90 protein-coding genes, 1 tRNA gene, 1 pseudogene and 1 CRISPR repeat array (2 of these 93 cut by a window edge) are annotated in these 115,343 nt (G+C 60.5%); of the genes and pseudogenes, 33 read left to right on the top strand and 59 right to left on the bottom strand.

All coding sequences use genetic code 11. The features are described from left to right. Both trpS and ACTQX9_RS04095 read left to right on the top strand, forming a co-directional pair. Positions 1-918, top strand: partial view of a tryptophan--tRNA ligase gene (gene trpS / locus ACTQX9_RS04100; protein ID WP_427794591.1) — the 3' portion only. The gene continues 132 nt to the left of window position 1, outside the view; 918 of the gene's 1,050 nt are visible here — the last part of the coding sequence; its start codon lies off the left edge, out of view; the stop codon is at positions 916-918. A gap of 221 nt (positions 919-1,139) precedes the next feature. Beyond that, positions 1,140-1,433 (top strand): DUF6485 family protein, encoded by a 294-nt coding sequence (locus ACTQX9_RS04095; RefSeq protein ID WP_195838532.1) that lies wholly within the window; start codon positions 1,140-1,142, stop codon positions 1,431-1,433. A 421-nt stretch (positions 1,434-1,854) separates the two neighbouring features. Here the strand turns inward: ACTQX9_RS04095 and ACTQX9_RS04090 are convergent, their stop codons facing one another. From ACTQX9_RS04090 to ACTQX9_RS04065, 6 genes are all read right to left on the bottom strand, one after another. Next, positions 1,855-2,175 carry an MGMT family protein gene (locus ACTQX9_RS04090; protein WP_427747461.1) on the bottom strand — a complete coding sequence of 107 codons (321 nt, stop codon included), beginning with the start codon at positions 2,173-2,175 and terminating at the stop codon, positions 1,855-1,857. Between the two features lie 193 nt (positions 2,176-2,368). Then, on the bottom strand, positions 2,369-3,223 hold the full coding sequence (locus ACTQX9_RS04085; protein WP_441540566.1) for a DegV family protein: 855 nt from the start codon (positions 3,221-3,223) through the stop codon (positions 2,369-2,371). Positions 3,224-3,342: 119 nt separating this feature from the next. Then, positions 3,343-3,792, bottom strand: a complete 450-nt coding sequence (locus tag ACTQX9_RS04080; protein ID WP_154515655.1) for a MarR family winged helix-turn-helix transcriptional regulator — start codon at positions 3,790-3,792, stop codon at positions 3,343-3,345. 163 nt (positions 3,793-3,955) lie between these two features. Next, on the bottom strand, positions 3,956-4,675 hold the full coding sequence (locus ACTQX9_RS04075) for a B3/B4 domain-containing protein (RefSeq protein ID WP_441540565.1): 720 nt from the start codon (positions 4,673-4,675) through the stop codon (positions 3,956-3,958). A 226-nt stretch (positions 4,676-4,901) separates the two neighbouring features. Then, on the bottom strand, positions 4,902-6,572 hold the full coding sequence (gene pckA / locus ACTQX9_RS04070; RefSeq protein ID WP_441540564.1) for a phosphoenolpyruvate carboxykinase (ATP): 1,671 nt from the start codon (positions 6,570-6,572) through the stop codon (positions 4,902-4,904). Positions 6,573-6,834: 262 nt separating this feature from the next. Then, a complete protein-coding gene (locus tag ACTQX9_RS04065; protein ID WP_441540563.1) occupies positions 6,835-8,406 on the bottom strand; it encodes an L-lactate permease in 1,572 nt (523 codons plus the stop codon). Between the two features lie 177 nt (positions 8,407-8,583). Between ACTQX9_RS04065 and ACTQX9_RS04060 the strand changes: the two genes are divergently transcribed. Continuing rightward, positions 8,584-10,158 (top strand): lipopolysaccharide biosynthesis protein, encoded by a 1,575-nt coding sequence (locus ACTQX9_RS04060; RefSeq protein ID WP_441540562.1) that lies wholly within the window; start codon positions 8,584-8,586, stop codon positions 10,156-10,158. Positions 10,159-10,474: 316 nt separating this feature from the next. Here the strand turns inward: ACTQX9_RS04060 and ACTQX9_RS04055 are convergent, their stop codons facing one another. Beyond that, positions 10,475-11,314 carry a metallophosphoesterase gene (locus tag ACTQX9_RS04055; RefSeq protein ID WP_441540561.1) on the bottom strand — a complete coding sequence of 280 codons (840 nt, stop codon included), beginning with the start codon at positions 11,312-11,314 and terminating at the stop codon, positions 10,475-10,477. A gap of 262 nt (positions 11,315-11,576) precedes the next feature. Between ACTQX9_RS04055 and ACTQX9_RS04050 the strand changes: the two genes are divergently transcribed. Beyond that, positions 11,577-13,178, top strand: a complete 1,602-nt coding sequence (locus ACTQX9_RS04050) for a potassium/proton antiporter (protein WP_441540560.1) — start codon at positions 11,577-11,579, stop codon at positions 13,176-13,178. A 338-nt stretch (positions 13,179-13,516) separates the two neighbouring features. Here ACTQX9_RS04050 and ACTQX9_RS04045 read toward each other — a convergent pair whose 3' ends face one another. Then, complete coding sequence (locus ACTQX9_RS04045) at positions 13,517-13,708, bottom strand: hypothetical protein (protein WP_441068325.1); 192 nt, start codon at positions 13,706-13,708, stop codon at positions 13,517-13,519. Positions 13,709-13,823: 115 nt separating this feature from the next. On the opposite strand from ACTQX9_RS04045, the gene ACTQX9_RS04040 reads away from it, so the two are divergent. The 5 genes from ACTQX9_RS04040 to ACTQX9_RS04020 all read left to right on the top strand — a co-directional run bounded on the left by ACTQX9_RS04040 (position 13,824) and on the right by ACTQX9_RS04020 (position 18,772). After that, positions 13,824-14,180 (top strand): nucleotide pyrophosphohydrolase, encoded by a 357-nt coding sequence (locus tag ACTQX9_RS04040; RefSeq protein ID WP_441540559.1) that lies wholly within the window; start codon positions 13,824-13,826, stop codon positions 14,178-14,180. Next, positions 14,173-15,915 carry a DNA/RNA helicase domain-containing protein gene (locus ACTQX9_RS04035; RefSeq protein WP_441540558.1) on the top strand — a complete coding sequence of 581 codons (1,743 nt, stop codon included), beginning with the start codon at positions 14,173-14,175 and terminating at the stop codon, positions 15,913-15,915. Before ACTQX9_RS04040 ends, ACTQX9_RS04035 begins: the two co-directional genes overlap by 8 nt. A gap of 181 nt (positions 15,916-16,096) precedes the next feature. Then, positions 16,097-16,279: a hypothetical protein gene (locus ACTQX9_RS04030; protein WP_441540557.1), complete on the top strand. Its 183-nt coding sequence runs from the start codon at positions 16,097-16,099 to the stop codon at positions 16,277-16,279. A gap of 135 nt (positions 16,280-16,414) precedes the next feature. Continuing rightward, complete coding sequence (gene serC / locus ACTQX9_RS04025) at positions 16,415-17,539, top strand: 3-phosphoserine/phosphohydroxythreonine transaminase (protein ID WP_441540556.1); 1,125 nt, start codon at positions 16,415-16,417, stop codon at positions 17,537-17,539. Positions 17,540-17,608: 69 nt separating this feature from the next. Continuing rightward, complete coding sequence (locus tag ACTQX9_RS04020; RefSeq protein ID WP_195544739.1) at positions 17,609-18,772, top strand: phosphoglycerate dehydrogenase; 1,164 nt, start codon at positions 17,609-17,611, stop codon at positions 18,770-18,772. Between the two features lie 348 nt (positions 18,773-19,120). On the opposite strand, the gene ACTQX9_RS04015 is transcribed toward ACTQX9_RS04020, so the two are convergent. After that, positions 19,121-19,927 carry a hypothetical protein gene (locus tag ACTQX9_RS04015; protein WP_441540555.1) on the bottom strand — a complete coding sequence of 269 codons (807 nt, stop codon included), beginning with the start codon at positions 19,925-19,927 and terminating at the stop codon, positions 19,121-19,123. Positions 19,928-20,324: 397 nt separating this feature from the next. On the opposite strand from ACTQX9_RS04015, the gene ACTQX9_RS04010 reads away from it, so the two are divergent. Both ACTQX9_RS04010 and ACTQX9_RS04005 read left to right on the top strand, forming a co-directional pair. Next, on the top strand, positions 20,325-21,545 hold the full coding sequence (locus tag ACTQX9_RS04010) for a M20 family metallopeptidase (RefSeq protein ID WP_441540554.1): 1,221 nt from the start codon (positions 20,325-20,327) through the stop codon (positions 21,543-21,545). A gap of 39 nt (positions 21,546-21,584) precedes the next feature. Then, positions 21,585-22,274: a DUF1015 family protein gene (locus ACTQX9_RS04005; RefSeq protein WP_441540553.1), complete on the top strand. Its 690-nt coding sequence runs from the start codon at positions 21,585-21,587 to the stop codon at positions 22,272-22,274. A gap of 128 nt (positions 22,275-22,402) precedes the next feature. Here ACTQX9_RS04005 and ACTQX9_RS04000 read toward each other — a convergent pair whose 3' ends face one another. The 3 genes from ACTQX9_RS04000 to ACTQX9_RS03990 all read right to left on the bottom strand — a co-directional run bounded on the left by ACTQX9_RS04000 (position 22,403) and on the right by ACTQX9_RS03990 (position 24,350). Further along, positions 22,403-23,038 (bottom strand): histidine phosphatase family protein, encoded by a 636-nt coding sequence (locus tag ACTQX9_RS04000; protein WP_441540552.1) that lies wholly within the window; start codon positions 23,036-23,038, stop codon positions 22,403-22,405. Positions 23,039-23,055: 17 nt separating this feature from the next. Continuing rightward, positions 23,056-23,598 carry a histidine phosphatase family protein gene (locus tag ACTQX9_RS03995; RefSeq protein ID WP_427747436.1) on the bottom strand — a complete coding sequence of 181 codons (543 nt, stop codon included), beginning with the start codon at positions 23,596-23,598 and terminating at the stop codon, positions 23,056-23,058. Positions 23,599-23,678: 80 nt separating this feature from the next. After that, positions 23,679-24,350, bottom strand: coding sequence for a nitroreductase family protein (locus ACTQX9_RS03990; protein ID WP_441540551.1), 672 nt, complete (start codon positions 24,348-24,350; stop codon positions 23,679-23,681). A gap of 233 nt (positions 24,351-24,583) precedes the next feature. Between ACTQX9_RS03990 and ACTQX9_RS03985 the strand changes: the two genes are divergently transcribed. Next, positions 24,584-25,186 (top strand): HdeD family acid-resistance protein, encoded by a 603-nt coding sequence (locus ACTQX9_RS03985; RefSeq protein WP_118099399.1) that lies wholly within the window; start codon positions 24,584-24,586, stop codon positions 25,184-25,186. Next, positions 25,187-25,669, top strand: a complete 483-nt coding sequence (locus ACTQX9_RS03980) for a YaiI/YqxD family protein (protein ID WP_154515742.1) — start codon at positions 25,187-25,189, stop codon at positions 25,667-25,669. A 132-nt stretch (positions 25,670-25,801) separates the two neighbouring features. On the opposite strand, the gene ACTQX9_RS03975 is transcribed toward ACTQX9_RS03980, so the two are convergent. Beyond that, positions 25,802-26,884, bottom strand: coding sequence for a putative manganese transporter (locus ACTQX9_RS03975; protein WP_441540550.1), 1,083 nt, complete (start codon positions 26,882-26,884; stop codon positions 25,802-25,804). A gap of 171 nt (positions 26,885-27,055) precedes the next feature. Between ACTQX9_RS03975 and ACTQX9_RS03970 the strand changes: the two genes are divergently transcribed. The 5 genes from ACTQX9_RS03970 (at position 27,056) to ACTQX9_RS03950 (ending at position 32,767) form a co-directional block, all read left to right on the top strand. Beyond that, positions 27,056-28,024, top strand: a complete 969-nt coding sequence (locus ACTQX9_RS03970) for a 3'-5' exonuclease (protein ID WP_441054088.1) — start codon at positions 27,056-27,058, stop codon at positions 28,022-28,024. A 429-nt stretch (positions 28,025-28,453) separates the two neighbouring features. Then, positions 28,454-29,653 carry a hypothetical protein gene (locus tag ACTQX9_RS03965; protein WP_441540549.1) on the top strand — a complete coding sequence of 400 codons (1,200 nt, stop codon included), beginning with the start codon at positions 28,454-28,456 and terminating at the stop codon, positions 29,651-29,653. 411 nt (positions 29,654-30,064) lie between these two features. After that, positions 30,065-30,433, top strand: coding sequence for an ArsR/SmtB family transcription factor (locus ACTQX9_RS03960; RefSeq protein WP_117794534.1), 369 nt, complete (start codon positions 30,065-30,067; stop codon positions 30,431-30,433). Positions 30,434-30,496: 63 nt separating this feature from the next. Beyond that, positions 30,497-30,715, top strand: a complete 219-nt coding sequence (locus tag ACTQX9_RS03955) for a cation transporter (protein WP_117583778.1) — start codon at positions 30,497-30,499, stop codon at positions 30,713-30,715. A gap of 99 nt (positions 30,716-30,814) precedes the next feature. Continuing rightward, positions 30,815-32,767, top strand: coding sequence for a heavy metal translocating P-type ATPase (locus ACTQX9_RS03950; RefSeq protein ID WP_441540548.1), 1,953 nt, complete (start codon positions 30,815-30,817; stop codon positions 32,765-32,767). A gap of 98 nt (positions 32,768-32,865) precedes the next feature. Here the strand turns inward: ACTQX9_RS03950 and ACTQX9_RS03945 are convergent, their stop codons facing one another. From ACTQX9_RS03945 to ACTQX9_RS03910, 8 genes are all read right to left on the bottom strand, one after another. Beyond that, positions 32,866-33,636, bottom strand: coding sequence for a Cof-type HAD-IIB family hydrolase (locus ACTQX9_RS03945; protein WP_441540547.1), 771 nt, complete (start codon positions 33,634-33,636; stop codon positions 32,866-32,868). Between the two features lie 6 nt (positions 33,637-33,642). Next, on the bottom strand, positions 33,643-35,502 hold the full coding sequence (locus tag ACTQX9_RS03940) for an ABC-F family ATP-binding cassette domain-containing protein (RefSeq protein WP_441540546.1): 1,860 nt from the start codon (positions 35,500-35,502) through the stop codon (positions 33,643-33,645). 205 nt (positions 35,503-35,707) lie between these two features. Beyond that, positions 35,708-36,580, bottom strand: coding sequence for a phosphate ABC transporter ATP-binding protein PstB (gene pstB / locus ACTQX9_RS03935; protein WP_441540545.1), 873 nt, complete (start codon positions 36,578-36,580; stop codon positions 35,708-35,710). Next, a complete protein-coding gene (pstA, locus tag ACTQX9_RS03930) occupies positions 36,577-37,503 on the bottom strand; it encodes a phosphate ABC transporter permease PstA (RefSeq protein WP_441540544.1) in 927 nt (308 codons plus the stop codon). The genes pstB and pstA overlap by 4 nt, the downstream gene beginning before the upstream one ends. Continuing rightward, on the bottom strand, positions 37,496-38,404 hold the full coding sequence (pstC, locus tag ACTQX9_RS03925) for a phosphate ABC transporter permease subunit PstC (RefSeq protein ID WP_441540543.1): 909 nt from the start codon (positions 38,402-38,404) through the stop codon (positions 37,496-37,498). The genes pstA and pstC overlap by 8 nt, the downstream gene beginning before the upstream one ends. Before the next feature lie 24 nt (positions 38,405-38,428). Then, a complete protein-coding gene (locus ACTQX9_RS03920) occupies positions 38,429-39,364 on the bottom strand; it encodes a phosphate ABC transporter substrate-binding protein (RefSeq protein WP_154515770.1) in 936 nt (311 codons plus the stop codon). A gap of 293 nt (positions 39,365-39,657) precedes the next feature. Then, the gene (locus ACTQX9_RS03915) at positions 39,658-41,094 is read right to left on the bottom strand and encodes a M20 family metallopeptidase (RefSeq protein WP_441540542.1); all 1,437 of its coding nucleotides are present in this window, start codon (positions 41,092-41,094) and stop codon (positions 39,658-39,660) included. Positions 41,095-41,148: 54 nt separating this feature from the next. Continuing rightward, complete coding sequence (locus tag ACTQX9_RS03910; RefSeq protein WP_427719570.1) at positions 41,149-41,811, bottom strand: HAD hydrolase-like protein; 663 nt, start codon at positions 41,809-41,811, stop codon at positions 41,149-41,151. A gap of 156 nt (positions 41,812-41,967) precedes the next feature. On the opposite strand from ACTQX9_RS03910, the gene ACTQX9_RS03905 reads away from it, so the two are divergent. Next, positions 41,968-42,126: a DegV family protein gene (locus ACTQX9_RS03905; RefSeq protein WP_441540541.1), complete on the top strand. Its 159-nt coding sequence runs from the start codon at positions 41,968-41,970 to the stop codon at positions 42,124-42,126. Continuing rightward, positions 42,102-42,263, top strand: coding sequence for a hypothetical protein (locus ACTQX9_RS03900; RefSeq protein ID WP_441540540.1), 162 nt, complete (start codon positions 42,102-42,104; stop codon positions 42,261-42,263). The genes ACTQX9_RS03905 and ACTQX9_RS03900 overlap by 25 nt, the downstream gene beginning before the upstream one ends. A gap of 50 nt (positions 42,264-42,313) precedes the next feature. On the opposite strand, the gene ACTQX9_RS03895 is transcribed toward ACTQX9_RS03900, so the two are convergent. Both ACTQX9_RS03895 and tgt read right to left on the bottom strand, forming a co-directional pair. Beyond that, positions 42,314-43,072, bottom strand: coding sequence for a TIGR00730 family Rossman fold protein (locus ACTQX9_RS03895; protein WP_154515782.1), 759 nt, complete (start codon positions 43,070-43,072; stop codon positions 42,314-42,316). Positions 43,073-43,305: 233 nt separating this feature from the next. Beyond that, positions 43,306-44,445, bottom strand: coding sequence for a tRNA guanosine(34) transglycosylase Tgt (tgt, locus tag ACTQX9_RS03890; protein WP_441014862.1), 1,140 nt, complete (start codon positions 44,443-44,445; stop codon positions 43,306-43,308). 233 nt (positions 44,446-44,678) lie between these two features. On the opposite strand from tgt, the gene ACTQX9_RS03885 reads away from it, so the two are divergent. Further along, positions 44,679-46,451, top strand: coding sequence for a hypothetical protein (locus tag ACTQX9_RS03885; protein ID WP_441540539.1), 1,773 nt, complete (start codon positions 44,679-44,681; stop codon positions 46,449-46,451). A gap of 399 nt (positions 46,452-46,850) precedes the next feature. On the opposite strand, the gene queA is transcribed toward ACTQX9_RS03885, so the two are convergent. The 3 genes from queA to ACTQX9_RS03870 form a co-directional block, all read right to left on the bottom strand. Next, on the bottom strand, positions 46,851-48,062 hold the full coding sequence (gene queA / locus ACTQX9_RS03880) for a tRNA preQ1(34) S-adenosylmethionine ribosyltransferase-isomerase QueA (RefSeq protein ID WP_441540596.1): 1,212 nt from the start codon (positions 48,060-48,062) through the stop codon (positions 46,851-46,853). Positions 48,063-48,132: 70 nt separating this feature from the next. Next, positions 48,133-48,708: an epoxyqueuosine reductase QueH gene (locus ACTQX9_RS03875; RefSeq protein WP_441540538.1), complete on the bottom strand. Its 576-nt coding sequence runs from the start codon at positions 48,706-48,708 to the stop codon at positions 48,133-48,135. Positions 48,709-48,840: 132 nt separating this feature from the next. Continuing rightward, positions 48,841-49,410, bottom strand: a complete 570-nt coding sequence (locus tag ACTQX9_RS03870; protein WP_441540537.1) for a DUF3267 domain-containing protein — start codon at positions 49,408-49,410, stop codon at positions 48,841-48,843. A 132-nt stretch (positions 49,411-49,542) separates the two neighbouring features. Between ACTQX9_RS03870 and ACTQX9_RS03865 the strand changes: the two genes are divergently transcribed. Both ACTQX9_RS03865 and ACTQX9_RS03860 read left to right on the top strand, forming a co-directional pair. Then, positions 49,543-51,693, top strand: coding sequence for a methionine--tRNA ligase (locus tag ACTQX9_RS03865; protein WP_441540536.1), 2,151 nt, complete (start codon positions 49,543-49,545; stop codon positions 51,691-51,693). Positions 51,694-51,844: 151 nt separating this feature from the next. Continuing rightward, positions 51,845-52,948 carry an RsmB/NOP family class I SAM-dependent RNA methyltransferase gene (locus ACTQX9_RS03860; protein WP_441540535.1) on the top strand — a complete coding sequence of 368 codons (1,104 nt, stop codon included), beginning with the start codon at positions 51,845-51,847 and terminating at the stop codon, positions 52,946-52,948. Positions 52,949-52,969: 21 nt separating this feature from the next. On the opposite strand, the gene ACTQX9_RS03855 is transcribed toward ACTQX9_RS03860, so the two are convergent. Continuing rightward, a complete protein-coding gene (locus tag ACTQX9_RS03855) occupies positions 52,970-53,140 on the bottom strand; it encodes a hypothetical protein (RefSeq protein WP_441014875.1) in 171 nt (56 codons plus the stop codon). Positions 53,141-53,331: 191 nt separating this feature from the next. On the opposite strand from ACTQX9_RS03855, the gene ACTQX9_RS03850 reads away from it, so the two are divergent. Beyond that, a complete protein-coding gene (locus tag ACTQX9_RS03850) occupies positions 53,332-54,423 on the top strand; it encodes a hypothetical protein (protein ID WP_441063467.1) in 1,092 nt (363 codons plus the stop codon). Positions 54,424-54,529: 106 nt separating this feature from the next. On the opposite strand, the gene ACTQX9_RS03845 is transcribed toward ACTQX9_RS03850, so the two are convergent. Further along, positions 54,530-55,420, bottom strand: a complete 891-nt coding sequence (locus tag ACTQX9_RS03845) for a DegV family protein (protein WP_427728969.1) — start codon at positions 55,418-55,420, stop codon at positions 54,530-54,532. Between the two features lie 318 nt (positions 55,421-55,738). Here ACTQX9_RS03845 and ACTQX9_RS03840 point away from each other — a divergent pair, with 318 nt between their 5' ends. The 3 genes from ACTQX9_RS03840 to ACTQX9_RS03830 all read left to right on the top strand — a co-directional run bounded on the left by ACTQX9_RS03840 (position 55,739) and on the right by ACTQX9_RS03830 (position 58,757). Beyond that, positions 55,739-57,655, top strand: a complete 1,917-nt coding sequence (locus tag ACTQX9_RS03840; protein ID WP_441014877.1) for a fructose-1,6-bisphosphatase — start codon at positions 55,739-55,741, stop codon at positions 57,653-57,655. Positions 57,656-57,733: 78 nt separating this feature from the next. Beyond that, positions 57,734-58,129: a GtrA family protein gene (locus tag ACTQX9_RS03835; RefSeq protein WP_441540534.1), complete on the top strand. Its 396-nt coding sequence runs from the start codon at positions 57,734-57,736 to the stop codon at positions 58,127-58,129. Positions 58,130-58,349: 220 nt separating this feature from the next. Beyond that, on the top strand, positions 58,350-58,757 hold the full coding sequence (locus ACTQX9_RS03830) for a GtrA family protein (RefSeq protein WP_370450581.1): 408 nt from the start codon (positions 58,350-58,352) through the stop codon (positions 58,755-58,757). A 585-nt stretch (positions 58,758-59,342) separates the two neighbouring features. Here the strand turns inward: ACTQX9_RS03830 and ACTQX9_RS03825 are convergent. The 7 genes from ACTQX9_RS03825 to ACTQX9_RS03795 form a co-directional block, all read right to left on the bottom strand. Next, positions 59,343-60,233, bottom strand: coding sequence for a DUF4430 domain-containing protein (locus ACTQX9_RS03825; protein WP_441540533.1), 891 nt, complete (start codon positions 60,231-60,233; stop codon positions 59,343-59,345). A 9-nt stretch (positions 60,234-60,242) separates the two neighbouring features. After that, positions 60,243-67,076 (bottom strand): InlB B-repeat-containing protein, encoded by a 6,834-nt coding sequence (locus ACTQX9_RS03820; protein ID WP_441540532.1) that lies wholly within the window; start codon positions 67,074-67,076, stop codon positions 60,243-60,245. A 431-nt stretch (positions 67,077-67,507) separates the two neighbouring features. Beyond that, a complete protein-coding gene (locus ACTQX9_RS03815; protein ID WP_441540531.1) occupies positions 67,508-69,271 on the bottom strand; it encodes an ABC1 kinase family protein in 1,764 nt (587 codons plus the stop codon). A gap of 8 nt (positions 69,272-69,279) precedes the next feature. Then, entirely contained in the window at positions 69,280-69,690 is a 411-nt protein-coding gene (locus ACTQX9_RS03810; RefSeq protein WP_229770640.1) for a hypothetical protein, read from the bottom strand. 153 nt (positions 69,691-69,843) lie between these two features. Next, entirely contained in the window at positions 69,844-71,367 is a 1,524-nt protein-coding gene (locus ACTQX9_RS03805; RefSeq protein ID WP_441540530.1) for a C69 family dipeptidase, read from the bottom strand. A 99-nt stretch (positions 71,368-71,466) separates the two neighbouring features. After that, positions 71,467-72,321 (bottom strand): bifunctional 5,10-methylenetetrahydrofolate dehydrogenase/5,10-methenyltetrahydrofolate cyclohydrolase, encoded by an 855-nt coding sequence (locus ACTQX9_RS03800; protein WP_441540529.1) that lies wholly within the window; start codon positions 72,319-72,321, stop codon positions 71,467-71,469. A 2-nt stretch (positions 72,322-72,323) separates the two neighbouring features. Beyond that, complete coding sequence (locus ACTQX9_RS03795) at positions 72,324-72,956, bottom strand: cyclodeaminase/cyclohydrolase family protein (RefSeq protein ID WP_441540528.1); 633 nt, start codon at positions 72,954-72,956, stop codon at positions 72,324-72,326. A 448-nt stretch (positions 72,957-73,404) separates the two neighbouring features. Between ACTQX9_RS03795 and ACTQX9_RS03790 the strand changes: the two genes are divergently transcribed. From ACTQX9_RS03790 to ACTQX9_RS03770, 5 genes are all read left to right on the top strand, one after another. Beyond that, complete coding sequence (locus tag ACTQX9_RS03790; protein WP_441540527.1) at positions 73,405-74,934, top strand: InlB B-repeat-containing protein; 1,530 nt, start codon at positions 73,405-73,407, stop codon at positions 74,932-74,934. A gap of 356 nt (positions 74,935-75,290) precedes the next feature. Continuing rightward, a complete protein-coding gene (locus ACTQX9_RS03785; protein ID WP_441042047.1) occupies positions 75,291-75,884 on the top strand; it encodes a hypothetical protein in 594 nt (197 codons plus the stop codon). 397 nt (positions 75,885-76,281) lie between these two features. Then, positions 76,282-76,452 (top strand): type II toxin-antitoxin system HicA family toxin, encoded by a 171-nt coding sequence (locus tag ACTQX9_RS03780; protein ID WP_427795745.1) that lies wholly within the window; start codon positions 76,282-76,284, stop codon positions 76,450-76,452. Between the two features lie 45 nt (positions 76,453-76,497). Beyond that, positions 76,498-76,950 carry a helix-turn-helix domain-containing protein gene (locus ACTQX9_RS03775; RefSeq protein WP_441540526.1) on the top strand — a complete coding sequence of 151 codons (453 nt, stop codon included), beginning with the start codon at positions 76,498-76,500 and terminating at the stop codon, positions 76,948-76,950. A gap of 139 nt (positions 76,951-77,089) precedes the next feature. Beyond that, entirely contained in the window at positions 77,090-77,878 is a 789-nt protein-coding gene (locus tag ACTQX9_RS03770) for an ADP-ribosylglycohydrolase family protein (RefSeq protein ID WP_441540525.1), read from the top strand. Here ACTQX9_RS03770 and ACTQX9_RS03765 read toward each other — a convergent pair. From ACTQX9_RS03765 to ACTQX9_RS03705, 13 genes and pseudogenes are all read right to left on the bottom strand, one after another. Continuing rightward, positions 77,875-78,069, bottom strand: coding sequence for a hypothetical protein (locus tag ACTQX9_RS03765; protein ID WP_427795742.1), 195 nt, complete (start codon positions 78,067-78,069; stop codon positions 77,875-77,877). The genes ACTQX9_RS03770 and ACTQX9_RS03765 overlap by 4 nt on opposite strands. Positions 78,070-78,171: 102 nt before the next feature. Further along, a tRNA-Leu gene (locus ACTQX9_RS03760) sits at positions 78,172-78,256 on the bottom strand. Between the two features lie 71 nt (positions 78,257-78,327). Next, positions 78,328-78,927, bottom strand: a complete 600-nt coding sequence (locus ACTQX9_RS03755; protein WP_441540595.1) for a hypothetical protein — start codon at positions 78,925-78,927, stop codon at positions 78,328-78,330. After that, a pseudogene (locus tag ACTQX9_RS03750) lies at positions 78,907-79,050 on the bottom strand (VG15 protein); the annotation flags it as partial. The gene ACTQX9_RS03755 and the pseudogene ACTQX9_RS03750, both read right to left, overlap by 21 nt. Before the next feature lie 12 nt (positions 79,051-79,062). Continuing rightward, positions 79,063-82,264: direct repeats of the CRISPR family, unit length 29 nt; unit sequence GGGATCATCCCCGCGCGTGCGGGGAGCAG. Positions 82,265-82,290: 26 nt separating this feature from the next. Further along, positions 82,291-83,184: a type I-E CRISPR-associated endoribonuclease Cas2e gene (gene cas2e, locus ACTQX9_RS03745; protein WP_441540524.1), complete on the bottom strand. Its 894-nt coding sequence runs from the start codon at positions 83,182-83,184 to the stop codon at positions 82,291-82,293. A 3-nt stretch (positions 83,185-83,187) separates the two neighbouring features. Continuing rightward, the gene (cas1e, locus tag ACTQX9_RS03740; RefSeq protein ID WP_441540523.1) at positions 83,188-84,180 is read right to left on the bottom strand and encodes a type I-E CRISPR-associated endonuclease Cas1e; all 993 of its coding nucleotides are present in this window, start codon (positions 84,178-84,180) and stop codon (positions 83,188-83,190) included. A gap of 5 nt (positions 84,181-84,185) precedes the next feature. Next, on the bottom strand, positions 84,186-84,947 hold the full coding sequence (gene cas6e, locus ACTQX9_RS03735) for a type I-E CRISPR-associated protein Cas6/Cse3/CasE (protein WP_441032287.1): 762 nt from the start codon (positions 84,945-84,947) through the stop codon (positions 84,186-84,188). A gap of 3 nt (positions 84,948-84,950) precedes the next feature. Then, the gene (gene cas5e, locus ACTQX9_RS03730) at positions 84,951-85,706 is read right to left on the bottom strand and encodes a type I-E CRISPR-associated protein Cas5/CasD (RefSeq protein ID WP_441540522.1); all 756 of its coding nucleotides are present in this window, start codon (positions 85,704-85,706) and stop codon (positions 84,951-84,953) included. 2 nt (positions 85,707-85,708) lie between these two features. Further along, the gene (cas7e, locus tag ACTQX9_RS03725; protein ID WP_441540521.1) at positions 85,709-86,875 is read right to left on the bottom strand and encodes a type I-E CRISPR-associated protein Cas7/Cse4/CasC; all 1,167 of its coding nucleotides are present in this window, start codon (positions 86,873-86,875) and stop codon (positions 85,709-85,711) included. A 33-nt stretch (positions 86,876-86,908) separates the two neighbouring features. Further along, a complete protein-coding gene (gene casB / locus ACTQX9_RS03720; protein ID WP_427795735.1) occupies positions 86,909-87,553 on the bottom strand; it encodes a type I-E CRISPR-associated protein Cse2/CasB in 645 nt (214 codons plus the stop codon). 2 nt (positions 87,554-87,555) lie between these two features. Then, positions 87,556-89,214, bottom strand: coding sequence for a type I-E CRISPR-associated protein Cse1/CasA (casA, locus tag ACTQX9_RS03715; protein ID WP_441540520.1), 1,659 nt, complete (start codon positions 89,212-89,214; stop codon positions 87,556-87,558). Beyond that, positions 89,211-92,156: a CRISPR-associated helicase Cas3' gene (cas3, locus tag ACTQX9_RS03710; RefSeq protein WP_441540519.1), complete on the bottom strand. Its 2,946-nt coding sequence runs from the start codon at positions 92,154-92,156 to the stop codon at positions 89,211-89,213. Before cas3 ends, casA begins: the two co-directional genes overlap by 4 nt. Before the next feature lie 251 nt (positions 92,157-92,407). After that, on the bottom strand, positions 92,408-93,745 hold the full coding sequence (locus tag ACTQX9_RS03705) for a hypothetical protein (RefSeq protein WP_441540518.1): 1,338 nt from the start codon (positions 93,743-93,745) through the stop codon (positions 92,408-92,410). Positions 93,746-93,963: 218 nt separating this feature from the next. On the opposite strand from ACTQX9_RS03705, the gene ACTQX9_RS03700 reads away from it, so the two are divergent. Next, positions 93,964-95,145 carry a cation diffusion facilitator family transporter gene (locus ACTQX9_RS03700; protein ID WP_441540517.1) on the top strand — a complete coding sequence of 394 codons (1,182 nt, stop codon included), beginning with the start codon at positions 93,964-93,966 and terminating at the stop codon, positions 95,143-95,145. An 18-nt stretch (positions 95,146-95,163) separates the two neighbouring features. Here the strand turns inward: ACTQX9_RS03700 and ACTQX9_RS03695 are convergent, their stop codons facing one another. The 11 genes from ACTQX9_RS03695 to ACTQX9_RS03645 all read right to left on the bottom strand — a co-directional run. Further along, positions 95,164-96,120 carry a hypothetical protein gene (locus ACTQX9_RS03695; protein ID WP_441540516.1) on the bottom strand — a complete coding sequence of 319 codons (957 nt, stop codon included), beginning with the start codon at positions 96,118-96,120 and terminating at the stop codon, positions 95,164-95,166. Positions 96,121-96,299: 179 nt separating this feature from the next. Beyond that, positions 96,300-97,967, bottom strand: coding sequence for a formate--tetrahydrofolate ligase (locus ACTQX9_RS03690; RefSeq protein ID WP_441540515.1), 1,668 nt, complete (start codon positions 97,965-97,967; stop codon positions 96,300-96,302). A 144-nt stretch (positions 97,968-98,111) separates the two neighbouring features. Further along, positions 98,112-99,179: a Holliday junction branch migration DNA helicase RuvB gene (ruvB, locus tag ACTQX9_RS03685; RefSeq protein WP_441540514.1), complete on the bottom strand. Its 1,068-nt coding sequence runs from the start codon at positions 99,177-99,179 to the stop codon at positions 98,112-98,114. After that, on the bottom strand, positions 99,179-99,799 hold the full coding sequence (gene ruvA, locus ACTQX9_RS03680) for a Holliday junction branch migration protein RuvA (protein ID WP_441540513.1): 621 nt from the start codon (positions 99,797-99,799) through the stop codon (positions 99,179-99,181). The genes ruvB and ruvA overlap by 1 nt, the downstream gene beginning before the upstream one ends. Then, positions 99,799-100,320 carry a crossover junction endodeoxyribonuclease RuvC gene (gene ruvC, locus ACTQX9_RS03675; RefSeq protein ID WP_035137351.1) on the bottom strand — a complete coding sequence of 174 codons (522 nt, stop codon included), beginning with the start codon at positions 100,318-100,320 and terminating at the stop codon, positions 99,799-99,801. Before ruvC ends, ruvA begins: the two co-directional genes overlap by 1 nt. A 294-nt stretch (positions 100,321-100,614) precedes the next feature. Further along, entirely contained in the window at positions 100,615-102,600 is a 1,986-nt protein-coding gene (locus tag ACTQX9_RS03670) for a hypothetical protein (protein WP_441540512.1), read from the bottom strand. 117 nt (positions 102,601-102,717) lie between these two features. Next, entirely contained in the window at positions 102,718-103,080 is a 363-nt protein-coding gene (locus ACTQX9_RS03665) for a desulfoferrodoxin family protein (protein WP_154515902.1), read from the bottom strand. 165 nt (positions 103,081-103,245) lie between these two features. After that, positions 103,246-106,719, bottom strand: a complete 3,474-nt coding sequence (locus tag ACTQX9_RS03660) for a DEAD/DEAH box helicase (protein WP_441540511.1) — start codon at positions 106,717-106,719, stop codon at positions 103,246-103,248. A gap of 162 nt (positions 106,720-106,881) precedes the next feature. Continuing rightward, entirely contained in the window at positions 106,882-110,685 is a 3,804-nt protein-coding gene (gene dnaE, locus ACTQX9_RS03655; protein ID WP_427727452.1) for a DNA polymerase III subunit alpha, read from the bottom strand. Positions 110,686-110,947: 262 nt separating this feature from the next. Continuing rightward, a complete protein-coding gene (locus tag ACTQX9_RS03650) occupies positions 110,948-114,574 on the bottom strand; it encodes a UvrD-helicase domain-containing protein (protein ID WP_441540510.1) in 3,627 nt (1,208 codons plus the stop codon). A gap of 3 nt (positions 114,575-114,577) precedes the next feature. After that, on the bottom strand, positions 114,578-115,343 hold the final stretch of the coding sequence (locus ACTQX9_RS03645) for a PD-(D/E)XK nuclease family protein (RefSeq protein ID WP_441540509.1). Its footprint extends 2,333 nt past the window's final position; the window shows 766 of its 3,099 coding nt (coding positions 2,334-3,099); the start codon falls outside the window, past its right edge; its stop codon occupies positions 114,578-114,580.

The raw sequence follows: 115,343 nt of genomic DNA, 5'->3' as shown, positions 1-115,343 counted from the left end.
TACTTTGGCACCCTCAAGGGCCGCGTGGAGTTGCAGAATATGGGCGCCAAGACCAACGTGCTCATTGCCGACTACCAGGTCATCACCGACCGCGACACCACCGAGCACATCCAGGACAACGTGTATAACATGGTCATGGACTACCTTGCCTGCGGTATCGACCCCGACAAGACCATGATCTACACGCACTCCGCCGTGCCCGCCGCCAACCAGCTCATGCTGCCGTTCCTGTCGCTGGTCTCCGAGGCCGAGCTGGCGCGCAACCCCACCGTCAAGGCCGAGATGGAGGCCTCGGGCCACGAGCTCACCGGCCTTCTGCTCACCTATCCGGTACACCAGGCCTGCGACATCCTGTTCTGCAAGGGTAACGTTGTGCCCGTCGGTCGCGACCAGCTGCCGCACATCGAGCTCACCCGTACCATCGCCCGCCGCTTTAACAACCGCTACGGCAAGGTATTCCCCGAGGTCGACGCGCTGCTGTCCGAGACCCCGCTGCTGCCCGGCCTGGACGGCCGCAAGATGAGCAAGAGCTACGGCAACGCCATCAATATCTCGATGACCGCCGAGGAGACGGCCAAGCGCATCAAGAAGAGCCAGACCGACTCCGAGCGCATGATTACGTTTGATCCCGAGAACCGCCCCGGCGTGTCCGGCCTGCTTTCGACCGCCGCCATCTGCACTGGCCGTTCCGAAGTCGAGATTGCCGAGGAGATTGGCATGGGTGGCTCTGGCCAACTCAAGAAGTACGTGACCGAGGCCGTCAACGGGTACTTCGCACCGATCCGCGAGCGTCGCCAGCGCTACGAGAACGACCTGGACTATGTGAAGGACGTCCTGCACGAGGGCAACCGTCGCGCCAACGAGATTGCCGAGCAGACGCTGGCCGAGGTTCAGGACGCCATGGGCATGGTGTACTAGTCGAGAGCAATAAACAACACTCAAACTAAACCGCCGCGATTGGCACAATCCTCGTTGCGGCGGTTTTGTTTTCTTCAGAGGTCGGTCGCCGAGATATTCAGCCGCTTGGCAGAACCCCTAAGTCGCAAGCACCTTGAGGCTATATCCTGTTAAGCAATGACACCCTATTGTTTAACATGCGGCAGCTTTTACGGCAGACCCGACCGACCGGAAGGAGTCCCATGAGCTCAGTTGCGTTTTGTACCTGCAACGACCGGAAATGCCCATTTAACCCTGTCAACCACGAGAAGGGCTGCACACCGTGTATCGCTAAGAATCTGCACGAGCACGAGATTCCAACGTGCCTGTTCAACGCGATTTCTCCCGATCGGCTTGAGGCCGATAAAGACGAGTGGTCGTGGCAAGCGTTCGCGCGGCATGTAGAAGCATATCTGGGAAGCGACAGCCCAAGAATCCCCGCAGGCGAAGAAGCGCCGCAGGGATTTACCAAGATCGGTTGCTGTAAGCGGGACTAACAATCAAAGTTAGTGCCCCCCCTAAAACCAAACGTCAGTACCTCATTATGGGATAACAGACCTGATGGGTTTGCCCCATGCTTACAGGAAAGCGCCCGCCGACCATGGCAGCCGACGGGCGCTTTCCCGAAGTACACCGTTGAATCGCACAGAGGGGAGGAATGCGAATCAAACTCAACAGGGCAGGCTTTTTCATCGCCTACGGCCTGCTCCGTTGCTGCATACAATATAGTTCACCATTGTTTACTTTGCAGTATCAAACCGCGCCGCCACACCTTCTGCATAAGTTAACCCCTGTAAACCTGCCAATTAGGGACAGGTTTATTTTGGCAGGTTTTATCTGGGGAAACATCAATGGAGCCAGCGTTCCGCCACAAAGAGGACAGGCACCTTTGTGGTGGTTTTGGCCACGGCAGAGCCGCTAGAGCCCTGCTGGCCAACGACAGGCGGCCAAGTCGACGTGCATGGGGTCGACAAACGTCACGCCCTCCCCCAGCAGAAGTTCGCGCTGAGCATCGGGGCCGCCAAACGCAAAGCCCTCGCAAATGCTGCCATCGGCAAACACCACACGATGGCAGGGAATCTGACCAGGGCGCGGATTGCTATGCAGCGCATAGCCCACGTACCGCGCACTTCGTGGACGGCCGGCGAGCAGCGCCACCTGGCCGTACGTGGCAACCATCCCCTCAGGGATCTGCTCGACTACCTCGTACACCCGCTCAAAAAAGCCCTCAGACGCCATCGATGCTCCTTTCCGTCCACAACAGCATAAATCAAATGATCCCTCGGGGACGGCAGGGTTGCGGATCATTTGCGGCCTCCGTGCGGCCGATGGTCCGCAACCCCGTCATCGCCGAGGGATCACATGGCATGGCAGGTAGCGTTTGCCCAGATAAAACCTGCCAAAATAAACCTGTCCCTTTTTGGCAGGTCGGTTAGTTGGCAGGATGGAAGAAGGCTACGGCTACGGCACCGGGGCCTACATGGGTGCCGATGGTGGCGCCGATGGTGTGAACGGGCAGCTCGCCCTCGGTGTGGCCAGCCCACAGCGTCGCACTATCCTCGATATACTTCTTGAGCACCGCATCCGAAAGGCCCGTATAGCCGAGCGCCAGTGGCATGGAAAAGTCGACGCCGCCCGCCTTTTCGACCTTTTGGTTCAGCAGGTTGCGACCGTTCTTGGAACCGCGCGCCTTGCCCAGCTGCACGATCAGGCCGTCCTCGGCAGCCACCACGGGCTTTACGTTGAGCAGCGTGCCCACGGCGCCGGCCGCAGCAGACAGGCGACCGCCGCGCACCAGGTACTCCAGCGTCTCGAGCAGGCCGATAACCACCACGCGGTCGCGCACGGCCTCAACCGCCGCCGCGATCTGAGCCGCGCTACGGCCCTCGTCCACCAAGCGCAGGGCATACTCGACCAGCACGCGCTCGCCCAGGGTGACGTTGTTGCTGTCTACCACGAACACATCGCCGCCCGGGGCCTCGGCAAGTGCGGTACGGGCACTCTGATTGGTGCCGGAAAGCTTAGCGCCCACGGTAATAATCACGGCCTCATCGCCGGCTTCACGAACCTCGGCGATAGCCTGCGAAAACGCGTACGGGTTGACCTGACCGGTCTTGGGCAGCTCATCGCGCTCCACGAGCATCTCGTAAAAGCGCTGGTGATCGATGTCGACGCCATCCATGTACACATCGGTACCAAAGGTGACGGACAGTGGCAAAACAGCCAGTGCCGGGTGCTCCGCCGGCGACATATCGCTTGCGGAATCGGTAATAATGCGGACGGACATAGCGAATCCTTTCTTGCGCAGGTCCCGCGCAGGGAATTTTGACAGCAATGTCCCGGCACGGTATACGCGCTCAAACGGGACGATGCAGTTGTTAATGGGAAGCAAATGCCTAGGCTGCCCTACAGCTCGCGCAGGGTGTCGAGAATCGTACGCAGCGACGCGTACATCTGCTCGCGCTGCTCCACGCCCATGGCCTTGCCGGTGGCGTCGAGCACCTCGCGAATAATGCGATCGGCCTCATTCATGCTCTCGCCGCCCAACGTGGTCAGGCGAACCGGGGCGCGATACTTAACGGCGGCATCGCCCGAATCGTCGACCTCGACGTAGCCGCCCTCTTCCAGATGCGCCAGCGTGCGCGAGACGGCAGCGCGGGTCACGCCTGCCATGCGGGCGAGGTCGGCACCAGTCAGGCCGTCCTTGCTGCGCTCAAGATAGTACAGGCACATGATATCGGAACCCTTAAGGCCCAGCCTTGCGCCCTCAGATGCCTTAATGCGCTGGATCTCCTTGTAGAGCCCGCTAATCAGTCCGACAAAGTCCTCAAAACGTGTCTCGTCGTTCTGCTGCATGGGAGACGACCGCCTTTCGCTTGCATGATGCTAACGGGTAAACATCTTAGCCGCATGCCCGAACCCCCGTACCCAAATATCCCAATTGTTAACTCATCAACATAAAAACCACCACAAAGGGGATAGCACCTTTGTGGTGGTTTGTGTGGTGGTTTGGCCCGAGCTAGAGTTCCACGCGCGGGTTATCGCGGGTCACAAGCGTCTTGACGACAACCGTCGCTCCCAGATAGCGCTCAAGCAGCTCGGCTAAGCGATCGATCGCGGCCTGACAGTCCCCCATTCGCTCGGGCTCAACACACTCAATCGCCAGGAACGCATCGGCAGAATCGTCGGACAGAGCCGTTCGAACGCCGTCGCGCCAGTTCCAGCAGCGGCACACGGCACCCGCATCATCGATGTAGGCGAGCTCGCCGGGCAGCGTCGGATCATCTGCCTCCTCGCCAAGCGGCAAGAACGCATCGCCACCGTCGGTCACCTTCAAGCGAAGGTCTCCCTCAATCGCGTGCAAATCCTCGCCTCCCACGGGCAGCGCGTAGGTCAGCGACACCGTGTTGTAAATATCCACCGCCGGTGTGATATGACCGACCGGCTTGCCCTTGAGCACGCGTTTAAGCAGGTTCTCGATTGAGCAACGCGCGCCCTTTTTGGTCTTGAACAGACGATAGGCCTCGCGCCATGCCTTGACCGGTGTGTTCTCGCTGATAGTGTCGCTGGTTAGATGACGCTCCGCATCGATATTGGCGCGATCGAGCAGCGCCGCAATCGCGTCCACGTCCTCTTGAGGAATCTGAGCCGCGGGCTTCATGCCCTTTACGACCACGACGCCGACCGCCGCCTGTGGAAATAGCTCCCAAAATGAATCCTCGGCAACAAAGCTCTTCATACGCTCTCCCTTCATTGTTCGCGCCCGAGCGAGGGCACCTAAACAAAAAGCGCCCCCACAACGGCCACCTTCAAAGTCCTACGGTGCCGTCACAAGAGCGCTTACGCTGTCCCCATCCGGAGAAGGGGACGATATGTCAGGCGCATTGTAACCCGAGTCATCCACACGAGCAAAACCACCACAAAGGCGCCTGCCTCTTTGTGGTGGATATGGACTCGAGGCGACGCTAGTGGCGGAGTCCCAGTAGGCCGCGGCCGCGATGACGGGCCTCGGCGGACACCTGAGCGTGCGGGCCGGCGGCCTTGACGGACTCGGGCAGGTGCGAGTACTTCTTCTCGAAGTTCTCCTCGAACATCACCGCCAGGTTGTGCGCGGCCTCGTCGTAGCGCGCTGTGCTCTGCCAGTACTGGCGCGGCACCAGGATGCCGTCCGGCACACCGTGGCACGTGGTGGGAATGTCGACATTAAAGATATCGTCGTGCAAGAACTCGCTGTCCTCGATGGTACCGTCGAGGGCGCGTGCGACCAGGGCGCGCGTGTAGGCAAGCTCGATGCGATGGCCCACGCCATAACCGCCGCCAATCCAGCCGGTGTTGAGCAGATAGACGCGGGTGCGACCGTCGGCGATACGCTCGCCGAGCATCTTGGCATAGACCATGGGGTCGAGCGGCATAAACGGCTCTCCGAACAGCGAGGAGAACGTAGGCGTGGGCTCGGTGACGCCGACCTCGGTACCGGGAATCTTTGCGGTGAAGCCCGTCACAAAGTGATACATGGCGGCATCGGCCGTCAGGCGCGAGATAGGCGGCAGCACGCCAAAGGCATCGCAGGTCAAAAACAGCACGACGCTCGGGGTGGTGCCCATGCCCTTGGTCCACGCGTTGGGGATATGCTCGACGGGATAGGCAACGCGCGTGTTGTGCGTGATCGAGACGTCATCGTAGTTGGGCTTGCGGTTCTCGTCGAGCACCACGTTTTCGCAGATCGCGCCAAAGCGAACGGCATTGAAGATCTCGGGCTCGTGAAACTCGTCCAAGCCCTCGCACTTGGCGTAGCAGCCGCCCTCGATGTTGAAGATGCCCATGTCGGACCAACCGTGCTCGTCGTCGCCGATCAGCAGGCGCGTGGGATTGGCCGAAAGCGTGGTCTTGCCGGTGCCGGACAGGCCAAAGAACACCGCGGTCTCGTGCGTGACGGGATCCATGCTGGCCGAGCAATGCATGGGCAGCACATCGTCCTCGACGGGCAGCAGGTAATTCATGACGCTGAAGATGGACTTTTTAATCTCACCGGAGTAGCCGGTGCCGGCAACCAGAATCACGCGCTCCTGGAAGTTAATGACCACGGCGACGCTGGAGTTGAGGCCCTTGATGGCAGGGTCGCACTGGTACCCGGGTGCCGCGAGCACGCAAAAGTCCGGCTCGCCGGTGCGCGCAATTTCGCGAGCGAGCGGACGGGCGAGCATCTGCTTAATGAAGAGCGCCTGGCTCGCGCGCTCGCAGGCAACGAGCAGGCGACGCGTGTGGTTGCGGTCGGCACCCGCCATGCCGCGCGTGACGAACACGTCGCGCTCGTTGAGGTAGTCAACGATGCCGGCCTTGATGGCCTCGTAGCTCTCAATCGAAAGCGGGCGGTTGACGGCGCCCCAGGCGATCTTGTCGTGAACATCGGGGGTGTCAACGATAAAGCGGTCGTTGGGAGAACGGCCGGTGCGCTCCCCCGTCTCGATTACCAGCGCGCCGTTGGATGCCATGCGGCCCTCTTCACGGCGGATGGCGTGCTCGACGAGCTCCGCAGCAGGTAGATCGACCAGCAGACGCGGCTGATTCTCGGCGGGATCTTCGACCAGCGTAATACCAAAGTTGGACAGAACTTCTGCAGGGGTAACACCAGGCATGGGGCCTCCTTTAAAAGCGCGTCACGCGGGCGCGGCGCGCACTTTACTCACGTAAAGCCCGTTGTACCCGATATGCAAAAACGTTTTTGCGGCAAGGGCGGCAAGCCCGCCCAACGGTCAAAAATCCCAGGCAAGCGGCCTAGTCATTGGGTAGTCATTGGGGACGTTCTTAAACGACGAGTCGTTGGGGACACTCTTGAACAGGCAACATTCAAGGAGTGTCCCCGGATGCCGGCACAAAAGGAGCGTCCCTAAGTGCCAACTATAGCGGCAAGCCTTGGCCGAGCATGGCGATGGCGCTCATGAGGACCAGCATGCCGGCGGCGTAGGGCAGGACGGCGCCCAGGAGCTCGGCATCCTTGCCGCGCACGTGCACGGCGGCCAGGCCGATGGCAAGCGTCTGCGGCGAGATCATCTTGCCGGCAGCGACGCCAAGCGCGTTCAGCGCGACCATCCAGTAGTCGCTCACGCCCAGCGCGGTGGCAGCCTGGCTCTGGATGGGACCAAACAGCATGCCAGAAGACGTGCCCGAACCGGTCACGAATGCACCGACCGCGCCGATCCACGGAGCCAGAATCGGGTACAGGCCACCGGCGACCGCAATGCAAAACGCGCTGATCGAAGAGATCATGCCCGCATAGCCCATAACCTTGGCACAGCCCAGAACCGAAAGCATGGTAATGACCGTCGGCATCATCTGCTTGACGGTCGCGGCCAGCACCTTGCCCATCATGCGCGGCGAAGCACCCTGAATGGCGCCGCCGACAAACGCCGCCAGGAAAATCCAGACGCCCGGCGTGTTGATCCACGAAAACGTGAGCGTGCCGGGGTTCTCGCCGCAATACACCTGCACCTGGCTCGCAAACGGTGCGAGCGCAGCATGCACGGCAGGCACCAGGTTAGACGTTCCCAACAGCAGCACAAAGATCAGGATGAAGCACGACCAAGCCGAAAGCGCCGACTTAGCGGTGAGCTGCTCGCCGGCCTCGATATTCATGTGGAAGCGTGCGTCCAGATGCCCCGACTTCTCGGCACGTATGGCAAGCGCAGCTGTCAGCGCGAGCGAAACGATGGAACCGACGACGACGGCAAGCTCGGGACCCACAAACATAGCAACGACAAGAGCCGCACCGGCAAAGGACACGCCGGAGAGCACGGCGATGCCCGCCACGCCGTTCAGGCGCTCGGCAACGCCCGCAACATTACCCTGGTCATCGGCGACACGACCCGCAACCAGCACGATAAACAGAGGCATCATCGCAAAGAAAGGCGCCAACTGCACCATCTGAACGGTCGCCAAATGCAGCGGATCCAGGCCCACCAGACCGGCAACGGACACCGTGGGAATGCCAATGGAGCCGTAGGGCGTGGGCACGCCGTTGGCCAGCAGACAGATGAGCACGGCGGGCACGGCCTCAAAGCCCAGGCCCGCGAGCATGCCGGCGGGAATAGCGACAGCGGTGCCAAAACCGGCCATGCCCTCCATAAAGCCACCAAAGCACCAGGCCACAAGCAGCGCCAGAAGACGGCGATCGCTGCTGATGGAGGTGATCATGCTGCCGATCACGTCCATGGCGCCCGTGCGAACGCACAGGTTATACGTGAACACCGCGGCGATGATTACCAAAACGATGGGCCACAGGGCCATCAAAAAGCCTTCGAGCGAGGCGGTCGCGATCTGTGCTGCCGGCAGGTGCCACCATGCGAAGGCAAGCACGCACGAAAGGACAAACGATCCGATGGCGGCTTTCCAAGCTGGCCATTTAAAGCACAGCAGCATCACGACAAGCCAAATGATCGGCACAAGAGCCAGCAAGAATGCGGCGACGTCCATAGGTAGAAGCTCCTTGGTGCCGCGCGGGCGGCATCGTGGTATCACATAACTTCAACAGGATACCGCACGCTCACCGACAATTTACTGCCGCCCCCCGAAAATATTGAACGATCCGTTCAAAAACATGAGTGACACCGTCGCGTCTATACTAGAACGCAGCAATAGAAAGGACCCGCCTTGAGCATCTCGCCCCTCGATAGCATCCGCCGCGCCATCGCCCGCCGCAACGGCATCGCCAACCCCGCCGTATCGGGCGGGGCGCACGGACAGGGCGGACGCATCGAGAATGGCCTCTTCCCCGCCTCGCACACCGCCGAGGAGCTCGCGCGCATCCAAGAGCTGAGTCAGCGCAACGCCGGCGGGCCAAATAGCGGCCAAGCCACACGCCGTCGCCGCGAGCGCGATCGCCAGCCCGGCCCCATCCGCCGCATGGTCAATGCCTGGTGGAACCGCCTGCTCGGCGCCGTCTACGGCGGCGGCTTCTCCACGCAAGAAGCCGAATACGAGGAGCACGCCACCAGCCGCGACTACCTTTGGAATACCCTCGGCACCGCCGTGTGGGGCATGGCGTTTCCGCTGCTCACTATCGTGTCCACGCAACTCGTGGGCGCCGAAGAAGCCGGCAAGTTCTCCATCGCCTTTGTCACCGGCACGCTCATCATGATCGCGTGCAACTACGGCGTGCGCATTTTTCAGGTCTCGGACATCGACGAGAAGACGTCCTTTGCCTCCTACCAGCTCAACCGCTGGCTTTGCGGAGCGATCGCGCTGGCCTGCGGCCTTGCATACAGCAGCGCCCGCGGCTATGACGCGCAGATGGCGACGATCGGCCTGGGCGTCTACCTCTATAAGGTGATCGACGGCATCGCCGACGTGTACGAGGGCCGCCTGCAGCAGGCCGACAAGCTCTACCTAGCCGGCATGAGCCAAACGCTGCGCTCCGTCGGCGTCATCGCGGTCTTTAGCGTGGCGCTGTTCCTTACGCGCAGCATGCCCATCGCGGCCATGGCCATGGGTGTTACAGCGATCGCCTCGCTTGTGCTGGTCACCGCCCCGCTCGCCCTGCTCGAAACCGAAAAATCGCGTCGCGTGAGCATACGCGAAGTCGGCCGCCTTTTTGCGCAGTGTGCCCCGCTCTTTGGCGCGCTCTTTTTGTTCAACCTTATCGAGAGCATGCCCAAATTTGTGATGGAAGGCACGCTGGCCTACAAATATCAGCTGTACTTTAATGCCCTGTTCTTTCCAGCTCAGGCCATTTTGCTGAGCGTTGGTTTTATCTATAAACCGCAGCTCTTGCGTTTGTCGAGCATTTGGGCTAACCCGCGTCAGCGTCGCCGCTTTGACTTAATTATTGTCGCCGTCATGGCGCTGATCTTGGGTTTCACTGGCGCATGCGCCGCATTTATGGCAGGCCCCGGCATTCCCCTTATGAGCTTTATGTACGGCCTCAACTTTGAGCGCTACCGCACATTGGCGCTGCTGATGGTCGTCGCCGGCGGCATCACCGCAGCCATCGATTTTATCTACGCCATTATCACAGTGCTGCGCCACGCCGGCGATGTCACCAAGATCTACCTCATTTGCTTTGCCGTGAGCGTGGTGGTGCCGATGATCCTCATCAATCTACTGGGGCTGATGGGTGCCGTCGTGAGCTACCTGGCTATCATGGCCCTACTGCTGGTGCTGTTGATTGTCGAGTACGCCCACATTCGCAAGCGCATAGAACGAGCCCGCAACCCGTACGGTGTCTAATTAGCTGCCTCGGCCATCGGAATTTGCGATGGAATTACCCGGGCTGGGGTCTTGTTCGGACAATATGCATCACGCAAAACTAAGTGAGTAGACTTTTACCGAATCCCCGACCACACCGACAAAGCACAAGTCTGTGACCTGCGGTTTTATTGAGGCAAACATGTTGGGTGCTCGGCATTTCCAAAAATGTCTACTCACTTAGCCAGCGGGCAGCCAAATGATTATGTAATCCACGTCCCAGAAAAATCATTTGATGGGCAGAAGGGCAAAAGTAGTCAAAAAAGCCCCGTCCCAAATTAGCTACCCTTTGCACCGATTATTCGCCGGGCAGAATGTTCGCATAGAACTCCGCACCATCATCCAGGCGCAGGATGCCCACGCGGCCGAACTCGGAGCCGGTGGCGGCGGCGCAGTCGATGTCGATACGGTCGGGAACGCCGGCGGTATCCTCGCCGCCCAGGCGCACAATCTGCCCGCGGCCCGACTCCTCATCGAGCCCTGCCAGGCCGCCAACCTCGCAATAGCGCCCCAGCGACACCGTGGGCGTGTGGCCACTCACCACGACCGGACCCTTGCCCTCGGCAGAAAGCAGCCCCGTCGGGGCATCCCAATAGCCATGCCGAATCCACAGCAGGTCATCGGACGACTGCACGGCGAGCATTTGCTGCAGCAGCTCGCTATCGGCATCGACGGCTCCCCTGCCATCAGCGCAATCGACACCATGCTCAAGCAAAAACGCACGCGCCGCCTCGGTCTGAATGCCGGCGTGCACCAGCAGATACGGACGCTCGGCAGTCTCTGCCACCGCATAGAGCGGCAGGGCGGCAGCCCAGCGCACCAGCTCCTCGTATGCCTCAAACTCCATTTCGTTGAGCTGCTGGCGCGTGGTCCATCCGCCGTTGATATCCCAGGTCTCGGCATCAAGCGGGTCCTGGCCAATGATCGCGTCGAGCATAATCTGCTCGTGGTTACCCTTAAGCACGCGAGCGTTGGGCAGCGAGCGCACCAAGTTAATGACGCCGACCGGGTCGGGACCGCGATCGACCATGTCGCCCAACACGTACAGCGTGTCGTCGGACGCCAGCGAGATCTTGGAAAGGGCCTCGTCCAGCGCGCGCACGTGCCCGTGAGCATCGGATGTCACATAGATCGCCATGGAACGCCTTTCCCTGCATTACGGCCGAAGCCCGGAGCCACAACTAAAACTTCAAGTTGAACTTAAACGTTACCCATTGTACTCCGTTGCAATAAAGCTGGGAAGTAGATACGAGCCGCCGCCAATAGTCTAGAAAAACGGCTCCGCCTTTGACGATATCACGAACGCCCTCCGTTCAACCCATAAACCCACCATCTTTTGGTACAAATAACCGCAGACAACTGACCGTGCCACGCCAACCTCCCAGGAGCGGACACTATCCATGAACCAGATACTTCTTTTTATCGGCCTCGTCATCATTTTGTGCCTGACCATCAAACCCGTCGGCAAAAAGCTTCCCTTCCCCACCCTGCTCATCTTTATCGCGCTGGGCATGCTGTTGGGCGTCAACGGCCTGGCTCACATCGACTTTAACGACTACGCGCTTACCGAAACCGTCTGCAGCACGGCGCTGCTGTTCATCATGTTCTACGGCGGCTTTAACACCAATATCGACCGCGCCAAACCTGTCGCCGCACCCGCGGTACTGCTGAGCACGCTCGGCGTCGTCATTACCGCCGGCATCACGGGCGCCTTTGCACACTTCGCGCTAGGCTTCGACTGGATCGGCGGCCTGCTGCTGGGCTCGGTCGTGGCGTCGACCGACGCAGCGAGCGTCTTTAGCGTGCTGCGCGAGCACAACCTGTCGCTAAAGGGCGGCACCGACTCGCTGCTCGAGGTCGAATCAGGCTCCAACGACCCTGTCGCCTACATGCTCACTGCCGTGCTCGCCACCCTCGCGGCGGGCGGCGACATTAACATCCCTGTGCTGCTGGCCAAGCAGATCATCCTGGGTGTGGGCCTGGGCCTTGCCATCGGCTGGGCATCGGGCCGCCTGATTGAGCGCGCACACGCAACGGCCGAGGGCGCGCAGACCATCTTTTTGTTCGCCGTGGCGATCGTCGCCTACGCGCTGCCGAGCTATCTGGGCGGCAACGGCTTTTTAGCCGTGTACCTTGCCGGCATCGTGCTAGGCGCGAGCGACATCACCGGTAAGGTCGAGCTGGCGCACTTCTTCGACACCCTCACCGAGATGGCCGAAATGACCATCTTCTTTTTGCTCGGCCTGCTCGTGACGCCCGCCCGCCTGCCGCAAATGCTGCTACCGGGCCTGGCACTCATGGCGTTTATGCTCTTCGTGAGCCGCCCCATCGCCGTCGGTCTGCTCCTGGCGCCCTTTAAGACAAACCCTCGCCAGGTAGCGCTCGTAAGCTGGGCGGGCCTACGCGGCGCGGCTTCGGTCGTCTTTAGCCTCTTTGCCGTGGTGGCCGGCGTTCCCGGTGGACATGACCTGTTTGACCTGGTCTTTGTGATTGCCGTGTCGAGCATTGTGGTGCAGGGTTCGCTACTGCCGGCGGTGGCGAAGAAACTCGACATGATCGATGCAGCAGGCGATGTACGCCGCACGTTTAACGACTACCGCGACGAGGACGGCATGTCGTTTGTTAAGCTCAAGGTTGGCGCGGGGCATCCGTTTGCCGGGCGCTCGCTTGCCGATATTGGCAACGCTACGAACATGCTCGTCGTCCTGGTGCTGCGCGATGGCGCGCATCCGGTACTGCCCAACGGGGATACTGTGATCAAGGAAGGTGACCTGTTGGTGATGGCTGCCCCGACGTTTGAAGAGCGTGCCGAGGTTACGCTGCGCGAGGTCACCGTGACACCCCACGGTCGCCTGGCGGGGCTGCGCCTGCGCGACGTGCCGCAAGGCAAGCACCCGTTTATCGTCGTGATGCTCAAGCGCGATGGCCAAACGATCATCCCCGACGGCAACACCCATATATACGCCGGCGACAAAGCCGTCATCGCCACCCTGGCGTCGTAGCGGCCAGGGGCAGCCGTCCCGAATTGGCTACATTTGAGCACCAATCGCCCCGGCTGGGGTCTCGTTGCGAACAATTAGCGCCTCTCAAAACTAAGTGAGTAGACTTTTGCCGAATCGCCGACCATGTCACCAAAGCACAAGTCTGTGACCTGCAGGTTTATTGAAGCAAATTAGTCGTGTGCTCAGGATTTCCAATAAAGCCTACTCACTTAGCCAGCGAGCAGTCAAAATAGAACGGTCGTGAGCTCATTAGACTCCATTGCAACGGCTTATCGTGCATTTTCGCGCAGCTGCGGATGCAGGCGCCCTATGCCAAATTAGCTACCCTTGTCACATTCCTAGTCATCGTCGACGGCAAAATCACGGAGGTCGAGGCCTTCGCGTTCGGCTCGGTCTAGAAGCTCTTGAGGGGACTCATCCTCGATATCCACTACGTCGAGCATGGCAGCCGGAAAGCCCACGCCCACTGCACTCCCCGCGCGATCGAGCAGGCTCTCGCGCAGTTGGTCTACGTCCACATCGATCTTCATGGTGTAACCTCCCACCGGGGAATCGCGTCCAAACAAACCGCACATCCCAAATGATGTGCAATAAACCCCAGATACGGTCATAATAAAATAATGAACATCTGGGAGGTTGCGGACGATGGATAAGCTCGATGCCATGACGGAACAAGTCAGAGATTTTTGCGACGATCGAGGCTGGCGCAAATATCACACGCCAAAAGAGCTTGCCATCGGCATGGCGACTGAGTCCTCCGAGCTCCTTCAGCTCTTTCGTTTTATGAGCGACGAGCGCATTGCAGAAATGTTCGAAGACACCGAGCAGCGCCAAGTCATCGAAGACGAAATTGCCGACATGCTTCTTTTCCTCCTGCGTTTTGCCGATTTAAATAGAATCGATCTCCCAGCTGCGCTCTCGTCCAAACTCAAACGCAATGGCGAGCGCTACCCCATCAACGCATCATCCAACGAATACAGAAAGGCGGGCCACCGTGAGTAATGAGTTCGCCCTTCGGCAATACACGCTTCCCCTGCCCCAGCCCTTTGAGACAAGCGAATCGCTTCAGGACTTTGGAACGCCAAAGCCTGGAGCCCATCATGACGAAAGTTGGCCCGTCCTTTACATTCTTACCAACAGCAGAAACAAGACGGCATACATCGGCCAAACAACCAACTACCAGCGCCGTATGAAACAACACGCTGCAAACGTGGACAAGGATTTCGATCGAACACTTCTGATCGACAACCCTACATTCAATCAATCAGCGACATTTGAGTTTGAAAACAGGCTCATCGAACTGTTCTGTGCCGACGAAAAATACCAGGTCACCAATGCCAACAACGGCTATGCCCAATTCGATTATTTTGAGCGGCCTCAATATCGCCAGAAGTTCCGAGACCTCTGGACAAAGCTTCGCGAAGAAAACTACGCGATTCATCCGATTGAAGAGCTCGAGAACTCCGATCTGTTCAAGTTCTCGCCTTTCAAGACGCTTACGCCCGACCAATACGAAACGATCGAGACGATTTATAAACGTCTCGAACAGGAGCATGAAGACACAAAACATGGCGGCTCAAAAAGAGAACGTATAACCGTCGTGAATGGCGCGCCGGGAACAGGTAAAACAATCCTCGCCATTAGTCTCATGTTCAAAATCAAAAATGAGCCCAACCTTTCCGGCCTGCGAGTCGGTTTTGTCACCCCGATGGATTCTCTGAAGAAGACCCTCAGGAAACTCACGCACTTCCTTCCAGGGCTAAAGCCTGGCGATATCTTGAGCCCCAGTGACGTAACCAAAAATGATCGTTATGACATCCTACTTGTCGACGAAGCACATCGACTGGGTAATTATCTAAGCATGGGCGCCGGCATTGGGGCTTTTTACAACACCTGCGATCGCCTCGGCCTTCCGCATACGAGCAACCAGGTTGACTGGATATTCAAATGCTGTGACAAGGCGTACCTGTTCTACGACCCCAAACAGCAGGTTCGCGCATCCGGACTCAATCGAGACGGCCTTGAGCAGCGACTCAATCAGCTCGAAGAAGCGGGCATTGAAACTGAAGAGTTCAGCCTAAGCACACAAATGCGCGTACGCGGTGGTGACGAATACCTCGATTTTGTCTATGACTTACTCAACAACAAGGCGTTTATGCATACCGGCATGAAGTTCAACGAACTCTTTTCATCGGAGCCTTACGATTCGCGAGCCGGGGATCCGGACAGCGATATCCCCAGATACCAGTTTGGAATCGTCGACCGATTTGAGGATTTCTGTTCCCTGCAGCAAGCCAAGGAAGAAGAAGTTGGTCTATCCCGCATGACGGCAGGCTTTGCGTGGAAGTGGGAAACGAAGAAACACAAAAACGCTTTCGACATCGTCATCGAGGGTATCCCCAAACGCTGGAACTCAACCCAAAAGGATTGGGTTAATTCTGCCAACGCCGTCAACGAGGTTGGATGCATCCACACGGTGCAGGGCTACGACCTCAATTACGGATTCGTCATTCTGGGGCCAGACATTTACTACGACACCGATAAAGGAGCCGTCTGCGTTAACAAAGCGAACTTCAAAGATGCCGTCGCAAAGAAAAAGGCGAGCGAAGATGAGCTACGGAAGATTATCGTCAACGCCTACTATGTCCTCATGACGCGTGGCATGCTGGGAACGTATCTCTATGTGTGCGACCCCGCGCTCAAGGAGTATTTGTCGCGGTATATCCCGGTGATTTAGACGCAGGACAGACGTCGCAAATCTAAGGCGTTACTCAAACGTTAAACACACGAACATATTTTCGTGTTTTATACTTGAGCTAGACAACCACAGCATGGTATAAAAGAGCTGCGTTCCGCTATGGAGGGCAGTCAAGGGCCGGGGGATCCCCCCGGCATTTTCTTTTTTGAAAGGCTGTTTCATGAACGAACTGCCCGCATTCCCCGACAAATCAAGGCGCCGCCCAGAAAAGATCAACTCGAGCGACGAGCGGGCACGAGTCCAGCAATCCATCGCCCGCGGCTACGATGACCTCGTCAACGGCCGCATGCGTCCTTGGAAACAAGCAAAAGCAGAGGCAGATCGGATGCGAGCCATCAGGTAAGGTCACCCCTCCCCCATGTAACCATCCTGTAAATCATAGCGGCGCAGTCGAGTTTTACCGTGATGCGGTCGCGCCGAGCGCTCCACTGTGCTAAAGTATCCCGAACGTTCAAACGACTACGAGGGGAACTAGAAGATGGCACGTGTGCACAACTTCTCAGCTGGCCCGGCCGCGCTGCCTACAAGCGTGCTCGCCGAGATCGCCGACGAGATGATGGACTACCGCGGTTGCGGCATGTCCGTGCTCGAGATGAGCCATCGATCTAGCATGTACCAGCAGATCATCGATGACGCCGAGGAAACCCTGCGCCGCCTGCTGAGCATCCCCGACAACTACCGTGTCCTGTTTTTGCAGGGCGGCGCCACGCTGCAGTTTGCGGGCATCCCCATGAACCTCATGCGCCGCGGCCGCGCCGGCTACGTCGTGACCGGCAACTTCGCCAACAAGGCGTACAAGGAGGCCGCCAAGTACGGCGAGGCCGTGCTGCTCGCGAGCTCCGAGGACACCAATTTCGACCGCATTCCCACCATGGCCAATATCAACGCGCGCATTGCCGCCGAGGCCGCGGGCGACGGGCTCGACTACGTCTACATCTGCCAGAACAACACCATCTTTGGCACCATGTACCACGAGCTGCCCAACTGCGGCGATGTGCCGCTGGTCGCCGATGTCTCGAGCTGCTTTTTGTCGCAGCCGCTCGACGTTGAGCGCTACGGGCTCATTTACGCCGGCGCGCAGAAAAACGCCGGCGCCGCGGGCGTGACCGTGGTTATCGTGCGCGACGACCTCATCGCCGATGGCCCCGCCTTTGCGCAGACGCCGCAGTACCTGGACCTTAAGACCCAGGCCGCCAAGGGCTCCATGCTCAACACGCCCAACACCTTTGGCATCTACGTGTGCGGCAAGGTATTCCGCTGGGTGGAGCAAGCCGGCGGACTAGCCGCCATGGCCGAGCGCAACTGGGCCAAGGCCAACCTGCTCTATGACCAGCTCGAGCACAGCGAGCTGTTCCATGGCACCACGCAGGCCGACAGCCGCTCCATCGCCAACGTAACCTTCCGCACCGGCGACGCCGATCTCGACGCGGCCTTTGTCGCCGGCGCGGCCGAGCACCAGATTCAAAACGTCAAGGGCCATCGCCTGGTGGGCGGCATGCGCGCCAGCGTCTACAACGCCGTAACCATGGAAGATGTGCAGGCACTGGCCTCGTACATGAAGGACTTCGAAGTGCAGCATAGTTTGAGTCCGCGATCTAACTAGCCCGCAACCCGCGGGCCGACCAGCCACTTCAAACCACTTGTTATAAACAAACCCGCTAAGGAGTTTTTCATGCGCAAGATCAAAACCATCGACGACATAACCAAAGACGGCAAGGTCGAGTTTGGCGAGGGCTACGAGTTTGTGGGCACCGCCGAGGAGGCCGACGCCATCCTGATGCGCTCCACCGACCTGCACGGCTACGAGCTGCCCGAGGGCATCCGCGCCATCGCCCGCTGCGGCGCCGGCGTCAACAACATCCCCGTCGAGGAGTACGCCAAGAAGGGCGTCGTCGTCTTTAACTCCCCCGGCGCCAACAGCAACGCCGTCAAGGAGCTCGTCCTGGGCATGCTGGTGCTCTCGAGCCGCGGCGTGGTGCAGTCGATGAACTGGGTGCGCGACAACGCCGACGACCCCGAGATTCAGGTCGACGCCGAGAAGGCCAAGAAGGCCTTTGTGGGCCGTGAGCTCAAGGGCAAGCGCATCGGCGTCATCGGTCTGGGCAACGTGGGCTCCAAGGTCGCCAACGCCTGCGTCGATCTGGGCATGGACGTCTACGGCTACGATCCGTTCATTTCCGTCGAGCACGCATGGGTGCTGAGCCGCGAGGTGCAGCGCGTGGGCACGCTCGAGGACCTCTGCCGCGGCTGCGACTACCTCACCGTACACGTGCCCAGCAAGGCCGACACCATCGGCATGATCAGCACCGAGCAGATCGACCTGCTGGCCCCGGGCGCCGTGCTCATCAACTATGCGCGCGAGACCATCATTGACGAGGACGCCGTCGACGCCGCCCTGCGCGCGGGCAAGCTGAGCTGGTTTAGCTGCGACTTTGCCACGCCCAAGACCGTCAAGATGCCCAATACGTTTATCACCACGCACTCGGGCGCCGGCACCGGCGAGGCCGAGGCCAACTGCGCCGATATGGCCATCAGCGAGCTCAAGGATTACCTGGAGAACGGCAACATCGCGCACAGCGTCAACTACCCCGCCTGCAGCATGGGCAAGGCGCGCGCCGCAAGCCGCATCGCCTGCCTGCATGCCAACGTGCCCAACATGATCGGCCAGATCACGGCAATCCTGGCCAAGGACAACGCCAACGTGCAGCGTATGACCAACGAGTCCGCCGGCGAGAACGCCTACACCATGTTCGACACGGACGAGCACCTAGATAGCAGCACCATCGAGGCGCTCAAGCAGATTCCGTCGATGTATCGCGTACGCGTGATCAAGTAGCGTCGGCGCCAAGCCTGCCAGACAGGCAATGAAGCTCATTCGGCCCCCGTTTTCGCGAAACGGGGGCCGATTTCGTTGCTCCGGCTGGTTTTGAAAATGCTACCCAGAATAAGTTTTTTCGGATAATAGACAGTACTACCCAAATCACTGAGCGCACCTACTCTGATAAACAGCTTTATCAGGGACTTTAGTAGGTAAAAATCGATCTCTATATGCCAAATTTAAGGTGACTGTCCATTTTCCGAAATAACTTGTTCTGGGTAGCGTTTTTAAAGCCTATTTCAAAGACCAACTGAAGCCTTTTCGTAACCAAGCCCTAGCTCACGCGACCGTTTTCCACCAGCGCGGCTACATTCCCGCCCAATCGATAAAAATCTCCTCACGAAGCCGCCGTTCGAGCTCCTGCTGCCGCGGCGTCTTGTCTTTCAACGGCACATCAAGATAGGACATGATGAGTTCCATCACCACGCGGAAGGCATCGGAGTCGACCAGCTGACCATAGGTCATCAGAACGACAGGATATCCCATCGCTTGAAGGGCCGTCGTTCGATCGGAGTCCGAGATCTTGGATTCTATGGATCCGTGAATGGCTTTACCTTGACATTCAACCAGGCACTCTCTGCTGCCGTCCTTATTTGACAGCAGGATATCGGCGTAGCGCCTATCAAGCCCCGAAATCAGGCGGGCGCTGCGCGTCATGCGAATCTCGACGTTATTGGTAAGGCGCAGCCCTTCGCCGCCGCGCAACCTCGTAAGGCCAAACAGCATCGAAGCCTGGACCTCGAGCGGCGATGCCACAACCCCCGTAATGCATTTCGCGGCACGCGTGAACGATTTAGCACCGCGGAGCCCCTGGATCTTATTGGCGAACTCTGTAAGTTCAGAGAGCTCAATCAAGGGCGGTCGTTTCCACAGGTCCGTTGGATTCCCCGAGGCATCCTTTACGTTTTCCCAGCCCAACCGTGCGTCACCCCACCGGCTCCCATACGCCTGCTCAAGTGCCGACTTTACCTGAGGCGCAATCTTGCACACGGCAAAGGTGCCGCACATCTCATACATGCACATGATCAGGCGCTCATTTGAGACCGAGGAAGCCAGGGTCAGCAGGGTAAAGAGCGGAGACGCAACATCAAGGCCAAACTCTGTCTGCCGCACGGAGCCAAACGGCCTCTCCCCGTTCCAGACATGCCTGACAATTCGACCGCCCTTACGCCCGCAGCCGCCCCGCGCCAACACGTGTAACGGAGTGCCCAGGAAATACTTGACAAGCGGATGCTCACAAAGATGCTCCCTGCGCGGATCGTCCGCAGAATCGGGCAGGTCCGGCATTATTGCCAAGACCTGCGGAGGTATCCGGTGATACCGAAAGGCAGATATGTCGCACAGCATGTCATCCATGAAGGATACCTACCCATTGCGTCGTTTGAGAGCCTGCCCGGACGCCAAACGCGATGGCTCGGCCTGCGAACGGTTAATACTGCTACGCACACGTCGCGAATCCTCCAGGTGGCTTACAATCGGTTTTGGAAGCAAACTGATTGTGAGGTTACATATGGTTGATGAAAACTTTGCCTGGCGGCTTACGCAGGAGCTCGTGAAGATTGATAGCTCGGACCCGGGCGCCTACGAAGGCGAGATCGAACACTTCATTAAGAGGCTCATTGAACAGCAGCTGGCGCAGCTTGATAGTCCTGCGCTCGATGCCGTGCAGGTTGCAGAGCTCGAAGTACTCCCCGGGCGCCGCAACCTTATGGTCACCGTGCCGGGTGTGAGCGACGAGGCGCGACTCGTCTACATCTGCCATATGGATACCATCACCCTAGGAGATGGCTGGGACGCGGACACGCCGCCGCTTGGGGCGGTTGTGCGCAACGACAAACTCTATGGCCGGGGCGCCTGCGACATGAAGGGTGGTCTGGCTTGCGCCATTGCCGCGCTTATCCACGCACTCGAGCGCGTGGCGGCAGAGGGCGAGCTGCCCCACCGCGGCTTCTCGCTTATTTGCTCGGTCGACGAAGAGGACTTTATGCGCGGCTCCGAGGCGGCCATCGATGCCGGCTGGGTCGGCTCGCGCGAATGGGCGCTGGACACCGAGCCCACCGACGGACAGATTCAGGTGGCGCACAAGGGTCGCACATGGTTCGAGATCGAGATGACCGGCGTCACGGCGCATGCGAGCCAGCCCTGGAAGGGAGCGGATGCCGTCGCCGCCATGGCCGAGGCCGTATGCTCGCTTCGTCGCGCGTTTGCGGCGCTGCCCGCACATGAGGAGCTGGGTCCTTCGACCATCACGTTTGGACAGATCGAGGGCGGCTACCGCCCCTATGTCGTGCCCGACCACGCCAAGGTCTGGGTCGATATGCGCCTGACGCCGCCGACCGATACGGCCGCCGCGACGCGCATGGTAGAGCAGGCCATCGCCGGCGCCGAAGCCGCAATCCCCGGTTGCCATGGAAGCTATACCGTGACAGGCGACCGCCCCGCCATCGAGCGCGATCCGGTCTCTCCCCTTCTAGCCGCGCTCAAGCGCGCCGCCGATGACGTGACAGGCGCGGAGGCGAGCGTCGGCTTCTTTACCGGCTACACCGACACTGCCGTCATTGCCGGCAAGACGGGTAACCGCAACTGCATGAGCTATGGCCCAGGCTCGCTCGCGCTCGCCCATAAGCCCAACGAATATGTGCCCCACGCCGACATCGTTCGATGCCAGCGGGTGCTGATCGCGCTCGCCGACAACACGCTCTGGGGCGCGAATAGCCAAGTTGGGGCATAATAAGCCGCGAACAAACCGACTCGCGCGTTAGGACTGTCCATGAAAGCTCTTCCGTTTCCCTGCATCCGCCCGGCTCAGGACCGTGCGCTCGAGGCGCTGCCTGCGATGGACGGCATTCTGAGTGACAACGAAGCCCTGCGCGGTGCGATTGCCGATGGGCTCATGCTCAAGGATCCAGGTGCGGCATACTACGTGTACGAGTGCTCGGGAGAGCCGGGACGCGTAACGGGTGTCGTAGCGATCTGCCCGGTCGGCGTACTGACGGGTAGCGACGAGGCTGCCGCCGAGAGCGTCGACGCACTCGCCGCCGCGCGCGCGATCACCGAGCTCAAGGTGCAGCCGCGCCCCGTGTCGCTCGCCTACGAAGCCTCGCCCGTCATGGATATCATCCTTGGCGCCGCCAAAGAGGGCGCATCGCTCTACGCCGTCACCGATCCCGCAGGCATCACGCATCGCGTATGGGAAGTCAAGCGCGAGGACGCCGTTGCCGCCATCCGAGCCATGCTCGATCAGGCACCGGAGCCGGCGCCGGCAGACGACCCCGCCTACGCTGCCGCGCTGGCAGGGGCGGCGCAGCTCCTGGCAGACGAGGCCCGCGCAGCCGGCACCTACACGGGCAAAGAGCCGTTCAACTTTACCGTGGCCGTGCTGTTCCCCGCCGCGCAGGTCAGCGGCGGCGCGCCGCAGGTTCCGACGGGTCTGCTCACCCACCAGATCGCACGGTTCTAGCGAACTCAAACGCGAAGCAGGAAAACCCAGCATCCAAACAAACAAGGGGCGGAGATGCAATGCCCGTGCATGCATCCCCGCCCCTTTCGCATCAAACAATTACGCCGGCAAACCGCGCCGCGCCCGCGCTACCCGCGCCGCGGGCCCGCTGCCGCCACGAGCGGCTCTAGCCCCAGCTCACGCGCGTAATCCTCCTGCGTAAAGACTTCGACCAGTTCAAACGTATCGGTTGCATCGTCAAACGCAAAATGCAGAACCGAGCAGTTGCCCGGCACGCGCTCGCGCTCGTCGGCCGCCGCTCCCCTAGAGTGATCCAAAAACTCCTTGATGGCCGAGGCATGGCTCACCGCGAGCACGCACGAATGGTCCGGGCGTCGCATAAGATCGGTCAACGTCGTCACCATGCGCTCACGTACCTGCATCTGGCCCTCACCGCCAAACTGACGATAAAAGTCACGCCACGGACGCTCGGGCATCAGCATCACGCGCTCGGCCTCAAAGTCGCCAAAGAACCACTCGCGCAGGCCATCCAGACGCTCGTAGGCAAGGCCCGGCCACAGGCTGGCGATAGTCTGCTCGGTGCGGTGCAGCGTCGAGGTGTAGGCGTGATCGGGCTTAACGCCACGCGCACGCAAGAACATGCCGGCACGCGCCGCCTGCTCGCAGCCCAACTGCGTGAGCGGCGAATCGCTCCATCCCTGAATAATGCGTTTAAGGTTGAATATTGTCTGTCCATGACGGACCAGATACAGATCTTTGTTCATAGGGGTCCTTTCGTTCGTTACCAATCAAGGAGCGAAAACGCCCCGTCGCAATAGCCAAAATGAAGCACGGCACCGTTGTCGGGCTGCTCTCCCCCGCCGGTCACGCATCTAAGAAACTCCTGGCAGGCAGAGCCATGAGAGACCGCAAGCACACGATCGTGCTGCGGTCGGGCCATAATACGGGACAGCGCCGCGACCATGCGCGCCCGAAGCTCGCCTTCCGACTCGCCACCAAAGGCCACCGGATAATCGCCCCAGGGCTGCGGCGGCATATCGCGATTTGATGTGCCCTCCAGCGTGCCCAGGCGCCACTCGCGCAAATCATCGACCGGCTCTATGGGAAGATCCTCGCCAACGATCAGCTCGGCCGTGTGGCGCGCCCGACCCAACGGAGACGAATACGCGTGGTCAAAGGAGATGCCGCGCGCCTCAAACGCCGCGCGCGTCGCCAGTGCCTGCTCGCGCCCGCGCTCCGTGAGCGGCGAGTCTTGCCAGCCCTGCAGAATGTTCTGCACGTTAAGCTCGGTCTGCCCATGCCGAACCAAATACAGATCGGACACACGCCCTCCCCTCGCACCACCACAAAGGGGACAGGCACCTTTGTGGTGGTTTGCCGCCGGATCGCGCCGCAACGACGCAACTACACCAGCACGTCGGCAAGCGGACGCTTGGGCACGTGATGCACCTGCGCCTCGTCGCGCCAGTAATTAATAGAACCGTCGGGGTTGGAATCGATCGCGTCGATAACCTGGGTCTCGGCCGGCACGCCAAAAGCCATGATCAGCTTGAGCTCGTACTTGTCGTTATCGAGCCCTATCACATCGATCGCGCGGGGCGTAAAGGCCTTGAACATGCAAGCCGCCACCTCGGGCGTTGCGCTGCGCGCGGCGAGCATCATCGTCTGAGCCGCGATGCCCGTGTCGACCTCGGTGATAGGCGCGGCGGGTTTGCCGGGAACGGTGCGCTCGGCAAGAATTGCAATGTAGCCGGTCGGACGCTCGCCCTCGGCAGGACCCGGCCAGTCCTTGAGCGCCCCGGCCCATGCAAGCTCGTCAAACACGCGAGCGCAGTCCTCGGCACCGCTCACCACATGAAAACGCAAGCGCTGAGCATTGGCGCCACAGGGAGCCAGGTGCGCCAGCTCTGCCAGCTCGAGCAAAAACTCGCGCGGCACGCGCATGGACTCGTCAAAACGGCGGCATGTGCGGGCGCGACGGACCAGCGCATCAAACGCATCCAGGCCAAGCTTTTCGCAACCCTGCTTTGCCATCGACTCGACGCTCGACGGCACCACGGGAACTGCTTCGTTCATAGGGACCCCCAAAAAGCCAATTGTTCTTAGGAAAATCTAACCTAAAACGCAGGCAATAACGAACAGAGCTGCAATGTTCTACACCTGTTGAATAGAAAATCGCGACGTGGGGAACAACGGAAACAAATCGGGGCCTTTGGGTTACGTTTCGCCCTCCCCGGCCCATACGCCAGCGCCTTTAGGCGATACTGGTTGTAACGATCGCGGCTTACGCCGCACGGAAAGGAGGCCTCATGGGCATCTTTAAGAATGACGACCAGCAATCGAGTCTGTTTGGATTTGACGAGAAAAGCATGGCAGGCAAGGCGATTAAAGCCGTGCGCTGGATCTACGCCGCCACGGGTGTCATCGCGCTCATCGCCGGCATCGCGCTGCTGTTTGCACCCGCTAAGACCCTCGTCTTTTTGACGACCGTACTGGGCTTCTACTTTGTGATCACGGCTGGCGTCAGGCTGTTCACCGCCATTTTTGAGCCGCTGCTGCCCGCCGGCTGGCGCGTCACGAGCATCCTCGCCAACCTGCTCATCATCTTGGGCGGCGTGGTGATCCTGCGCAACCAGGCGCTTTCGACCGCGACGCTCAGCACGCTTGTGGTGGTCGTGGCCGGCTTTGGCTGGATTGTCGAGGGCATCATGTCGATTCTGGAGTCCGAGCTTTCTTCCAACCGCGCCCTCGCCATCCTGAGCGGCGCGCTCTCCATCATCGCCGGCGTGTTCGTGTTCATCTATCCGCTGTGGTCGGCAAAGATGCTCGTCATCTTTACCGGCGCTGCACTCCTGGTGTTTGGCGTGACGCTGGTTATTCGCGCTATCCGCTTTGGCAAGCTGGTGCACTAGATGCCGCGAACGCTGTTTATTGATGCCGACGCCTGCCCGGTCACGCGTGAGTCGATCGACTGCGCGCGACGGGCGGGTGTTGCCGTGGTTGTCGCCGGCAACAGCACGCAAAACCTGGAGCGGCACATTCGCCGTGACGACCCGCGCGATGCCGAGCACGCGCGACGTGGCTTTTGGGTCACAACGCTCGACGTGAGCGTAGGCGCCGATAGCGCCGACTTTGCCATTATCGAGCGTCTGCAGGCGGGCGACGTGGTCGTGACACAGGACATTGGCCTGGCCAGCATGGTGCTCGGTCGCGATGCCGCCGCCATCGGCGTGCGCGGGCGCGTGTACGACAAAGCCACCATCGATATGCAGCTGTTTATTCGTCACGAAGAAAAGAAGGTGCGCCGCGCCGGCGGTCGCACCCGTGGACCGGCAGCCTTCACCAGCGAAGACCGCGCCCGCTTTAAGCGCAACCTCACCGACCTGCTGCGCTAACCAAGGTAGATTTTTGGGACATGCCTAAAAATCTACCTTTTTGTTTTGGCGATTGGCGCGCATCCAACGCCGGTCATGGCGGTAGATGTTTGAGGCATGCCCCAGTTTTTACGGGATACCTCAAACATCTACTTAGAGGCCAAAAGCGGAAAGGATAAGGCCCCAGCCGGCGCCGATGACGTACATCATGACCAGGAACACGGCGTTTTCGCGGGCGCTGCGGTTGGTGCGGAACAGCACCAGGTAACCCACGCCGGCAGAAATGAGTGTACCGGCGAGCATCGGTGCCAGCTGCAGCGCGCCTTCCAGATACAGCTGCGTAATGGCCACGCTCGCCGAGCAGTTGGGAATGAGGCCGACAAGCGCCGAACCCAGGACGGCGAGCGTCTCGTTGCCGCGCAGGAACTGCTCGATCGCGGACTCGCCAAAGGTCTCGAGCACGGCGACCAGAATCAGCGTCACCAGGAAAATGAATACCGAAACCTGCACGGTGTGCGAAATCGCGCTGCGGATAATCGACAGGAAAGGCGCGCCTTTGCGTGAGTGGGAGTGACCGTGGTGGTGTTCGTGCTCGCCCTCGTGTCCGTGGTCGTGGCCATGTCCGTGGTCACGCTCGTCCTCGTCTTCATCACAACCGCAATGATCGCGCTCGCACAGCTCATGGATGTGGTCGGCGCTCACGCCCGCCTCGGCCACCTCGTCGATGATGTCACCGCCGCTGTGATCGTCATGTGCGCAGTTAACGTGCGCCGGATTGGCAGCGGTTCCCAACACGGTACGGCGGATCGCCGCATGAGCACGGGCGTTGCGACGCAGGCCGCGAATGGCGGCATCCACGATAAAGCCCGTGACCAGCGCGATCAGCGCCTTCGAAGCCAAAAGCATCGCCATAGTCTGCACGGGAACCTGCTCGGCAAGCAGCAGTGGCAACATCTCGTCGGAGGTCGAGAGAAACACCGCCACCAGGGTGCCCAACGTCACGACGCGACCGGCGTACAGCGTTGCCGCCATCGCCGAAAAGCCACACTGCGGCACCATGCCCAGCAACGAGCCAACCACGGGGCCAGCGGCGCCGGCACGCTTGATGGCGCCGTTGACGCGATCGCCCGCCACATGCTCTAACGTCTCGAGGGCCAGATATGTCACCAACAAGAACGGCACCAGCGAGAGCGTGTCCTTGCCGGCGTCGAGCAAAATATCAATCAGCAAATCCATGACGGATGGAACCTTTCGTGTCTTTCGGCAGCATTGTAAAAGTCCTAGCGGTCAACTAGGGTATTGTAGTTGTCCTAGGCGTGATGCCAATAGTTGCCTGTGGTAAACTATCATCTCGCCACATCTCAATGACCCCGAGCTGCACGACGCGGCCCGTCCAAGGAGCAGTATATGAACGTTTCGCAAGCACTCGAATACGAGCGCCAGCCGTTTATCCCCATGTTCATCTATGGCGATCACGCCGCCATGGAATCCGAGCGTCAAAAAGGCGAAGAGGCCCTCAAGGTGCTCGAGACCGAGTACTTTACCGCCGAGGGCGACCCTGGCTTCGACTTTGCCACCGTGCGCGACCTGGCCGACCGCAACCGCGACCTATGCGACCAGATTGGCGAGGCGCGCCTGCGCAACGTGACGCCCGCGACGCTTTCGCGCGGCCTGTCCGACGCCGATACCTGCGCCGCCATCGGCAAGATGCAAAAGCGCACCGCCGCGTCCGTCATGCGCGAGATCCGCGGCGACCGCGATGCGCTCGGCGTGGCGTACGCCCGCAAGCCCATCCAGGGCACGGTGCTCGGCATCGACATCGAGACCACCGGCCGCGCACCCGAGCGCGGCTACATCATCAACGTGGGCTGGGAGATCATGGAGCTCACCAGCGACGCCATCCCGCACGACGCCGAGGCGCACTACTGCGGCCTGCCCGATATCTACCGCGGCGAAGATGTGCCGCTGTCGAATATCCATCACATCACCTGGGACGACATCGACGGCAAAACGCCCTTCCGCGAGAACAAGGAGCTGCAAAAGCAGCTGCTCAAGCTCATGAAGAAATACCCGTACATGGCGCACAACGCCGCCTTTGAGGACAGCTGGTTCAAGATCCATCTGGACGGCTATGCCGAGGCGCGCCGAGCCGGCAAGATTATCGTCATCGACTCGCGCCAGATCTGCCGCAGCCTGGACGCCGACGTGCGCTCGCTCCCCCGCGAATCCGCGCCCGCCGCGCTCGAGAACTGGGCACGCCGTCGCGGCACCCTCGCGCCCGACGCCAACGAGCAGCACCTGGGCCTCGACGACACCGACCTCATGCTCCGCACGGTGCAGGCCGAGTTCAACCTCAAGAACCTGTTTGCCAAGTAGATTGCCAAGCAGAGGCGCCATTCGCGAGCAATACTTGCCGGACCATAGCGCCCCGCGCAAAAGCGACACGCCGAGGCGCCCCTCTCAAGCGACGCAATACGGGCCGATGTCCAAGCGGATATCGGCCTGTTTTTCGCGCCGTACAACGCGGCCCTCCAGTCCCCGATGTCTAGCCGCCGCATAACCAAGAACTTCATCTGCGCATGTTCAAGCCAAATTGCACATTTTTGTTGACGCCGCCTTTGCATCAAAACGATGCTGATCAGCATCAGTTGTGGAGGTCTGCGTAGCCAGCGAGCTGCGACAATGCTCCAAATATCATCTTTCTCCATCATTGACGTCAAGCGCTTGGACAGCTTTTGTTATGCCGCGACATTTTGCCTTGGCGTTCATTGCGAACCCCGCCGCCTGGTCTGCCATGCTATCTGTATGAGTATCGTACTTTCACATAACACGGCAAAAGCGGTCTACCAAGCCGCATACTCGGTATCCGCAATTGGCACCGAGCCCTGCAGCCCTGCCAAGATCTACGGGGCGCGCCCCAGCAAGGAGCTGCTCGACTCTGCCGCCGACTGGCTCGCCAGGCACAACGTCGCTCTGGATAACGATGCCCCGCTCGATACAACGGTGTTCGAGCGCGCAAACGTGCGCAGCATGACGGGCTGCAAGTGCCACGTATCATCCAAGCGATTCGCGGGCTCGCGCTTTATCAAGCTTGCCGACGACATCTATATTGTCGGCGTCGAACTCTGTGCGCTTCAGGCCGCAACCTATCTTCCCTTTCGAGAACTTGTGGAGTACTACTTCGAACTGTGTGGCGCCTATTCCCTTGGGCACGATGCCTCGACATCCTATACCGAGCGCTTCGCGCTCACCTCGACTTCGAGCCTTAAACATTTCTTTAACTCCCTCATCGACTGCAAGGGCCTCGAACTTGCCCGAAAAGCCATCCAATGCGTGCGGGACGGATGCCGATCGCCGATGGAAACGGCGTTTGTCATGATGCTCACGCTACCCAGGCGCGAGGGCGGTCTTGGCATTAGCGAGATCGAGACCGACTACGAAGTAAAGGTCACAGCTGCTGCAAAGAATCTCACGCGGCGCGAAAAGTTCTATATGGATGCATATCTCACGCGGTCCCGAACCGACATCGAATACAACGGATTTCAGCACGATGCCGAAGAAGACCGCGCCATTGACGAAGAGCGCAAGAACGCGCTGGCGTCCATGGGCTACGGAATCATTACCGTCAGTCGCTATTCCTTTATGCACGCCAGCGCCTTCGCCAGGGTTATGGAGGCAATCCAGCGAAAGGAGGGCATTCGCCCATCGCGCCTGCCCAAAGATTTCGCAATCAAGCAAGAAGAGCTGCGACAATTTGTGCTCAGGAGATTTATCGAGGAAAAGAAGCGTATTGAGGAGCTCCTCCGTCAAGACGCAGCGCAGGGTAATGCACTTGAGCTCGAGCGCGCAGTGCTCGAGGGCATCTCGCTGGACGACCCGACGATCAACAATGTCCCGGTCATCGACGACATGCAAGTCATCGAGCTGGATTGCCCGGAGTTCGCCCAAACAAGCACTTCCACACCCGAAGGCAGGGTGTACGGGGCCAGAACTGAGGCGGACTGACAGGGTGGGTGCCCCGGCGACGTGCAAAAACGGGAGTTTTCAGCAGAGCCGAGCATCCGAGGGCGGCCGAATTGCCCCATTTTGCACCGAAGCCGCTGTATTCGATGTAATTTAGGCAACAGTTGGGGAATATCTATTGCCATTTGCACTCCAGTAAAGCCCTGTGGCGGCAAACGACGCCGTATCATGCAATAAATAACCCCTCGTCGATGCTGAAAACTCCCGTTTTTGCACGTCGCTAGGGTACCCACGTTGGCATCGGCGGCCTTATCAGCACCAACCAATGCCCTCAGCCGCCTCTGGGGCCAATCGACAGCAAAAAATTTCGCAAATTATATTGACATATGAACATGCGCTCATATACTCGGAAGTAAGTTATATGAGCACATGTTCATATGAAAGGATATTGCAATGAGCGAACACGCCGATGAAATAAGGACCGACATCGACACCACCATCGTGCCCGACATCCCCACCACTTGCTCGCCCGAGGACCTTCCCGACGAGGAGCTGCTGTACGACCTTGCCGACTTGTTCAAGGTTTTCAGCGACACCACGCGTATCAAGATCCTCTACGCTCTCATGGGCCGCGAACTCTGCGTGGCCGACATCGCCGAGGCGACTGCGACCTCGCAGTCCGCGGTGTCGCACCAGCTGCGCACGCTCAAACAGTCGCACCTGGTTAAATTCCGGCGCGACGGGCGCAATATCCTCTACTCGCTCGCCGACGATCATGTCTACACCATGCTCAACCAAGGCATGAGCCACATCTGCGAATAGCGACCAACCACGGTACCAGTGCGGTCTGCACCCAAGCCGCAAATACAGGGAAAGGAACCCATCATGAAAAAGCAGTTCAAGCTCGACGAGATCGACTGCGCCAACTGCGCGCGTGAGCTTCAGGACGAACTCGCCAAGCTCGAGGGAGTCAAGTCCGTTTCGGTCAACTTTATGACTCAGAAGCTGACGCTCGAAGCCGACGACGCTGAGTTCGACGAGGTCCTTGATCGCGTCGTGGAGTTCACCGCCGACGCCGAGCCGGACTGCGAGATCATTCTCTAGCCTGCGCATACGCTGATACGCAAGGCCGCGCTTGTCGCGGCCTTTGTCGCGATGTTATATGAGCGGGTGTTCATACATTCAAATGGGAGGATACGAGTCATGGCCACCGCCGACCCCAAGAAGAAAAAGAAGAAGCGCAAGAAAAAAGAGTCACTCGAGCATAAACGCAACCGCATCCTGGTAGCGCTGGGTATTTTTGTCGTGGTGTACGCCCTCGATGAGCTCGGCGCCCTCACTATCGCATTTGGAGAGCCCAGCAACATCTACGCCAGCTTTGTGCTGTTCCTCGTGCCGTTTTTGATTGCCGGCTACGACGTGCTCCAAAAGGCATTCAGCAACATCCGCCGCGGCAAAGCCTTCGACGAGAGTTTCCTCATGGCCGTCGCGACCATCGGCGCGTTTGCGATGGTGCTCTTCCCCGATACCGACCCGCACATGGCCGAAGGCGCCGCCGTTATGTTGTTCTACCAGGTCGGCGAGCTGTTCCAGGCCTACGCCGTGGGCAAGAGCCGCAAGTCGATCAGCGCCATGATGGACATCGCGCCCGATTACGCCAACGTTGAGCAGACCGACGGCACGCTCGAGCAGGTCTTTCCCGATGACATCGCCGTCGGCACCGTCATTGTCATCAAGCCCGGCGAGCGCGTGCCCATCGACGGCGTTATCGTCGAGGGCGTAACCCAGCTAGACACCGCCGCCCTCACCGGCGAGTCAGTCCCCCGTACCGCCAAGACCGGCGACGATATCATCAGCGGCTGCATCAACATGACGGGTCTTATCCGCGTGCGCACCACCAAACCCTTTGGCGAGTCCACCGTCGCGCGCGTCCTGGAGCTTGTGGAAAACGCCAGCGAGAAGAAAGCACGCACCGAAAACTTCATCACACGGTTCGCCCGCGTCTACACGCCCGCCGTCACCGGCGCGGCGGCGGTGCTCGCGCTCGGCGGCGGCCTGGTGACCGGTGCTTGGTCCGATTGGATCCTGCGCGGCCTGACTTTCCTCGTCGTCAGCTGCCCGTGCGCACTCGTAATTAGCGTGCCGTTGAGCTTCTTTGGCGGCATCGGCGGCGCGTCCAAGCTGGGAGTTCTCATCAAGGGCTCCAACTACCTCGAGGCGCTCGCCGATGTGGATACCGTCGTCTTCGACAAAACCGGCACGCTCACCAACGGCACGTTCTCGGTCGTCGCGGTGCACCCCGAGGGCGGCTATACCGAGCAATCGCTGCTTGAAGTCGCAGCCCTCGCCGAGTCGTTCTCCGACCACCCCATCGCGCAGTCGGTGCGCGCCGCCTTCCAGGGCCAACTCGACCCCAAGCGTGTATGCGACTCCGCCAACGACGCGGGCCATGGCGTGACGGCGAACATCGACGGCAGGCACGTCGTCGTCGGCAACGCCAAGATGCTCGCCGCGTCCGGCGTTGAAACACCGGACTGTGAGGTCGTCGGCACTATCCTCCATGTGCTGGTCGATGACGTCTATGCCGGTCACATCGCAATTGCCGACACCGTCAAAGCCGATGCCGAGCAAACGATTCGCGACCTGCACGCCGCCGGCGTCAAGCGCACCGTCATGCTCACGGGAGACCGCAAGGAAGTGGCCGCCGCCGTGGCCAATCAGCTGGGAGTCGATGAGTTCCACGCGCAGCTTCTGCCAGGTGACAAGGTCGAGCGCGTCGAGGCATTGCTGGCGACCGAATCGGGCAAGGGCAAGCTCGCCTTTGTGGGCGACGGTATCAACGATGCGCCCGTGCTCACCCGTGCCGATGTGGGCATTGCCATGGGCGCCATGGGCTCCGACGCCGCGATTGAGGCCGCCGACGTTGTACTCATGGACGACAAGCCGTCCAACATTGCCCGCGCGATCCGCGTGGCTCGCAAGACCATGACGATTGTTTGGCAGAACATCATCTTTGCGCTGGGCATTAAGTTGCTGATTCTGGTACTTGCGGCACTGGGCATTGCCAACATGTGGCTCGCCGTGTTCGGCGACGTAGGCGTGGCGATCATCGCCATCCTTAACGCCATGCGCGCGATGGGTGTCAAGACCCTGTAGCATGCGTGGCTGTCCGGCCGGGCGACGCGGCACACAACGCGCAAGGGGCGTCCCCAACTGCCGGCAGAAAAGGAGCGTCCCCAAGTGCCGAGCCGCAGCTATAGCAGCCCAAAGTGCTTTGCGGCGTTGTAAATTCCGTCGTCGTCCACGGCGGTCGTCACGTAGCTCGCCGCAGCCTTTACCGTGTCTTGCGCGTTGCCCATGGCCACGCTCGTGCCCACGGCGGCAAACATCGACAGGTCGTTCTCGCCATCGCCAAAGGCGATCGCCTCGCTCGCGTCGATGCCCAGGCGCTCCAGCGTCGCCGCCACACCCAGGTCTTTACCGCCGTTGGCCGGAATAATGTCGCAGAACAGGTCGCACCAGCGCGTGGTGAGCGAATGCGACACGGCATCGGTCACGATATGCTCGTCGGCCGGATCCACAAAGGCGCAGAACTGGTAAACCGGCGCATCGAAGGCGTGCTCAAACGGCTCCTCGTGGTAGACGATTCCCGCGTTGTTACCGGCCGTCACCACGCGCTCGGACAGGCGGTTCACAAACGAGTTCTTGCCCTGCATGCACAGTGAGTCATAGCGCCCCTGCGCCACCTGGTCCACAATCACCGCAACGTCCTCCGGATCAATCGGACAGCTGCGGTAGACGCCCTCGGCATCAAAGCAGTGCTGGCCCGAAAGCGTAATGTACGCATCCCAACCAAGATCGAACAGCCAATCGGGCATCTGGTAGGTCGGGCGGCCCGTGGCGATCACGCACGCAATCCCCTGCTCGTGAAAGCTGTCGAGCACTTGCTGCGCCGACGCCGGAATCCGGTGCGTCTTAAAGCTCAGTAGCGTACCGTCGATATCGAAAAACGCGGCTTTGATCATCCTCGTCTACTCCTCGCCCTCGAGCTTCTCGCTCGCCTCGAGCCACGCCATCTCCAGCTCGTCCATAGCGGCGTGAGCCTCGTCGATCTTTGCCTGCTGCTCGCCCAGCGCCGTGTAGTTGGTGGGGTCGACCTGAGCCATCGCGGCCTCGGCCTCCTCCACGCGAGCGCGCTGCGTCTCCATCTTGCGCTCGAGCGAGCTCACCTCGCGGCGGAGCTTCTGGCGCTCGGCATTGGAAAGGCCATTGGGCTGACCGCTCGCCTTGGGCTTTTCGGCCGCAGCTGCCGCGGCACCGGTGTCGAACGTGCCAGTCTTGGCGCTCGGCGCACCCACGGGCTCGCCCTCGGCGGTGGCATTGCACAGGCGCAGGTACTGGTCGACGCCGCCGGGCATATGCGTCAGGTGGCCGTCGAGCAGCGCCCACTGCTGGTCGGTCACGCGCTCCATCAAAAAGCGGTCATGCGTTACCAGAATCAACGTGCCGGGCCAACCATCGAGCAGGTCCTCGACAATCGCCAGCATGTCGGTATCCAGGTCGTTGCCGGGCTCGTCCAGGATGAGCACATTGGGCTCGTCCAGGATCGTCAGCAGCAGCGACAGGCGACGGCGCTGTCCGCCCGAAAGATCGCCGATACGACTCCAGAGCTGCTGCGTCGTAAAGCCCAGACGCTCGCAGAGCTTCTCGGGCGAGGTCTCCTTGCCATCGATAACGTAGTACTTCTTGTAGTTGCTGAGCACCTCGCGGATCGTGTCGCCCATGTAGGGCTCGAGCTCCTCGAGCTGCTGCGACAGCACGCCAAAGCGCACCGTCTGGCCAATCTTCACGCGGCCGCGCAGGGGCGCGATCTTGCCCTGAATCACATCGAGCAGTGTGGACTTGCCGGCGCCGTTCTCGCCCAAAAGACCATAGCGGTCGCCCGCACCAATGAGCCAGGTCACGTCGGAGAGCACTTGCTTGGGCGTGCCGTCGGTATCGGCATAGCCGGCGTCCACGTCGACCACGTCGATAACCTGCTTGCCCAGGCGACTCACCGCCAGGCGCTTGAGCTCCAGCTCGTCGCGCACGGGCGGTACGTCGGCGATGAGCTCGCGAGCGGCCTCCACACGAAACTTGGGCTTGGTGGAGCGCGCCTGTGCGCCGCGGCTCAGCCACGCGAGCTCCTTACGTGCCATGTTGCGACGGCGCTCCTCGGTAACGGCGGCCATGCGGTCGCGCTCTACGCGCTGTAGGATATATGCGGAGTAGCCGCCCTCGAAGGGATCGACCTGGCCGTCGTGGACCTCCCACATGCTGGTGCAGACCTCGTCCAAGAACCAACGGTCGTGCGTGACCACGAGCATGGCGCCCTGGCCGCGCTGCCAGCGGGCCTTTAAGTGGCGCGCGAGCCAGTTGATGGTGCGCATGTCCAGATGGTTGGTGGGCTCGTCGAGCATGAGCACGTCGTAGTCGCCGATCAGCAGGCGCGCGAGGTCCACGCGGCGGCGCTGACCGCCCGAAAGCTCGCCCACCGTGCCCTCCCAGGGCACATCGCTAATAAGGCCGGCCAGGATCTGGCGCGTACGCGGGCTCGAGGCCCATTCGTACTCGGGCGTGTCGCCGACGACGGCATGATGCACGGTGTCGGTATCGACCAGGTTGTCCTTTTGGCCGAGCAAACCAATCGTCGTGTCGCGGCGATGCGTCACGCGGCCGTCGTCGGGTTCCAGTGTGCCGGCGAGCACACTCAGCAGCGTCGACTTGCCGTCGCCGTTTTTACCGACGATACCAATACGGTCGCCCTCGTCCACGCCGAGCGTCACGCTATCGAAAATATGCTTAGTGGGAAACTCTAGGCTGACGGAATCGCATCCCAAAAGAATCGCCATATGCCCTGCTCCTTCGTAGAAATTCAACGTTGTCCATGATAGCAGCGAGCCCCACCCCAAACCACCACGAAGGTGCCTGTCCCCTTTGTGGTGGTCGTTTCGGTCGCAGAGCAAAAAGGCGGGCTATCTCCCGCAAGAGATGACCCGCCTCTCCAATCAGTCCCGCGGCAACCATGGCCGCCGCGGGCCTCAAGCATGTCCCGGACTAGGAGAACATGCCGGTGAGGTAATCATTCAGCCGCTTATCCTTGGGCCGTTGGAAAATCTCGTCGGTCTCGTCGTACTCGACCATATCGCCCATGTAGAAAAACGCCGTGCGGTTGGACACGCGCGCCGCCTGCTCCATGTTGTGCGTCACGATGACGATGGCGCGGTCGGCAACAATCGATGACATCAGGTCCTCGATTGCCAGCGTCGAGATGGGGTCGAGCGCCGAGCAGGGCTCGTCAAACAGAATCACGTCGGGATTGAGCGCCAGCGTGCGCGCAATGCACAGGCGTTGCTGCTGGCCGCCCGAAAGCGCGTAGGCGCTCTTGTCGAGCTTGTCCTTGACCTCGTCCCACAGCGCCGCGCCGCGCAGGCTTTCCTCGACCATGCGATCGAGCTCGTCGCGGTCAGTAATGCCGTGGCGTTTGGGCGCAAACGTGATGTTGTCGCGAATGGACTTGCGAAAGGGGTTGGGCTGCTGGAACACCATGCCAATGGAGCGACGCAGCTCGTAGGTGTTCTCGGTCTTGGTGTTCACGTTGCGCCCGCGGTAGTTGATCTCGCCCTCCACGCGGCAGCCGCGAATCTCGCGATTCATAAGGTTGAGGCTGCGCAAAAAGGTCGACTTACCGCAGCCCGAAGGCCCGATGAGCGCCGTGATCTCGCCCTTGTGAAAGTCGAGCGACGTATCGTGCAGCGCATGGTGGTCGCCATAGTAAACGTTGACGTCCTTGGTGGAAAGCACGACCTCGTCGCTCACGGCTTTGCCGCTTACGCGCACGCGCTTCTCGCTCTCCCCCACGCTCGACAAAAAGTCCTGGGTCTCGGACGCGGCCGCCTCGGTTGCGGGCGTTGCATTTATCTCGCTCATTCGGCCGTCATCCTCCTTGCCAGTTGCTTGCCCACGATACGGGCGACTACGTTAAACAGCAGCACGCAGATCATCAGCAGTGCCGCGGTGCCCCAAACAATCTGCTGGGCCTCGGGGCTGCCCTCGCCGTAGATCTTATAGATGTGCACGGCGAGCGACTCACCGGGGCGGAACACGTTCCAGGCGCAAGTGGGACTCGACAGGTTAAAGCTCAAGAAGTTCAGGCGAACCGGCGAGCTCATGCCCGAGGTAAAGAGCAGCGCCGCGGCCTCGCCAAACACACGGCCGGCCGAAAGCACGATGCCGGTCACGATAGCGGGCATGGCCTCGGGGATCAGGATGTGCAGCGTGGCCTCCCAGCGGGTGAGGCCCATGGCCAGGCACGCATCGCGCTGGGCCTGCGGCACGTCCTCGAGCGCCTGCTGGACCACGCGCACCAGGATGGGGATGTTGAACATGGTGAGCGCGACGGCGCCGGAGATGATGGAGTACTTCCAGCCCAGCTGCACCGAGAACACCAGAAAGCCGAACATGCCGACGACGATGGAAGGCAGCGAGGACAGCGTCTCGATGGCGGTGGAGGCGATGTCACGGATGGGGCCGTCCGGCGCGTACTCAACCAGGAAAACCGCGCCGCCCAAGCTGATGGGCACCGAGATACCTAGGGTGATCAACAGCAGATAGAACGAGTCGAACAGCTGGTAGAGCACGCCGCCCTGGGTTCCGTTGGCGCGCGCGGGCTGCGTGAGAAAGCCCGGCTGGAACAGCGTCGAGATGCCCTCGAACAGAATATAGGCCACCATGGAGACGACGATGAGCATGACGATGGCGACGATTGCCGTCAGCACGCCCGTGGCGATGCGGTCCTGCTTTTGGACGCGCCTGAGTCTCGCCTCGTCGATATGAATGCGCGTGCTAGCCACGAGCCTTCGCCCCCTTGCGGCCGATAAGGTGGATGATCAGGATAAAGATGAGGCTCATGCCCATCAGCAGCAGACCGAGCGCCCACAGGACATCGTCTTGGGCAGAGCCCTCGGCATAGACCGCCATAGACGTGGTGAGCGTGGTGGTGATGGTGGAGGCCGGCGACAGCAGCGACGTCGGCATGGCCTCGATGCCGCCGATAACCATGCGCACGGCGAGCGTCTCGCCAAAGGCGCGGGTCATGCCAAGGATGACCGCGGTCATGAGCGACGGCATGGCGGATTTGAGTACCACGTGCCAGATGGTCTGCCAGCGGGTGTAGCCCAGCGCGAGCGAACCCTGACGGTAGCTATCGGGCACGGCACGCAGGCCATCGACCGAAAGGGTGGTCATCGTCGGCAAGATCATGACGGCCAGCACAATGGCGCCGGGCAAGATGCCCAGGCCCGTGCTCACGTGGAAAACGCTCTTCATAAGACCGACGACCACGTGAAAGCCGACCAGGCCAAAGACGACCGAGGGAATGCCGGTCAAAAGCTCAATAAGCGGCTGAAACACCTTGGAGCCAAACTTAGGGCTAATCTCGACCGCAAAGATGGCAGAGCCGATGGCGATGGGCAGCGCGATAAGCGTGGAGAGCACCATGACCGCAAACGAGGTGACGATCAGGGGCAGGGCGCCGGTATAGGGCAGGCCGTTTTCGGCCGTGTTGGCCAGGTCCCACTTGGTGCCGGTAAAGAACTCGACGACCGAAACGCCGTCCTTGAGAAAAGCCGAGAGGCCCTTTTGGGCGACCATAAAGATGAGCGCGGCAACGACAAGCGTCACGAGCGCTACGCACGCGCCCGTGACGCTCAGGCCCACGTTCTCAAGGTCGCGCTTTGGCAGCTGTTTTGCCATTGCAAACCTTTCCGGGGCGATTACTTATTTAGCGGAGACCTTGCCACTGGCGTCCTTGACGACCTTCATGGCAGAGACGGGGATAAAGCCCTGCTCCTCGACAAGTTTGCCCTGGACGTCGTCGGAAAGCATGAACTCCAGGAAGGCCTTGGTGGCATCGTCGGCGTCCTTTGCGCAGTACATGTGCTCGGTCGCCCAGATCTTAAAGGAGTCGTCGGTGACGTTTGCGCTCTTGGGCTCCACGCCCTCGACCTTGATGGCGTTGAACTTGGAGTCGTCGAAGTGCGAGAAGTCGAGGTAGGAGATGGCGTTGTCGGTGCTGGCCATCTGAGTCTGGACGTCGCCGGACTTGTCGAGCTCGGCGTCGCCCTTAAAGTCGACGGCCTCGTCACCAAAGACGGCGGCCTCAAAGGTGGCGCGGGTGCCTGAGCCGGCCTTGCGGTTGAGAACGACGATGGTGGCGTCGTCGCCGCCGACCTCCTTCCAGTTGGTGATCTGGCCGGAGAAGATGCCCTTGAGCTGCTCGAGGGACAAGTCGTCGACCTTCACGTTCTTGGAGACGACGGGACCCATGCCCACGACGGCGACCTCGTGGTCGACGAGGTTCTTGACCTGGTCGGCCTCGAGCTTGGTCTCGGCGAAGACGTCGGAGTTACCGATGGTGACGGTACCGGCGGCAACGGCGGTCAGGCCCTTGCCCGAACCGTTGCCCGAGCCAGAGACGGAGACGTCCGGGTTGGCGTCCATGAACTTCTCGGCAGCGGCCTCGACGAGAGCCTGGAACGAGGAGGCGCCGTCGTAGGTCACCTCGCCGGAGACGGACTCGGCAGCGGCGCTGCCCTTGTCGGCGGCGTTGGAAGCGCCTGCGCCGCCGCAACCAACGAGGCCGAGGCCCACGAAGCTGGCAAGACCACCAGCGAGGCCGAGGAACTGACGACGAGAATAAGCCTGATCGAGCATAATCTTCCTTTCATACATGCGACTCGCGGGCACCCTGCCCGCTTTGCTGTTTGGAAAGATACGGCCTCGATCGGGCGGTGCCCGCGCCAACTGCAGTTTCTTACGGGCATTTGATAGACCCTTACCGCAAGCGCGACTCGGCTTTACAGACGAATAACAAACCCGCCCCCAAGCATGGCCTGCCTTTTACACCAATAAATACAAAGTTGCGGTGAAATAGTTCCTGCTTGGCCATCAAATGGCCCATTCTAGGAACTATTCCATCGCAACTTAGATTAGGAAACCGCGTAACCTTAAAGCTCTAATTCATTCAAACGAAGGATCGCAACAATATAGATCTTGAGCGCCTGCTTGAGCTGTTCCTCGTTGGCGCACTCGTTGGGGCCGTGCATCTGGCCGCCCCATGCGGGCAGCTCCAGGCCGGTTTCCTCGGGGCCAAACGACACGGCGCGGGCAAAGTTGCGTGCGTACGTGCCGCCGCCCATGGCAAAGGGCTCGGCATGCTTGCCCGTAAACTCGTTATAGGTATCAATAAGCGCCTTCACGGCCGGATCGTCGGCGGACACCGAGAACGGCACCTTTGCGCGACCCACACGGCACGTCACGCCAAAGCGGCCCACGAGCGGCTCGAGCTGCTCGCAGATGGTATCGGCGCTCGTGCTGTCGGGGAAACGTACGTCGATGACCTGCTCAATATGGCCATCCATCACACGGATAACACCGGGGTTGCACGTGAGCGGGCCAAACGCCGGGCTCGTCGCGTCGATACCCAGGCCGTGGCCATAGGCATCCGCATGTACAAAGGTCAGAAACTTGACAAACTCGTGCTCGGCGGGCGTCAGCAGGCGCTCGTCGCGTGCACCAAACGCGTCCTCGGCCTCGCGCAGATACGCCACGATGAGGCCGACGGCATTGATCGTTCCCTCGGGCATCGAAGCGTGACCGCCAATACCGTGGGCGAAAATCCGCGCATGCCCGTTATCGAGCGCCGTGATCTCCAGGCGGTCGGCGTTCTCAACGGGCGCCGGCAGCGCATCGGCGGCAATCGCGAGCTCGCAGATAGACTGCGACGGAATGGCGTTGCTCGCCTCGGCACCGCTCCACGATACGATGCGCCCGCCGTCGATCTTGGAGCTCACAAACGTCGCCCCAAACTGCCCCTTCTCGGCATTGCAGACCGGGAACTCGGCATCGGGCGTAAACAAAAAGTCGGGGTCTGCGTGGTTCTCCAGATAATGGTGAACGTCGGACATGCCCACTTCCTCATCGCAGCCCAGCAGCGCGCGGAAGGTATAGCGCGGCACAATGCCGTGCTTGATCAGGTAGGCACCGGCGTAGAGCGACAACACGGCCGGGCCCTTGTCGTCGATCACGCCACGACCGAGCAGCCAGCCCTCGCGGCGCTCCATCGCAAACGGGTCGGTGTTCCAACCGGGACCGGCGGGCACCACATCCACATGGCAGATGGTCGCAAGCTGCTTATCGCCGCGGCCGGGAATGTCGGCGATGCCCACATAGCCCTCGTCGTCGCTCGTCTGATAGCCGAGCTTTTGCGCAATGCCGAGCGCACAATCGAGCGCATCACGGACCGGGCGGCCAAACGGCGCACCGGGCTCCGCATGGGCAGCAACGGCCACGGACGGATAGCTCACCAGCTGCTCGATATCGGCAACGACATCTTCCCAGATCTCGTCGACATACTCGGTAACGCTCTGCTCCACCTGATTCATGGACGACCTCCTTACCAATGAGCGACGGTCACACCCGCCCCTCGCATAACGTCATTAGATGGCGAAAAGTTTAGCAAGCTCGGCCACCGAGTGCACCACTGCATCGGCACCCGCCGCCTCGTGCTCGCCCGGCACCGCCGCGCCCGAATAGATGCCAATGCACGGCACGCCCATTGCGTGCGCGCCCTCCACATCGTTAAAGCGATCGCCGATCATCACGGCATCGTCCGCCGTCGCGCCGAGCGCCGCCAGGGCATCGCGAACCGAATCGGCCTTGGTCTCGCGCCCCTGCGGCGGATTCATACCGACCACCGCCTCAAACTGCGAAAGCCCCAGCTCGCCCACCATGTCGATGCACTTTGCCTCCATGCGCGACGTCGCCACGGCCAAGTGATGCCCCTGGGCGGCCAGGCCATCGAGCAGTTCGGGAATTCCATCGAACACGGGGTACTCTTCCGGTCCCAGCTCATCAAAAAAGGCACGGTACTCGTCGGCCACCACAAGCGACTCCTCGCGCGAGAAGCCGTAAAAGTCGTGGAAGCTCTTCCACAACGGAGGCCCGATCATGCGGCGCAGGTCACCCATCTGCGCCTCAGAAAACCCGCGCGCAGCCAGCGCTTTACGCGTCGAAGTCATCACCGCCCGGCCCGTATCGGCCACCGTGCCGTCAAAATCAAACAGCACGACCGGCCGCTTGCATATCTCCAGCGCCTCCATCGACATCCCTCTTCCCCCAGTTGACGATTTCCACACCGAAACTTCAACCTGTTGACTATTCAACAATTGAACCTAGTAATGTGGAACGACTCTACTATACTTTCGCACTTTGCTCTCAGAAGGCGGCGCGCAAGCGCCCCAACGAAAGGTGCAATTATGTCTTTTGCCATCATAACCGACTCCACGTCGGACATCTCCCCCGCCCGCGCCCAAGAGCTCGGCATTTACGTGATTCCGCTTCATGTGATTATCGAAGGCGAAGACCTGCTCGACCAGGTGCAGGCCAGCTCATGCAGATGCTCAATATTCGCCTGACCGTTTCGCCGGAGTGGAAATCGGGCGAGATCAAGGCGATCAAAAAGGGTCGTGGCGCCAAGCGCATCGTCGCCAACCAATCCCTATTCCACCGCAACTTGGAAGCAGTTCATTTGGGACGGGGCCAAAAAGACTGATATCAAACGTTTCAGACCAGTCTTTTTAGCCCCGTCCCATTTTACCTACCCTACATCAGCCCGCTCAGGACAATATCGACGGCCTCGTTGAGGTCATCGGTGATGTGGACGAGGTCTGGATCGAGTGGGCTGATCATGCCGGCATCCATCACCGGGCCGTTGAGCCAGTCGAACAGGCCCTGCCAGTATTCGCTGCCCACCAAAACAAGCGGCATGCGCTTGACCTTGTGCGTCTGCACCAGCGTGAGCACCTCAAACATCTCGTCGAGCGTACCAAAGCCACCGGGAAACACGATGGCGCCCGAGCTGTATTTGACAAACATGGTCTTGCGCACAAAGAAGTAACGGAAGTCCATGCCGAGGTTCACGTATTTGTTGAGCCCATGCTCGTGCGGAAGCTCAATACCCAAGCCGACCGACTTGCCGTTGGCGCTCGCCGCTCCCCTGTTGGCCGCCTCCATAATGCCAGGACCACCGCCGGTGATAACCGCCACGCCGCGCTGCGCGATCTTGCGGCCGACCGTGCGCGCCGCCTTGTAGAGCGGATCGGTCTTGGGCGTGCGGGCACTGCCGAAGATGGTCACCGCGGGCCCGAGCTCGGCAAGCGCGCCGAAGCCATCGACAAACTCGGCCTGAATGCGCAGCACACGCCACGGGTCGGCGTGCAACCAGTCAGTCGAGTCCTCGGGCGCCAGCAGGTTGGCGTAAGTGTTGTCCTTAGGAATCATAGGGCCGCGCATAACCACGGGGCCGCGTCGGTACGTCTCGTCGTAGGCCGGCTCGCCCTCGACGTTCTCATTCTTAATCATGGGATACTCCTATTGAAAATAGAAACGGGCGGGGTCGACGCCATGCGTCAAACACCCGCCCGAACATCAACCATTCGGTATGGTACCCACGATGCATCAAGCGCTTGCAAGGCATCGGTCAGAGGTCGTGCAACCGATGCCGACGCATGCGATGCCCGGCGCCGGCTACGCACGGTTGATTGGCACGTAGCCTCGACACCGCGCGAGCGCCCCCGTAAGCGCACCCGCAGCTCTTAGTAATCCACTGCCGCGGGGCTGTTCATCCAGTCGCTCACGAACGCACCGTAACGGCCCTCGATAATGGCCTGGCGGGCACGCTGCATAAGGTTGAGCAGGTAGTAGATGTTGTGCATCGAAAGCAAAATGCCGCCGAGCATCTCCTTCTGCGTGACCATGTGGCGAATGAGCGCACGGCTGTAGCCGCCCGTGCACACCGGGCAGGTGCAGGTGGGATCGATGGGGCCGTCGTCGTGCGCAAAGCGGGCGTTGCGGAAGTTAAGGCGACCCTCGCTCGAAAACGCCGTCCCCATGCGGCCGGTGCGCGTCGGCAGCACGCAGTCGAACATGTCGATGCCCACGCCTACACCACGCACGAGCGTCGTCGGGTTGCCGACGCCCATCAGGTAGCGCGGCTTATGTTTGGGCATGTACTCGCTCGCGAGCGGTGCCAGCGTCTCAAACATGGTCTCGTGGTCCTCGCCCACCGAGTAGCCGCCAATGCCGTAACCGGGGAAGTCACCGCACTCCTCCAGATGGCGTAGCGAACGCAGGCGCAGGTCCAGATGCATGCCACCCTGAACGATGCCAAAGAGCGCCTGGTCGTCGCGGGTATGCGCCTTATAGCAGCGCTCGGCCCACATGCTCGACAGCTCAACGGCGCGCTCAACGTAGGCGCGCGTGGCGGGATAGCCCGGGCACTGGTCGAGCTGCATGCAGATGTCGGAGCCGAGCTTCATGGCGATTTCCATGTTGTCCTCGGGCGTCCAGAACACGTGGCGGCCGTCGTAGTCGTTGACGATAAAGCGCACGCCCTCGTCGGTGAGCTTGACGGCGTCGTTGTGGCTGAACACCTGGAAACCGCCGGAATCAGTGAGGATGGGGCCATGCCAGTTCATAAACTTGTGCAGGCCACCCAACTCGGCGATGGTATCCTCGCCGGGACGCATGGACAGGTGATAGGTATTGGCAAGCACGATCTGGGCGCCGAGCTGCTTGACAGTCTCGGCAGGAATGCCCTTGACGTTTGCCTTGGTGCCCACGGGCATAAAGATCGGCGTCTCGATGTCGCCGTGCGGGGTGTGCAGCACGCCGGCACGCGCATGCGTCGTCGGATCCTCGGCGATCAGGTCGAATTTAAATAGGCTCTGGTCCATAAACTGGAACTCCTTGGTTGCGGTTCATACGCAAACCATTATAAAGACCGCGGCAGGCGAACGGCATAACGTCTTTCGGAGAAGGGAATGTCAAGCGCAAACTGAATATAGCGGCCAAATTTTTGCTATCCAAGCGAGCCATCGAACACGTTTTGAAACTTTGCTGCGGCGCGCGGGATGCCGGCGCGAGACTTTATCATAGGGTGACAATCAACGATGAGGAGCACATGCCTATGACAGACGAGCTGGACCCCCAGACTCAGCAGCATATTGATGATTCCGCAGACGTCGCCGACGACTGCAGCACTCCTACCTGCGTCGCCGCTTCCGTCGATGCATCCGCCGATGATGTGCACGCCGGTGCGGATAAGGCAACAGACACAGGCGATACTGTCGAGCATGACGAAGGCGAGCAACCGGAGTCGAACGACGCCGAGCCCGACGCGGACCCCGCGCCACAGGCGGCAGGACCCATCGAGGTATCTTCGGAAGAAGAGCTCGATGCCGTCATGGACTCCATGATGGATGCCGTCAAAGCGATGAAAGACGCCGTGGCCGACGCCGATGTGGACGCCGAAGAAGAGAAGGCCGCCGAGGCCGCATCGACCTTCGTGCCTGGCGAGACCCCCGTTGCCGACCAAGGCAGCACCGTACCTTCGTTCTTACAGCTCGAGCACCCTACAATTGGCGCAGATGCAGTTGACCCGCACACTGCCGGCTTTTCCGTGATCGAGGGTGGCACCGGCAATATCGCCACGTCGCAGGCGCCCGATGCGGGTACGGCCGACGCCGGTCACCCGACCGCTCCACACGCCCCTGCAGCCAGCCGCGATCTGGGAACCGCCGTCTCAAATACAGCAAACGCCGTAGGCACTTTTATCGCCCAGGGCGCCTCTGCCATGCGCGAGATGAACGCCGCAAAAAAGGCGCTCGCGGACGCTCGTGCCCACCTGGCCGAACTTGATCAGCGCATCGCCGATCAAGGAGAGGAGCTCGAGACGCGCCAGGATATCGCAGGGCGTTACGACCAAATCGTCGCCGACCAGCGCCACGCTATCGACACGGCACAAGAGGCCGCCGCGGCGGCAGAAATCGGCCGCGATACCCATGCCGCCAAGACAACAGAGCTCAAAGCGCAGCTCGAACAAATAAAAGAAGAGGACGACGCCACCGAGCGGCGTCTCAAAGCCGCACTCGATGCCGTCGAAGCGCGCGAAGCCAGCTCGCGCGAGACCGGTAACCGCCTCGTACGACGTCTCGAGGATTCCAAGCGCATCCGCGACAAGGTACAGGCCGAGCGAGACGCCGGCGTTGCCGCAGCGCAGCAAACCGTCAACGCCACGCGCGCCCAGCTCGAGACGCTGCGTCATGAGTATGCCGAGCTGCAACGCAATCCCTCGGCAAATCCCGCCAACTATACGGTGCGCACCAGCGAGCTTTCGATGCAGATCTCCGACACGGCTGATGCCCTGCGTAAAGCCGAGGAAGATGTCCCGCGCATCACCGCCGATCTTGAGCACTCGCTCGCAGCCGCCGAGCACGCCGTCGAGCAGGCGCAAGCCCCCATCGCCGACGCCAAGCGCGCCCATCAGGCCGTGACGGCCGAGGCCGATGCCGCGCGCGACGAGCTGCAGACCGCAAAGGCGGCCGCTGCAACGCGCCAGCGCGAATTACGCGAGAAGATCGTCACCGAAGACAAAGCGCGTCAAGAGCAAGAGCAGGCTATCGCCAATGCCCAGGCGGACATCGCGCATGCGCAGTCGATCATCGAGCAGGCGACCGAGGTGCACAACCATCCCGAAATCACCGAATCGCTCGCGGGCTCCCTGGCTCGCGATAAGGCCGAGCGTGCCGAAACCGAGCGCGAAGTGGCTCAGCTCGAAGCCGCCGAGAACGACGTGCGCGAGCGCACCCGTGACTCACGCGTCAAATTCACCGGCGCAATCGTCTGCATTGTCGCCGTAATCCTCGTGATCGTCCTAATCTGGCTGTTCGCGAGCAAGTAAACCAGCTGCCAAAAAACACTCACCGCAACGTTTTGATTGGTGCAAAGGGGCCAGGCTACTTTGCACCAACTTGGTGCAAATAAAGCAGTCCCCATTGCACCAACAACGTTTGCCCAGATAAAACCTGCCAAAATAAACCTGTCCCTTTTTGGCAGGTTGAACCACGGCAACGCCAATGTTTTGGCGAAGTCAGCGAAAACCCGCCAGAACGGCAATCTCTTGACAACCAAAGAAATGCCGATGTTTTGCCAGCGACAGCGAGCGGGTCGCATTTGAGGCAAGGTGACGTGAAACGAAAGGGCGCTGACCTTCTGGTCGCGCCCTTGAAGTTGAACGTCAGATTGTCCAAATGCGGCCCGCGCAGCGTCGAGCAGTTACGCGGTTCGTAGAACCGCGTAACTAACAAATGAGCATGGCGTCGCCAAAGCTGAAGAAGCGGTAGCGCTGCTCGATAGCGGCGGCGTAGGCATCCATGATCTGGTCGCGGCCAGCAAGTGCGCTCACGAGCATCATGAGTGTGGAGCGCGGAACATGGAAGTTAGTGATCAGCGCGTCGACCACGTGATAGGTCGAGCCGGGCATGAGGTAGAGCTGCGTCGTCGCGTTCTCGCGCGCCACGATGTCACCACGGCCGAGCGTGTCGGCCCCGTCCTTACGGCCCTCAAAATAGCGCGCTGTCACAGCCGGATCGGACACCGGCGCGTCCGCGTCAAACGCACTCTCGAGCGAGCGGACTGCGGTGGTACCGACAGCAATCACGCGATGCCCCTCGGCCTTAGCCTTATGCACGGCGTCGACAACCTCCTGCGACACGTGATAGCGCTCGGTGTGCATCACGTGCTGCGTGGGGTCGTCCTCCTCCACCAGACGGAAGGTATCGATGCCCACCTCGAGCTCGACGGCGGCAAACTTCGCACCCTTGGCCTCGATAGCCGCCATGAGCTCGGGCGTGAAGTGCAGGCCCGCCGTGGGAGCGGCAGCTGAGTGCTCCTCCTTCATGGCGTAGACGGTCTGGTACTTCTCGGGATCGCCCTCGTAATCGGTAATGTAGGGCGGCAGCGGCACGTGGCCGGCAGCATGGATGGCCTCATCGAGCGTGCGCGGGTCGCCGGCGGCATTGCAACCGGCCGGCTCAAAACGCACCAGGCGGCCGCCGCGGCTATCGGTGACAAAGTCGACGACCTCGGCCGTCAGCACCACGGGCGCGCCCTCGGGCGCATGGGCGCCACCGGCGCGATACTCAATTTGAGCGCCGGGCTTTAGGCGCTTGCCCGGCTTGACCAGGCACTCCCAAACGTGACCCAGAGGATCCACGTCCTCGCGGCGCTTGAGCAGCAGCGTTTCGACCACGCCGCCCGAGCCGGCCTTGCGACCGATAAGACGGGCCGGCATCACGCGCGTCTGGTTGATGACGAGCACGTCACCCGGCTCGATATAGTCGATGATGTCGCGGAAGATGCGGTGCTCGACGGTGCCGCCATGCTCCAGCGGCGTTCCCGCCTGGGAGCCCTTGCGATCCACCACCAGCAGGCGGCAGGAGTCACGCGGCTCAGCAGGAGCCTGGGCAATCAGTTCCTCAGGAAGGTTGTAGTCAAAATCATCGGTACGCATAGACACGTCGAATACTCCTTATATAGCTAAAATCCGCTCTACATCCTAGCAGGCTACCAGCCCAAAAGAACTACTTTTTGGCGGCTTTGCGCTCGTCGCGGATGCGGGCGCGGTCCATGGCCGCCTCGACGGCCGAGAATCGGCAGCCGCAATAATTCTGCCGATACATACTCAGCTCGCGCGAACGACGCGTCGCCTCGGGATAATACGGGCGAAAATCGCGAATGACCGGGGTGAGACCATGTGCCGCCGCCAAGCGCTCAAGCACGTCATTGCAGGTGTCGAACAACTGATACGGCGAGACGGCGAGCGTCGTGCCCACAAACTCAAACCCGCGCTCCTGGGCCACACGGCATGCCTCGGCAAGACGCAGGGCATAGCACGCGCGACAGCGACGGGGTCGATCGGCGCCCAGCGGGGCCACGCCGGCCTCCCAGCGCTCGCGGTCCTCCCCCGCCTCGATGAGCTCGATGTCGCCATCGGCACACCACCGGCGAAGTTCGTCCAAACGCCGCTGCCATTCATCGCGCGGCTGAATATTGGGGTTGGTCCAGCAAATCGTGGGCTCAAACCCCTCCTCACGCAGCAGACGAACCGGCTCCAGCGAGCACGGCGCACAGCACGCATGCAGCAGCAGCGGCTTCATGGACATCTCCTCCCAATCTTTACCCAGGGTAGTCTTTTTGGGACGGGGCTATTTTGACTACTTTTGACGTCAAGCAGTTCCAAATACCTGCATCAACAGGAAAGTAGTCAAAATAGCCCCGTCCCAAAAAGACTACTGACCAAAAAAGCGAACGCCAAAGGACGTGTCCTCGCAGGCGACAATGCGGCGGTCGCGCAAAATGGTCCGCACGTAATACCAGTCGCCCACACAGCCCGACAAATGCAAGCCGGCTGCCAGGTAGCACAACAGCGGATAGCCCGAAAACGCAAACCCCAGGGTAAACGCTGTCGTCACGACAACCGTCGGCGCCAGACAAACTGCCATGTACCGCCGGCGCGAATACACCACGCCCTCGGCGCAGGCATAGATCATGCATGTCTCGAGGTTCGCCCCAAAGGTCACGTGCGCACCGGCAGGCGCAAACAGCTTAAAGAACACGCCGTGCACCAACTCGTGCACGGCAAATGACGCCGTCGAAACCGCAGCCAAGCCAACTATCCAGCCTAAGACAGCCGTCCAGCCACCCGCGTCAGCCGCATCCAAGTCCGCGGGCCCACCCAGCAGCATAAACACCGGCACCAGGCACACGGCAAATGCGCCAAGCACGGCCATCCCCCACACAAAGCAGGCGTGCAGGAAATCCTCGTCTTCAAACGCATGTATGTTGGAAATCTCATTCATAGCATCTTAGGATAGCGCCCCTGCCACGTACCCGTCCGCATGTGCGATAATGTCGAACGATATGCACGAATTGACCACCGCGTCGCCAGGCCTTGCGCCCGGCTGCGCTCTCACCATATGCGAAGGAGTCCCATGGCATCCAAATACTCCATGAACGACCGTCCCAGCTGGCCTCGCCGTGCCATCGTTACCGCCGGCGAGCCCTATGGCAACAAGGGCCTTCACTTTGGCCACGTTGGCGGCGTCTTTGTCCCGGCCGACTTCTTCGCCCGCTTCCTGCGCGACCGCCTGGGCCGCGAGAACGTCATCTTCACCTCGGGCACCGACTGCTACGGCTCGCCCATCATGGAGAGCTACCGCAAGCTCAAGGAGAACGAGGGCTACGATAAGTCCATTAGCGAGTATGTCGAGTCCAATCACTCCCGTCAGGCCGCGACCCTCAACAACTACAACATCAGCTGCGACATCTACGGCGGCTCGGGCCTTGAGCCGGCGGCCCAGATTCACAACAAGGTGACCGCCGAGATTATCGAGCGCCTGCACGAGCAGGGTACCATCTCCAAGCGCTCTACCCTGCAGTTCTACGACGCCAAGGCCGGCACGTTCCTCAACGGTCGCCAGGTCATCGGCCGCTGCCCCATCCAAGGTTGCAAGTCCGAGAAGGCTTATGCCGACGAGTGCGACCTGGGCCACCAGTTTGAGCCCGAGGAGCTCATCGCTCCCAAGAGCCAGCTCACCGGCGAGGTGCCCGAGCTGCGCCCGGTCGACAACCTCTACTTCGACCTGCCCGCCTACCTTGACTTTATGAAGACCTACACCGCCAAGCTCGCCCAGAACCCGCAGGTTCGCTCCGTGGTCTCCAAGACCATGGAAGAGTGGCTGCTGCCGGCACAGCTCTACATCCAGAACAAGTTCCGCGAGGCCTTCGACGCCGTCGAGGACCAGCTCCCCGAGCACACCGTGCTGGAGCCCGAGGGCAACAAGAGCAGTTTTACCGTCACCTTCCCCAGCTGGAAGGAGCGCGACGATGCCCACGCGGTGCTCGCCAACGGCGGCGTGCGCTTCCGTAGCGGCAAGGCGCTCGTGCCCTTCCGCATCACCGGCAACATCGACTGGGGCGTTCCGGTGCCCGAGGTCGATGGCGTCTCCGACGTCACCTGCTGGTGCTGGCCCGAGAGCCTGTGGGCGCCCATCAGCTACACCCGCACCGTGCTCGCCCGCGATGCCCGCGCCGCCGGCGTGACCGAGGGCGTCGCCGCCCAGGATGCCGCCCTTATGGGCGATCCCGCCGCCGATTCCACGCAGGTCCCCGCGCCCACCTACCAGCACAGCTCGCTCGACTGGCGCGACTGGTGGTGCTCGGACGACGCACAGATCTACCAGTTTATCGGTCAGGACAACATCTACTTCTACTGCATCGCGCAGACCGCCATGTGGGAGGCCCTGGGTTGGAACCTCACGCAGAGCACCGTCAGCGCCTGCTATCACCTGCTCTACATGGGCAAAAAGGCCAGCTCGTCCTCGCAGACGCCTCCCCCGCCGGCAGACGACCTGCTCAACCACTACACCTGCGAGCAGATGCGCGCGCATTGGCTGTCGCTCGGCCTGTCCGAGAAGCCGGTGAGCTTTAGCCCCAAGGCATACGACACGCGTGTGACCGGCAAGGACAAGGACGGCAACGAGGTACGCGCCTGCGACGACAAGCGCGTTATCGACCCGGCCCTTAAGGAGAGCGCGCTTTTGACCGGCGTGTTCAACCGCCTGGCCCGCAGCTGCTTCTACGGCGTCGCCGTCAAGGAGGGCGACGAGAGCCCCTACCGCAACGGCTGCATCCCCGCCGGTACCGCCTCCGCCACCGTGGTCGAAGCCGCCGAGCAGGCAGCTCTCGCCTTTGAGCAGGCCATGTACAAGTTCGAGACGCACCGCGCGCTCGCCGTGTGCGACGACTACCTGCGTGCCGCCAACAAGCGCTGGAGCGATGCCTCCAAGGCTGCCAACAAGCTCGAGGGTAGCGAGGCAAACGCCGCAATGACGCAGGCACTGGTCGACGCCTTCACCGAGCTGCGCGTGGCGACCGTGCTCATGCACGGTATTGTGCCGGCCGGCTGCGAGCTCATCTGCGAGTACTTCGACGTCGATCCGGTCGCCTTCTTTAGCTGGGATAACATCTTTGCCTCCACGGATGAGTTTGTGGAGAGCCTGGGCGAGAAGCCCGGCGAGCACCGCGTAAAGCCGCTGCCCCCGCGCTTCGACTTCTTTAGCAAGCACGAGAGCCAGTACTAGACAAACGCCAAGGCAGACTAGTCAATTTGGGACGGGGCTATTTTAGCTACCCCGTCCCAAATTTAACTGCAACGCCTGCCGAAACGGACGGGCAGCTAAAATAGCCCCGTCCCAAATTGACTACTTTTAATGGAATGGGAAGGAAAGACGGATGTCCAAGCCGCGTCGTCGTAAGCAGAAAAAGCAGGTTAAGCCCGAGCTCAAGCTTAGGCAGTTTGCCGCTACCGAGCTTTCCGACCAGCTTGCCGCCCAACACTCCGCCGCCGACCTGCCGCGCTTTCTGGTCGACACGGTCGCCGGCGCCTATGCGCCTGCCGATGCCGAGCTCATAATCGAAGGCTTTGGCGCCGCTGCCACGCGCCCGGTCACGCTGCGCGCCAACACGCTCAAGGCGACCGCCGAGGACATCGCCGCCGCGCTCGACGCAGCCGGCATCGCCCACCAAACCGTTGCCTGGTTCCCGGACGCTTTCATCCTGCCCGAGGCCCAGGTATCCGATCTGTGGGATCTCGACATCTACCGCAACGGCATGATCTACCTGCAGAGCCTGTCGTCCATGATGCCTCCTTTGGTGCTGGGCGCTCAGGCCGGCGAGGATATCCTGGACATGTGCGCGGCCCCCGGCGGCAAGACGACGCAGATCGCCGCCCTCACCCAGGGACAGGCGCACCTCACCGCCTGCGAGATGAGCATTCCCCGCGCCGAAAAGCTCGAGGCCAACTTGGGTCGCCAGGGCGCCAAAAACGTGCCCGTCATGCGTATCGACGCACGCGAGCTTGACGAGTTCTTCCGCTTTGACCGCATCCTGCTCGACGCCCCCTGCACCGGCACGGGCACTGTCATCAGCGGCAACGAGAAAAGCCTGCGCGGCCTGACCGAGCAGCTGCTCTGCAAGTGCGCCCGCTCGCAGCGCGCGCTTCTGGACCGCGCCATGGGCGCCCTCAAGCCGGGCGGCACGCTCGTCTATTCGACTTGTTCGATCTTGCCGCAGGAAAACGAGGACGCCCTGCAAGAGGCCCTCGACAAACACATGGACTGCGAGCTCATCCCCCTCGACGGCACGCCGAGTAAAAGTGAAACGCGCCGCGCCCAGGAAGCTGGCGAAGAGCCACGCGTCGAGAGCAACGCCCTCACCGAGGCCATCGCCACCGGCCACGTCTCGACCGTCGCCAACGGCATGCCCGGCACGCTGACCATCCCGCCCAGCCGCGACTTTGAGGGCTTCTACATCGCTCTGATCCGAAAACGCAGTTAGCGCACGGACCAACTCAACAAGCTATCTCCGTACGCGCTTGTCCTGCTGGTCACGGTGCTGCTTAAGTGCCTCGCGTTCCTTGCGCTCGGCTCTTTTGCCCTTAATGGCCGTAACCACAAAGTAGATGACCGCGGCGGCTACGATTGCGCCCACGCATAGGCCAATCGAGCCCAATAATGTCGAGATTTCCATACCGCGTCACCTCTCTTTTGTATACGGGACATCCAAGATAGCACCTCAAAACCTGCCACCACAGCTCCTTCACGTTCGCCGGCCCTTCGGTCTAACGGATAGCGCGGCGGGGAAAAATCAACTCGTCAAACGTTTTAGCAACGTAGCGCCGGTCGCACGCTGCCGACCGCACATTATAGAAACGGACCGCAATGGATTCTCTCAACGATTTGAACGAGCGTGTTGACGCTTTTGTCGCCACCAGCTCCTTCGACACGCCCGCCGCGACGAACGACCAAGCCCCCATCGATGTTCCCGCCGAGGTTCACGAGGACATCGTCGCCTCGGTCGATTTCTCAGAGGTTGAGCTTGCGGACGAATTTACCGAGCCCCAGGTGGCTGTAACCCCCAGCGGCCTTTTGCCCATGGAGCCGCTGCCCATCGACGGGCGCCTGCGCAAGGCGGCCCTCCGCATGCCCGATGAGATCGAGGAGGCCAGCGGCTTTACGCTCTTTGGACGCCGCATCAAATCGCTCATCTACACCACCGACGTGGCGGTCATCCGCAACTCCAATGCCGACGCCGTGTTTGCCGTCTACCCCTTCACGCCGCAGCCCGCCATTACGCAGGCGCTGCTGACTGTTGCCGAGTGCCCGGTCTTTGTGGGCGTTGGCGGCGGTACCACCACCGGTAAGCGCTCCGTGCAGATGGCGGCCGTCTCCGAGATGCAAGGCGCGGCGGGCTGCGTGGTCAACTCCCCCGCTACCGCCGAGATGGTCGAGCACATCACCAACATCGCCGACATCCCCGTCATCGCCACGGTCGTTCGCTGCGATGACGATGCCCACGCCAAGGTGCGCGCCGGGGCCAAGATCCTCAACATCGCCGCCGGCAAAAACACACCCCAGGTCCTACGCGAACTGCGAGAGCACTATCCCAGCCTGCCGCTCATCGCACCGGGTGGCAAGACGCCCGAGAGCATCCGTGAAACCATCGCCGCCGGCGCCAACGCTATCATCTGGACGCCGCCTTCGGCCCAGCAGCTGCAAACCGACATGATGGAGCGCTACCGCAAGATGAAGGAAGACGCCACGCCTGTCATCTCGCGCGACGATGTGCCCATTATCGACCAGGTCGCCGCCGCCGAGATCAGCCAGGTCGAGAACATGAATCCCGACGTGCCGATTCCCGACGAGGTCATCGAGCGCGTCGCCTCGATCCACGATCATATCGAGGAGCGTCGCGCCAACCGCGGACTCAAGCCCTCGCTACACGGTTTCTTCTTCCGTGGAAAGAAACGCTAGCAAAACATCTTGGCCCGCCCCGCAAACAACGGGACGGGCCTTTTTCTGTTATCAAATGTCAGGAGGACAGGCGTAGCCGTTAAAACCGTCAGCCAGCCCACAAACGTTAGTCCACGCGCTTGTCGCCCATAAAGAAGAGCGCCACCGTACCAGGTCCGGTATGCGAGCCAATCAGAGTACCGATGTCATTAATCTCAATCTTGCCTTTAAGCTGCGGAATCTGTTCCTCTATCAGCGCCGCAACTGCCTCGGCATCCTCGCGACACGCCGAGTGCGACATGATGCACTTACCCGAATAATCCGCACCGCCCTGCACGTGTGCCATCATGGTCTTAGCCATCTCGGAAATCGCACGCTTCTTGGTGCGAATCTTCTCACGCGGCGCCAGCTCACCTTCGCAATCGACCGTCATAAGCGGGCAAATCTTGAGTGCCGTGCCGATGATCGCGCTCGCGGCCGAAATGCGACCGCCGCGCAGGTAGCTCGACAGATCGGTCGAAAAGAACCAGTGGTGCAGGTTGAGTTTATGCTCCTCAATCCAAGCGGCCGTCTCGTCGAGCGAAGCGCCGCCATCGCGAACGTCGGCGGCACATTCCGCCAGCAGGCCAAGGCCCGAAGACGCCGCCAGCGAATCGATGACGCGCACCTTGCCGCCCTGGGGATAGCGATCCGCGAGCATCTGCGCCGCAACGCAGGCCGATCCATACGTGCCCGAAATACCCGACGACAACGTCAGGTGCAGCACGTCTTTACCCTCGGCAACAAACGGCTCCCAAAACTCCTCGTACTCACCCACGCTCACCTGAGACGTCTTGGGCATGGCGCCCGCGGCAATCTGAGCAAAAAACTCGTCCGGCGTAATCGACTGATACAGATCGTCCGTATAGACAACATCGTCGATCTCGTAATGAAAACACACGACAGGAATATTGCGCGACGCAAAGAACTCACGGGTTCGATCGGCAGCGGATTCACAGGTCAGGACAAAATCACTCATATGAGGCTCCTTACTCATTGCTGCGCAAATTATCGCACAGCATGCGTGAATACGGTACAAATGTCCGTTATTTACCAAATTGAACCAAAGGTAGTGAACATCTTTACCGTCATCATCTCTAGCGATCCCGGAGGTATGCGCCTGCAAAAACGACCCTACGTCTCCACTCAACCGCCATATCTACCTTGACTAAATCGATTTAGCAAACCGTTCGGCCAACAATTCAATCTCCACACCCCAATCGAAACAAAAGCAGCGCATACTGATAAACGTTTGACGCTGTTTATCAGTTTTACCAACCACATCGGAAGGTGTTTCATGGTCGCATTCGATCGCAATCCGCAAGACTTCAAGTATCTGCGCCTGCTGTCGAGACAGTTCCCCACCGAGCAATCCGCATTCACCGAGATCATCAACCTCTCGGCCATCCTCAACCTGCCCAAGGGCACCGAGCATTTTATGAGCGATGTGCATGGCGAGTACGAAGCCTTTATGCACATCCTCAACAACTGCTCGGGCGTCGTGCGCGAGCATGTCGACGAAATCTTTGGCGACACGCTCTCCTTTAACGAAAAGGGCGAGCTGTGCACGCTCATCTACTACCCGCGCGAGAAGATCGACCTGGTCCGCAGCCGGCACGAGGACTCGCCCACCTGGTACAAGACCATGCTCAACCAGCTCATTGTGGTTGCCCGCTCGCTTTCGAGCCGCTACACCCGCTCCAAGGTACGTAAGGCCATCCCGCGCGATTACGCCTACATCATCGACGAGCTGCTGCACACGCATCCGGACGAGAACAACTACCGCGTGCGTTATCACGAGCGCATTATCGAATCCATCTTGGAGACCGCCAGCGCCGACGACTTTATCGAATCGCTCGCCTCACTCATCAAGCGCCTCGCCGTCGACCACCTGCACTTGGTGGGCGACATCTTCGACCGCGGCGGCGGCGCGGCCAAGATTATGGACCGTCTGCTCACCTATCATTCGCTCGATATTCAGTGGGGCAACCACGATCTGTTGTGGATGGGCGCCGCTGCCGGCGAGCCTGCCTGCATCGCCACGGTGCTACGCAACAACCTGCGCTACGACAACTACGAGATTCTCGAGAACGACTACGGCATCTCGCTGCGCGAGCTTGTCGCCTTTGCCAACGCTACCTATACCGCCGGCGAGCCCATCAGCCCGCTCATCAAAGCCATCAACGTTCTGCTCTTTAAGCTCGAGGGCCAGATTATCCAGCGCCACCCCGAGTTCGACATGGCCGACCGTCTTCTGCTCGACAAGGTCGATCACGACACCGGCACGGTCACCCTCGCCGACGGCAGCGTGTGGCCGCTCACGACCAACGACTTCCCCACCGTCGATCCGGCAGACCCCTACACGCTCACGCCCGAGGAGCAGCACATCATCGACAAGCTCGTGTCCGAGTTTGTCACCGCCGATCATCTGCATCGCCACATCGATTTCCTCTATACCCACGGCTCCATGTATAAGGTCGCCAACGGCAATCTGCTGTTCCACGGCTGCGTACCGCTCAACGAAGACGGCACCTTTAGCAGCATGAACTGCCTGGGTACCTGGCACGCCGGCCGCGATTATTTTGATTTTTGCGACTATATCGCCCGTCGCGCCTGGCGCGTCGGCGACCGCGATGCCCTCGACTGGATGTGGTACCTGTGGATCGGCTTTAACTCACCCGCCAGCGGACGCGTGGTGCGCACCTTCGAGCGCGCCTACATTGCCGACAAGAGCACGTGGGTCGAGCCGATGGACCCGTACTACACGCTCACCACGTCCTCGTCCGTTTGCGACGACATCATGCGGGAGTTTGGCGTCGCCCCCATGGCTTGCTCGCCGACGGGCCATATCATCAACGGCCATACGCCCGTCAAGACCACCAAGGGCGAGCAGCCCATCCGCGCCAACGGAAAGTTGCTGGTCATCGACGGCGGTTTCTGTCGCGCCTACCACCCCAAAACGGGCATCGCCGGTTACACGCTCATCTCGAGCTCGCGCGGATGCCGCCTCAAGTCGCACCAGGCCTTTACCAGCGTTGCCGAGGCGCTCACCCGCAACATCGATATCGAAAGCGAGACCAACCGCTTTGACGAGGCCGACCGGCGCCGCATGGTGAGCGACACCGATACCGGCGTCAAGATTCGCAGTCAGATCCAAGACCTGCGCCAGCTCCTCGATGCATATAGAAACGGTGCTATCGAGGAGCGCGCCTAGCCCCGCCTGCGGGGATTGGTTAAACTTGCTGGGTTTGTCATCCCCGCGGCGCCCCGGCGCCACCCTAAGGCAGGTACCATGCAAAAGCTCCTTGCGCAGATCATAAAGTTTGGCGTCGTCGGCGTCGTTGCCACCGTCATCGACTTTGGCATCATGAATCTGCTCCACTACGGCCTGGGCCTCAACATCTTGATCGCCAACACCAGCGGTTTTATCGTCTCGCTCGTCTTTAACTACGTCGCGAGCATGAAGTACGTGTTTGCACACAAGGAGGGCATGAGCCGCCGCCGCGAGTTCATCATCTTTGTCGTGCTATCCGTTATTGGCCTGGCGCTCAACGACGGCATCGTGCTTGCCCTCAACGCCGGCCTGGGCCTCGAGGCCAATATCGCCAAGATTTGCGCTACCGCACTCGTCATGGTCTACAACTTTGTAACGCGAAAGATCTTCCTAGAGGGCGAGCAGACCAAATAGCTCGGCCTCCTCGTTGCACTACGGGGACCTGCGGATGACGCGCGTCGAGCGCTGTTTATTCGTGGGCCTTGCTCGTTTACGGGAAGATTTGCAGCGTTTGCGGATTACCTCTTGAATATTTGGCGAGTTCGTATAGTTCTTGCCAAAGACCTTACGTTTGCCATGCAAAAGCTCTAAAGTATCTCGTTGCTCGATTCATCAACGCATTGGATGTGATTACGTGCGCAACGCGCTGGCACAACCTCATACCAAGCAGTTCCTCAAGTTCGCTGTCGTGGGTCTTATCTCCTTTGGCGTCGACTGGGGCATGCTTATTGCGCTCGTCGAGCTGTTCCACCTCGACTTTTTGATGAGCACGACGGTCTCGTTTACCACGTCCGTCGTGGTTAACTACTGGCTCAGCATGAAGTACGTGTTCGACCATCGCGAGGGCATGAGCCGTAAGCGCGAGTTCACGATCTTTACCATCCTGTCGGTGATCGGTCTGGGCCTCAACGACCTGTACATGTTTGTGGGCGTCACGTTTTTGAGCATCGGCTACCAGGCCATGAAGGCCATCGCCACGTTCCTGGTCACCTGGTACAACTACTTTAGCCGTCGCTTTTTCCTCGAAGGCGCACGGTCGTAGTCAGCCAAACATACCCTTGCATTCGCAACCGGCTGGAATTCCCATTCCAGCCGGTTTTTGTTTACAGAGTTTGCCGAGGAAGGAGGGCTACGGTGCATGAATGGGACGCAGTTTCCCCATGAACGCCGTTCCGGAAAGTGTATCCCAGATTGCAGCCTCAGAATGGGAGGCAGCTTCCGCAACGCCGTCCTAGCGGATACTGTGTCCCGGAATCAGTCAACAGAACAGGACACAGTTTCCAGATGAGCCCCCATGCGGAAAGTCCATCCCGGAATGAGCCCCCAGAGCGGGACACGCTTTCCGAAACCCGCCCCATCGGGAAACCGTATCCCGGTCTGAGCGTGGATTCCGGGACGCAGTTTCCCGCGGACGCCGAAACGGAAAGCACATCCCGTTATCGATGTCTAGAACGAGATGCGCTTTCCCAATGGATGCTGATGCGGAAATTGCGTCCCGGAATTCACCTTCAGAGTGGGATGCGATTTCCAGTTGAGCCTCGATTGGGAAACGACGTCCCATTCGCATAAAAATGGGCGGCTCGGATGTTGGTCCGAACCGCCCGTTTGGCGTGTTATGTCGAGGCATTTAGCCCGTTACGTAATACCAGACCACGCTGTCGCCATTGGAGAGAACGTAGTTGCTGCACGCCGTGTTGGGCGTTACGCCGTTGACAGAGTACATCCAGCCGCTTGTACCACCGTGCTCCTTCTCGGCCAAACCGCCGATAGCGGCGACATACGTGCCGTACGATGAGCCGTGCGCATTTACGGAAAGGCCCAGGGCGCACAGGGCATCGTAGGGGGTAGCGCCCTCGTTGAAGGTGAACGTACCGCCAGAAGACACCGGGTTACCCACGGAACTCGACGTCACTGAGACCGTCACAGTAATGTAGCCAGGCTGCTGCGAGCCGCCCTGATTACCAGCAGAGGCGCTGTCGCCGTTGGATGCAGACCCACCGCCGGCCGCCGAGCCGCCGCCCGAAGAGGAGCCGTTTGAAGAACTCGATCCACCAGCGGATTCGGAGTCCTGTCCGGCAGACGCGTTGTTGGACTTCTTGCCGCCCTTGTCTTCGGACTTCTTCTCTTTCGAATCCTTGTCTGACTTCTCGTCCGAAGACTCGGAAGCGTCCTTGGAATCCGATTCACTCGAGTCCTTGGACTCGGAGTCCACAGCGTCGGAAGACGAGGAGCCCGCTGTCTCCATCTTGCGAGAAGCGATAGAGCCAGAGCCGGCAACGCTCCTCCCCGCCACGGCCCGAGCGATCCAATCGATGGACCAGGCGCCGCTGGCGGAAGGGTGAACAAAGCCCAGCGAGACGACAATCAGCGCGATGCAGACGGCCGTCAGAGAGCCAAGTAGCGCCTTGCGCCGAGGGGCGGACGCCGCCGAAGCGGCTCCCTTTTGCTTTCCATCGTCGAGCTGGATGAACGACGAGTCGGGTTGCTTGGAGTCGGCATCCTGAGGTTTATTGGACACAGCTCTCACCTACCGACGCTTGGTAAACACGAACACGCCAATGACCGCAAGCCCGATCACGCCGGCCGCTACGCCGGCAATGGCGAGCGGGTTGAAGCCAGACTGCTGTGCCGGAGCCTCAGCGGACTTCTTAGCGGTAGTCGCGGCAGCCGAGCCCGTATCGGACTTGGAGCTGGACTTGCCGGACTTCTTGTCAGACTTCTTGCTGTCCTTCTTGTCGCCCTTGCCGGAATCCTTCTTGGAATCCTTGCCGTCCTTGGTCTCGGTCTTGGTCGACGATACCGGCTTCTGCCCAGGCAAAACAGCGCCGCCGCTCTGCTGGCCGTTTGTGCCGTTACCGGAGCCAGAACCAGCACCGGCATTACCCGAGCCGCCATTGCCGCTATTGGAGCCAGAGTCACCGTTGCCGCCAGGGGTAACGGCATTCTTGGTCCACTTGGCGTAGAGCGTCATATCGGCCGTCACCGCAGCGCTAAAGTCATACGCCTTTGTGCAAGCCTCATCGGTATACCAGCCACCAAAGGTGTAGCCCTCACGCGTCGGATCGGCCGGTTTGGTGACGGTCGAGCCAGAAGCAGGCGTCTGATCGCCAGTCGCAGAGCCGCCCCGAGCATCAAACTTAACGCGATGGGCCTGGGACTTCACACAGAACAAGTGACCTGAGTCGTTCGTGTAGTAAAGGTTGCCGAACTCGTCGCAGACAACCGACGCCATGCAGTAGTTTGCATAACCAGAACCGGGAACAAACACTTCGGTCGCCTCGGCATCGCCCAGCTTGTACATATACACGCCGCCGCCCGAAGTGTAGTTAGGCCAGTTTCCCTTGGCGCCATTTAGGGTGAAGTACACATATGTTTCACCATCGCGCGTGGAGACGAGCGGCGTGCTCTTCGATTCAAAGCCGAGCTCTTCGCCATCGGCTTTCGTAATCTGCCTCACGCTCATATCAGAAAGATCGATGATCGACAGCAGGCCCTTAGCCTTCCAATTGTTCGCAGTCGCACCGCAAATAAAGGCATATTTGCCGCTAAACACGGGCGTTGAAGTCGAGTATGGGGCAAACTGCACCTTCCCGGCCTCGGTAATAGAGCCATCCGAACCAATAGTCAGCTTGTGCAACGTACCATCGTTGCGCGTGACCGCATATACAAAGCCGTCATGAAGGACAAGCGCCGAACGGATATTGCCACCAGATAGCTTAATCGAACCAACAAGCTTTGACAGATCGGCAGAATACACGCGCACCTGGCCGAAATCTCCGCCAACGACATAGTAGCCATTGACCATCAGGCCGCCGGACCAGTAGTAACCTCCGTCAGCGACGGAGGCGCTACCGGCGATGGCGCCCGTGTGAATATTGATGCGCCTGACCGTACCGTTTTGCACGTCATTGCCGGACCAATAATCAAGGGTATTGATATAGACATAATCGCCGTCAACGGTCAGCGAAGACAGGTTCTGGTTCGTAAACGCGTCGGAATACCAAAGCGTCTCAAACGTCTTTGCCGAAACAGCCTGCAGATAGCCGCCCGAAAGCGGAATCAGAATGATGCCCTGCGCAATAACGGGACGGCAGGTGCTATCCATGGAAGAGCCAAGCTCAAGCGAGCGTACGACGGAACCCGTCTCGGGGTCGATCTCATTCAGAGCGGCATTCCACGTCTTTCCGCCCCATACCGAAGCGCCCGTGACAAGGTACACCTTTCCATTCGCGACAATGGGGTCAGACGCAGAGGCGCTTGCGCCTGCCTTCTGCTGCTCTTCGGTTAAAAGGTTGAGCGCCCAGGAAGGCGTATCGGTCTTTGTCGTAGGCGTAAGGGCATCCGTTGCGGATCCCGAGCCACCGTTCGCAAAGCCATTCCATGCCGTATCGACATCGGGATGCTCAGCCCCAGGATTGGTGGCAGGCGCCGACGAAGGCTTCTGTATGCCATCGCCCTTAACGTAACGGAACTCGACGCAATCGCCGTTCTTAAGGCAATAGCTCGAGGCGCCGAAGTTCGCAAACCCATTGTTTACGTAAAACGACCAGAAGCTGTAAGGCGCGGCGCTCGTTGTGCCCAGCACGCGGCCATCGGGCATCGTCGCACTCGTAAGACCCAAGGCGTTTGCCTCAAGGTTCGTACAACCGGCAGCCGTCATAAGCTGCTCGAGTACCGACTCGGCCGTCGTGTCATCGTCGGCGGGAAGCGTAAGCTCGGTCAAGGGCACCACCGATTGCTCGGTGTAGTTGCCGTCGGCATCACTTGCGGAGACGCCCGTGACCTTGGCCGTCACCGTAATGGTCTTGCCCTCGTTCGGGTTGTCGAGCCCCGTCGTTCCCTTGACGTTTACCGTCGCAGAAACATCCAAGCCGGCAAGCACCGCGTAGTCCGAATTGTCGGGATAGCGCTCGGCATAACGGGCAAAACGCTCACTCTTCAGACGGCCGCTAATCGTGACTTTCGTGTTGTATTCGGGCTGAGTGAGGATAAGATTCTCATGCGCGATAACCCTCGGTTTGCTCGACTTGAGCAAACGATAGGTGTTCTCCGTGCCGCCGGGGAGCTCGCTGAACACGAAGCCGTAATGTCCCGAAGCCTCTTCGGTGGAATAGCACCAGTTAACGCCGAGTCCTTGGCCATACACCTTAAGCGGTGCATGCAGGTTGCCCGTCACGCTGGAGGCATTTTGGCCATCAAGAATACCCAAGTAGAACGAAGACTTCGCAAGGCTCAGGTGGAACAACTCGGCATTGAGCTCGTCCTGATTCTGCGGAGAAATCGCAAAGTCGAGGGTCCTGCTTGCCGTGACTTCGGCGTTGGACTTATCGGTCACCGTAAGGGTGACTTTGGTCTTCGCTGCCTCGACGCCAGGCAGCGGCTGATAGACCGTACCCTTGTAACCGTTAAACGTGATGTCATCGGTGCTGGCGGAGTACTCGACCTTGTAATACTTGCCGTCGACACCAAGGTTCTTGGGCTGTGGCATTTGCAGGTCGGCGGTTAGGCCGTCCTTGTCGGCAACCGTTTTGGTGCCGTAGTACTTGATATTGTCGTAGGTAAAGGCCGCATCGACCTTTGCCTGCAGGTCGGCCTTGTCGGATGCAACCTTATCGGGGTCGCCCTTGACGGTCACCGTGAAGTCGTGCGATCCGGCAAGCTTGATGTCGCCATTCGTAACCGTAACCTTGGCGGTCAGCGTCACGTCTCGGTCGCTCGATGCGCGCGAGACCGTACCCGTCTTATCTTCCCAGCTAACACCAGAAACAGACAGGCGCTCGGTGTCGGAGCTTGTCCATTCAACAGAGAATTTCTTTGCGGAACCCGCCTTGTGCGGAAGCGTGACATTTTGGGTCACGCCATCGGCGGACTCGCCCGCCGCGTAGCCAATCTGCAGGGATTCGGCGGCTCCGTCAAGAAGGTCTTGCAGCTTGGCCTCGTCCCAAGCAACCTGTACCGACTTGTTGGGCTGGTAAGGCTCAGTCTTGCCATCGCGTGACAGCTCAAACACCACATCGGCGCTACGCAGACCGTCGATGTTGTAACCGGTGTAGTCGTTGGGGTCGATGTAGAAGAAGGTCACATCGCCGTTGGTCTTATCCTGGGCGTCGGAGATACGGACCGTGGCCTTGGCATCCTCTACCTTAAAGAGCACGCCGCCCTCGGAGACCTTAACGTCAACGTCGGTAAATCCCAGATTGGCAAGCTGCGCCTTCAGGACATCGTTGACGTTGCCGCCCTCGGCGCTGTAGTCAACAACGATTTGCTTGTTGGCATCGTTGAGCTTTTGGACTGCAGCCTCGAGCGAGTCCGCGGCGATAACCTTGTTGGCGGAGACGAGCTCGACCGCTGAGCTGCCGCTCGTGGCGACAGCCTTCAGATACTTGCCCGCGGCAGAAGCCGAAACCGTTGCCGTAGCGCCCGACATATCGGACAGCAGCGTCCAGTCGCTAGCGGGAGCCTTCGCATCGTGGGCGGCATACCAGACAACGGTCGTCTTGTCAGTGACGTCGATGCCATTGGCGGTCGAGCCATCGGCACGCTTGGCTTGCACCATTGCCTTAACGCTATCGCCCGAAACAAGATGGGTCGAATCGCTATTGATCTGAGGGAGCGTGGTCACGCGCAGCAGGGCGTACTCCCCCGCCGCAGTAACGCTGTCAGAGGAAACCCACGCGACGGTGTTGTCGAGTGCGCTTGCCGTAAGCTTGATGCGCTTACCCACGAGAGCGTCGCCGATCGTCAGCGCTCGGCTCTCGGCATCGATACCGTCAGCGACCTCAACCCAATCGGCATCACCCTCGCCCTTGGCATACCACGTGACCGTAAGCTTGGCATCCGCAGGCAAATCGGAATCGAACCAGCTCGAGGAACCGGGAATCTTGACGCACGGCGTAAGCGTCGTGCCAACGGAGAGCACCGCGGTAGACGCTTCCTTGGGCCCAACGGACTTAAGCGTATACTGACCGGCAAGCGTCACAGGACCCACGGGGTTAACAGACTGCGTGCTGCCGTAGCTCTTCTTTTGCGTGCTCTTGACAGAGTTCTTGCTCGTTGCAATCACGCGAATGTACTTGCCCACCATGTCGTTGGTCGGCGCATACGTCGCAGAATCGGCTGCGTCGGCAATGTTCTCAAAATGGCTATCGAGAGGGCTCTTGTCGCTGGAGTACTGCCACTGATAGTGGACCTTATCGGAGGCCGAGACACTGGTGTAGGAGTTGCCCTTGGTCGCCTTCGCGGTCAGAACGTTGCCTGCGGCAATCTGACCAGATGCCAACGCACCCTCAACCGTCACACCGTAAAGCTCAACAGAGCCGGCCTCGACAACGAGAACAGCACTCGACTCCTCGTCACCAAAACCGCCGTTAGCACATGCCCTGACATACTTACCAGCGTAGGACGCATCGGGTGTAAAGGTATTGGTGGTCGCGCCATCGATCTTCGTCGTGCACGTCGTCGACGTGTCGCCGCAGTACCACGACCACGCAACGTGCTCGTTGGCGGTCACATCACCCGAAGCCGCATTAGCGGTCGCCGTGATGGCCTCGCCTGCGTTGGCCTCGCCCGTCTTGTCGAGCTTAACGCTCGTGATGTTGACGGAGCCGGCAGCACCGATAAGGCTCGAGCCCTTGGTGATGTAGTCGCTGTTGCCAATCTTTGCGGTAATGTAGCAACGAACCGACTTGCCCTCGTAAGGCGCGAGCTTCAGAGTGCTGGACGTCGCGCCCTCGATATCGGTGTAGTCGCCGCCCTTTTTATCCGCAACCTGCCACTGATAGTTCAGCTTGGACGCATCGATGTACTCAGAGGCGCCCTTCTCTTTAGCGAGGGCTTGGACAGTATCGGCGGCGGTGTAGACGTAGGTTCCCGAGATCGAGCCCACGGGGGCCAGAATGGCGGAGTAGATGACCACAGCACCGGCCTGTTTGAAGGGACCCACGCCATAGCCGGCCGACCAGTTGCCGAACGAGACATCGTTCGCGCCCGCGTTCGCAGACACTGAGACATAGTAGCCCTCAAGGTCGTCAGTCACGGTAAGCGTGGGACCGAACTCTCCCTCGATGGTCTCCCACGTGGTCGAGCTGCTGGGTGCCGAGGCGCCCTTGTACTTCTTCCAGGTGTAGGTGACCTTAGAGTTATCGACGTAGGTGGGGCTGTAACTCGAGCCGGTGTACGCCTTAGCCGTGAGGGTCGCGCCGATCTCCGTGGAGGAAGCGGAGAGCTCGACGCCTGCGAGCTTGACCGCGCCGGCCTTGAGCACAGCATCGGAAGTCTTCACCTCGACATCATTTACACCCGCGTTGGCGACGACCTTCAGATACTTACCGGCTAGATTCTCGGGCACAGTAAAGGCGGCAGACGTCGCATCGTCAATCTTGGTCCAGTCGGAGTTCTTGTTTGTCGACTCGTACCAGGTAAAAGTAACGTTGGTGTCGCTCGTGACGGGCGTGTTATGCGAAACGTACGCCGTAGCCGTAACCTCATCGCCGACAGCAGGCGAAGAATTGCTCAGCTTAACGGAATCGAGCTGAGCCTGGCCAACACCGAGCACAGGGCCAGGGATGTCCTTGGCGTTGATGCCCGAGCCGTACGAAACCGAGGGGCCGTAGTAGTCCTTGCCATCTGCCGTTACCTTGCAGATGAAGTACTTGCCAACCATGGCGTCGGTAACGGTGAGTGACTGTTCGTTGCCTACGATCTCGGTGTAATTGGCGACGTTGCTGCTCGCCTTAACCGTGCCGGCAAGCCAGGTGTAGGTCCAGGCGCCGGGGTTGCTGACGGACCGAGTTTCGGTGGTGGGGTCACCCCAATCGTCCTCGGTCTCCACCTCGTCGTACATATTGGCCCAAAGCGTTTCGCCCGCGCTGAGCGCGCCCGACTTCGTGGAATACGAGTTGTCCTTATCCTTGGTGTCCTGGATGAAGACCTTGGCCTCGCTGGAAAGCGTCGTGGCAGAAGCGGCGTCAACGGCGTTCTTCTGCTCCGAGGCAGCAGGCGTCGCAGCAGAGTTCTCGGACTCAGTCGCGTTGTCTGCGGCGGTGTCATCGCCATTCGCGGCACTCGCAGTTGCGCCCTGATCAGCGTCGGCGCCATCGGCAGCAGCGCTCGCCGCCGCGCTGTTCGCGTCGGCGCCGGCGGCAACGCCCTCGTCGGCCGCCGCGCCCTCGCCGCCCGTCGCAGCCTGAGCCACAGACTCGGCAATGCCCTCGGCGCCCTCGGCCCAGAGTTGCGCCGGCGTGGTGCCAAAAGCCATGGCAAAAGCCAGGAACGCCACCAGACCGCGCTTGGCTATGCCGCGGGCAATCGCTCCATGACGACGCCACGAGGCGCGCTGGCACTCGTCCTCAAACATATCCATTTGTCTCCTATTGTCTGAACTTGGGACATTGCCCAGCGGCTGCCCCACGTCATCGCGCATATTGCGCTCGAGTACCCCCATCGGGGTCCCCCTTCCCTCCAGAGCCCAACGCGTACCGGCGGCATGCGCCGCGGCCGCGTACAAGATGGGAGGCGATCCGACTTAACCTTACCGGCCCGGGCACGCCGTCCGATCTGCGACGCGACCATCCCGGGCCAAGAGGAATTACGGTTACTGGTACAGCCGGGGACTTGCACCCCGATTCTCCCAAACACGCAGGAAAACCGCGCATTCGTGCGTCTCCGCACCACCATCTAGGCCATCGATTATTACTGTCAATATGGTAGCACGCAAAAGGGCCCCGCACGCAGGCGAAGCCCAAGGTAAAAGCTATTGTTTGCGATAGGAGAATGCGGTGACGGTCGCAGTCTCTACCGCTTGCCGCCGTGACTGTTGCGCCAGATCTCGCGGCCCAGCATCAGCGCCAGCGCCAGCGCACTCACGTAGCCCATAAAGCCAATGACCGGGATACCGAACACAACCGGCTCGATGCGCGCGTAGTACACCACCGACGAGCCGATAAACAGGCCGGCGATCACAATTGCCATCGACATGCGGTCGACAATTCCACCCAGCTGTCGCAGCGCCTTATCGCTGCTCATGATCTGCGTGTTCACCTTAAGCTGGCCGCGCGTGAGCATGCGCGACGCCAAGCCCAGATACTCGGCCGCCTCGAGCGAGCCTTTTGCCGCGCGATAGCTGCTCGCGGCAAGATCGTGCCCCATTTCGCGGACGCGCGCATAGGTGCTCTTCTCGTTTTTGATGTGCGTCTGGATGATCTGGATCATGTTGACGTCGGGCATATACTCGGTCAGCAGACCCTCGAGTGTCACCATGCCACGCGCGAACATCGTCACCACGCTCGGCAGCTCAACGTCGTTTTTGCGCGCCAGATTTAACAGCGAGGTTAAAAACTCGCCGATATCCAGGTCCTTAAGGTCGAGCCCTGCAAAGTCGGCGACGATAAAGTCCAAGTCGGACAAAAAGGCCGAATGGTCGAGCTCGGCAGAATCGCCGCGCGTCACGGCAAAGCGCATAAGCGAATCCTTGAGCTTGGGAACGTCACCTTCGGCCACGGCGAAAATCATATCCTTGACGATACCGCGGTCGTGACTCGACATGCGCCCGACCATGCCCAGGTCGATAAAGTAGACGATGCCGTCCTTGAGGATAATGTTTCCCGCATGCGGGTCGGCATGGAAAAAGCCGTCGTCGAGCACCTGCGTCGAGTAGTCCTCGACGATCGCGGCGCCAATCTTTTCCAAGTCATAACCCTCGGCCTCAAGGCGTTTGGGGTCGGCAATGGAGATGCCGTCGATGTAGTCCATGACCACGACGTGTTCGGTGCAAAGGTCCAAGTAGGATTTGGGACACGAGACGCCATGCACGCTTTTGTGGAAGTCATAGAAATCGTTGAGGTTTTTGGCCTCGGCCAAAAAGTTGGTCTCCTCGCGAAACGAGGTCCACAGCTCTTCGACCACGCCATGCAGGTCCACAAACTGGTCGGTGTTGACGAACTTGGAAACGATGCGCACCACCGAACGGATGATGTCGATGTCCTGAGCCATCACCTGCTGCGCGCCGGGGCGCTGCACCTTAACGGCCACGTCCTCGCCAGTCACCAGACGGGCGCGGTGCACCTGCGCGAGCGACGCGCTACCGAGCGGGTTGGGGTCAATCGCGTCGAATATCTGCCCCAGGCGCTGGCCGTATTCCTCTTCCAAACAGCGGAGCACTACCTCATACGGCACCGGCTCTACGTCGGAGCGCAGACGGCGCAGCTCGTCGCAAAACCGCTGCGGCAAAATCTCGGAGCGGTTAGCCAGAATCTGCCCCATCTTAACGAACATGGGGCCGAGCTCTTCGAGCAGACGACGCAGGCGCACCGGCGTGAGGTTATCCCACACGCGGTACTTTTTGATCAGGCGAACGATCTGACCGATGCGCTCACGACGACCTGCCGGCGTGAGCTGGTATTCCTCGTCCGGCGCCATCGCGTCGGGCTCCTCGGGGACCATATCGACAGCGCGCGGCTTCTTGCGAGCGCCCGAGACGGCGGCCTCGACCTCATCGACAACCGCCGCCTCGTCACCCAAGGGATCTTGATTGCTGTAATCGGTGGTGGAATCTGCCATCTGCGCTGCTACTCGGCCTCTTCGGCGTCCTCTGCGTCGTCGGGCTCAACGGACTCGACGGGCACCGAGGTCACGTTGTCCTCGACCGAATCGACGATGTCGCGCACATGGGCCAAAAAGGCCGTGCGCTCGGGGGCGGTCATGACGCGCACGCGGGCGAGGATGAGCTCGTCGAGCACGCGCTGGGCCGCGGTCTCGCCCTGCATGCCCAGGCGCTCGGTCAGGTCGGAGATGGTGCCGCCGGCCTGTTCGAACATGTCGGACACGCTGCGGGCGATATCGGGGGTGCCGGCGTCCTTGCGCACCTGCTCGCCCTTGGCATTGAGGTCGTCGAGGACCTTCTTGCCGCCCTCGACGGCAACGGCGGCGGCACCGAAGCCCACGTTGATGGCACCGTTAACAAGCTGATCGAATTTCATAACCATGGTTGGCTCCAATCGTGAACAACTTCATTGGCCTACTTGTACCCAAGATTGAGCAAACGACACAAAATCGTTTGTCACCGGGATAGAAATCGAGCGAGGCAAAGCCTTTGACGGCGTTTGCCTCGCTCGTTCGCTGCAATGTGGCTTTTACCTAATGTTATCGTTCATCGCGAAGGAATTCTTCATGGCACAGCTCGTGGTGTAGAGCACCTTACCCAACAGGGCATCGGTCTCCACGCGCACAAGCTCGGCAAAGGCCTCGTTGGCGCGGGCGAGCTCGGCGGGCACCTCGGCCTCGGGCAGTACGGCTACAACGGCGTCAACGTCGTGGATCTGCTTGTGGCCCATGCCGCCGACCTTCTCCTGATAATCCTCGACCGCGCGACCGCACTCATGGAAGCGAACATCGGCCAAGGCGCCAATCAGGCGATTTGCCCAATAGAAATTCTCGGACGTCACGCGAGCCTGCGTGTCGGCATAGTACTCGGGCATGGTCTCGACATTGGCGTACAGCGGCACAAGCGCGTTAAACGAGTTGGAGCCAAACGCCATCCACTGCACGGCGCGATACGCCGGCTGCGCATAGGGGCGCAGCTGCAGCACGGCGAGCTGGCTGTTGCGGTTGATGCCGATGGGACGATAGGCGCCGCGCGTGGCGGGCGTACCCTTGCTGCCGTAGCAGTCGTACTCCGTGCCCTGGTAGTGGCTCGAAAGCACGTACTTGATGTCCTCGAGGGTCACCTTGCGCTCGGGCACGCGGCTCCAGGGAATGTCGTCGCTCTCGGGCGTGTAGTCGGCGTCGGGACCGTCCCACACATCGCTGGGGTTGAGACAGCGCTGCATGTACCAGGCGCGCGGTGTGTTGTAGACGTGGTCGCTGTCGCTGTGCGAGCCAAAGGCCTCGCGCGGGTTAAAGACCGCGGCGGGACCGTCGCCCTTAACGCCCAGCGTCAGGTCCAGATGCCACTCGGCCATCCAGGTGCGTAGGTCGGCCGAGCACATGTGGTCGACCTGCGCGCCCTCGGCGTCGTCCAAGTCAAAGCTGTCGATACCCAGCTGGTTGGGCATGGTCACATAGGCGTCGTCGGGCACGCGCTTGGCGATCCAGTGGTGGCCGCCGATGGTCTCGAGCCACCAGATCTCGTCAACGTCGCTAAAGGCGATGCCGTTGTTCTCGTAGGTGCCGTAGCGCTCGAGCAGGTCGCCCAGAATGCGCACACCGTCGCGGGCGGACTTGGCGTATGGCAGCACCAGGGTCACCATGTCCTCCTCGCCCAAACCGCCGGGCTGCGCCGGCACATAGCCGTCCTCGCCCTCGTTGCCCTTGGCGGGCACGAAATCCACGAGCGGATCGGCGCCGCGGACGCGCTCGTTGGTGGTGAGCGTCTCGGTTGCGGACATGCCAACATTGAGCTCGTTGAAACCGGCCTCGGCCCAAATGCCATGACCCGGGACAACGTCGGGGACGCTTGTGTAACGCATGGGATTGTCGGGCAGCTCAACGGTCAGGTGGCTCAGGACACTCGTGTAGACACGCGGCTGCTCGTCGGGATGCACTACGCGCATGCGCTTGGGCTCAAACACCCCATTGGACGAGTCCTCGTTGCGGGCAACCAGCGTCGACCCGTCGTAGCTCGCGTTCTTACCGACCAAAATCGTTGTGCACGGCATGCGCATCCTCCTTGAGCGAAGAAATCAAACGGCAACAGTGTATCGCTTCGGTGCAAAAAGGGCGAAACCACAGCCTCGGCAGCCCCCGTGGTCAAAAGCCTATTTCGATGTGCGCTCGACCGCTTCGATCACGTGTTTGGCGAGAATCGCGGTGGTCACAGCCCCCACGCCGCCCGGCACGGGTGTGATGGCGTTAACGATTGGCTCCGCAGCATCAAAATCGACGTCGCCGACCAGCTTGCCGGCGGCCTCGTCCCAGTTAATGCCCACATCGATGATCGTCTGGCCCTCGCGAACCGCATCCGCGCCAATCGTGTGCGCGCGCCCAACGGCCGCAACCACAACATCAGCCGCACGACACTCGGCAGCAAGGTCGCGCGTATGCGTATGGCACGTCGTCACCGTGGCATTGCGAGCCGTAAGCATGGCGGCAACGGGACGGCCAATCACCTGAGACCGACCGACGACCGCGACCTTGGCCCCATCCAGCTCAACACCGTAATGGTCCAGCAACGCCAACACGGCCTCAGCCGTGCAAGGAGCAAAGCCCTCGCCTCGCCCCGAAAGCGTGGTAAGTAGCGAGGCCGGCGTCATGGAGTCGACATCCTTGGCGGGATCGAGTGCCGCGGCAACCGCATCCTCGTCAAGCCCAGCGGGCAGTGGGCGAAACACTAGGCAGCCATGAACGGCGGGGTCGGCATTGATGTCCTTAATAGCCGCCAGCAGCTCATCCTGCGAAGCATCGGCAGGAAGCAAAACGCGGCGAGCCTCAATGCCAGCCTTTTCACAGCGCTTGAGGGCGCCGCGCTCGTACGATAGATCGTCCTCGCGCTCGCCCACACGAACGATGGCCAGCGTCGGCACAACGCCGCGTTCGCGCAAAGCAGCGCAGCGAGCGGCAAGTTCCTCGGTCAAAGTACGGGCAACGGGAGCGCCTTTGAGCAGCTCGGCCATGGCTATCCCCTCTTCCTGGCTGCGTCGGCGGCACGGCGCGCCAGCGCATCGGCACGCGGCAGCCACGTATCGAGCAGCTCATCGCACGCCGCCTCGAGCTCCTCGGCGCGTGCCCGGTCTTTCATAGACGTAGTGTTGGCAAAGAGCGTCAGACTCGCGCCCTGCATGGCGGCGCGGCAGAACACGGCGCCACAAGCCACGTCGGACAGCAGCTGGCGCGACCCCTTGTCCGCCATGTCCTCGAGCAGCGCCAGCGCGCGCCCGCAGGCATCCATAATGCGATACGGTGGCATAGCCGCCACGTGCAGCGCATCCTGAATCGCAGCCGGTCGAGCCGGATCCTCGCGCGAAATACCGTACGCCGCGGACACCTGCCCGTAGGCACGAACGTCCTCGGCAACCAACTCGACAAGCTCCTGGGCCAGCTCATCAGCCTGAGCAAACGCGTGCGCCAAATCGTCCGCTCGATCGGCAAGCGCGGGATTGGTCGCACCGTAGCGAGCAACCATCCCGCAAAGTGAGGCTCCCAGCGCGCCCACAAAGGCGCTCGCGCTACCGCCGCCGGGAACCGGCTCGCGCGCGGCAAGCGCCTCGGCAAACCCTCGGCAGGTCTTATCCATCATCTCTTGGCTCATGTGCATGCACCCTCAATGCTTGCCAAGCTAATCGGACAGTCGGCGCCGCCCGTACGCATCGTGTATTTCGTGGTGCCTAGTCTAGCCCATAAGAGCATTCGCGTCAGTGCGCCCAGTTATCGCACTTTTCTATGGCGGGCGATAGGCGCAACATCGCTGCGCTTATCGCCAAGCAATCAATCGCGACCCCTATCAAGGTCAGTCTTGCGCCCAGTCCATTGGGCCATAGACACACCAAGTGCCATCGCGCAAACCACACCGGCAAAACGAATGTATCTTTGTTGCACAATCCGATGCAACAAAGATGCAGGTATGCGGAATAAATATGCAAGAAGCGTGAGAAAGATTGGCGTACCGATAAAGGCGCGAAATAGGGGTTTAGCAAAATGTCAGAAGCTCTATAATATTTATGCTGATTTAATACTTTTAGAGTCGAAGGAGTCTCAGCATGAAGTCGTTTTTGAAAACGGTCTCTCGTGCGGTCGCAGCGCTGTTTGCCGTTGCGCTCGTCACGATGGGCGTAGCATCGCCTGCTTTCGCAGACGGTGCCGCCGGCACGATTACCAATGCCCGCACCGGTGAAATCTACAGCGATCTTGCCACCGCTACCGAAAAGGCGGAGAGCGGCGACACCATCAAGCTCGGCGAGGGCAACTATACCCTCTACGGCGTGAGCTCCGTGGGTCACACCAAGGGCAAGGACCTTACCTTTGAGGGTCTAGGCACGGACAAGACCGCATGGAACATCGGTGCGGAGGTTCCCGATCCTGCAAACTATGGTACCGAGTACAACGGCGACTATTCCTTTGACGGCGCCGGCACCGTTACGTTCAAGAACATGAAGCTGCGTTCGGGCTCTGCGGACTATCTTGGCTTCATTCGTGCCGACAAAACCGTGGTAGACAGCTGCATTGTTAATGGCAAGACGTTCTACTGGGGTTATTCTTCCGCCGAGTTCAGGAACACGACGTTCAACGCCCCGAATGGCGATTACGCCATCTGGACGTACAGCTCGCCGACCATGACGTTTGACAGCTGCACCTTTAATGCCAGTGGCAAGGTTATTAATGTCTACACCGATGCCGGTGCCGGCAGCCATGACATTACCGTTAACGTGAATAATTGCACGTTCAACTCGGCAACCAGCTTGCTTGCCCACAAGCAAGCTTTGAACATCAACGACTCTAATATGGGGGACTTCAAGTACATCCTCAACATTACCGGTACCAATACGGTTAACTTTACCGGTAACTATGCTAAGAATGCGCGCGACATCACTACCTGCTCGCAGCTCTTTGGCTTTGGTGGCAAGTCGGGCAACGACACCGGCCGCACCGATGTCTACATTGGCGGCACTCTCGTGTGGTCCAAAAAAGAAGGCGAGACGTTCAAAGGCGAGATGAAGACCCACTCCTACACCGACGGCGAGCATGACAACGCCTACGATGTCACCTACACCGAGTGGGCCTCTGACAATGCCGGTACTTGGACTCGTACGGGAACCCCTAAGTGCAAGTACTGCGGCTTCGTCAAGCCTGATTTCGTGGAAAAGGCCTACGATCTCTCCTACGACCTGAACGGTTCCGAGGATAAGCAAACTGTCGATTTCGCTACCGTCGAGCACGTTACCGAGGCCGAGGTTACGGCCGAGCAGCCGGTGCGCAAGGGCTACTCCTTCGTGGGCTGGAACACCGCAAAGGACGGCTCCGGCACAAGCTATGCCGCGGGCGATAAGGTTGAGCTTTCCGCTCCTGTGACGCTCTACGCCCAGTGGAAGAAGGATGAGCCCGCGCCCAAGCCTTCCGACAACAAGCCTTCCGACAACAAGCCTGCCGGCAAGCCTGCAAATAAGACCAAGGCAAACAAGCAGGATCTGCCCAACACGGGTGACGCCTCCGCCAACATCGTCGCTGCTATAGGCATCATGGCAATCGCCTGCTTTGTCGCCAGCGCTGTCGTGTCTAAGGTTCGCAAGTAATTTCAACTTCGAAACACGCCGCAGCAACTTGTTGCAACGCAAAGGGGTCCGCACCGCAAAAGGTGCGGACCCCTTTTTGCACAAAAAGCTGTGGCGAGACACCCACGATGACTACCCGGATGCGTCCATCGTCAAGATTCGCAGCCCCCGGCTACGCTCCGCCCCACCGCACCAAACATGGGACCAGTGGAAGGACAGCAGCACCGGCCCTCCCCTCTTTTGCGCCCGGACATATTGCCACTTAACGGCGCAAATCCAGCCCTCAGAATGGGACACATGGCCCACCCTTACGAGCCGCTCGCGCGTACAGTAAAGGCAGGTAATCCATGGGCGGTTACAGATGAGGAGACACGACCATGAAAAAGAAGGCCTTTGCGATTCTCACCCTCTGCATCAGTCTCTTTGCTGCAGTTGCCCTGGTGGGTTGCGGCGGAAGCGGTGGCGCTACCGGCAGTGGCGGTGGCGGCGGAGCAGAAAAACCAGCCGTGGATATGAGGACCGACTTCATCTGGTTTAAGGTCGAGGTCCCCGAGGGCGTCGAGATTACCGACGTCGCTGGCGACACCGCCGATAGGGCCCAGTTTAAGTTCACCGAGAGCGAGCACGCCAGCGATCGCTTCATCCCTGTCTTCGACTCTGACAAGAACGCCGACGAGCTGTTCGACTACGAGGCAAAGTGGAAGGCCAACTCCGGATGGACCGAGAGCGACCCCGTTAAGTACAACGGCAAGACCTGGCGCAGCGCCTACTTCACGCACTCCGGCGGTGTGACGACCGAGTACTTCACCGACGTTGACGGTGGCAGCGTGTATGTGCGCATCGACAACGTAGAAGAGCACAAGGACGCTGTCGAGACCATGATGAAGTCCCTGGAGTTTGCCGATGACATCGCCAAGGCCAAGACCGAGGCCATGGACGTCAAGCTCGACGATATCGAGATCAAGCGCTAAAGCTCCAACGGCATGCAGCAGCGCCGTTTTAGCTCAGCCGGGATGCAAGGTGTGACTCCTTGCATCCCGGTTTTTTGTGTTCGAAAGCGCCCGGTCACATCACCATATTGAGCACGTTGACGAATTCCTGCGCCTGGGAGCGGCTGCTCAGGCTAAAGACACAGGCAGTCAACAGCCGGTTACGTAGAAAAACGTCGCGGTCCTTGATCCTGTCGACCCTTTTCGCGGTCGCGCGCAGAACACCAAATCGTGTCCGCACGAGCAAATAAACTAATACCACAAGGAATATAAGCCGCCATCCAAGGATGGCGAAGTGAGACAAAGGGTTAGCAATAGCGAAGATTTAAGTCTAAAACCCTTAGGAAGTGCTAATATATAGTTATTGAAAGAGGCTAAGATGCAGAGACGCGAATTGATCCGCATCCTCGAAGAAGCCGGCTTCATCTCGAAAGGAGGCACTAATCACGAGAAGTTCGTCAAAGGAGATAAACTCGTGCTCGTGAAACGCCACCGAGAGATTGAGGATCAAATTACCAAAAGAATCTTAAGGCAGGCAGGACTTCGATAGCTCATCCTCATCACATTTCGCATCGAGTTTTAGAGGAGGTCTTACATGGTTTACGTATGGGAATTCGAGTTCTTTGATTCGGACGGCGTTGTCGACGCTGTGCCATGTGGCTCGCTGGGCGGAGGTGGAACGTTCGGATCCGACCTAAACGACGCTGTCGAAAGCGCCGCCGATTTTCTCGCATGTATGGTAGACGATCACCTTATGGGCGGCGTCGATCTTCCCGCGCCGGACTTTGGACACCAGCCACAACACGGCGGCAAGATTATCGCCGTGGCCGTCAGCCGCGAACTCGGCGACATCCCCGCCGTCACCGCAGCGGATGCCGCTCGTATGCTCGGTGTTAGCTCAGCACGGGTATCGCAACTGATAAATGCAGGACTGTTGGATTCATGGAAGGATGGCGCCAAGCGCATGGTGTCCAAAGCTTCCATCGAGGCACGACTCGCCGACGCCCCAAAGGCAGGACGCCCGAAAGAAATGCCTGTTGCCGTGTAAAGAGACGTCTATGCATACCATTTTGACATATTGACCATTGAGTTCTCTCGATTCGCTACGCACCGCGTCGCGAATCGAGCTGGACATATTGCCGCTGATTGCCGCGCATCTCCAATCCGAAGTGTAAGAGGAGTTTTCCATGACAGACAGACCGAAAACAACACTGCGCGACTGCATCTACGGACTTGCCGTCGGCGACGCGCTGGGCGTTCCATACGAGTTTATGCCTCGCGGCACGTTCGAATGCATGGACATGATCGGCTACGGCACGCATGGGCAACCCGCCGGCACCTGGAGCGACGACACATCTATGACGCTTGCTACCTGTGACTCGATTAGGGAGCTCGGGCATATCGACACCGCAGACATGCGCGACAAGTTCGTAGGCTGGATTGCCCGTGGCGAGTATACGATTGACGGTGTTTTCGATTACGGCGGCACGACCGCTCGAGCCCTGCGCACCGGCAAAGGAGGCTCCGGCGAGCGCGACAACGGCAACGGATCGCTCATGCGCATCGCGCCCCTGGCGTTTGTCGACGCGACGGACGAAGAGATCCGTGAGGTCTCTGCAATCACCCACGCTCATAGAACATCGACCGACACATGCGTCATATTTATCGAGCTGATGAGAGACGTGCTGAGCGGCGCACTCCCCTCGTGGGCGCTGCAGCTGAAAAGCGCGCCCGAGCACGAAATCAGATCCGGCGGCTTCGTGCGCGACACGCTTAAGGCAGCCACCTGGTGCTTCGTCAACACCAGCAGCTACGAAGACTGCGTGCTTGCCGCCGTCAACCTGGGCGACGACACCGACACCACCGCAGCCGTCGCAGGTGCACTCGCAGGCACAACCTACGGCATGGACGCAATTCCACAGGAGTGGGTCGGCACCCTGCGCGGTAAAGAGCTGATTGAGAACTGCCTGTTTTAGGGCGCATCGGTAGCAGAAACAAGCCAGAAGGCATCATGGAGAGGTCGATGTTGCGTGAGGCTGCGAAAGTCTTTGCGCGACTCATTCAGCGCGTTCTCGTAGAGCGCCTTGTAGTCGGGCTCTTGACCGGTCTCTCCGCCCTGTGCAGGGTCGATCGGATCGGTCTCGGCGGGCGTGGTCTCCTGGGCCATGCTCCCTCCATTTCCGCCCCGTGCGGGGCATCGTCTTGCCCCGTGCGGGGCGCTTTTCGGCATGAAAAAGACCACCCGTGCGGATGGCCTGGTTCAACGTTTTGGTCGGGGCGGCGGGACTCGAACCCGCACGGGCGATGCCCACGTGCTCCTGAGGCACGCGCGTCTGCCATTCCGCCACGCCCCGATGTGGGGTATAATCAAGTCGACCGGAGAAAGCTTGGGCTACGGGGCCCGGGCAGACCTCCGGTCATTTTTTTAGCTCGTATATTCGGCCGTTTTTACCACGAAGATCTTCGTTATATCCGGATCATCGAGAAGCTGTGCCATGCGGACAAGTGCCTCATCTTCCGTGATTCGGCTTTCCGTAATATCCAGAAGAAACTCGGGGCCTTGCCTATCGAGCTTCGCGGTGATCTCCCCTACCGCCTTCTTGACCTTTGGGGAGCTGATTGTCTTGAAGTCGCAGGTGACACCGTCGAGGAGGACGTCCGATGTGTTACCGTCCGTGCCTTTATGGTCGTTCGGGTTCCTGAATTTAATCTTATGGCCAGTTTTTGCCAGCCACATCGCCTCCTGAAGCTCCTTTCCGTCGAGTTTCGAGAAGTCCTCGATCTCGATTGGGTTTTCAGGAACCACGGAGCGGACAGCCTTTGCGTAGCATTCGCGATACGTAGTTTTTGTCGAACCGTTTTTTAGGTGAGCCGCCCACGCGTCGTCGAGGGCTCCTTGGAGCGCTTCGGCTTCCGCGCCCGCATCATCAGGATAATCTGGAATCTCCTTTTTCGATTTCTTGGCATCCTCGACGCGGTCGCTCCATCTCTGTGCGTCCTTCGGATCGTGCCCCTCGACGAGCACTTCGTACTTGTCACCCAAGAAGCTCGGCACGATCTTGCACGTGCAGTGCCTGTGCCAGTGGTCGAACTGTCCTGCCGTCTTCCGGCTATGGTAGACCGCCCCGCGCCCGGCGAGCATCAGGCAGAACGCGCATGTGGGATCATCCCCGCGCGTGCGGGGAGCAGGCTCGCTAGAAGTCGACATCGACGCCCAGCCCGGGATCATCCCCGCGCGTGCGGGGAGCAGAACCCGCCCGTGGTCGTGGCGGACGGAAACGTGGGATCATCCCCGCGCGTGCGGGGAGCAGCGAGCAGACCGCCGCTCGGCGCTCCGCACGTGAGGATCATCCCCGCGCGTGCGGGGAGCAGGACGTAGCCGGAATAATCCGGCTCTATATCGCGGGATCATCCCCGCGCGTGCGGGGAGCAGTCGGCAATCATCGTCTGGTGGTGGTGGTGCACGGGATCATCCCCGCGCGTGCGGGGAGCAGCGGCTAATATCCGTGGCTGTCTTGTCGCTGTCGGGATCATCCCCGCGCGTGCGGGGAGCAGGCCGTGCTCGACCAATAGCGGTGCGGGAAGACGGGATCATCCCCGCGCGTGCGGGGAGCAGGGTCAGTATCCTATTTCAAAACAGCCGGCATCGGGATCATCCCCGCGCGTGCGGGGAGCAGTCACTTGTGGTGGTTGACCCATCCACCCATCCGGGATCATCCCCGCGCGTGCGGGGAGCAGTTCTTTGCCGCGCGGGCTCCCCCGCCGGCCCCGGGATCATCCCCGCGCGTGCGGGGAGCAGCTGCGGGGGCTTTTCTCGTTTATGGGCTTCTCGGGATCATCCCCGCGCGTGCGGGGAGCAGCGCTCATTGCAGATGCGGTGGGCAGGCTGCACGGGATCATCCCCGCGCGTGCGGGGAGCAGCTTCGTCGCAAGGTCGATGACTTTTGCGACGTGGGATCATCCCCGCGCGTGCGGGGAGCAGTACTTAGGCGGCTCGATGATATAGCGCGTCTCGGGATCATCCCCGCGCGTGCGGGGAGCAGGACGTTTATGCAATCGCCAACGAGTTGTTCGAGGGATCATCCCCGCGCGTGCGGGGAGCAGTGGAGGCTGTTCCTAACGCTTTGAACAGCTCTGGGATCATCCCCGCGCGTGCGGGGAGCAGGCCGAGTGGTCGCGGGGGACGAGTTGACCACGGGGATCATCCCCGCGCGTGCGGGGAGCAGTTGATGGCGGCGAGGACGGTGCCAATGACAGCGGGATCATCCCCGCGCGTGCGGGGAGCAGCGGTTCACCATCGCCATGCACACGGTGGAGAGGGGATCATCCCCGCGCGTGCGGGGAGCAGTCCATGACGCTCAACCTCTGGCAGCGCAACATGGGATCATCCCCGCGCGTGCGGGGAGCAGTACGGACTAGACAAGCTAGTGCATGATAAGTCGGGATCATCCCCGCGCGTGCGGGGAGCAGGCAAAGTTGGTGAGCGCTGCGCCACGTGCAAGTGGATCATCCCCGCGCGTGCGGGGAGCAGTCACGCCTGCGCTCCTTCGAGCTGGACATGGCGGGATCATCCCCGCGCGTGCGGGGAGCAGTGTGGAACATCCTTGAAATCGGCGCCGCCACCGGGATCATCCCCGCGCGTGCGGGGAGCAGTCGCCGCTGACGAGTTTCTTGAAAATCGCCGGGGGATCATCCCCGCGCGTGCGGGGAGCAGCAGACGACATCGGCGTACTCGTCACCGCGTGCGGGATCATCCCCGCGCGTGCGGGGAGCAGCGATTTCCGACGCTCTTGCGCTCTACGATTTCGGGATCATCCCCGCGCGTGCGGGGAGCAGTTGTCGTCGGTGGCGAGCATGGCCACGAGCTCGGGATCATCCCCGCGCGTGCGGGGAGCAGTCCGGCTCGGTGAAGGGACTGCTCGACAGCGCGGGATCATCCCCGCGCGTGCGGGGAGCAGCTCAACCTAGACGGTTTGATGGACGCGGGCGAGGGATCATCCCCGCGCGTGCGGGGAGCAGGAGGGCATCGAAGTAAAAAACTAGCGGCGCTCGGGATCATCCCCGCGCGTGCGGGGAGCAGGCCATCCCGCAAACGAGAGCATCGCTTCTAGCGGGATCATCCCCGCGCGTGCGGGGAGCAGTACGAGCTGTCATGCGGGCATCAGGCTGTCGGGGGATCATCCCCGCGCGTGCGGGGAGCAGCTCAAGACCAAGGACACCACCAACCGACCGCTGGGATCATCCCCGCGCGTGCGGGGAGCAGGCTATCGCAAAGAAGTTCGACGAGACCGTCATGGGATCATCCCCGCGCGTGCGGGGAGCAGCCGAATGGCTGAACGAGAGCCGTTCTGATCGTGGGATCATCCCCGCGCGTGCGGGGAGCAGGCCATGCAGACGCTCACGACATGCGTCCAGACGGGATCATCCCCGCGCGTGCGGGGAGCAGTAACGAACGCCATTGGAGTAGTCGCGCTCGGCGGGATCATCCCCGCGCGTGCGGGGAGCAGTAGCGAACGCCCTTTGAGTAGTCGCGCTCGGCGGGATCATCCCCGCGCGTGCGGGGAGCAGAGGGTCTTGGCCTGCGGGGAGAGGACGAAGGCGGGATCATCCCCGCGCGTGCGGGGAGCAGTCGGCAATCATCGTCTGGTGGTGGTGCTGTACGGGATCATCCCCGCGCGTGCGGGGAGCAGCACCCGTTCGGTTTTCTTCTGCAACATCGACAGGGATCATCCCCGCGCGTGCGGGGAGCAGAATCGGTGGCGCGCATGGCGTCTCGGTTGCCTGGGATCATCCCCGCGCGTGCGGGGAGCAGCACATCGACCATCTTGAGATGCTTGGCAAGCAGGGATCATCCCCGCGCGTGCGGGGAGCAGATCACGTACGCCAACGGCATGAAGGTATCGACGGGATCATCCCCGCGCGTGCGGGGAGCAGTAGAGCTGCCTTGTCATGCTCATTGAATCGCTGGGATCATCCCCGCGCGTGCGGGGAGCAGGAGGCCGTTCATGCGCAGAGGAGCGCCCTTGCGGGATCATCCCCGCGCGTGCGGGGAGCAGGTCATCATCCGGCAGGAATGGACAGCGCCGGAGGGATCATCCCCGCGCGTGCGGGGAGCAGCCTAGCATCTTCAGCTGGCATTCGTATACGGGGTGGATCATCCCCGCGCGTGCGGGGAGCAGATCGCACACCACGCATTCGACTGGTCGGTTCCAGGATCATCCCCGCGCGTGCGGGGAGCAGCCGACCTCGAACTCGCAGCGGACAGCGAACATGGGATCATCCCCGCGCGTGCGGGGAGCAGTCGGTCTGGACGTTGTTGATGAACAGCGGTCGGGGATCATCCCCGCGCGTGCGGGGAGCAGACTTAAAAATCCCAGCTCAAAACACCCTATCCCTTTGATGTGGACCCCATTTTAATCAGTTTGCTAAACAAGCTCAAGGTCGCCTCACAATCAGACTCGGCACGATGGGGTATTTGATTGTCAAGGTTCAAAAGGCCGAGCAGGGTCTTCAAGCGATAGTTCGGCGCATCGGGCATCTTCTTCTTTGCCAGTGTAATGGTGTCGATGCACTCATTGTCAAAATCGTCTAGGTCGCATTCTTCGCACGCTGCCTGCACGAAGCCGGTATCGAACGAAGCGTTATGCGCAACCACTATGCGGCTCCCGACAAAGGAAAGCAGGCCGCTCACCGCTCGCTCAAGCTCGATCCCCTTTTCGGCAAGCATCTCATCGGTAATGCCTGTTAGCTCGACTATCTTCTTAGGGATCCCTTTCTCGTATCGAATAAGTTCATGGAACCTGCCCGCCTCAACACCCTGCTCAACTTTGATGGCGGCAATCTCGATAATCGCATCTTTGTCCGGGTCCAGCCCCGTGGTCTCAACATCAAGTACAACGTATTCGCGCGGCTCGTCCGTTTCGGCTGCCACGCTCCCGCGACGTGCCTTCGATCGCATCGCCGCGTAACTCCATCCCACTCTCTTCGTGCCAAGGGCCTTCATGCGCGAAGGCGAAGGCCGCATCATCAGCTTGATGCCATCAAAATCGATAGGTTCCCACGCGGTGTTGTGCACTCGATAGTTGAGGTGTTGCTCGTTGCGTGCAGAAAAAACCATCGTGGCACGCCCTGTTTTGCATTCTTTGCAAATACGGCTCCAAAGCTCGTCCCTTACACGCGCGCTCACCCTGCCGACATACACGCCTAGGCTAATCTCCTGCAACCATTTCGTTAGGTCGCCGCGAAGTGCAAGAGGGCATTTTTCCAAAACAACAACAATCACCCGTTATCCTTCCACAAGCACTCCGTTATTCTCTTCGGTGGCATCCACCTGGACGTCGTTTTCCTTGCCATAGGACACTCCAAAAGCAACGGCAGGGCGCCTCTCATCCCAGAGGAACATCGTATCGATATCAGGCTCGTCCTCTGTCTCGAAGTCGCCCAGCAGCAGACCCCTGATATCGCGAGCACAGCGCTCCATTATCTTCCCGTCAAGAAACGCATCACGAGTGCACCGACGCGTTTCCGCCCCGATATCCTCTGGAGGATCGGAAGCCACTTCGAAAGCGATGGGAATCGTCACCTCTGCTTTATACAAATCGGCAATGTCATACACAAACGAGCGCTCATGGCCAACGTGGACAAATCCCAATGCCGGAGAGCACCCCAGCGCCACAATCACGCTGTGAACGACTCCGTAAAGGCATGCATGGGCAGCCGACAGCGCCTGATTGATTGGGCTTGCATCAAGAAAATCATCGGGGTTGTATTCCCTCCCCTCCCATGGGACGTCGTATTGCTTCGACAGCCGCCGATAGAGTGTTCGAATCCGAGCTCCCTCGCGGCCACGGAGCTGCTGCATCGTGTAATTCGATACATCCTCGCCGGGAAAGCGCATGCCGTACATCGCTCGTGCCACGGCAAGACGCCTTCGAGTGTTCGACACGAGTTCAGCCTGCGCGACAACCAACCGAGAAGAATGGGTGAGCGGGCGGCCGTGCGCATAGTAGCGAACGCCGTGCTCGCCCACCCAAATCACGCTTGTCCCCGAATCGCCGAGCAACTCAACCGCACGATGAGAGATATTGGTCCCAGGCCCCAGCATAAGCACCCCAAGAGAAGCCGCGGGGACATACGCCGTTCCGCGCGCATCGGTTATGCTCACTGCGCCATCTTGCCTGCTCACAAGACATCGCTCGACATAAAGAAACGTCATTCGCTCCTTTATCGTGGGCAGTGCGCGCAAATCAGGCTTGATCATGCCAGGATTATCGCCCATGCCGCTCACCTATCCAGTGGAACCAGCGTGAGAAGGCCGCATCCGAATCCTTTGGCATGCCCGATGCCACACACAAGCGCATGGCGCAAGGCATCAGCATCGGTCACGCGCAACACGCCATCGTACTGGGCGCGCGTAAAGGTGACTTTGTTTCCTTGGACACCCTTGGTAAACGAGATTCTGTTGGAATTACTAACAATCAAGCTTGGACAGCCCTCATCGTCGCTCAAAACCTCAAAACCATTCCTTTGGGCACGTGATCCCCGCTCGGGCGCAAAAATGCTTGGCACTTCCTTGTCGGCGCCCTTATATGCTTGAGCTCCAACGAGCCAGGCAGTTTGCTCCAGAATGGTCAGGTGGCCAATTCTATTTCTCTTAGGTTCGCCCTCGCTGTTTAGCAGGTCGCTTTTGCCGCCACGCGTGCTTCTGTTGAGCGACGGATTCGCTACCAAGCGAAACGAATAGGTCTGTCCGTTCGAGATGCGCCCCAAAAACGGATCGTATCCGCGCGTGCCCCACTGCGGTTCGCAGTCGGGCCACCCGATTTGTTCATCAAGCCCTACCAAGCTCGGCTTGCCAGGGCTCACGATATAAAGGCGAGAACCCCCATCAGGCATTCTATCCACGCGCCAAAGCACGCGGCCGTCCCCGCTCGTCTGAGAAAAGGGGAAGCTGCCTGCAATCGCCGCATGCATGCGATAGGGCGAGGCGAGCATCGCACGCGACTCCCTCCGCGTCATATTGATGGGAAACTGGGTAAAGAACATCGGCTATACCTCCTTTCCTAGAGCAGAACAAGGATCATGGTCGGCCTGCGTGCCAACATATTTCGGGTTCCTAACCGTTGCTGTTGTATGGGCAACAGTACGAAAGCTGTATTGGCGATGCTCCTGCGAAAAGCTGATGGGCACGTCGCGCAGCGGAACATCGTAGCCCTCGCCTTCGTCAGAACCCTGCTTATCGTAGAGAATCTCCAGGTCAACGCTTTCTTTACCGCGGAACTTCCAGTTGCCCTGATATCTCTCGCTTGCTTCCCAGGGGTGACTGCGCAAAGCTTGGAGCAACGCCGCATCCTCAAACAGCCCAATATGTACTCTGCACGCGGGTGGACAGGAACGGCGACCTAGAAACAGGGGAAACGCCGGAGCGTCAAGCGCCTCGGCGCACCTTTGCAAGAGTCCCAAATCGCCCTCAAGGGCCGCAACAAACACAGCATCGGCCAGATAATGCCGACAAGTTAAAGGCAGGGCATCGCCCGACACCCATCGAGCGCTCTGCGAGTCCCACTTTCGTTTGTGCTCGGTTTGAAAGTCGCTTACAAATGTTCCAGGCTGATCGATACGCACGCCAAAGCGCAATGCTGCAAGGTCATCAACGGGATCTGTTCGGTAACGGCCCAAAGCTGAGGCAAGCAGACCCACAACGCCGCTCTTCGTCGGCTCGTGCTCTGTTCCGCGCTCAGCGAACCTACTCGAAGACCCCCACGATTGCAGCGGACCCGCCAATTTGAGCAGCAGGACCGCCATGGCTAGTCCACCTCTTCGGTTTGGTAGCCGTTTTCGGCAAGATAAGCAGCGCACGCTTGCGAGATTTGCGCAATTGCGGCGTCAAGACTACATGCCCCTTCGACACCCATGGCACCGGGAAGAGACTGCGCATCCGGAGATGCAGTTATAACGAACGTCTTTTGCGGGGTCGTTCCAAACGCCTTGTCAACCGCCTCTTCCTGCTTGGCCAAACGCTCACAGCCAATTTCAATCTGGCTTTTCCCATGCGATGCCTCAACAGGTTTTTCAAAGGCATTCACCAAGCTCACTGGTTGCGTATCCCTCAGTTGAAGGACAACCGCTCCGGGGAGCGTGCGGTTTGCAAACGAATTCTGCTTTCCCGTGGGCATGGAAGTGACGAATGCCTTCAAAAACGCCTCGATGCCGCGGCAAGCAACCGCAGCCGAACCAAGGTTTTCGCAAAGATGCAGCACATCAATAGTTGCATAGCGATACATTGTCGATGACGTGAACTCCGTTGTCTCAATCATTGCTGCGCCCGCATTGTCTTCGGGCGAGCAATCGTCAAGAGCAGTGAAATAATCGAATTCTGGATTCATCTTCCCGATGCCAATGGCGTGGGCAACCTGAACGGAGGCGTCGACATTCAAACTGGGATCAGTGGCGACCATTCTTCCGAACAGTGAAATATCTACCATATCTTTGGACGCGGATTCTTGACTCTTCTTGTTCTTTACCGCACTCTTTACTTTCGAAACATCCTGCAAGCCCGCAACGCACTTTGCAAGCTCCTGAACCTCATAAGGACTTATAAACAATAGCGCCTTAAGCTTATAAGGGTCTATTTTTTTATCCTCGAATTTTGGTTCGTTATTTCCCTTTAGATAGGCTTTTAGACTTTTCTTCGCACTCTCTAGAGCTTCCTGCTCATCAATCTGCGCATCAAGCTTAGCCGCCTCCTTCGCAATTAACCTAACGGCATATTTGGTACGTGTTCCAAGATTTGCCTCATCCAGAAAGTCAGGGAACAAATCGCGCGCGGCCTTCTTCCACGCTTGGCTTGAAACCCTTGAGCGCTTGACTCCGCCGAAATATGCCGTTTTTGGACTGCCCGTATCATCTCGATTGATATTGCTCGGGGGGACGGTCTGAAGAATGTGGATATCGATGAACTGGGGCTTTTTCATAGCAGGTCCTTTCTTGGTCATTTCCCTCATCAACTATTCTTCCGAAGGGCTGGCATCGATGCCGGACTCGGCCTTTGGTATTCGACTATATTCACGCCCCCACGCAAGACGCACCTTATCTGCTGTATAGGGGTTTTGCAGTGTGTATAGCTGTGCTGCAAAACGCGCGTAATCAACGGGAATCTCGGCAGCTCGCAGCTGCTGTATAAGCTGCCTTGCATAGTGAAGTGCCTCTTCCATGGAATCGGCCGTTATAAAGGCCCTAAACCTTCGAGGCATTTCGCCCTCTTCGAGATTCGAGTAACGTCCCTTATCACTCCGCACGAGCTGTCGCAGGGCTGCACCAAACGAATGTTCATCGCCAGGCACATACATTGGCTTGGTTTTGCCCTGTTGATGAACCGCATAGAGCGTGAGCGCGGCATGAACCGCCGTCTCGGCCCACGATGGTTCGGCACCCCTCCCCACAAGCTCGGCAGGCAGGCCCTCGAACTCAAGCGGCCATGCATCTGCATTTGAGCCCATGGGCATAAGAAACGCATGGCGCAATGTTGCCAGCTTTCGTGCTCCTCGTGGTTTTCCGCTGGCAGACAGATAGTCGTTTTGGATAGAGCATATGCGCCCGTGCACGAATGCGAGCATAAGCTGCTCTGGCTTTTGCGCGCTGTTTTCCGTCATATCTAAACCTCCTTATCTCTAGGTTCGTCTTCTTCAAGCGGCAGATACTTTTTTAGGGCAGTGTCGAGCATTGCCTTGGCTCGCGATGCCGTCATCCACCCGCTTATCTTGCCTGTTTTCATAGGAGCCCCAACGATTGCCTCTGGGCCAGCCTCGCGAAGAAGGGCGCTGGCATTTGCTTCGATAATCGCGCGGGCAGTGCGGCGCCACCGCTTCCGTTCAACTTCCGCGTTGCTGCTCTCGTTAAGGCCGGCAAGCCATTGACGAAACGGCATATCAATCTCGAAGAAAGTACGCGTCTCCGCTTTCTCTTTCGCGCCCTTAAGCTCATCTGCCCCATTTCCGCCAGACGCTACACAGAGGTTTGCGGCAAAGGTACCCAAGGTAAAAACCGAGTCCGACGTTGAAGAAGCAAGGCTTTTGGCAAGAGCAGCCAAGTCTTTCCCTTCGCTTGACAGGAGAAATGCGCTCAACTTAACCGTGTCATTGATGACATTGGAGACGACTGAGTTTTGTGTACCATATTCCATTCCAATCGCGTGGACTTGAATAAGCGTATCATCGAGCTGACATCCCGCATCTCTGCTCGCAAGATAAGAGACCCAACCTTTCAGCCCGGACCCAAGAACGGTTGAGTCCGCTTCTGGCGAACTGACGCCAAACACGGAATCGAGACCTCGCCAGAGGGCTCTTCTGGGCTGATGCGTCTTGGGCAGGTAAACGAGAGGCAGTTTCAACTGTCTTTCCTGGTTCGGACTACGCCTCCATGCCGTCATGGGTTCATAGTCCTGACGGTTAATCTGCGCCAGCTTGTCGCCGTTCGTCAAAACCACGGCAACCACGTAGCCGCTCTCAGGAATCAAACGAACTCTTCGAGCTTGCCACGTGTATAGATCAAGCCTGCCAGTCGGAGCAAGGTCATCGACTCCGGCGGGCGCCGTCGACTTCTCCCAACAGGGCAAGTCATCGTCCGAAAACAGCTCGTTTATCTCATCGCCACACAGAATAGAATTAAGCAAGAGGGTTTCTTTAAGCGAAGGGCCCTCAAAACACAACCCTCCTAAACAGCCCGACCATCCGGTACCAATTGGATAGCTCTTCCCTTTCTTAACGCGCGCATCGCCAACCGTTCCGCTTTTAATGCCAGCAGTATCAAAAGCGTGAACGTGAATAAGCCAGCGTGCGGATTCCGAGAAAGTCAGACGATCCGCCCCCTCACCGGATCGAAGCGAAAAGAGCGTATCCCCATCCGGTATATCAGCAATCACCTTTCTTATTTCAGAGAACTCGTTCTTTGCCGTATGCAGACCAGCGACCTGCATAAAAGGCTGTTCCTCGTCAAACAAATCGAAACGATGGTGCCACTCGTCGAGGTATTCGTGAATCTGGTCGATGGGCAGTTCGTGCGCACGCCATAGGCGCCCCCAAACCTCCGCTGGAACGTCGTCATCGTCGAGCGTCGGAGAAATTGCCCTTTGCAGCACTGCCAGCAAAACGCGCAGAATCGCAAAATCCTGTGTGGGTAGATCGTTAGCCAAGCACTTGATGCTTGACGCTTGCTCAAATAGCTCGAGCAGTGATACCTCGCGCGTCGCCCCGCCCAAATCGCGAACGCAGATCCATGGTTCGTCCACGAGGTTAAAACTCACATTCTGGTTCATTGCGCATCTCCTTTCTTCCTCACTGTTTCAACAAGTTCAAGCCCGGCCTTACGCGAATAGTGCATGCGATAGATAGCATCTTTCGTTTCTATTACCGTATCTAGGTTTGAATCAAACGCCAAGACCAGTTGACCTTGAAGCCATCTTGACTCTTGCCATCTGAGCGCCTGAGATTTTGTCTCCAGGGCATCAATTACCTGCTCAGACGATAGCCAGAATGGCAGGCTCACGGTACAACTCGCCGCAAGGCGGGCAACCTCATCGTCAGGCGCTTCACTTCCATCCCCTAAATAGCCCTGACACGGACGGCTCCCCTTTATGTCGGTGACCCAGGGAAGCAGCGTGAAACCGTCGTTGCCTACTTGGACCGCAATAACCTCAACCGTGTCACCAGAATCGCGAACGGCAGCGCGTGCTTTTGTCTCGTCTGAAAGCGAGAAGGTTTCATTCAGCCAGCCAATAAGACTTTGCGTCCCCTTCTGTGGCTTGCTCAGAAGCCAGGCATTTGCCTTGAACTGCTTGTTCTCTTTTGTCTTCTCCAGCTCTTCTTCTGCGCTTTGCAAAGCATGAACCCATTCCGGTGCTGCGCCCGCATCGCACAACTCTTCCGCCGCAATGCTTCGTGAATACGTCTGCTCGACAAGGCCAGCAATATCGTGAGGCAGATTGACCATAGCCGTCCCCCCATCGGTACTCTTTGCCCTCAGCGAAAGCAAGCTGCGCAAAAGCATCGCAGGGTGATAGACCTTCTCTATACCCCCATTCACCTTAGGCGGAGCAGTCGCCCAGTCCTCGATGCCCGTGATAAAGCAACGTGCTTGCCTGAGCTTCTCCGGACGCTGTCCCTGATTTTCCCCGCGTTCATGGCGGTGAAGGCGTCCCATTCGCTGCAGCAAAAGGTCGATAGGGGCTACATCGGTGATCATTACATCGAAATCAATGTCAAGGGATTGCTCGATCACCTGCGTGCCCACAACGATGAGCTTGCCGGGCCTATTGGCGGGATCGGGACCAAGCAGTCGCAGCAGTTCCGCATCGTTTTCCATGCGATCGACGGCAATGAAGCGCGAATGGACGAGCTTCACGCACGAATCGCCAAAGGCAGTCTTCAACTGCTCGTAGGCGCTTTGGGCACGGGAAACCGTGTCTCGCAACACGCATGCGCAACCGCCATCGGACAATAAGTCCTCCAGTTGCGCAACCAGCGTAGCATCGTCGTCTTCCAATCGTTCGATAATAACGTTTGTTCCGGTCGAAGGGTCATCGCATACTCGGTACATGCTATCGTCTAGCGCTCCATTTCGGGTTGCCGCTGTAACGAGCGGGTACGATGGCTCCCCCGGTGCTTTACGAGGAGCTTCCGGAATATCTTTCCGCTTCGATGCGCGACGAGTGGGTTTTCTATCCCTACCCCGATAGGCGTGGATAAGCTCGTTGCGGCGCTCAGCAGGAAGCGTTGCCGAAAGCAGTATGGTCGGCACGCCGTAAGCGCCAAGCCACGTGAGCACACGGTCAAGATAGACATTCATGTAGGCATCGTAGGCATGAACCTCATCGATTATGACAACCTTGCCGGCAAGGCCCAAGTGCCTAAGCTGCACGTGGCGCGCCTTAAGTGCCGCCATAAGCAGCTGGTCGACCGTGCCCACAACAAATGACGACAGGAGACCGCGCTTCCTTCCGCTAAACCATTGGTGGGCGATCGTGTCTTCCTCAGAGCACTTATTTGCATCGTCGCCCATCCATGTGCGTCCCCAGCTTCGCAAGCTGTCGTAGTCCGGGTTCAAAGCCGCCTTGCTATGCAAAAGTCGCATCGACTGCATGCTGCGGCCCCGCGAATCGGGAACGCCCTCGAGCCAATCTTTAACGCGCTTGAACATCGCGTTAGAAGTTGCCATTGTTGGCAAAAGATAGGCAATTCCCCCTGCCCCGGTTTTCGGAGCCATAACCTCTGAGCACATCAGCGCGGCCTCTGTTTTGCCATTACCCATGGGCGCTTCGATAATGAGCAGCCCTGGGCCGTCCATGTCGAATGCTGCCTGCAGTGCCTGCTCCTGCGCGGGTCGCAAGCTCGCATCCTTAGGAAGACCACTAAAGCGGTGATGAAACAGCTCTTGTCCCTCTTCCTTTACCGGCATCGCCTGCCACGCCGGGGGCAACGACAGCGAAGCCCATGCGGCATCGGTGCGCTTGATGAGTTCGTCGCATGAGTCAATGCTAGAGTCGAGAGGGAACAAATCAGAATTTGAGGCAATCCAATCGGCCATGATGACCAGTGCAGAGACGAGCGCTTGTCCTGACTGAGGAACGGGTGACGAGCTAAAAATACTCTCGAACTTCGCCATCCCCGACCCTTCAAACATCCAGTCAAGAAGTTCCTCTTGGACGGCGCACCAATCGTCATCACCCAAGTTCTCGTTGGGAAAATTGCGCGATGCGCTCGCTATACCTTTGAGCACACTATCGGACGATGGCGTGGTTCCATGGTGCGCTCCCAGAATGCACCCGAATGTCCACGAGCAACTCCAACCGCGCCTATCAAGCCAATCTTCGAGGATCACCTCACTCATGAAGGCGTGCGATGGAGGGCGGTTCATGATGCGGGGGCTCGGAACCTGAAGCCCCGCTTGTTCAACAAGTTCTGCCCGCTCCGAGACCTTGTACTGGAAGCCCGGCGTCGCCTTACCAATGTCGTGAATACCAGCAAGCCAGGTAACGAGCGCCGCCGTTACAGAGTCGCCACAGCCAAATGCGTTCGCGATTTGGTGCTTGACAGGTTCCGCAAGCCATTCGTTCCAAAGCTTGCACGCAACACCCGCAGAATCGGCCATATGAACATAAAGAGGCGACCACAGGTTACGCTCTTCCGCACCGCCCGTTTTTGCCCATAGTGTACAGGCCCGTGAGCTTATGGGAATAGAGTCCATCATGGTCTTTTGCATTGCTCTCCCGTCCGCTTCTTCCTAGAACCCGAGAGGCTGGGAAACGCCTTGCGATTAGACTACTACCGCGAACGGACATTTTTTAATAGCTATCGGCAGACGTAATGTTGCTCAACGTTTGTGCTGTGAGCATGAGCGTTTAATTGAGCGCCCACATGCCTTGTCGCCGCACAAAAACGGGGCGGCCCGCACCCCTGCGAGCCGCCCCTTCTCCTGGCTTTCACGCTACAGCAACAACTGGCACCGCTCCCCTACTTCCCAAATAGCGCACCCAGCAGACCGCGGCGTTTGGACTTCTCCTCTCGGTAGGAGCCCTCGACTGCAGCTGCCACCTGACGCGGCTGCTCGCCGCCTCCACGGCGTACGATCTGGTATAGGAACGGCGATTTAACGTATTTGACCTCGATGGGCGTGGCGTGCACGGTGCTTTCGCTCGACAGCATCACGTTGGGGTTGAGCGGTGCCACCACATGTGTCTCGCGCTTGTCGCTAAACACCACCGCGGCCGCGCGGCCCGTCTGGCCGTTTACGGCAATGCGCACCTGCTCGCCTTCGCGGCTGTCCGACGCCGGACGATCGACAAAGTAGACCGGCACCATCACCAGGCCGTCCTTATGCTTGCGGGCCTTGCGCGCCCACGTGCGGATACTCTTTTTATTGAGCCCCAACACCGCCTCGGCATCGTTGCCGGCAACGTCGAGCGCCAGCTTATCAATGACCACCTGGTCCTTGGTAGACGCATCGACGGAGACAACGCGGAAGTCGCCTTCCTGCATGGCAGGATCGAACGGCCCCACCTTGGCAAAGTCCCACGGCTCCAAAATGCCCATAAGACGAACGTCCAGGTAGTTTGCCCGCGGATATGCCCAGTCGAGCACCTCGTAGTACACCAAGGTCTCCTTGCTCAGCCCCTTGCCCGGGAAGGACGCCATCATGCGCAAATCCGCGAGCGCCATGGGAAAGTAGAAGAGCATCATGTCGTTTTGGATCGCGTCTTCTACATCGTGACCGGCAAAGGCTTCCGCATACTGGTCCACCAGCTGCAGCGCGTTGGCACGTGCCTGCTGCGGCGAGATTTCGCAGGGAATACCCTGCTCGGGTACATACTCCGCACCAACGCCCATGGTCAGGCGCTTGCTAAAGGTACCGGGCTTGAGTAGGTCTGCAACGCCGATCTTATTGCCGCAGGACGGGCACTCAAACACGCGCTGGGTCGACTCGCCTTCGAAGGATGCGCCGCAGAAGGGGCACGGGATGCTCACATGCGTAGCCTCTTGAAACTCCTGCGCCGTGCCGCGGTCCTCCCACAGTAGATGCTCCAGAACCGACTGGTTGCGCCAGTGCGCATGAAAGAAATACCAGTCGGGGTCCACCGGGCGCTCGAGCTGCGACACATGGGTGAGCTTAAGCAGCCCATCGACAACCGTCAGCGGCGCATGGCGAATGCCCAGGGCGCTCCTGGGCTCCCCCGCATCGGCCTGCCACGGAACGACCGTGCCGCAATAGGCGCACTCAAAGCTGCGTTTAGCCTGGTGTGAGTACATGGGGCCGCCGCAGTTTTGGCATTTGATGGCAAACATCTCGTCCATGGATACGTCCTCCTTTACGCAGGGGCTGTCGACATTAAGTATGTCGGGCAGTCAGGCACATGCCCATACCCATGTGGCCCAAAATGGAGCACCCGGTCGGACAAAAAGCCCCGCTCGTTAGCTCACGCAGACCATTACTGCATTTTCTGAGCATCGGCGCACGGCGCGCCTATGCGAGCTACACTATCCCCTTAAACGAGGATGCGAGGAGGTACGCCATGCTATTTGTAAATCGACTGGTACATACACTTGTTCCTGGCAGCGAGGGCGAGCCGGTCGATGCATCTTGTCGCACCAACGCGGGCTTTGCCGCAAGCCTCATCTGCATTGGCCTCAACATTACCCTGTGCCTGGCCAAGGGCATCGCGGGTCTGCTCGCCGGCTCTGTCTCACTTGTCGCCGACGCCTTTAACAACCTCTCCGACGCCTCGAGCAACATTGTGAGCTTGCTCGGGTTCCGCCTCGCCAGCCGCCCGGCAGACGAGGGCCACCCCTATGGCCACGGCCGTTACGAATACCTCGCCGGCTTGTTTGTCGCCGTCCTCGTTTGTGCCGTCGGCATCAACCTGGTGCTCGAGTCCATTGCCAAGATCATCAAGCCCTCCCCCACCGCCTACACGCTGGTCTCCCTAGCAGCCCTCGTCTTGTCCATGCTCGTCAAATTATGGATGGCCGCATTCAACCGCGCGCTGGGCGACCGCATCGACTCGGAGACGCTCATCGCCACAGCGCAGGACTCCAAAAACGACGTCATCACCTCGGGCTCGGTCTTGGCGGCGGCGCTTATTTCGCAGACGACCGGCTTTGACCTCGATGGCTGGGCAGGCCTGGGTGTGGGTATCTTCATCTGCATCAGCGGCATGGGCCTGGTGCGCGACGCCATCAGCCCGCTGTTGGGACAAGCGCCCGACCCCAAGCTCGTCCAGGAAATCCGCGACAGGATCATGTCGTACCCCCAGGTCTTGGGCACACACGACCTCATGGTGCACGACTACGGCCCCGGCCGTCAGTTTGCCAGCGCACACGTGGAAATGCCCGGCGAGGGCGATGCCTTTGAGCACCACGAGATCCTGGACACCATCGAACACGATATTAAACGCCAGATGGGCATCGACATCACGCTGCACTGCGACCCCATCGCCACCACCGGTGACGACCTACGCGGCTGGGTCAAGCGTGGCGTGATGCAGATCGATCCCGCGCTCTCCATCCACGACCTGCACGAACACGATGGCTTTGTGTCATTTGACCTGGTGCGTCCCGACGGTTTTCGCATCTCCGACGACGAGCTGTTGGAGCGCGTAACGCATATCGTGCACGAGCGCAGGCCCGATGCATCATGCGTTGTCACGTTTGACTCGGGCTTTAGCTCGCCCGACCGTCCGGCCGAGCAGTTGTAGCCCCGCTCCGCTCGACCGCTAGTTTCCCTGCGCGCCCGAAATGCCATTTTGCAGGGCATCCCAGGCGTTCGTTGCCATATCACCCAGGTTCTGTGCAGTATCACCGAGGTTCTGGGCTGTGTCGCCCAGCTCTTGGGCCTTATCCCCAAGCTCCTGCGCCTTGTTGCTCAGGTCCTCCAGCGTGTTGGAGCTCGAGCTGTCCGTGGTGCCCTGGTCGCCGGACGCGTTGCTCGACGAGCTGTCCTTGCGCGTGAGCTGAATCTCAAGGTTGCCGTCACCGTTGTAGTAGGCAGATGTGACGACCCAGTTGGCATCGACGACGGGCGTCGAGCCGTCGTCGGTCAGAATCACGGCATTCGAAAGATCAGCCCCGCGCGACTTGAGAATCTTTTTGGCGTTTGACCAGTACTGACCCGGGATATCGCTCAGGTCGACGGTGCCGGACTGGGCAGTCTCGGTCTGCTCGGCCGTGGTATCAGTCGTGGCGCCCCGCTTGTTGAGCATGCCCGACACGATGGCAAACACAACCGACAAGGCAAAGAAGATCGCCAGCACAATGAGGATCTTCTTAATCACGCTCGACGAACGCGAAGGCTTCTTCTCCTCGTCCTCGCCATACTGGGGGATGGACTTGGGATACTCACGATACGGCTCGCGCGCGTATCGGTCGTGCGACTCGTAGCGCGGCTGTGCCGTGCGCGGCATATATGTCGTCTGCTGGGGCTGCGGAATGGGATTTTGCAGCAGGTCATCATAAGGGTCTACCGCCGCGTTGCCGTAGGGGTTCTGCGATGAGACACCATGCGGGTCCTGCGCCGCGTTTCCGTAATTCACAACGCGCGTGGGATCGGCCGACACCTGCGTCGTATCGGGGGCAGCGTAGCCGGGATTCGGCACGACGCGGGTCTCATCGGCGCCATTGCCCGTCCGCGGGGAGCCGTAGCCACCCATTACGGTCGTCTTGTCCTGGTCCATGCAACGATTCCTTTCCGTCGCCCGTAAGCATCAAGTTATCCATGCATTCTACCCGCGCAAAAGTCTATGATGGGCAAAGCCTGCCGGTATTTACAAGACGTGTGCGGGCCTAAGGATCAAAAAGCCCCGCCGGGCTTTAGGAGTGCGGCGGGGCGGGCAAGCGGCTATGAGCAGCAGGCTTAGAACAGGCCGGTGATGTTGCCGTCGTTGTCGACGTCGATGTTCTCGGCCGCGGGAACCTTGGGTAGGCCCGGCATGGTCAGAACGCTGCCGGTCAGCGCGACCACAAAGTGGGCGCCGGCGGAAACCTTGAGCTCGCGCACGGTGATGCGGAAGTTCTCGGGCGCGCCCAGCGCCTTGGCGTTATCGCTGAAGCTGTACTGGGTCTTGGCGACGCACACCGGCAGGTTACCAAAGCCGTTCTCGCGCAGCTTGGCGAGCTGGCGCTTGGCAGCCGGCGTAAAGTCGACGCCATCGGCGCGGTAGACCTTGGTGGCAACGGCCTCCAGGGCGTCGGCCACATCGGCACCGTCCTCGTAGGCAAACTTGAGCTCGCTCGGCTGCTCAATCAGGCGCATGACCTCATCAGCCAGGTCGAGTGCGCCCTCGCCGCCCTTGGCCCAAACCTCGGACAGCTTAACGTTGACGCCGAGCTTCTGGCACTCGGACTCGATGAGCGCAAGTTCGGCGTCGGTGTCCGTCGGGAAGCGGTTGATGGCGACCACGCAGGGAAGACCATAGACGTTCTGGATGTTGTCGACGTGACGCAGCAGGTTGGGCATACCGGCCTTAAGGGCCTCGAGGTTCTCGTCGTTGAGGTCGGCCTTGGCAACGCCGCCGTTGTACTTAAGCGCGCGGGCGGTGGCGACGACCACGACAGCGCTGGGGCGAACGCCCGTCATGCGGCACTTGATGTCCAGGAACTTCTCGGCACCAAGGTCGGCGCCAAAGCCGGCCTCGGTAATCGCGACGTCACCAAAACGCATGGCCATGCGGGTGGCCATGATGGAGTTGCAGCCGTGAGCGATATTGGCGAAGGGGCCGCCGTGGACAAACGCGGGCGTGCCCTCGAGCGTCTGCACCAGGTTGGGCTTGAGCGCATCCTTAAGCAGAGCAGCCATGGCGCCCTGAGCCTTAAGGTCGCGGGCGCGGACGGGCTCGCCGGCATAGCTGTAGCCGACGACGATCTCGCCCAGGCGCTCCTTAAGATCGTTGATGCTCGTAGACAGGCACAGAATCGCCATGACCTCGGAGGCAACGGTGATATCGAAGCCGTCCTCGCGCGGCACGCCCTGGGCCTTGCCGCCAATGCCATCGATAACATGGCGCAGTTGACGGTCGTTCATGTCGACGACGCGCTTCCAGGTGATGCGCTTAACATCGATGCCGAGCTGGTTGCCCTGCTGAATATGGTTGTCGAGCATGGCGGCCAGCAGGTTGTTGGCGGCACCGATAGCATGGAAGTCTCCGGTAAAGTGCAGGTTGATGTCCTCCATGGGGATGACCTGGGCCCAGCCGCCGCCGGCGGCACCGCCCTTGACGCCAAAGACGGGACCGAGCGAAGGCTCGCGCAGGGCAACGGCGCTCTTGACGCCGCGACGACGCAGACCGTCGGCCAGACCGATGGTCGTGGTGGTCTTGCCCTCGCCCGCAGGCGTGGGATTGATAGCGGTCACGAGAACAAGCTTGGCCTGGTGATCGGTCGGCTCGTTGAGCAGTGAATAGTCGACCTTTGCCTTGTCGAAGCCGTACGGGATCAGGTGCTTTACGTCGACGCCGGCGTTCTTGGCCACCTCGGTAATGGGCAGCGGCGTGACGGAACGTGCGATTTCGATGTCAGTAGGCATGGGCGGTCCTTTCGTTACCGGATGAGAAAAAGACCAATTCAGCATAGCACGGGCGCGCAATAGTAAAACGCCCATAACCGATGAACGGCGATATGTTTATCCAATGCCCAGCGATAGCCTGACAGCCCGCCAAAACAAAGCGCCCTAAACGGTAGGTTCAATCCCCAGGTGTTCAAAGGTGCGAAGGGTTGCCTGACGGCCCTGCGGCGTACGAATCATCAACCCGCACTGCAACAGGTAGGGTTCGTAGACATCTTCGAGCGTACCCGGATCCTCGCCCACCGCGCTGGCAAGGGTCGTCAGGCCCACGGCACGGCCGGAGAACGTCTTGGCGAGCGTCTCCAAGATGCGAATGTCCATCCAGTCCAGACCAAGCTCATCAATCTCAAAGAACTCGAGCGCCTGACGGCAGATATCAAGCTCAATAGGACCGTTGCCGCGCACCTGGGCGTAATCGCGCACACGCTTGAGCAAGCGGTTGGCAAGACGCGGCGTACCGCGCGAGCGCGAGCCGATCTCGAGCGCGCTGGGATGGTCTATTGTCACGCCCAAAATGGTTGCCGAGCGCGTCACAATCTGGGCAAGCTCCTCGACCGTGTAGTAGTCCAGGCGATACGAAATACCAAAACGGTCGCGCAGCGGGCCGGTCAGCATACCCGAGCGGGTCGTTGCCGCCACCAGCGTAAACTTGGGGATATCCAGGCGAATCGAGCGCGCCGCCGGACCTTTGCCAATCACGATATCGAGCGCAAAGTCCTCCATCGCGGGATACAGGACTTCCTCGACCGAACGGTTGAGGCGGTGGATCTCGTCGATAAACAGCACGTCACCCGGCTGCAAGTTGGTAAGGATGGCCGCCAGGTCGCCGGTGCGCGCGATGGCCGGGCCACTCGTCGTCTTAATCTGAGCGCCCAGCTCGTTGGCGATAACGGTGGCCAGCGTGGTCTTGCCCAGACCCGGAGGGCCCGAGAAGATCACGTGGTCGAGCGTCTCGCCACGGCTCTGCGCCGCCTCGATCAGCACGCGAAGGCTCTGCTTGATATGCTCCTGACCGCAGTAGTCGTCCAGGCGCTGGGGACGCAGGGTACGGTCGACATCGAGGTCCTCGGGCGTTAGCTCCGAGCCCACCATGCGCTCACCGTGCGCCATGTATGCCGCCGGCGAGCTGCCGGGCGTCGCCCACAGGTCCTGAGAGTCATCGGCTTCCCACATCACGCATCCATTCCGAGTCGCTTAAGCGCCGCGCCGAGCAGATCCTCGACACGCATATCCTGCCCATCATACCCGCTCAGAGCGACATCGGCCTCCTGCGGGCTAAAGCCCATGGAAAGGAGTGCCGCGCGGGCATCATCGATGGCCGAGGGAGCGGCAGCAGGCACGGGCATCGCAACCTGTCCGGGAATCACGTCGACCGGCACAAAGTCCTTATCCTTGGCAAAGGTACTCTTGAGCTCCAGAATGAGGCGCTGAGCTGTCTTTTTACCCACACCGGGTACCTTGGCCATGCCCTTGTCGTCCTCGGCCATCACCAGCGAATACAGCTGCCCCACGGTATAGGTGGAAAGCACGGCGAGCGCCAAGCGCGGGCCAACGCCCGAGACGGACACGAGCCGGTCGAACATTGTGCGCTCATCCTTTGAGGAAAATCCAAAGAGCGTCATGGCGTCCTCGCGCACCTGCATGCGCGTGTAGAGGAGGACCTCGCCGCCGGGCGTCGGCAACGTGGCCGCAGTGCTGCCCGAGATGCCGAGCTCAAAGCCCACGCCCGACACATCGACGACAGCAGAGCTCATCGTGGCCTCGACAAGCGTTCCGTGGAGCTGGGAGATCATCAGTATCCGGTTCCTCTCTGTTGATAGAACTCGCCGCCGGTAAGCGCTCGGGTGCGGCTGAGGTTAACGTGGCAGATGGCGCAGGCCAGGGCATCGGCGGCATGGTCGGGGTGCGGGTCGTGATCAAGCTGCGTGAGCGTGCGCACCATGTAGGCAACCTGCCGTTTGTCTGCAGCGCCCGTGCCCACCACGGCCTGCTTGATCTGCATGGGCGTGTATTCGCCAATCTCGAGCGCGCACTCAGAAAGCGCCACAAGCGCAGCGCCGCGGGCATGCGCCGTGGGGATGGCCGAACGAACGTTAGCGCCAAAGTAGATGCTCTCGATAGCAGCGGTATCGGGACGATAGCGTTCGACAACGCCCTTGAGGTCGCGGGCGATATGCGACAGGCGCACCGCGAGCGGACTTCCAGCACTGGTCTCGATGCAGCCATAGGCACGACAGCGAACCTCGCCACGTCGCTCCTCGATAATCCCCCACCCCGTATGGGCCAAACCAGGGTCGATACCCAAGATAACCAAGCCGACCTCCCCTCGTCACAAGCGCAGCGCAAGGCAAGGCCCCACGCACTATTCACGAACGTCTGTTCTAGAATAACACAACAGCGACCGTATCTGGCAAGCAAGGTCGAACCATAGGTTGAGCATAAGTCAGCGAGCGAGTCCCTGCCGTGGCAAGGTGCCGCGAAAGAGGAGCGCCGCGTACTTCTGTACGCAAGCGACGGTTTGAGCGGCAGATGGCCCGGCAGGGGCTCGCGCAGCGTCGACTCGTTACGCGGTTTGGCAAAACCGCGTAACCTTGGCCCCATCCCCAGTTTAGTTCTGCGAGAAAAAAGGAAACTGACGGGGATCCACCGGCGGATGTGGCATCGGCGTGCCCTGGGGCCCGCCCTGCGGTCCGCCCTGGCCGCCCATCATCCTTTCGATGGCGTCCTGGACCTCGCCCTCGAACTTTTTCATTCCCTCGTGCAAACGACGCTGACCGTCCTCAGAGCGCAGCTCCTCCATCTGCTCGGGCGAAATACCCAACAGCTCACCCAACAGACCCATCATCTCACCGCGCATGCGATCGCCCGTATCGCTATCGGCAAAGCGGCGCACTTCGGCGCGCGCCAGTGAATCAACCGTCATGCGCTCCTTGCCGTTGAGCCCCAAATCGGACCACGCAAGCATGTACGGCCAAGCGCGCTCGGCAAACGAACGGGCCGAAACGATCGGCGCCGTCGGCAACATGCGACGGGCAGCCTCACCCTGTCGAACGAGCATCAGCAGCAGCGAGCAGGCCTCAGGCTTGCCAGCGGCCATCGGGATGTCGTCGAAAGATCGATTGCGGTCCACGTGCGCCTCGAGCGCGCCATCGACCTCACCCGGCTCAAGCCCGCCGAGCAGCTGTGCCGCGCGGTCGAGCATATCGACCGGACCGTCGAGCGTCGAGAGCGCCTGCGCCAGCACTCGCTCCATACAATCTTCCACCGCGTTGAGCGTCACGAGCTCTTGGGGCACCACGGCAGACGTGCGGTTGCGCACGCGCGCCACAAACTCAAGCGTCGACAGGTACACATCGCCAAAGGGCGCAAAGTCGCCCTGGTAGCCGCCGGACAGTGCGGGCGCCGCTAGCGCGTACTCGGTCTTGGAGAGCGGGCTCAACGCCATGGCGCCCAGCTCGAGCGCCGTATCCTCGAGCATCAGGCCCAGCGCACGCGAGCGCAGACGCTCGGCATCGCCCGCCGACACGTCGCGATCGAGCACACGCGCCGCATCCGGTGCATCGCGCTCGACGGTGCGAATGTGCAGGCGCTCGGCAATCGCGCGGACGGCGACACAGCGGGCAGCCTCGGCCTCTTCCTGAGCAGGCGTAAAGATACGGTTGCGCCCCAGCACAAGGCCAATCACATTACGCGGGCCCAAAGCGTCAACGGCAAGTGCCGCCAGCAGGGACGACGGCAAGTCACCCTCGAGTGCCACCACAGCACGCGACGCGCCGCGAGCGCGGGCATTGTCGCGCACGGCGAGCACCAGCGCCTGCCACAGCCACTCCTCGGAACGAAACTCGGGCAGTTCGTGATCTTCCAGGGCATCGAGCATCACGCCGCGCTGAATCTCCTGAACCAGCAGGCTCTCCTCAAAACACGGCGCCTGAGCTACCACGCGACCGCAGTCGTCGAGCACAAACGAACCGCCGGTATATACCGACTCGTCGTACGCACCGACCGGCGCCATGCAGGCAAACCACACGCTGCGCTTAGATGCGATCTTGCGGTAGGCACCGCTGCGAACGGCGGCGATGGCGGCAGTCTCGCGGTCGGTCATGTCAAACGCGTTGAATTGGAAATACGCAATGAGGTCAACACCGGTCGGCAACATCTCGAGTTCGCGGTCCAAGTCAAAAATCACGGCGATGCGCACGCCGTCCACGTCGAACACCGGCGGCGCCCAACGCGTGTCGTTGTTCTCGCCACGCTGCAGGGCAATGCTCGATCGCGCCGGCACCACATGACCGTCCTTGAGCATCATGTAGTCGAGCAGCGGCTGGCCCTCAAACGAAACGGCCGCGGGCACGATGCAGATCATATCGAGCTCTTGGATACGCTCGGCAACACCGGTCAGGCCTGTCAGCATGTCGTGCTCAAAGTCGGCAGTACCCACCAGACCGCCGGGCAGAGCACCCATAAAGAGCGGAGCCGGGACGCACAGCACGCGCGCCCCGCGCTCGTGGGCCAGACGAGCCTGGTCCTCGATGCGACCGCAAATGCCCTCAATATCACCCAGGCGCATATCGATCTGTGCAAGTGCGAGCTTCATGGCCCAGCCCTTTCCGTCGTAAACCATCGAAACCGTAGTAAAAGCGCCGGCCGCATAATGCAGTCGGCGCTTGCATGTGCATATGCTAGCTATGATACCCCGAGCGGGGGCGCGCTCCTAGAACGTCGCGGACCACAGCCCATGCAGGTTGCAGTAGGCATAGACGGTACCGGTCTTGGAGCCGCCAGCGAAAAACGTCGCGGGCTTCATGCCGGGCTCAAGGTAATGGACCTCCAGGCGGCCCTCGGCCTCAAGCGCGATCCACTCGATGTAGTGCTCGGGCAGCATGGGGTGCTCCGTCGAGCCCACGCGCGCACGAATGACGTGGCCGTCGCGCTCGATCTCGACAACAGGCACGTGCTTCTCGTGCGCCGCATCCTCGGTGTTTGCCGTCAGCTCCGTGCAGCCGGCAGGGGTCGCAACGTCGTCGCCAAGAGCGGCAACGAGCTTGCCGTCGGAGTCTTTAAAGAATTTCGCCATGATGTTCTCCTTTGCTGATGTGCCAATGTTCTCAATGGTTCTTATGCCCAAAGAGCGCCGAACCATCCATGGCATTGCAAATGAACACATAACGGGTGAGGCAAGCGGTCGGGCCAGGACGAACCGGCGACCCGGCCCAGCCCGGCGGCCCCATCCCGCGCGCAGCTAGCGACCGTCGCCACCGAGCAGCGCCAGAACGTCCTCGCGCGTGAACAGCGCCGACGAGATGCCATCGCCGCCGAGCACACTGTTGACCAGGTCGCGCTTGGACTCCTGCATCTGCATGATGCGTTCCTCGATTGTGTCCTTGGCGATGAGCTTGTACACGGTCACGGTGTGCTGCTGGCCAATGCGGTGGGCGCGGTCGGTCGCCTGGTCCTGCGCCGCCACGTTCCACCACGGGTCGTAGTGGATGACCACGTCGGCAGCCGTCAAATTAAGGCCCACGCCGCCCGCCTTGAGCGAAATCAAGAACACCGGCACCTCGCCCACTTGGAACTGCGCAACCATCTTGGCACGGCTCTCTTTAGACGATGCGCCCGTAAGCTTAAGGAAGGCGATATCCTCCTTGGCCAGGCGCTTGCCGATGATATCGAGCATGCCCGTAAACTGGCTGAATAGCAAGATGCGATGACCGCCGTCGAGCGCGCCGTGGACGAGCTCCATACACGTATCGAGCTTGGCGCTTCCCGCCTTGTAGTCCGCGTAATGCAGATGAGGATCACAGCAGATCTGGCGCAGCTTGGTGAGCTCGGCAAGTACCTTGAGCTTATCTTTTTTGAACTCCCCGGCCTCGCGGTGCTGCACTTGCTGGGCAATGCGGTCCTGGTTGGCCAGGTAGAGCTTGCGCTGCTCGCCGGTGAGTTGCGCCATCACCGTATCCTCGATCTTCTCGGGCAGGTCGGCCACCACGTCTTCCTTGACGCGGCGCAGCACAAACGGCGACACGAGCGCCTGCAGGCGAGCGGCGCTGTCACCCTCGGCGTGCTCGACCGGGCTTTCGAAGCGCTTGGCAAACGACTCGCGCGTGCCGAGCAGGCCCGGCATCAAAAAGTCGAAGATGCTCCAGAGCTCGGACAGGCGGTTTTCGATGGGCGTGCCCGTCAAGGCAAAGCGCACAGCGGCCGGCAGACGCTTTGCGGCGCGAGCCACCTGCGTGAGCGGGTTTTTAATGTACTGGGCTTCATCCAGCACCACGCGGGCAAAGTCCTGCTCGACGTACTCGTCGATATCGCGGCGCATGAGGTCATACGACGTCACGACCACGTTATGCTCGGCCACGCCGGCAATTTGCACGCGACGCTGGGCCTTGGTGCCCACAATGGCGCACACATCAATCGACGGGGCAAAGCGCTCCAGCTCGGCAGTCCAGTTGTACACGAGCGACGCAGGGCACACCACAAGCGTGGGCTTAGCGTCCCCCGCCTCCACGCGCGCCAGGATATGCGCGATCATCTGGAGCGTTTTGCCCAGGCCCATGTCGTCGGCCAAGATGCCGCCAAGGCCCAGGTGTTCGAGCGAACCGAGCCACTGGTAGCCGTCAACCTGGTAGCCGCGCAGTGTGGCCTTGAGCGAGGCCGGCACCGTAAAGTCCATCTTGCCGAGCGTGTCCAGGCGCTCGACGGTGCGACGGAATGCAGCGTCGCGATCGGCTTCGAGCGCGGACGTGCGCGCAAGCATGCTGTCGACGAACAGGGTACTCGACGCGGGAAGCGACACGCCGTCGAGCAGGTCGACAGCATCGACCCCCAGATCCTCGGCAAGGCCAAACGCGGCGCGCGCTCCCTCGTCCAGGCGAATGATGTCGCCCGACGTGAGACGAGCAAACGTCTGGTGACGCTTGTAGGAATCGAGGTAGATGGCAAGGTCTGCCGCCGAAAGGCCGCTCGCGCCCAGTTCGACGTCGAGCAGGTTACTCTTGACGGTGGCGCGCACCGAAAGCTTGGGCGCAGGGCGGACAGAGATCTGGCGCAGGCGGTCGCTGAGCATGACCTCGCCCAGCTCGGACAGGGCAGACAGGCCCTCAGTGAGCAAGTGGAACAGGCTCTCGTCATCGCGTTCCTCAAACGCCAGGCCACCCTCGTAAAAGTCGAAATACAGAGCCGCCGTATCCATAACGCGAAACTCTGCCACCTCGTCGCGCGGCGGCACGCCCGGGCGCCGCTCTTCGAAGGGGCTGCCCGGAGCGCCCATGCTAAAGAGATCTGCCGACCAGTCGCCGTAGGTAACCGTAATTTTGCAGGTCACGAGCCCATCGTCGACGCCGATCGCCATGGCAAAGCTTGGCTCGGGCGCCACGGTATCGAGCACAGCGGGCGCGGTAAGGTCGGTGTAGTCGCGCAAGATAGGCAGCGCCATGCGGCAAAACTCACCCACCTGGTCGGCGGCGATATGGACCGGTGTGCGGCAGGGCAACAAGTGCGATAGGAACGGCGCGGCATGTTGGGCAAACGCCGTGTCGGTACGGCGCGCGCGGCGCGTATCGACCAGATAGGCGACGTCGCCCGAGGCAAAGCAGTACGTATCGGCCGGAAGGCGCAAGTCGTAGCTGCCCCCGGCTGCCGGCACAATCTTGGCAGCAATCAGCGGCGGGCGCTTAGCCGGAACTTCGCCCTCCCCTTCCGGCAACGACTCGACTGTCACCTCGTAGGCGCGGTGCGTCGTCGTCCCCCGCGACCAAGCAGGTTCAAAGGACATGGTCCTGCCACGCAGCAGGTCCAACACGGACACGATGGAATACTCGGATACCGGCAGCTGACGCTCGGCGACAAAACCGCTGCGGGCAAAGTCGTATGATGCCGAGCGCGAGCTCGTAATATCGCCTAGGTAGGCGACCGTCATTGCAACAAAGTCGAGCAGCTTTGCCGACACATCATCGAAAGCCTCGGGCGCATGAAGGAACGTAAGCTTCTTGCCATAGGAGAACGTACCGCCGCGCGCATAGGCATCGGCCATGCCGTCGATATCCTTAACCACGTAGGACACCGAGCCGCAGCGGATGCGAAACTCAAGCGCCCAGCTAAAGCGATCGGCAAACAGCGGATTGTAGTACGGCACCAGCGAGGGCTCCAGCACTGCTTTGGGCGCATCGGGGTCAATGGTGCCGGCGAGCTTGCGGCGCATGGCCACGAGTTTATCCATGCGCGCGTCCGAAAGATCGGAAAGTGCTGCCACAAGGCTCGGGCTCGTGGGCACGGGCGCCGGGAAGGGAAAGTTGGGGTTGACCGCAGATGCGCTGGGCGCGGGGCGTGTGGGCTGCTTGGACTGTGCGGGCGACACCGTAAACGTGCGGACCGGCGTGCGCAAACCCTCGACGGGCTCGGCGCCGCTGGCATCCAGATACGCCAACGCCGTGGCGATGGCGTGCTTGCACATGCCGGAATAGCGGAAGGCGGCGGGACAATCGCAGTCGTAGTCGACAACCTCGTGCTCGTCCATATCGAGCGCCACGTGCGTCTTATACAGGTCGCCGCGCGAACCACGCACCGTACCCTCGATATTCACGTTTTTGGAAAAGCGCGAGCCGGAGTCCTCAAACGACAGCACGGCGCCGTTGAGCATGAGCGAACGCCCCTTCATAAAGGTACTGCTGAGCGCCGCCTCCTTACGAAGCGCCTGCACAAACGTCCCCTGCGCCATCGCTTCCTCCAATCTCACCCGGGGTAGCTAATTTGGGACGGGGCTATTTTAGCTACCCCCATATGTCGGTTGAGATGTGTTCCGACCCCGACTCATTCGCCGTCAGCCAAAGGGTAGCTAAAAAAGCCCCGTCCCAAATTAGCTACCCCGCCAACGGCGTCCTTAGATCACCGTCACGCGACCTTGGTTGCCGACGATGGCCTTGGCCTCGGCCAACAGCGGAATCGAGCGTGCGTTGACCTTAGCAGGTACCTCGGCACGCAGCACGCGCCCGTCCGCCTGCTCGATAAAGATCTCTACGCGGTCGCCGCCCGGGTTGGCGGTGAGCACCGTGGCAAGACGCGCCATGTTGCCCTGGCTAAAGCGACTGTTGGGCACCATGACCTCAAACACCTTGGGCTTGTTGTTCTCCTCGTTGAGCTCAAGCGGCACAATCTCCTGCGCGATGATCTGGTCGCCGCGGTCCGAGCGCTCGAGCTTGCCCTTAATGCGCACAAACGCATCGGACAGCTGCGCGCCGGTCTCGGGGTCGACCTCGCCGTACAGATACCCCTCGGCCTCCTTGAAGGTCTTGGGGAACACCACGACGGTGGCCTCGCCTTCCATGTCCTCGAGCTGCACGATGCCCATGGGGTCGCCGTTTTTGGTCACGCGCTTGGACACGCTCGAGACCATACCGGCCCACCACAGCGCCTTGCCCTCGGGAATTTCCTGGTTGATGGTGCCGCCCGTGGGGTTTTGCACCTCGTAGCCGGTGTCGATCTGCGAGAACGAGAAGTCGCGCGCTTTGCTGAGCGCATACTCAAACGGGCGCAGCGGGTGGTCCGAGACATAGATGCCCAGAACCTCCTTCTCCTGGCTCAGCTTAAGGTGGCGGTCCCATTCCTGGCCATCCGGATCGGGTACGCTCACCTCAAAGCCCGAGCCCTCAACGTCGCCAAACATGTCGAAGAACGACGTCTGGCCGCTCGCGCGATCCTTCTGGCGCTTTGCCGCGGCATCGATGATGTTCTCGGGGTTGTTCTTGTCCACAAAGTGCATCATCTGACGACGCGGATACCCCGTGGAGTCGAAGGCACCTGCCTTGATGAGCGATTCGATCACGCGACGGTTGGCCTGGCTCGAGTCCACGCGCTCGACAAAGTCATGCAGCGTCTTAAACGGACCGCCCGCCTCGCGCTCGGCGATAATCGCCTGCGCCACGCCGGTGCCCACGCCGCGGATGCCGGCCAGACCAAAGCGCACACCTTCCTTGGTAGCCGTGAACTCGGTACCGGACTCGTTGACATCTGGCGAAAGCACGGGGATGCCGTCGTGACGGCATGCCGAGACGTAGTGCACGATCTTGTCGGTCTTGCCCGTATAGGACGTCAGGACGGCCGCCATGTACTCGTGCGGATAGTGCGCCTTGAGCCACGCCGTCTGCATAACCAAGATGGCGTAGCCGGCGGAGTGCGACTTGTTGAAGGCGTAGGATGCGAACTCGAGAACATCGTCCCAAATCTTCTGGGCGACCTCGCGCGTGTAGTTGTTCTTGATGGCGCCGTTCATCCAGTGGTCGTAGGTGGTCTCGTCCGAGCCATCCTCCCAGTGGAGCACCGTCGACGTGAGCAGCTTGATCTTCTTCTTAGCCACGGGCTTACGGATACGCGAGTCCGATTCGCCCTTGGAGAAGCCGCACATCTCGACGGAGATGAGCATAACCTGCTCCTGGTAGACCATGGTGCCGTAGGTTTCGCCCAGGATGTCGTCCAGACGGTCGTCGTAGGAGACGGCCGGCTCCTTGCCGTTCATACGGTTGATGTAGGACGAAACCATGCCGGCGCCCAGCGGGCCCGGGCGGTACAGGGCGATCAATGCCACGACGTGCTTGTACTCGGTGGGCTTCATGTTCTTGATCGTGGCCGTCATGCCGGCGGACTCGACCTGGAAGACGCCGGCGGTGTGGCCGGAGCCCATGAGCTTAAAGATCTCGGGATCGTCAAAGGGAATCTCTTCCTCTTTGATGTCGATGCCGAAGTTCTTTTTGATGTTTGCCTTGGCCTTGGAGATAACCGTCAGCGTACGCAGGCCCAAGAAGTCCATCTTGAGCAGGCCCATGTCGGCAACGGTATGGCCCTCGTACTGGGTAATCTCGACGCCGCCCTTGGTGTCGAGCTTGGTGGGCACGTGCTCGTTGACGGGGTCGCGGCAGATCAGAACGGCGCACGCATGAACGCCCTCGCCACGGGTGAGGCCCTCGATCGAGAGCGCCGTGTCGATGATGCGGCGGGCGTCGTCGTCCTTTTTATAGGCCTCGGCAAAGTCGGGGTTAAACAGATCCTCTTTGCCGGGTTGTTTTTCGAGCACCTGCTTGAGCTTGACCTTGGGGTCGCTCGAGACCATCTTGGACAGGCGCTGGCCCATGTAGACCGGGTAGTCCAGGACGCGCGCGGCGTCGTTGATGGCCTGCTTGGCCTTAATGGTCGAGTAGGTGATGACGTGGGTGACCTTCTCGGGACCGTAGAGCTGGCGAACGTGCTCCACGACCTCGAGACGCCGCTCATCGTCGAAGTCCATATCGATATCGGGCATCTCGGTACGCTGCGGGGACAGGAACCTCTCGAACATCAGACCGTTCTCGAGAGGGTCGAACGCGGTGATGTTCATGGCGTAGGCGACGATAGCGCCGGCGGCCGAGCCACGGCCGGGGCCGACGCCGATGCCGTTGTCCTTGGCCCATTGCACGTACTCGGCGACGATCAAAAAGTAGGCGGCAAAGCCCTTGTCGCAAATGACCTTGTATTCGTACTCAAAGCGCTCTTTGATGTTGACGCCACCGATCTCGCGCGTGGCCCAGTCGTCACCGTAGTGCTGGCGCAGGCCTTTCTCGCACTCGCGGCGGAACTGGCTCTCGTGCGTCTCGCCGGGATCGAGCAGCGGGAAGCGCGGCAGGATGATGGAGTCCCAGTCCAGCTCAACGTAGCACTTGTCGGCGATCTCGAGCGTGTTGTCGCAGGCCTCGGGGCAATACGGGAACATCGCCCGCATCTCTTCCTCGGTCTTCATGTAAAACTCCGAGCCGGTCATGCGCATGCGGTTGGGGTCGTCGACCTTGGCGTTCATGCCGATGCACATGATGACGTCCTGCACGGGCGCGTCCTCGCGGCGCAGGTAGTGGAAGTCGTTGGTGGCGATGACCTTGACGCCCACCTGTTTGGCGATATCAATGAGCGTGCGGTCCATCTGCTCGTCGGTCAGGCCGTTATCGGTGGTGATGCCGTGTTCCTGGATCTCGATGTAGAAGTCACCAGGCTCGAAGGTATCACGGAAGGTCTCGGCCCACTTGATGGCTCCTTCCATGTCACCGCGGTCGATGTATTTGGGGATGATGCCCGCGATGCAGGCGCTGGTGCAGATCATGCCCTTGGCGTGGCGGCGCAGGTTGTCGAGCGTCACGCGCGGCTTGTAGTAAAAGCCCTGCACGGCGGCCTCGGAGACCGTTTGCATCAGGTTGACGTAACCCTCCTGGTCCTTGGCCAGAAGGATCATGTGGTAGAGCTCGGGTTTGTGGTCGCGGGCGAGCGTCTCGTCCGGCGTAAAGTAGACCTCGCAGCCAAAGATGGGCTTGATGACAAGGGGCGGCTTGAGCTCGTCGATATTGCCCTTCTCGTCCCACATGGCCATGTCCTTCACATACTGGGCATGCTCGCGCGGGTTTGCCTCGGGATCGGGCTCCACCAGCTCGTCGCGGCGGTCCTTTTCCAAGAAGGCCTTGTCGTGGCTCCACGTTTTGTACTCGGGCGTGTTGTGGTTGACGGCGTCGCAGGCCAGCGCCAGATCGGGCACGCCATACATGTAGCCGTGGTCGGTAATGGCCACGGCGGGCATGCCCAGCTCTACGGCACGGTTGACCATATCCTGGATACGGGTTGCGCCGTCGAGCATGGAGAAAACAGTGTGGTTGTGCAGATGGACGAATGCCATGTGATGAGCTCCGATGCGGGTTCGTGTTCTGACTGAACGATTTTACCCCACGGCACGGACAGCGCCCGAACCTAGCCAAACCCACACGGGTAGCTAATTTGGGACGGGGCTTTTTTAGCTACCCTTTGACTGACGGCGAACGAGTCGGGGTCGGAATACATCTCAACCGATGTATGGGGGTAGCTAAAAGAGCCCCGTCCCAAATTAGCTACCCCTGAGCTGCAGTGGAATCGAAAAGGATTCCACCGCACGTTATTGAGGGCTAGAGGTTGTAGGTGACCACCTGGGGCTCGGCGAGCTCGACTAAGACAGCTGGGGCCGTCTGCTCCACGCGGACGAACTTGACGGTCACCGTCTTAAAGCCCGCCTTATGCAGAACATCCGAATAGACGCGCGCCTGCAGGGCGTGCTTCTCAAGCAGCTGGTCGGGTGTCTCATCCGGCGTGCCACCCGTCTTGTAATCGATAACCAGTGCGCGTGACGGATCGGCCGGGTCGGTCGCCAGCGCATCGATGGCGCCCTCGGCATATGCACCGTAGCGGGCAATGTCCTTGTCCTCGCAGCCCAGCGAGAAGAACGGCACTTCGGCACGGACGCACGGCCAGGCAAGAAGCTCGGCACGGACCGACGACCTGAGCCAGCGATTCAGGGCAACGTCAAAACGCTCGCGCTGCTCCGGCGTCAGGCACCACAGGCGCGTCAGCGCATCGGCACGCTCAGCGGGCAGCGCATCGGCACCCATCTCGATGAGCCACTGGCAGGCGGCATGGAACGCCGAGCCCAGCGCCATGGGGTTGCCGGCGGGCTCGACAGCAGCCACGTCTGCATCGGCCATCTCCGAGCCATCCGACTCGGCATCGTCGCCCGCCTCGTCCATGGGAACACGCGCCTCGGCGGCACGGTCTTCCGTCTCGGCATGGAGCGCCGCGGCGATCGACGAATAGCTGTACGAATCACGCGCCGGGAACGGACACGTGCCCATGCGCACGCCCGCAGCCTGGGGATATACGAGTTCAAACGAATCGGGCATGGGGTCGGCAGGACCGGGCACGGTTGAGTGCGCAGCATTATCGGCGACATCGGTATCGCCACGAACGAGCCTGCCCTCGGCATCCAGCGAAGCGTTGGCCTCAAACGCCTGCTCGCCAAAGGTAAAGTCCGAAAGCGAAATGAGCTCGTAGTCGCCCGGCTGGGAGTTGTCGAATACCAGGCGGTCGGCATCGAGCTGCGGCATGTCCAGAGCGTCGGTCGGCAGAATGCGGCGCAGCACGTCGTAGGTCAGATCGGTCTCGACATCGAAGGTCGGCACCGTCACCTTGCCACGGCTCACGCCCGCGTCCATCGCCAAGATCACCAGCTCGCGCGCACGGGTCATGGCAACATAGAGCAAACGGGCCCGCTCCTCGAGCGAAAGCTGCAGGTCGTCGTTGCGCAGGCGGGCAAATGCCTCGGCGGGAGAACCCGTCGCACAGACGTCCTCCATGAGCTCCGGCGGTAGCCACAGCGACGTGCCCTTGCCCTTAAACGCATGCTCAAACTGCTTTTTGACGTCATCGCCCTTTACGAACGTACCGTCCGAGAGTTTAACGCCGTCGAAGCGTGCCGGCAGCGCCACGACCTGCGCTCCGCCCCCGACGCGACCCATCTGTGCCGAACCCGAGGACTTACGCACGCCAAAGCACTCGGCGACCGCCACGACCGGATATTCCAGACCCTTGGAGGCATGAACCGTCATGATGCGCACCGCGCCGTCGCCCTCCTCGTTGAGGGCGCCCGGGGCCTCCTTGCCCGCCAGGAAGCGATCGAAGGCAAGCGCAATGGAGCGCGGCGAGTTACCGAACTCGGCCTCCGCCTCGGCCACGGCATCGAGCGCCTTGAGCACGTTGGCGGCGATGGCCTTGCCCTCGGGGCCGCGCTGCGCCAGGCGCACGAACCAGCCGGAGGCATTGACCGCGTCGCGCGCGATGGCGGCGAACGAATCACGCCCCACGCGACGCAGTGCGTAGCGCAGCACCTCGCGGGCACGCGTCACGAGCGGCAAGCCCTGCAAGCCCGGCACATCGGAATCGCTCATGATGCCCGCGTCGATGTTGCGGCGCGACGTCTCGCCCGTCTGATCGTCGAGCTTGGTCGCCAGCGCCAGGAACTCCTGGGCGCCGAGTGCAAACATCGGCGAGGCCAGCAGTGGCATAAGACCCTGCGCCGTATCGGCCGGATTGGCGAGCGCGCAAACCAGGGCGCGCACCGTCTGCACCTCGGCAGCTTGGGCAAAGACCGAGCCGCCCGCGATGACGCAGTCGAGCCCCTGGTCACGGAAGGCCTGTGCGTAGACGCCTGCGTTGGTCATGCGGCCCAGTAGCAGCACCATGCCGCCCTGGGGCTGGCCGGCATCGGCAAGCGCGCGGAATCGCTCCGCGATCGCGCGGGCCTTGGCCTGTGTGCGCTCCTGCGTACTGCCGCCGGCAACAAAGAGGGCCTGGCGGCGCGAGGCATCCGCCACCAGCGTGTCCTTGCGGCCGTCGCTCGCCTCAAGATCCAAAAAGCCCTGCATCAGGCCGCCGTCATCGCCGTCGAAGACGCGGGCCACATAGCGCAGCACCTCGTCGTGGCTGCGGAAGTTGCGCACGAGCTTGACGAGCTCGCCGGCGGGGGCATCGGACGTGGCAACCGTCTCCGACGCCGCCGTCGATTCCACCTTGCGCTCCTGGCGACGGAACACCTCGACCTCGGCGCCGCGGAAGCGATAGATCGACTGCTGCGCATCGCCCACGGTGCACAGCGCGCGCTCCCCCGCGCCGGTCAGGTGGCGGATCAGGTCGACCTGCATCTGGTCGGTATCCTGAAACTCATCGATCATGACCATCTTAAAGCGGCCCTCGTACGCAGCACGAATGGCAGGGTAATCGCGCAGGGCCTCGTAGGCCATGCGCAGCAGGTCGTTATTATCGAGGGCGGACTGGGCAGCCTTCAGTGCGCGATACTCGGCCTCTACAGAGCGGGCCAAGCCCACCAGTGCATCGAGCGCGGGGCCACCGCAGGCAAGCACGATATTGATAAATGCATCGGCGGCCTCGGCCTTGAGCAGCTCGACCTGTTCCTTGGGGAACGCCTTGCTCGCGCGCGGCATGGTGCACGACATCATGAGTCGCGCCGCATCGACCATGGTCTTGCCGCTCGCCTCGAACGCGTCGATGGCGTCGAGCGCCGTCTGCGCCTTCTCGGTCGCCGCCTTGCTTGCGCCCAGCGCCGCGCGATAGGCATCGGCGAGCGCCGAGGTATCGGCCTGGCCGCGCGCCACGCACACGTCGTCCATACCGCCCGGCAGCTGGCTCGAGAGCTCCAGCAGGTCACGCACCAGACCCTTGATGGTCGTGCCGGCGCCAAAGGGACCGCCCTCGCCCGCCATGGGATACCAGGCGTAGAGGGCCTTGAGCGATGCCGCGAGCTCGGGGGCGGCATCGGGTGCCGTCGCGCGGGCCAGCACATGCTCAACAGCCTGGTCCATGAGCTCGTCGGTATCGGTGAGCACCGTGAACTCGGGGTCGATGCCCAACTCCAGCGCGTGTGCGCGCAGGATACGCGAGCACATGCCGTGAATGGTCGAGATCCACGCGTCGTCGACGGTCAGTGCTTCCTCGTCCATGCCCTCGTCGATAAGCGCACGGCGCACGCGGTCGCGGATCTCGGCCGCGGCATCCTTGGTAAAGGTAATGGCGAGCACCTGGTCCAGATGCTCGACGAACGGACCGGATTCGGGCGAGAGCGCGTAGACGATGCGGCGCGTGAGGGTAAAGGTCTTGCCCGAACCGGCGCCCGCCGAGACAAACAGCGGACGGTCGAGCGTCTTGACGATCTGCAGCTGTTGCGGCATCAAGGTCGAAAGATCCATGGTCTACACGTCCCTCCTTACAAACGTTCCTTCGTGGTTATACGAGCAGCGGGCATGCGCGGCCTGCGTCGACGCCGGGTCGACAGCAGTGACGTTACCCGCCTCGAGTTCGCGCAAGCGCTCGGCGATGCCGGCCTCCACGCGATCGAGCAGGGCGTCGAAGTCCATGCTGCCACCCTCGCCGGGGAAACCTTTCTTAAGGCCCGGGATGCGACCGTCGCCACGCTCCTCCTCGAGCAGCTCGGCGCTCGCGGCACCGCGCAACGCCGGCTTGCCGCCCTTGGTCGAAAAATAGAGCGCCGCACGGGTATCCAAATCCAGCGCCCGGCGCATGGCCTGGGCGTAGATGAGCGTTTGGGTATGTGGCGGCAACCAGCGCGGATCGTCGATGGGCGCCGTGCCCGATTCCTCGTCGCGCACCGTAGGGTCGGCGAGCTTAAACTCCTCAACGCCCGTGCGATGCTTGTAGTCAATCACCACAGCGCGATTCTCGGCATCCACATCCACACGGTCGATGCGCCCGCCGAGCGGCCAGCCGGCATACTCGACCTGGAGCTCGTTGAACGCAAACTCCAGGTAGCGCGGAGCGAAGGGGGCAAGCGCCTCGGACTCGTAAGCAAGCACGCCCTCCAGCTGCGGCAAGATCTCGGCCACCTGGCGCTCCTCCACCGCAGAGAGCGGTACCAGCGGGCCCTCGTTGCCACGCTTGCCGGCGTGCTCGGCCAAGGTCTCGGCAAAGACCTCGTGCAGCAGCTCCTGCGCACGCGGC

This window comes from Collinsella sp. LCP19S3_F2 (genome assembly GCF_052121015.1).
In the GTDB taxonomy this organism is placed as follows: Bacteria; Actinomycetota; Coriobacteriia; order Coriobacteriales; family Coriobacteriaceae; genus Collinsella.
The sequence above is the reverse complement of the archived record's forward strand: the minus strand, read 5'-3'. Positions and strand labels throughout refer to the sequence as shown.

Bases quoted from the DNA above. Each gene is read 5' to 3' on its own strand.
- ACTQX9_RS03670 (WP_441540512.1), bottom strand. From the start codon at position 102,600: ATGAAGCTCGCACTTGCACAGATCGATATGCGCCTGGGTGATATTGAG.
- ACTQX9_RS03800 (WP_441540529.1), bottom strand. From the start codon at position 72,321: ATGGCCGAGCTGCTCAAAGGCGCTCCCGTTGCCCGTACTTTGACCGAG.
- pckA (WP_441540564.1), bottom strand. From the start codon at position 6,572: ATGCCTGGTGTTACCCCTGCAGAAGTTCTGTCCAACTTTGGTATTACG.
- ACTQX9_RS03975 (WP_441540550.1), bottom strand. From the start codon at position 26,884: ATGGATTTGCTGATTGATATTTTGCTCGACGCCGGCAAGGACACGCTC.
- pstB (WP_441540545.1), bottom strand. From the start codon at position 36,580: ATGAGCGAGATAAATGCAACGCCCGCAACCGAGGCGGCCGCGTCCGAG.
- ACTQX9_RS04085 (WP_441540566.1), bottom strand. From the start codon at position 3,223: ATGTCCGTCCGCATTATTACCGATTCCGCAAGCGATATGTCGCCGGCG.
- ACTQX9_RS04050 (WP_441540560.1), top strand. From the start codon at position 11,577: ATGAACCAGATACTTCTTTTTATCGGCCTCGTCATCATTTTGTGCCTG.
- ACTQX9_RS03805 (WP_441540530.1), bottom strand. From the start codon at position 71,367: ATGCCGTGCACAACGATTTTGGTCGGTAAGAACGCGAGCTACGACGGG.
- casA (WP_441540520.1), bottom strand. From the start codon at position 89,214: ATGAACCAGAATGTGAGTTTTAACCTCGTGGACGAACCATGGATCTGC.
- ACTQX9_RS03985 (WP_118099399.1), top strand. From the start codon at position 24,584: ATGGGCATCTTTAAGAATGACGACCAGCAATCGAGTCTGTTTGGATTT.
- ACTQX9_RS03965 (WP_441540549.1), top strand. From the start codon at position 28,454: ATGAGTATCGTACTTTCACATAACACGGCAAAAGCGGTCTACCAAGCC.
- ACTQX9_RS03990 (WP_441540551.1), bottom strand. From the start codon at position 24,350: ATGAACGAAGCAGTTCCCGTGGTGCCGTCGAGCGTCGAGTCGATGGCA.
- ACTQX9_RS04095 (WP_195838532.1), top strand. From the start codon at position 1,140: ATGAGCTCAGTTGCGTTTTGTACCTGCAACGACCGGAAATGCCCATTT.
- ACTQX9_RS04075 (WP_441540565.1), bottom strand. From the start codon at position 4,675: ATGAAGAGCTTTGTTGCCGAGGATTCATTTTGGGAGCTATTTCCACAG.
- ACTQX9_RS03875 (WP_441540538.1), bottom strand. From the start codon at position 48,708: ATGAAGCCGCTGCTGCTGCATGCGTGCTGTGCGCCGTGCTCGCTGGAG.
- tgt (WP_441014862.1), bottom strand. From the start codon at position 44,445: ATGGACCAGAGCCTATTTAAATTCGACCTGATCGCCGAGGATCCGACG.
- ACTQX9_RS03695 (WP_441540516.1), bottom strand. From the start codon at position 96,120: ATGGACCAGGACAAGACGACCGTAATGGGTGGCTACGGCTCCCCGCGG.
- ACTQX9_RS04020 (WP_195544739.1), top strand. From the start codon at position 17,609: ATGCGCAAGATCAAAACCATCGACGACATAACCAAAGACGGCAAGGTC.
- ACTQX9_RS03840 (WP_441014877.1), top strand. From the start codon at position 55,739: ATGGTCGCATTCGATCGCAATCCGCAAGACTTCAAGTATCTGCGCCTG.
- ACTQX9_RS04000 (WP_441540552.1), bottom strand. From the start codon at position 23,038: ATGAACAAAGATCTGTATCTGGTCCGTCATGGACAGACAATATTCAAC.
- ACTQX9_RS04040 (WP_441540559.1), top strand. From the start codon at position 13,824: ATGGATAAGCTCGATGCCATGACGGAACAAGTCAGAGATTTTTGCGAC.
- ACTQX9_RS04055 (WP_441540561.1), bottom strand. From the start codon at position 11,314: ATGGCGATCTATGTGACATCCGATGCTCACGGGCACGTGCGCGCGCTG.
- cas7e (WP_441540521.1), bottom strand. From the start codon at position 86,875: ATGAAAAAGCCCCAGTTCATCGATATCCACATTCTTCAGACCGTCCCC.
- ACTQX9_RS03705 (WP_441540518.1), bottom strand. From the start codon at position 93,745: ATGGACGAGATGTTTGCCATCAAATGCCAAAACTGCGGCGGCCCCATG.
- ACTQX9_RS03765 (WP_427795742.1), bottom strand. From the start codon at position 78,069: ATGGCCCAGGAGACCACGCCCGCCGAGACCGATCCGATCGACCCTGCA.
- ACTQX9_RS03855 (WP_441014875.1), bottom strand. From the start codon at position 53,140: ATGGAAATCTCGACATTATTGGGCTCGATTGGCCTATGCGTGGGCGCA.
- ACTQX9_RS03915 (WP_441540542.1), bottom strand. From the start codon at position 41,094: ATGAATCAGGTGGAGCAGAGCGTTACCGAGTATGTCGACGAGATCTGG.
- ACTQX9_RS03845 (WP_427728969.1), bottom strand. From the start codon at position 55,420: ATGAGTGATTTTGTCCTGACCTGTGAATCCGCTGCCGATCGAACCCGT.
- ACTQX9_RS03795 (WP_441540528.1), bottom strand. From the start codon at position 72,956: ATGAGCCAAGAGATGATGGATAAGACCTGCCGAGGGTTTGCCGAGGCG.
- ACTQX9_RS04030 (WP_441540557.1), top strand. From the start codon at position 16,097: ATGAACGAACTGCCCGCATTCCCCGACAAATCAAGGCGCCGCCCAGAA.
- ACTQX9_RS03815 (WP_441540531.1), bottom strand. From the start codon at position 69,271: ATGGCAGATTCCACCACCGATTACAGCAATCAAGATCCCTTGGGTGAC.
- ACTQX9_RS03790 (WP_441540527.1), top strand. From the start codon at position 73,405: ATGAAGTCGTTTTTGAAAACGGTCTCTCGTGCGGTCGCAGCGCTGTTT.
- ACTQX9_RS04065 (WP_441540563.1), bottom strand. From the start codon at position 8,406: ATGGACGTCGCCGCATTCTTGCTGGCTCTTGTGCCGATCATTTGGCTT.
- ACTQX9_RS04010 (WP_441540554.1), top strand. From the start codon at position 20,325: ATGGTTGATGAAAACTTTGCCTGGCGGCTTACGCAGGAGCTCGTGAAG.
- ACTQX9_RS03810 (WP_229770640.1), bottom strand. From the start codon at position 69,690: ATGAAATTCGATCAGCTTGTTAACGGTGCCATCAACGTGGGCTTCGGT.
- ACTQX9_RS03970 (WP_441054088.1), top strand. From the start codon at position 27,056: ATGAACGTTTCGCAAGCACTCGAATACGAGCGCCAGCCGTTTATCCCC.
- ACTQX9_RS03665 (WP_154515902.1), bottom strand. From the start codon at position 103,080: ATGGCGAAATTCTTTAAAGACTCCGACGGCAAGCTCGTTGCCGCTCTT.
- ACTQX9_RS03700 (WP_441540517.1), top strand. From the start codon at position 93,964: ATGCTATTTGTAAATCGACTGGTACATACACTTGTTCCTGGCAGCGAG.
- queA (WP_441540596.1), bottom strand. From the start codon at position 48,062: ATGCGTACCGATGATTTTGACTACAACCTTCCTGAGGAACTGATTGCC.
- ACTQX9_RS03955 (WP_117583778.1), top strand. From the start codon at position 30,497: ATGAAAAAGCAGTTCAAGCTCGACGAGATCGACTGCGCCAACTGCGCG.
- ACTQX9_RS03860 (WP_441540535.1), top strand. From the start codon at position 51,845: ATGTCCAAGCCGCGTCGTCGTAAGCAGAAAAAGCAGGTTAAGCCCGAG.
- ruvB (WP_441540514.1), bottom strand. From the start codon at position 99,179: ATGTGGGAAGCCGATGACTCTCAGGACCTGTGGGCGACGCCCGGCAGC.
- ACTQX9_RS03900 (WP_441540540.1), top strand. From the start codon at position 42,102: ATGCAGATGCTCAATATTCGCCTGACCGTTTCGCCGGAGTGGAAATCG.
- ACTQX9_RS03885 (WP_441540539.1), top strand. From the start codon at position 44,679: ATGACAGACGAGCTGGACCCCCAGACTCAGCAGCATATTGATGATTCC.
- ACTQX9_RS03950 (WP_441540548.1), top strand. From the start codon at position 30,815: ATGGCCACCGCCGACCCCAAGAAGAAAAAGAAGAAGCGCAAGAAAAAA.
- ACTQX9_RS03920 (WP_154515770.1), bottom strand. From the start codon at position 39,364: ATGCTCGATCAGGCTTATTCTCGTCGTCAGTTCCTCGGCCTCGCTGGT.
- ruvA (WP_441540513.1), bottom strand. From the start codon at position 99,799: ATGATCTCCCAGCTCCACGGAACGCTTGTCGAGGCCACGATGAGCTCT.
- ACTQX9_RS03775 (WP_441540526.1), top strand. From the start codon at position 76,498: ATGGTTTACGTATGGGAATTCGAGTTCTTTGATTCGGACGGCGTTGTC.
- ACTQX9_RS03905 (WP_441540541.1), top strand. From the start codon at position 41,968: ATGTCTTTTGCCATCATAACCGACTCCACGTCGGACATCTCCCCCGCC.
- ACTQX9_RS03835 (WP_441540534.1), top strand. From the start codon at position 57,734: ATGCAAAAGCTCCTTGCGCAGATCATAAAGTTTGGCGTCGTCGGCGTC.
- ACTQX9_RS03850 (WP_441063467.1), top strand. From the start codon at position 53,332: ATGGATTCTCTCAACGATTTGAACGAGCGTGTTGACGCTTTTGTCGCC.
- ACTQX9_RS03660 (WP_441540511.1), bottom strand. From the start codon at position 106,719: ATGGCGCAGGGGACGTTTGTGCAGGCGCTTCGTAAGGAGGCGGCGCTC.
- ACTQX9_RS04005 (WP_441540553.1), top strand. From the start codon at position 21,585: ATGAAAGCTCTTCCGTTTCCCTGCATCCGCCCGGCTCAGGACCGTGCG.
- ACTQX9_RS03865 (WP_441540536.1), top strand. From the start codon at position 49,543: ATGGCATCCAAATACTCCATGAACGACCGTCCCAGCTGGCCTCGCCGT.
- ACTQX9_RS04080 (WP_154515655.1), bottom strand. From the start codon at position 3,792: ATGCAGCAGAACGACGAGACACGTTTTGAGGACTTTGTCGGACTGATT.
- ACTQX9_RS04045 (WP_441068325.1), bottom strand. From the start codon at position 13,708: ATGAAGATCGATGTGGACGTAGACCAACTGCGCGAGAGCCTGCTCGAT.
- ACTQX9_RS03870 (WP_441540537.1), bottom strand. From the start codon at position 49,410: ATGAATGAGATTTCCAACATACATGCGTTTGAAGACGAGGATTTCCTG.
- ACTQX9_RS03960 (WP_117794534.1), top strand. From the start codon at position 30,065: ATGAGCGAACACGCCGATGAAATAAGGACCGACATCGACACCACCATC.
- ACTQX9_RS03650 (WP_441540510.1), bottom strand. From the start codon at position 114,574: ATGGATCTTTCGACCTTGATGCCGCAACAGCTGCAGATCGTCAAGACG.
- ACTQX9_RS03895 (WP_154515782.1), bottom strand. From the start codon at position 43,072: ATGATTAAGAATGAGAACGTCGAGGGCGAGCCGGCCTACGACGAGACG.
- ACTQX9_RS03690 (WP_441540515.1), bottom strand. From the start codon at position 97,967: ATGCCTACTGACATCGAAATCGCACGTTCCGTCACGCCGCTGCCCATT.
- cas6e (WP_441032287.1), bottom strand. From the start codon at position 84,947: ATGTTCTTTACCCAGTTTCCCATCAATATGACGCGGAGGGAGTCGCGT.
- cas5e (WP_441540522.1), bottom strand. From the start codon at position 85,706: ATGGCGGTCCTGCTGCTCAAATTGGCGGGTCCGCTGCAATCGTGGGGG.
- ACTQX9_RS03940 (WP_441540546.1), bottom strand. From the start codon at position 35,502: ATGGCGATTCTTTTGGGATGCGATTCCGTCAGCCTAGAGTTTCCCACT.
- cas3 (WP_441540519.1), bottom strand. From the start codon at position 92,156: ATGCAAAAGACCATGATGGACTCTATTCCCATAAGCTCACGGGCCTGT.
- ACTQX9_RS03780 (WP_427795745.1), top strand. From the start codon at position 76,282: ATGCAGAGACGCGAATTGATCCGCATCCTCGAAGAAGCCGGCTTCATC.
- serC (WP_441540556.1), top strand. From the start codon at position 16,415: ATGGCACGTGTGCACAACTTCTCAGCTGGCCCGGCCGCGCTGCCTACA.
- pstC (WP_441540543.1), bottom strand. From the start codon at position 38,404: ATGGCAAAACAGCTGCCAAAGCGCGACCTTGAGAACGTGGGCCTGAGC.
- ACTQX9_RS03980 (WP_154515742.1), top strand. From the start codon at position 25,187: ATGCCGCGAACGCTGTTTATTGATGCCGACGCCTGCCCGGTCACGCGT.
- cas1e (WP_441540523.1), bottom strand. From the start codon at position 84,180: ATGGGCGATAATCCTGGCATGATCAAGCCTGATTTGCGCGCACTGCCC.
- ACTQX9_RS03820 (WP_441540532.1), bottom strand. From the start codon at position 67,076: ATGGATATGTTTGAGGACGAGTGCCAGCGCGCCTCGTGGCGTCGTCAT.
- ACTQX9_RS03945 (WP_441540547.1), bottom strand. From the start codon at position 33,636: ATGATCAAAGCCGCGTTTTTCGATATCGACGGTACGCTACTGAGCTTT.
- ACTQX9_RS03785 (WP_441042047.1), top strand. From the start codon at position 75,291: ATGAAAAAGAAGGCCTTTGCGATTCTCACCCTCTGCATCAGTCTCTTT.
- casB (WP_427795735.1), bottom strand. From the start codon at position 87,553: ATGACGGAAAACAGCGCGCAAAAGCCAGAGCAGCTTATGCTCGCATTC.
- ACTQX9_RS03770 (WP_441540525.1), top strand. From the start codon at position 77,090: ATGACAGACAGACCGAAAACAACACTGCGCGACTGCATCTACGGACTT.
- ACTQX9_RS04090 (WP_427747461.1), bottom strand. From the start codon at position 2,175: ATGGCGTCTGAGGGCTTTTTTGAGCGGGTGTACGAGGTAGTCGAGCAG.
- dnaE (WP_427727452.1), bottom strand. From the start codon at position 110,685: ATGGCATTCGTCCATCTGCACAACCACACTGTTTTCTCCATGCTCGAC.
- ACTQX9_RS03910 (WP_427719570.1), bottom strand. From the start codon at position 41,811: ATGGAGGCGCTGGAGATATGCAAGCGGCCGGTCGTGCTGTTTGATTTT.